Genomic DNA, 115,180 nt, shown 5'->3' with positions numbered 1-115,180 from the left:
CAATATAGGAGTAGTCTGGGAGAGATTTTCATAGACTATGCCAATATAAAGGCGTTGAAATAATAGAAGGCCACTTAATGCCAGATCATGTCCATATGTTAGTAAGTATTCCACCACGAATGAGTGTAGCTAGTTTTATGGGATATTTAAAAGGTAAAAGTGCATTAATGATGTTTGATAAACACGCCAATTTAAAATATAAATTTGGGAACAGACATTTTTGGGCAGAAGGTTATTATGTAAGTACGGTAGGACTTAATGAAGCCACAATTAAGAAATATATTCAGGAACAAGAGAAGCATGATATCGCTTTGGACAAATTAAGCGTAAAAGAATATGAAAATCCCTTTAGGGATAATGGTAAGTAATGCGAATGCCTCTTTGAGAGGCTTGTGACGAGTCAAAAGCAATAAGGCTTGAACAAAGTGAAAGCCAGCGTCTTTAGGCGCTGGCTGGTATTATGGGCTTATAGCCCTTGATCAAACCACCCGTTAGACGGGTGGTTATGATTTAGCTTATCCCAAAGCATCGTCCATTGAAAGAACTTCGTGGAAGACACGTTGAGTCAATTCAGTTTTTTGTTCTGGAGTGAGGTATTTAGTGTTTACACAGTATCCAGAGATACGAACGATAACGTCTTCACCATTCATAATCTTTTCGTAAACGTCTGACAAGTCCATAACGTTCAAGTTAACGTGTTGTCCACCGTTTTCGAAGTAACCATCAAGGATTGTTACCAAGTTGTCGACTTGTTCGTCACGAGTTTTACCAAGAGCACGAGGTGATACTTGAGTTGTCAATGAGATACCGTCAGCGGCATAACCGAAGTCAAGGCTAGCAAGTGAGTTCAAGTTTTGCAACCATCCACCTTTAGCTTTGTTAGATGGGTTAGCACCTGGTGAGAAGAATTCAAGTTTAGACAAGTTCACTGAACCATCTTCGTTGAGGTATACCCCTTTGTGAACTGGAGAGTTACCAGTTTGTTTAGAGTAGGCAACGTTTGAAGTGATTGTAAGAAGTGAAACTGTAGCTTCTGCATCTTTGTAAAGTTTGTGGCTACGAAGACGAGTAGTGTAAGCTTCGATCAACCATTCTGCCAATTCGTTAGAACGTGGGTCATCTTCACCCCAACGTGGGTAATCACCGATTGTTTCGTAGTCGTAGATGTAGCCATCTTCGTCACGGATTGGTTTAACAGTAGCGTACTTGATAGCTGCCAATGTATCAACAGTATTTGCGAAACCACAGATACCGAATCCCATGTTAGCACGTTGTTTAGTTGGCAAGAAGGCCATTTGAACAGCTTCGTAGTTGTACTTATCAGTCATGTAGTGGATGATGTTAAGGGCATCTACGTAAGTGTCAGTCAACCAGTCAAGAGATTTTTCGAAGTTAGCTTTAACAGTATCAAAGTCAAGAACTTCGTCACGGATTGGATCGATGTCAAATACTTTGTAGTCTTTATGAACATCGTCGTAACCACCGTTCAAACCAGTAAGAAGGGCTTTAAGAACGTTAACACGAGCACCGAAGTATTGGATGTTGTGGCGTTGTTCTTCGTTTTCTGGGTCAAGTGGTGATACACAACATGAGATACAGCTCATTTCACCGTATCCGTCTTTAGCCATAGTAGTCACACCTTCGTATTGGATAGAAGAGTGTTTGTGAGACATTGACATACAATAACGACGGAAAGCGTATGGCAATTTATCAGTCCAAAGAACAGTCAAGTTTGGTTCTGGAGAGTTACCAATGTTGTCCAAAGTGTTCAAGAAACGGAAGTCCATCTTAGTAACACGGTGGCGTCCATCAGCACCCATACCAGCCATTGAAGTTGTGATGAATGTTGGGTCACCTGAGTACAATTCGTCGTAAGCTTTAGTACGAGCGAATTTAACTGTACGCAATTTCATAACGAAATCGTCAATGAATTCTTGGATTTCTGATTCAGTGTAAGTACCACGAGCAAGGTCACGTTCTGCGTATACGTCAAGAACGATTGGCACACGTCCAAGTGAAGTAGCGGCACCATTGATGACACGACATACTGCCATGAAGGCGATGTTTGTCCATTGGATAGCTTCTTTAGTATCAAAGGCTGGACGACGAACGTCTACTCCGTAAAGGTCACCAAGAGCAACGACTTGTTGAAGTGCTTGATATTGAAGGTTAACTTCTTCACGAAGACGGATAGTTTCTTCGTCAATTTCTTTGATAGCATTCCAGTCGTTAACTTTTTCTTGCATCAAGTAGTCAGCACCATAAAGGGCAAGACGAGCGTAAACCCCGATGATACGTCCACGTGAGTAAGCATCGGGAAGACCAGTAACTGTGTGAGCGTGACGTGCACGACGGATGTTTGAAGTGTAAGCACGGAAGATACCATCGTTAACTGTAGTCACGTATTTAGTGAAAATTTCGTGTACAGCTGGATCTGGTTCATAACCGTGTTCTTTCAAAGCAGTTTCCGCCATACGGATACCACCTTTAGGCATAAAGTTCAATTTGAAGAGTTCATCATTTTGGATACCATAGATAAGTTCATCTTCTTTTGAAATGTATCCTGCAGGGATGTCAGCGATTGAAGTTGGACGAGTATCCATTGGGAAGCGTCCTTCAGCTTCATATCCTGCCTTAGTTTCATCTACGATTTTTTTAATTTTTAGAGAGCGTTCAGTTGGTCCTGCAAGGAAGCTTTCATCACCATCATAAGGTTTGTAGTTTGCTTGAACGAAACGTGAAACACTAGCTTTTTCTTTCCAGTCAGTTCCTTTAAAGCCTTCCCATGCTTTTTCAAAAACATCTGTGTTAGTTTTAACAGTTGCCATATTTGGTTCTCCTATAATTCTAGTAACAAATCATCTGTTACATTCTCTAGAAGTATTCTATCACACAGTAACCGCTTACACAACTTTAAAACTGTGATTTTAGAGATATTCTTTTATAATACAGATTTGAAAATACGTAATCTGTATTATAAATTTCTGTTTTGTGATAGATTTTGGTATGATATGGGGAGAATGCTTTGCAGACCCAAAGTTTTCTGTGAGGAGCTTTACAAGGAGACATATCTGAGAAAGGAGGCGGTAAGCCATGTTAGAATTTCCTCTGATTAACGACACGAGCCGAAAGATTATTCATATTGACATGGACGCCTTTTTTGCTCAGGTCGAGATGAGGGATGATCCCAGCCTTAAGGATAAGCCGGTTATTATTGGGCATGATCCTAGAAAAACAGGGGGACGTGGGGTGGTGTCAACTTGTAATTACGAGGCTAGAAAATACGGTGTCCACTCAGCCATGTCTTCTAAGGAAGCTTACGAACGTTGTCCAAATGCTGTCTTTATCTCAGGCAATTATAGCCATTACCGTGAGGTAGGGATGCAGATACGTGAGATTTTTAAGCGCTATACTGACTTGGTTGAGCCTATGTCTATTGACGAAGCCTATCTCGATGTGACGACCAATAAACTTGGCATCAAGTCGGCCGTTAAGGTGGCTAAGCTCATCCAGTATGATATCTGGCAGGAACTCCATCTGACCTGTTCAGCTGGTGTTTCCTACAATAAATTCATTGCCAAACTAGCTTCTGATTTTCAAAAGCCTGCTGGTTTGACGGTGGTATTGCCAGAGGAAGCTCAAGAATTTTTGGAAAAGCTACCTATTGAAAAGTTTCATGGGGTAGGTAAAAAATCAGTGGAACGTCTCCATGATATGGACATTTACACTGGTGCCGATCTTCTGAAGATTCCCGAGATGGACTTGATTGACCGTTTTGGACGATTTGGATTTGACCTCTTTCGTAAGGCCAGAGGAATTTCTAATAGCCCTGTCAGGCCCAATCGTGTCCGTAAATCTATCGGAAGTGAGCGAACCTATGGCAAGCTGCTTTATAATGAAGATGACATCAAGGCTGAGTTGACTAAAAATGCCAGAAGGGTAGCTGAGAGTGCCCAGAAGGCTAAGAAAGTCGGACGTATCATTGTCATCAAGGTCCGTTATTCGGATTTTTCGACCTTAACCAAGCGTATGACCTTGGACAAATCAACCCAGGACTTTGATACCATTGAAAGGATTGCTCATACTATTTTTGACCAACTGGAGGAAAATAGCAGTGGTGTTCGCCTCTTAGGTGTTACCCTGACAGGTTTGGAAGACCAAGAGGGCAGGCAGTTAGATTTGGAGACATGATTTGAAATCAATTTAATAGGTAGAGTTTTACTTCATACTCTGAAAAGTGACCTTGAAGAATCATCAGACCTATGCTATCTTAAATAGTAACCAATAGAAATGAGGGAACAATCTTAATGAAAAAACTGTTTACTTACTTAGGACTCGTCCTAGCAGCTTGTCTGATTCTCGTAGCCTGTGCGTCAAACAAGCCAGCGGAAAAGAAAAAGGCCGCACCAACACCAACAGAGCGTGCCAAGGCTGATGCGACAGTCTTGATTGATACCATGCTTGGAAAATCAAGTAATGGTTTCTCGAAACTCTACGGAGAAAATTACGAAAGTTGGACTGAATCGAATGTCTTCGAGAAGCAGGTCGCAGATACTATTGAAAAGGAAGGCTATACTCCTGAAGCTGACTATACCTTTAAGTATATTGAGGGCTATGATGCCAAAACACCAACCCAAGTGCTCTCTAAGTTTCTTAAGGTTCGCCGTAATATGATTGGGAAAATTCAGGACTATAAACTGAAGGATGTCAAAGTTAAGGGCAATGAGGCGACGGTTACCTTTACGTCACGATCTGTCAGTGCCTATGGAGCTGCAGCTGCCGTTCGTACTCTCCTGATGAGCCTCTATGATAACGACATTGATAAGTTGAAACAGTGGAATCAAGCTGACAAGAATGACGATGAAAAGGGTAAGGCCAAAGATCTCACAACGAAGTTCCTTTATGGTGAAAACTTTAACGGTGATTTAACGCAATTTAAGGATATTGATAAAGAAATGTCCTATACACCTTTGACAGGTGCTGATAATCTGGAAAAGACCTTCAAGCTTACCAAAGACGATGGAGGTAACTGGACTATTTCTGTAGAAGATTATAAAGAGCTTGCCGAAGACTTGGTCGACCATGACGAATCAGGAAGCAGAGCCGTTTACGCCGAACGTATCCATAAGAATTTGTCAGACTATCAACCTGAAGATAGTAGCGACTCAAGCAGTAAGTCATCAGATAAGGATAAGTAGTGTTTTAGCACAAATTGATTTTATCCATCACCACCCCAGCCTTTGGCTGGGGTTTTCTAATACCCAAATCCTAATAATTTTGTCCCTCTCATAATGTCATGAAAGCTTATTTTCCATGGTATAATGGATATTGTAGTCTGTATTCAGAATATTTTGATAAATGATTTGTCGAGGATTTTGGAAAGAATAAGTTGTGACGATAAACTTTCATCTCTCGATGACAAAGATGTATAAGGACAATATTGATAATGAATTTAACTAATACTAAGCATGAAGATATCTTCAAGAGGGTTTATGCTTTCAAGTTAACTATACTTATTTTTTGAATGTAGTCAGTCGCTGGGCTTCTCATGCACCATATAAGTCCCTAGCAGTACCTTTGGGGAGGATGACATCGTTCAGCTTAACCTCCATGAAAAGGCCCACGGACCTCATGGCTTGGTAGCTGGTACTACTGGATCAGGGAAATCTGAGATTATCCAGTCTTATATACTAAGTCTAGCAGTCAACTTCCATCCGCATGATGTGGCCTTTCTCCTCATCGACTACAAGGGTGGGGGATGGCAAACCTCTTTAGGGACTTGCCTCACCTCTTAGGGACCATTACCAACTTGGATGGTGCTCAGTCTATGCGTGCTTTGACATCTATCAAGGCAGAGCTTAAGCGTCGTCAACGCCTCTTCTCAGAGTATGATGTCAATCATATCAACCAGTATCAGAAAAAATACAAGTTAGGCGAAGTACCTGAGCCAATGCCTCATCTCTTCCTGATTTCGGATGAGTTTGCCGAACTCAAGCAGAACCAACCGGACTTTATGGCGGAGTTAGTATCTACAGCACGTATCGGACGTTCTCTTGGGATTCACTTGATTCTAGCAACGCAAAAACCATCTGGTGTGGTTAATGACCAAATCTGGTCTAACTCTCGCTTCAAGCTAGCTCTTAAGGTAGCAGACCGAGCGGACTCACAGGAGATGCTTCGTACACCAGATGCGGCGGATATTACCCAGTCAGGACGTGCTTATCTGCAAGTCGGAAACAACGAGGTTTACGAGCTCTTCCAGAGTGCTTGGTCGGGAGCTGAGTATCAACCTGAAAAGGACAAACAAGGTATCGAGGATCACACTATCTATGCTATCAATGACTTAGGACAGTATGAAATCCTAAATGATGATCTATCAGGACTTGAAGAGACTGAGGATATCAGACAGGTACCAACAGAGCTAGATGCCATTGTAGGCTATATCCACGACCTAGTAGTAGAAGAAGGCATCCCTGCCTTACCACAACCATGGTTACCACCGTTGAGTGAGGTCATGTTTGCACAAGACTATGATGAGATAAGCTTTAAAGAATATTGGAATCATCCTAGTCAGTTGGTTGCTTCTGTAGGGCTTCTTGACATTCCAAGTCAACAAAGACAGGTTGTTGGAACTTACGATATTCTTAGGGATGGGAACTTAGCAGTCTTTGGTGGTCCTGGTATGGGTAAATCTAACTTACTTCAAACTCTAACTATGGACTTGGCACGTAAAAACACACCCGAGGCTCTCCATGTCTATCTCTTTGATTTTGGGACCAATGCGCTCTTCCCACTGCGTAAATTACCACACGTGGCTGATTTCCTAACAGCAGACCAAGAGGAGAAGCTTGGCAAGTTTATGGTCCTACTCAAAGCAGAGATGGCTAAACGTAAGAAGCTCTTTGCTCAACATGATGTCAATAGCAAGGCTATGTATGAGGAGATGACAGGAAAATCCCTTCCTCAAATCGTTGTAATCATTGATAATTACGAAGGACATAAAGAAATTCAAAATGCTAACCTCAGGACAGATATGGATAATTTCTTCCTAACTCTTAGCCGAGATGGCTTTAGCTTTGGAATTTCAATCGTTGCTACAGGAAACCGTTCAATCGCTATTCGTGGAGCTATCCTCTCTAACTTTAGGAGTCGGATGGTGCTTAAGTTAACTGATGACGGTGATGTGCGAAACCTTATAGGGGCACGACCAGCCTACGCTATGGAAGAGATTCAAGGGCGAGGAGTCATGCGTTATGGAGATGATATCGAAGTGGTTCAAGTCTTTCTATCTAACAAGGGTATGGACGACATACAACGTCTTCATGAACTTCAAGAGGAGATCACTTCCATGGCAGATAGTTGGGACGGTCCTAAACCAAGAGCTATCCCAATCATGCCTGAACAGATCAGTTTTGATGCCTTTAGGGACATGGACTCCGTTCATGATGCTACGAAAGCAGGCCGTTTGACCCTTGGTATTACCTATGCTGATGTAGAAGCTTTTAGTCTAGAGTTGAGTCGCTTCAAGCACTTGCTATACACATCAGACAGAGTAGCGAACCTACAAAATATGACCAAACACCTGATTCGATCGGTTAACCTAGTTAACCCAAGTAGACTCATGGTGCTTGATACAGAAGAAGCCTACATAGATTACAAACCATACTTTACTGACTACTATGGTCAGGATGCAGAGATGGAAACTGTCTATGTGGAAATTATTACAGAAATCTATCGTCGAATGGATAGTGTAACAGAAGATGAAAAGACATGGTTTGTCTTCATTCCAAACATGGAGAAATTTGCGACCCAGACCAAGTTAAATGGGGAGCAACTTAACTTTGTTCTTGACAAGGCACCTAAAGTGGGAATTTACTTCTTCTTTGGAGGCATGTCAAGCTACTTGATAAATGGTATTTCAGATGTTGCCAAGGCAATGCGCAATAATGTCCAATACTTCCTATTTGGTATGCGCATGATGGATCAGGCTATCTTACCGAAGGTCTTTAACTCGAAAGAGCCTTATCCAGAACCTGATGTTGCCTATCTTCATGATAGAAAAGCAGAGAGACTGATGAAACTCTCGGATTTACAAGAAAGTGAGGGCTGAGCCTGTGAAGAAGAATTCAAAACGAAAAGTAACAGTGGTGTTGATTATAGCCTTAATTATCGCAGCTATTGGAGGAACAATCTATATGGGAAATAAATTTGAAAAAAAACAAGAGCTAGCTAAAGAGCACGCACTGTACAAACATGGCTTCAGACTTTTGGAAGAGCAACTGGCTATCTATATCAAAGAACACTATGAGGGTGTGAGTAAGATTGAATTTTCACCTATTTATAAAGATGGTGGAGATGGCTATAGTATGCTTACAGTAAGAGTTGTACCTATTATCTCTGATAATCATGGACATAAAGCAATGTTAGGCACACAAATTGGAAGAATTACTTATGGTTCATATGGGCTTGGTGGTGAGCTTTATTTAGACTTTGATCGTGTAGATGATAGCGAGATTATCATTTTAAAAGATTTGGACACGCAAAAGGAACTCGATTTATCAAGTGAAGAACATCTTCCTGAGAAGGCAAAGTTAGAGAGTAATTCTGCAATAGACGAAAATATTCTTGCTTTAGTAGAAGATAATCAACTTAAAGGTGTCAAAAAGTCGGATAATGGAAGTCCTAAGGCAAAAATTAGCTATAATTTAGAAATAAAGAAAGGAACATTGTAGAAAATGGCATTAACTGATGAGCAGATGCAGGATATACAAGGGGTTACTAAGATAAGTGCAGCTAAGAAAGAAGGAGATATAATAACCGGTGCTAATAACCGTAATAAATACGAGGTTGTTGCTTCAGTTGACAATGTAACACAAGGTATAGCGGTCGCCCCTATTGATGAGAATGGGAATGCTGACTACTCTCAAACTGCAATTGTTGTTGCAGGAACACAAACTCCATTGGATGAAAATGGAAATGGACAAGGGAATCAGTGGAATTCATTTGGAAGAGCTATTAGACAAGGTGTGACTGGTTATTCTAGACAGGGTAGTGATGTTGAGGCGCTTTATGAAAAGACAGAGGCTAATTTAGAAGCTCATGGTGGAGGTGAAATCACCAATATGTCTGGTCACAGTCAGGCTGGTCCTGCTGTCGCAAAAGTTGCTGCAAATCATAATGTTGATAGAGTTACGAATTTTTCTGACTATGGAGCAGGAAATGCTTACTCCAGTGGATATATTTCAGAAGAAGATAAGAAATATCTAGATAAGCATGCCCATATTTACAGTGATCAAGGAAATTCAGTATCAATATTTTCTCGTGATTTGGGAGATATTCCCTATGGTGATGTTCGAGAAGTTGAAGGATCCGATCATAAGACTAGTTATGCTCATATAAAGGGAAATAGCCTTGATATTGATTATTATGTCAAAAATGGTATCCTTTGCTCAGGAATGACTGAAGAACAGGTCAAAAAGGTTGCTAGTATAGGAGCGAAAAAAGATGCAGATGATTTTATTCGTAGTCAACCAGATAATAAAGGTCTATCTGCTAATAGAGAATTTTTAGAAAAGCAATTTTATGAAAAGAAAATAAAGAATTACGAAAAAGACTATGGTCCTTATGCTGATAAAAAAGGTGGAAAAAGTAAACAAACCTCATCCTTGCTAGATAGCTGGGAACTCCATGCTCTTGGGACTAAGGTCGGAGGTTTGGCAACCCTTCTCGGAGCTGCTGGGGGTGGTCAACAAATCTTTTTAAAAACAGAGATGTTGGTAGCCTTAGCTAGTCAAGCAATGGCTCAATTTGCTGGGTTTGAAGTGAAACTCTTAGCTGAACTAGAAGAGGCCAAGGAAGAAGTTAGACGTCAGTGTGAAGAAGCTAAGCAACGTTGTTTGCAGGCTGGACCCCACCTGTCATCAGGTGAGATTGAAGCATTGATGGCTCCTATTCAGTTTGAGCATGTCTGGGACTCAGGTGCAGAAGCCGACATACGTGCCATGTTACAGAGTCTTAAGAGTCAGATGACAGAGATTTCAACACATTTAGTGACTTCATCAGAACGATTCTCAGCTTCAGATAACACAGCAGCAGTACAATTTATGTAAGATTAATAAAGGAGGGTATATGTCTCTACAAAAATTGGCACTTGAGTTAGCAGCTTTAGAAAAACTCAAGTTAGAAATGCAAAAAGAAATGGAACGTATCGCAATCCGTTCCATCGTTAATTCGACACAGTCCAAGGTGAAGGCCTCTGGACAGCAAATCCAAAGTAAGATGCATTCAAGCATGGATGAGGTTAAACAGTTTGCCTCTCAGACTATGGTAGCAAGTATCACACCAATCTTTGCAGGTAAAGCAGCCGATTCTTCAAAAAACAAATTGGCTTCAATACAAATGCCAAGTCTTCCAAATCTCGTGAGGTAGCCTAATGACTCGAAAGGAACAAGAACGGATAGAGCAAGAGCATTACCAAGCTCAAATGCAATTTGAGAACTTTGAAAGTGAACTGAACGCTGCTAGGGGAGCTATTAATCAACACGCCGATTATCTCTCAGATTTAATAGCACATGCTGCAAAGGATGCACCAGAGCAGAATCTAGCTAGCGCCTATGCGCAATTAGCAGAAGTAGTAGAAGCGTTTGAAGAAATTATAACAGAGAAACAGAATACTCTGGAAGAACTTCGCTACGAAGAAGCGAAAGTATATAGAAAAGCTCTTGAAAAGACCGGAAATAAGTCAAACAAACCGTTTAGGCTTGTTTGTGTATATAAGTGGTTGTGACTATTACGGTTAGAAATCTGTTGTTGAATGGATAGTATGATTGATGTTAAAAAACATGATTTGTCATTATTAATTAGATATTGACTCTCTTAATGATAGGAAAGCAGAGAGATTGATGAAATTCTCGGATTTACAAGAAAGAGAGGGCTGAGCCTGTGAAGAAGAATTCAAAACGAAATATAGTAGTGGTGTTGTTTATCACACTAGTTATCGCTATTTTAGGAGGAAGCATTTATATGGGGCACAAACAAGAACAACAAAAACAAATAGCTAAAGAGCACGCTTTGTATAAACATGGTTTTAGACTTTTGGAAGAGCAACTGGCTACCTATATCAAAGAACACTACGAGGGTGTGAGTAAGATTGAGTTCTCACCTATTTATGAAGATGGTGGAGACGGCTATAGTATGCATACGCTGAATATTGTTCCAGTTATTTATGATAAATCTGGTAATCGTGTAGTTATGAAAAGGAAAATGAATGAATCTTTCGGGATAGGACAAGGATTATCTTTGGATTTTGCTGGTGCTGATGAAAGTGAGATTATTGAATTAGATAATTATGACAATGACGAGGTCATTGATGTATCAAATTACAAACATTTACCAGATAAAGCAAAGTTAGAGAGTTATCAAATTTTGGATGACCTAATTGAATACTTGGTACAATCAGGTCAGCTTAAGGATGTTAAAAAGTCTGATAAAGGAAGCCCAGAAGCTTCAGTTAAATATAATTTAGAAATTAAGAAGGGAAGTTATAACGAATGGCGTTAACTGATGAACAAATTCAGGATTTGCAAGGGAAAACAAAGGAAGCATCCTCAAAGTTAGAGCAGGGCGATACTTTTACAGCTGGTGGACAACAATATGAGGTTGTAGCATCAACTGGTCCGGACAGTGTAACTCAAGGTATATCTGTTGCTCCAATCGTGAAAGGAGAACCTGATTACTCTCAAACCGCAATTGTTGTTGCAGGGACGCAACCCCCAAATGATGAAAAGGGAAATGGACTTGGAAATGAGCTAGACTCTACATTTAGAGCCATAATTCAAAGCGGTACAGGTTATTCCATACAGGGGAGGGATGTTGAGGCACTTTATCAACAGACAGAAGCTAACTTGAACGCTCATGGTGGTGGCGAAATCACAAATATGTCTGGCCATAGTCAGGCTGGTCCTGCTGTCGCAAAAGTTGCTGCAAATCATAATGTTGATAGAGTTACTAACTTTTCTGATTGGGGAGGTGGTATGGCATATACTAATGGCTATATATCAGAAGAGGATAAGAAATACTTAGATAAGCATGCCCATATATATAGTGACGAAGGTAATGCAGTAACAATGTTTGCGAAAGACGGTGGTTGGATTCCCTATGGTGATGTTCGAGAAGTTGATGGTTCTAATCATGGCACTGATCATGCTCATATCAAGGGAAACAATCTTGACATTGATTATTATGTTAAGCATGGTCAGCTTTGCTCAGGAATGACTAAAGATCAGGTTAAGAAAGCTGCTAGGTTAAAAGCTAAAAAAGAAACAGATGATTTTATTAAGGAACATCCTGAGGTAGATGGTGAGAGAATAAGGAAAGATAAAGAGAAGGCCTATTATGATTCATATGTTAAGAATTATGAAAAAGAGTATGGTCCCTACGCTAATGAAAAGGGTGGAAAAAGTAAGCAAACCTCATCCTTGCTAGATAGCTGGGAACTCCACGCTCTTGGGACTAAGGTCGGAGGTTTGGCAACCCTTCTCGGAGCTGCTGGGGGTGGTCAACAAATCTTCTTAAAAACAGAGATGTTGGTAGCCCTAGCTAGTCAAGCAATGGCTCAGTTTGCAGGTTTTGAAGCGAAACTCTTAGCTGAACTAGAGGAGGCCAAGGAAGAAGTTAGACGTCAGTGTGAAGAAGCTAAGCAACGTTGTTTGCAGGCTGGTCCCCACTTGTCATCAGGTGAGATCGAAGCATTGATAGCTCCTATTCAGTTTGAGCATGTCTGGGACTCAGGTGCAGAAGCCGACATACGTGCCATGTTACAGAGTCTTAAGAGTCAGATAACAGAAATCTCAACACATTTAGTGACTTCAGCAGAACGATTCTCAGCATCAGATAACACAGCAGCAGTACAATTTATGTAAGATTAATAAAGAAAATTGAGAAAAAGGACACACATATTTACTATTACTTTTTAGTATATATTTGAAGCTGACAATCAAAGTAGACACAAGTAGTTTATGAAGAATACTTTTTCACTTGGTTTGTATTTTACGTAAAGTCTGTTGTAGGAAGTTGTTTTGGGAAAAGAGTTATCACATGAGTGGCAGCTTTTTTCTATCTTGTTATTTATCCCCTTCCCCCTATAATCTTTATCTATCACCTCTTAGTTTTTTAGTATTAGACGACTAGGGGTGAAGGTGGTACACTACTATCAAAAACTATTGAAGAAAGTATCGAGGATTATAGATATGAAAAAATGGCTTGCAGGTTTAGGGATTCTTGGCTTGTCAGTTTTGACTTTGGCTGCTTGTGGAAACAAGAGTGATGGTAAGGCATCTGGTGAAAAGCAGACGATTACTGTTGCGACGGATTCTGATACGGCTCCTTTCACTTTCAAAAAGGGTGATGACTTCAAGGGTTATGATATTGATTTGGTCAAGGCTATTTTCAAGGATTCAGACAAGTATGAGGTCAAGTTTGTGACGACACCTTTTGATTCTATCTTGACAGGGGTGGATTCTGGACGTTATCAGATTGCGGCTAATGATTTCAACTACAATGAAGAGCGTGAGCAGAAATATGGTTTCTCAGATCCGATTTCACGTTCTAACTACGCTATAACCAGTGCTGAGGGGACCAAGTATACTAGCCTAGACGATTTGTCTGGTAAGACGACAGAGGTGCTTCCTGGTTCTAACTATGCTCAGTTGCTTGAAAATTGGAACCACGCCAATGAAGATAAGAAACCAATTACAATCAACTATGCATCTAGCTCAACTGGTCTTTCAACACGTATCCAACACATTCAAGAAGGAAAAATTGATTTTATCCTTTACGATGCCATTTCCTCTGAGTACATTGTTAAAGATCAGGGCTATAAGTTAGCTGTAAACAAGATTAAAGACGATATCGGTATGAAGACTGATGGTCTTGAATATCTTCTCTTCTCAAATGATAAGCAAGGTAAGGAACTCAGAACCTTTACCAACAAACGTATCAAAGAGCTCAAGAAGGATGGAACCCTTGCCAAACTCAGCAAGGAATATTTCGGTGGCGATTACGTCAGTGATTTGAAATAAGACGGTTAAAAGTTGAGACTGCTGTCTCAGCTTTTTGACGTTAATAAAGCTGAATTATCAGTGATATGATTTCCTTATCACTATGATAAGAAAAGACTATTTCACAGACTTTCTGAGTCGTGCTAAAATGAATACTATAGAATTTATATAAGAAATAAAGATGGTTAGCGCTTGGCTAACCTACTTTTTTAGATAGAAAGGGTAACATTGTGAAAAAGAGTATTGAAGCATTTAATCGGTCACCTTGGTACCTCCAAGTTGTCTTTGGCTTAATTGGTTTAGCAGTAGTTGTTGCTTTGGCTATTCCCTTATCATGGTTAGTGGAAATCCTTTGGGGTTATATTTTGCAATTGGTTGCAATTGTCTTCAAATGGATTGCATCTTGGATGCCAGCTGGTAAGCTCTTCTCATGGAAGGCTGTCTTTGATGCGGTTCCTAAGATTGTAGAACGCTTGCCTTTAACCTTGGGCTTGACCATTGCAGGTGCCTTCTTTGGTTTGATTTTGGCCCTCGTCTTTGCGGTGGTTAAGATTAACCGAGTACGTATCCTTTATCCGATTCAAGCTGTTTTTGTGAGTTTCTTGCGCGGGACACCAATTCTTGTCCAACTCATGTTGACTTACTATGGTATTCCACTCTTCCTTCGGTACTTGAATGGTGAGTTCGGCTTAGATTGGAACATTAATGAGATTCCACCAGCTATCTTCGCTATTACGGCCTTTGCCTTTAACGAAGCGGCTTACATGAGTGAAACCATTCGTGCAGCGATTCAAGCTGTGGATGCTGGAGAAATCGAAGCTGCCCGCTCTCTTGGGATGACATCAGCACAGGTCTACCGTCGTGTTATTATTCCAAATGCGGCGGTTATTGCGACACCAAGTCTGATTAACAGTTTGATTGGTTTGACTAAGGGAACATCACTTGCCTTTAGTGCAGGTATCGTCGAAATGTATGCGCAGGCTCAAATCTTGGGTGGTGCTGACTACCGTTACTTTGAACGTTATATCTCAGTAGCCCTCGTTTACTGGGGCATCTCAATCTTGATTGAAAATATTGGTCGTTCGGTTGAAAATCATATGGCCATTAAGGCACCTGAAGTAACTGAGATTTCTGGAATTGGAGGTGACCGCTAATGATTAGCATCAAAAATTTGACCAAGGAATTTTCAGGGCAAAAGGTTCTTGATGGGATTAACTTCGATATCGAAAAAGGCGAAGTGGTAGCGCTTGTCGGTGCCTCTGGTGCAGGTAAGTCAACCATCCTTCGTAGCTTAAACTATTTGGAACAACCTGATTCTGGTACCATTGCCATTGATGATTTTAAGGTGGATTTCGAAACAATTACCAAAGAACAAATCCTTACCCTTCGTCGTAAGTTGGCCATGGTATTTCAACAGTTTAATCTTTTTGAACGTCGTACAGCCTTGGATAATGTTAAGGAAGGGCTTAAGATTGTTAAGAAGCTTTCTGACGAAGAAGCTACCAAGATTGCGAAAGAAGAGCTCGCTAAGGTTGGGCTGTCTAATCGTGAAAATCACTACCCACGTCACTTGTCAGGTGGTCAAAAGCAACGTGTGGCCTTGGCCCGTGCTCTTGCCATGAAGCCTGATGTGCTCTTGCTTGACGAACCGACATCTGCCCTTGACCCTGAGTTGGTTGGTGAGGTTGAAAAATCAATCGCTGATGCGGCTAAGTCAGGTCAGACTATGATTTTGGTTAGTCACGACATGAACTTTGTTTATCAAGTGGCTGACAAGGTACTCTTCCTTGAAAAAGGGCATATCCTTGAACAAGGAACACCTGAAGAACTTTTCAACCATCCAAAAGAAGAAAGAACGAAAGAATTTTTCGCTTCTTATTCAAAACAATATCTTTAAGATGGGATTTTTGTTACAATAGAAAAAGGTGATACGACAGGACTCCATTTATAGTCCGTAGTCGGATCCTGTAAGGATGATTAGGAGCTTTTGGAATTTTTGAAGATGCCCCGAAAGTCCAATCAGATACTGCCTTCGGCAGTTATTACTAATCGGATTCAGAGGTTGGAGAATGTTGTCTCAGCCTTTTCTATTTCTCACTTTAGGATGATTTATGTTATTAAATATTTTTAAATTTTACCTTTTGGGCCTTGTGATTGCTTTCTTTATGTGCTTGGTGATTGGTGCCTTTTGGCTTGGATGGCGTGCTCTACGTCGTGCTGACAAGACAGTTAAGGAGCGACAAGGTGCCCTCTATGATGCTATCATGATGTCGATGGTTTCGATTCCTGTCTTGGCTTTTGCCTTTATGGCGATCCTCATCGTGCTGAATGCATAATACTAGCTTTGATGGCCTATTAGGTGTAAGATATCTCTACAAGAAATGCGTAAAAGGAGTGACTCATGTACGATACGATTATTATTGGAGCTGGTCCTGCGGGGATGACAGCAGCGCTATATGCAGCCCGTGCCAACCTTAAAGTGGCAACTTTGGAGCAAGGTGCTCCTGGCGGACAGATGAATAACACGTCTGAGATTGAAAATTACCCTGGCTTTGAAAATATCTCTGGTCCAGAATTGTCTATGAAGATGTTCGAACCTTTGGAAAAATTGGGCGTTGAAAATCTTTACGGTATTGTGTCTGGTATTGAGGACAAGGGTGACTATAAAGTCGTCAAAACTGGTGACGAGGAGTACCAAACCAAGACAGTTATCATTGCGACGGGTGCCAAACACCGCCACATTGGTGTTGCTGGTGAAGAAGAGTACAACAGCCGTGGGGTTTCTTACTGTGCGGTATGTGATGGGGCCTTCTTCCGTAATCAAGACCTCTTGGTCGTTGGTGGTGGTGACTCTGCCGTTGAAGAAGGAATTTATTTGACACGCTTTGCCAATAGCGTGACCATTGTTCACCGTCGTGATGAATTGCGTGCCCAAAAGGTTCTTCAAGACCGTGCCTTCGCCAATGAGAAGGTCAAGTTTATCTGGGATTCTGTCGTTGAAGAAATCAAGGGTGATGACATCAAGGTTCGCAGTGTTGATATCAAGAATGTCAAAACGGGTGAGGTGACTAACCACGAATTCGGCGGTGTCTTTGTTTATGTCGGACTTGATCCTGTTTCAGATTATGTGACAGGTCTGGGTATCACTGACCAAGCTGGTTGGGTAATTACAGATGATAAGATGGCGACAAGTATTCCTGGTATCTTTGCCATTGGGGATGTCCGTCAGAAAGACCTTCGCCAAATCACAACAGCCGTAGGGGATGGTGCCACAGCTGGTATCGAAGCCTACAACTACGTGACTGCACTTGGTGATAAGTAAAATAAATGAAAACTCGGGAGGTTCTCGAGTTTTTTGAGTTTGTGAGCTTGTCTTTAGTTTGTCTAGCATCCTTTGGAGCAACATCTATGTGTGGTTTTTTGGTATAATAGAAAAGTCTTACTAAAAATCAGTAAAAATGAGGTGACCAACTTGCGTGTTGTAGCAGGTGATTTTGGCGGACGTCCGCTTAAAACGTTAGAAGGCAAAACGACTCGTCCAACAACGGACAAGGTCAAGGGTGCCATTTTCAATATGATTGGTCCTTTCTTTGATGGAGGACGTGTTTTGGATCTCTTTTCTGGGAGCGGTAGTCTGGCCATTGAGGCTATTAGTCGTGGCATGTCGTCTGCTGTCCTCGTGGAAAAAGACCGTCGGGCACAAGCTATTATTCAGCAAAATATTAAGATGACCAAGAGTGAGAAGCAGTTCCAGCTTTTGAAGATGGATGCGGCGCGTGCACTGACCCAATTGACAGGTCAGTTTGACTTGGTGCTTTTAGATCCGCCTTATGCCAAAGAGCAGATTGTGGCCAATATTACTCAGTTAGAGGAGCAAGGGCTCTTGGCTGAAGAGGTGATGTTGGTTTGCGAGACGGATAAGGCTGTGGACCTGCCTGAAGAAATTTCAAACTTTGGGATTTGGAAGCAGAAAACCTATGGTATCAGTAAGGTGACCGTTTACGTGCGCTAGGTACCTGTAGCGGGTGTAGAAAGGAAATGTGATGACCCAAATTGCTATGTTTACGGGGTCTTTTGATCCGATTACCAATGGGCATATGGATATCATTGCCAGAGCCAGCAAGCTCTTTGACGAGCTTTATATTGGCCTTTTTTATAATAAAAACAAGCAGGGCTTTTGGGATGTTGCGACTCGCAAGCGTATCTTGGATGAGGTTGTGGTAGATTTTCCCAATGTCAAGGTCATAACGGCTCACGATAGTCTGGCTGTAGATGTTGCCAGAGACCTTGGCGTGACCTATTTGGTTCGAGGCCTTCGTAATGCGACAGATTTTGACTATGAGGCCAATATGGACTATTTCAATAAGGGGCTGGCGCCTGAGCTTGAAACGGTTTATTTGATTGCTAGTCATGAGGTGACACCAGTCTCCTCAAGTCGTGTGCGTGAGTTGATCTATTTTGAGGGGGACATTAGTTCTTATGTTCCTCAAGCAGTTGTTAAGGAAGTGGAGGCCAAGCGTGGCAAACAAGACAAAATCTAAATCGCTATTAGGGAAAATGTGGCGGATTAAGTGGTGGCTCTTAGGTATTTTTACGGTACTTTTCCTCCTTTTTGCCCTCTTTTTCCCGCTCAATAATTACTATGTAGAGCTTCCGGGTGGTGCTTTTGATACCAAGGAAGTCTTGACAGTTGATAAGAAAGCTGATGATTCAAAAGGTTCCTACAATTTTGTGGCGGTGGCCCAGACCAAGGCGACCTTGGCCCTCATGCTCTATGCTCAGCTCAATGATTTCGCTAAGCTTCAAACGGCTGAAGAGGCAACGGGTAATTACTCTGATGAAGATTACATGCGTATCAACCAATTTTACATGGAGACTTCCCAAAACCAAGCCATTTATCAAGGCTTGACGCTGGCTGGTAAAAAGGCGAGCTTGGACTATATGGGTGTCTATGTGCTTCAGGTCAATGATGATTCCAGCTTCAAGGGCGTTCTTAATATTGCGGATACGGTGACGGCTGTCAATGACAAGACCTTTAATAATTCGGCTGATTTGATTAAATACGTTCAGGGACTTAAGCTGGGTTCAAAGGTTAAAGTCACTTACACAACAAATGACAAATCAAAGTCGGCCACAGGTAAGATTATCAAGATTGCCAATGGAAAAAATGGTATTGGTATCGGCTTGACGGACCATACCGAGGTCAAGAGTTCTGAAAACGTTAAGTTTAAACTTGATGGTGTCGGTGGACCAAGTGCGGGTCTTATGTTTACCTTGGCTATTTACGACCAGGTGTCTGGTCAAAACCTCAAGGATGGTCGTAAGATTGCTGGAACGGGAACCATTGAAAAGGATGGTTCTGTCGGTGACATTGGTGGAGCCTACCTCAAGGTAAAATCAGCGGTCGATAGCGGTGCGGACATTTTCTTCGTGCCAAACAACCCAGTAACCAAGGAAATGAAAAAGGCTGATCCAGATGCCAAAACCAACTATCAAGAGGCTAAGGAAGCTGCCGAGAAACTGGGAACCAAGATGAAAATCGTTCCTGTAAAAACAGCTCAAGAAGCCATTGATTATTTGAAAAAGACCAAATAAGAAGAGAGAGTAGGGCAGGCAGAAATCCTTGATTTTTGTCTCTGTCTTACCCTCTTTTTTAGGTCAAAGTGTTATAATAGTCCTTATGAAAAAACGTTATAGAACAGTTAATGATTACTATCGTGAGCTTTTTGGCGAAAAGATTTTCAAACTACCTATAGATGCGGGTTTTGATTGTCCCAACCGTGATGGCACAGTGGCCCACGGTGGCTGTACCTTTTGTACGGTATCGGGGTCTGGGGACGCTATTGTAGCTCCTGAGGCACCGATTCGTGAGCAGTTTTACCATGAAATTGACTTCATGCACCGCAAGTGGCCAGAAGTTCAGAAATATCTGGTTTATTTTCAAAACTTTACCAATACCCATGCGCCGCTTGAGGTTATCAAGGAACGCTACGAACAGGCCATCAATGAGCCTGGTGTTGTTGGAATCAATATCGGTACCCGCCCAGACTGTTTGCCAGACGATGTGATTGATTATCTGGCAGAACTCACAGAATGTATGCATGTGACCGTTGAACTTGGACTGCAGACCACTTATGAAGAAACGTCAGAGCTCATTAATCGAGCACACAGCTATGATCTCTATGTAGAGACGGTTAAGCGTGTGCGTGAGCGTGCGCCCAAGGCTGAGATTGTATCGCATTTGATTAATGGGCTGCCAGGAGAAACCCACGAGATGATGGTGGAAAATGTTCGCCGTTGTGTGACGGATAATGACATTCAGGGGATTAAACTCCACCTCCTCCACCTGATGACCAATACCCGTATGCAAAGAGACTACCACGAGGGGCGTCTAAAATTGTTGAGTCAGGAAGAATATGTGTCCATCATTTGTGACCAGTTGGAAATCATCCCTAAGGACATCGTCATTCACCGCATCACTGGTGATGCGCCCCGAGACATGCTGATTGGTCCTATGTGGAGTCTCAACAAGTGGGAAGTTCTTAATGCCATTGACAAGGAGATGGAACGTCGTGGCTCATGGCAAGGCTGTAAAGTAGCTAAGGAAAAGGAGAAAGAAGCATGATGAAACGTCCGATTCAGATGTCCCATGACTTTCTAGCTCAAGTGCTGGATGATGGGAGTATCGCTGTCGATGCGACTATGGGAAATGGCAATGACACAGCCTTTTTAGCTGGTCTTGCCAAGAAGGTCTATGCCTTTGACGTGCAGGAGCAGGCGCTTGAAAAGACCAGTCAACGCTTGTCAGATTTGAAAATTGACAATGCAGAACTCATTTTAGATGGGCATGAAAATCTGGACCGATATGTCACGGAACCTATTCGAGCTGCTATTTTCAATCTGGGCTATCTGCCATCTGCAGACAAGACTGTCATCACCAAGCCCCACACGACTCTTGAGGCTATCGAGAAAATTCTTGACCGCTTAGAGGTTGGTGGTCGCTTGGCGATTATGATTTACTACGGTCATGATGGTGGTGATATGGAGAAAGATGCTGTTCTTGAGTATGTCATTGGTTTGGACCAACGTGTTTTCACAGCCATGCTTTACCAACCCCTCAATCAAATTAACACCCCACCATTTTTGGTGATGCTGGAGAAATTACAATGATTACAGACATTAAAGAAAAATTGGCGGAGATGCAGGCCAAATATATCGATAAGCAAGGTGCTGAGGACACCTTGAAAAAAGTCGAAAACCGTAAAACGGCAAAAATTAAGAAAAAGCTGGCTAGTCTTGAGGTCGAACGTTGCCATAAACTTTTGGCCAAGGAAGATGTGACGTCTATTGATAAAAAAATCAGTAAGCAAAAAGAATTATTTTCAAACTGTTGCCATAAAGAAGATTAGGAGGAGCTATGCATCTATCATCGGCTTTACTGGTTCTTCTTTTTAGCTTGATCTTATCGAACGTTATCAACCGTATCTTTCCACGACTTTCTCTGCCCTTGATTCAAATTATTTTTGGAGTGGGCATTGGTTTACTTTTCAAAGGTCGTGTTTTTGAGCTTGAAACAGAACTCTTTCTAGCTTTTATCATCGCTCCCTTGCTTTTCCGAGAGGGGGAAGAGAGTGATATTACCAGCATACTACGTAACTGGAAATTGATTCTATTTCTGATTTTTCCAGTCATCTTCGTATCGACATTGGGAATCGGTTATCTGGCTAAGTCCATCCTGCCTGTATCAGTGCCTCTATCTGCCTGTCTAGCTATCGGGGCGGCCCTTGGACCGACTGATTTTGTGGCCTATTCAGCTATTGCCAAACGCTTCAGTTTTCCAAAGTGGATTGGTTATATTTTGCAGGGTGAAGGGCTTTTGAACGATGCTTCAGGTCTGGTCGCTTTTCAAGTAGCGGTGACTGCCTTAACAACGGGAGCCTTTTCGCTCCTTGATGCTAGTTGGAATTTGTTCCTTTCCGTTATGGGGGGCTTTCTGGTCGGCTTAATCACCGCCCTCCTTAATCGGCTTTTCTTGACTATCCTGGACAATATGGATGCAGCAGATGTCACTGGGGCACTCCTACTAGAACTTGTGCTCCCTATTGCCTCTTACTTTGTTGCGGAGGAGATTCATGTCTCGGGCATTATTGCCGTAGTAGTGGCTGGTATTTCTCTAGCCAGCCGTTTCAAAAAAATTACGGTTTTTGATGCCAAATTGGATAGTATTTCGCATACCATTTGGGGAACCATTACCTTTATGCTAAATGGTATGGTCTTCTTCCTTTTGGGGACGGAATTACCAACCTTGGCCATGCCCGTTCTGCAAAGTAGCACCTACGATAATCTCTGGTTGCTGCTAGCAATCGTGCTTTTGACAGCGACTATGTTTGCCATTCGATTTGTCATGATTAGTGCGGTATTTGCCCAAAGAGCCTGGAAAAACAAAAGACCCCTAAAAAGAATTTGGAAGAGTGCTACTCTTCTGACCTTCTCTGGGGTTAAGGGAACAGTGTCCATTGCGACGATTCTCTTGCTTCCTCTCGCCGATATGACGACATTAGAACATAGCCTTCTACTCTTTACAGTAGCGGGTGTCACCCTCTTAAGTTTTTTAACAGGCATTTTAGTCCTACCAAAATTGGCAACGGAGTCAGCCCATACAACCAACCACTATATGCAGATTGCTATTTTGAATGATGTCGTTGGAGAGCTTGGGAAGGACCTGAAGCAGTCTAAGCATCAGGGTGCTGTTTACGCCACTATTGACAATTATAATCAACGTCTGGAAAACCTCATCTTGGAACAAGAGTCCAATGATGTCAAAGAAGAGCTGGCCAATATCCGTGTCATGATTATGGAAATTGAGAGTGAAGGGTTAGAGTATGCCTACAAGAAGGGGCAACTTTCAGAACTCGAATACAACCTCTATCAGCGTTATATCAAGGGCTTGGAGCGTCGTATTAACCGTGGCTTCGTCTCCAGCCTTTCCTATGCCTTCGTTGTCTTTGTGCGAGGCCTACGTAGGCTCCTGCACCTTGCCTTTACCTTTAAATTTCATCTTGGCAAGGAGGAGACGTTACGAGCTCCTCGTTTAACAGAGGAAAATCGTGATCACATGGCGGAGCTTTATTTGACAAATACTGAGCAAGTATTGGAAGCCCTGAGTAATCTGGAAGGTGTCTATCACTCCGACCTCTTGTCTTATCTAAAGCGTGGCCGTTTACAAGAGGCTGAGATTATCCAGTCAGGAGCCTTTGTTGAGCGGGTTATCACCCACCTTAGTCCTGACAATATCGACGAGATGTTGCGAGGCTACTATTTGGAACGTAAAGTAATCAACGAATATGAACAAGATGAGTTAATCTCTAGCCGCTACGCCAAACAGCTTCGTAAGGAGGTCAATACTTTGGAGGATTATTCTCTCAAAGAGACCAGCAATACCTTGACCTATGATATGATTAATCTAGCCCGAGGGCGAGTTTAAGCAATGAATGTTATCACAAAAGAGAAGCCAAAATTTTTTCAGGCTTCTTTTTTAATGTTTCTCTTTTTCATTATCGTGGTTTGGAAAAAGGAAGCCCAGTCCTAGGCATGTTAGGATTCCTGCAACAATCAGGATACTGTTTGAGATAGGGAGCACGCCATAGATTGCATTAGCAATCATTAAACCAATCAAAGAACTCATGAGACTAGATTTATAATCTTTTTTGATAAGATTTTCTATTGCAAAGAAAGCAAAAAGAGCGACTGGAAAGAGTGGCCAAAGGGACACCTCCATTTTTGGGAAGCCGAGAATACTGTAAGTGATAACTGTTACTGCTGTACCGATTAATCCAATACCTATTACTTTAGTCATGTTTTTACCTCGTTTTCTTTGTCTGAAAGATATTTTGCTTTAACACCTACTAAGTTATCAAAAGGCTAGCTTGTGGACAATATTATTTGTCTATGTGGTTCATTCTAGAATCTATTCGGTCAAAAATGACAGTTTTGACCGAATCGGTAAAAGTCAAAAGATTTTATCACATGGTGAAATCTTTTGACAAAAGTCGTCTATAGAACAGCTCATCGTTCCAGCCTTAATTTTGTATGGCGTATCTCAAATAAAAGAGTAGTGGTGATAAAAGAACAAGTCCCTCAGACCATAGACTGGGGGACTTGTTTCTTTGATGTTGTTCATAAATAGTGATTAATTCTTAGAGAAGTGGGTTAATGTAAAAACGGTGGTCGTCAATTGGGATAATTTGAACAGGATTTTGGTAGAAATCAGCCAAGACTTCCGGTGTGATGATGTCATTTTTAGTCCCTTGAGCCACAATCTTTCCTTGGCGGAGCAGAAGGATGTGGTCCATATTTTCAGTGATTTCCTCTGCGTGGTGGGTGACATAAAGGACCAGTGGAGCATGAGGAAGTGAAGTGATACGATCAATCTGACGCAAGAGTTTTTCACGAGCAAAGAGGTCCAAGCCAACAGTCGCTTCGTCTAGGATAATGATGTCAGGATCTTCCATAAGGCTACGAGCAATCAAACAAATTTGTTTTTCCCCTTGAGACAGGCCGTGGTATTGGCGGCCAATCAGTTCCTCAGCTCCAAGTGATATCAGCATGTCCTTAGCTTCTTGTAATTCTTTGTCGCCGTATGCCTTATAGAGGATTGAACTCTTGTACTTACCGGTAAGTACGATCTTTTCAGCGGTCATATGCTTGGGCAGACGCTCGGTGATAAAGGAACTAACAATACCAATCTGTTTGCGGAGGCCTGTGATATCGCCATTACCAAAGCTATAGCCAAGGATCTCAGCTTGACCTTCACTTGGGAAAAAATCAGCGGTCAAAAGACGTAGGAGGGTGGATTTTCCAGCACCATTAAGACCTAGAATGGCCCAGGTTTGCCCTTTCTCCACTGTCCAGTTTAAGTTGGACAAGAGTGTTTTTCCTTGGCGAGTCAAACTGACATTTTCTAATCGTATAAGTGACATAAGTCTCTCCTTTGATGGTAAATTACTCTAATTATAGCATAAAATAAGGGCTTTTATTGGAAAACTGTGGTATAATGAAAGTCAGAATTTTTTTAGAGGAGAAGAAAAAAATGGAAGACTCTAGTGGTCAGTCCTTATTATTTCAATTTATTTTACTAGTCATTTTAACCCTGCTTACAGCCTTTTTCTCAGCGTCTGAGATGGCCCTAGTGTCACTCAATCGCTCTCGTGTCGAGCAAAAGGCAGAAGAGGGAGATAAGAAATTTATTCGCCTACTCAAGGTTCTTGAAAATCCCAATAACTTCTTATCAACTATTCAGGTTGGTATTACTTTTATCAGTCTTTTGCAAGGGGCCAGTCTCTCTGCTTCACTAGGAGCAGTTATAGCAACTTGGTTTGGTCACGTAGCCTGGGCTAAAACAGCTGGTAGCGTGGTATCTTTGGTAGTCTTGACCTACATTTCTATCGTTTTTGGTGAGCTTTATCCTAAGCGTATTGCCATGAACCTTAAGGAGAATCTGGCCATCTACTCAGCACCTGTCATTATCGTAACTGGTAAGATTGTCAGTCCTTTTGTATGGATTCTTTCGGCATCAACCAACCTTTTGTCTCGTTTGACACCTATGACTTTTGATGATGCAGATGAGCAGATGACACGTGACGAGATTGAGTACATGTTGACCAAGAGTGATGAAACACTTGAAGCTGAGGAAATCGAAATGCTTCAAGGTGTCTTCTCTCTTGATGAATTGATGGCGCGTGAAGTTATGGTTCCTCGTACAGATGCCTTCATGATTGATATTGAAGACAACACTCAGGAAAATATCCAAGCCATTCTTAAGCAAAGCTTCTCTCGTATCCCTGTCTACGAAGATGATAAGGATAAGATTATTGGTGTTATCCATACCAAAAACCTCCTTCAAGCAGGTTATGAGCTCGGTTTTGAGAATGTTAAGCTTCGTCGCATCATGAACGACCCCCTCTTTGTTCCAGAAACAATCTTTGTTAACGACCTTTTGACGGCATTTCGTAATACCAACAATCAAATGGCTATCTTGCTTGATGAATATGGCGGTGTGGCTGGTCTAGTGACCTTCGAGGATTTGTTGGAAGAAATCGTCGGCGAGATTGATGACGAAACAGATAAAGCTAGTGTAGAAGTTCGTGAAATTGGAGAAAATACCTATATTGTTGAGGGAGTTATGACCCTTAACGACTTCAATGAATACTTTGACACTGAACTTGAGAGTGATGATGTTGACACTATCGCAGGTTACTATTTGACTGGTGTAGGAGCTATCCCTACTCAAGAAGTCAAAGAACACTATGAAGTGATTAATAAAGATAAACACCTTGAATTCATCAATGACAAGGTTAAGGATGGTCGAGTAACCAAGCTGAAAGTCATCATCACAGAAGCTCCAGAGGAAGTAGAAGAATAGCATTAAGAGTATTTTGATTAGAAAACCCTAGAGCTATTAGAACAGAAAATGATAATTGAGCGTTCCATCTCTTTATGAGAGGGTGCTTTTTTCTTATCTTCTTTTTAAATTTTATTTAGCTAAATGATAAAATGAGAAAACTGCCTTAGATCATGATATTAAACCATTTTTACTTACTTGAGGAGAAACATCTTTATCAGACTTGTCATTTTTGTTTAAAGAATTTTAAACACATTTAGCTCTTTTGATAGGCTTAGAATAAAAAATGATAAGATTTTGATTAAAATAGTCTTTTATACCTTTTTTATGGTAAAATATAAATTAACTGACAAATGAAAAAAGGAGAATTTTAATGGCTTCTAAAAAATCTATTTATAGTGGATTGCTTTTCCTTACCCTAGGAGCTTTAGTACCAGTAACTTCTTTTGCGGATGATGGCATTGCTACAAATGATGCTTTGATCACGCAACCAACAGCAGAGCGTGGAACAACAGGCTCTTCTACAGCGCCAAGTGATGGCGATTTGGCTCGCAGTAATGATTCAAATACAGGAGCAACAACGCCAACTGCTCCTGCTGTCCCTGAAGTACCAGCGACGCCTGAGACTCCTACGACGCCAACAGCGCCAACGACTCCAGAAACGCCAGCAACACTAGCTCCAACAACTGAGTCGTCAGATAAACCTGCTGCAAAACCAGCTGATAAGCCTGATACAGCAGCACCAGCGGCTAATACTGAAACAAAAGAGAACCCTCAAACACCTGAGGTTCCTTCAGTGAATGTCAATGGACACCCTGTTGTGACTGTTACACCCGCAGCTCCAGTTGTGACAGCAGCTGGCCAAACAATTGTTTCTACACAAAATAGCCAAGTCGTTATTGCAAATACTGATGGTACAACAAGTGTCGTTGCTCCTGAAGCGGTAGGATTTAAGGTTAACACTGATGGAACATTGACAGGTAAAGATGCTAAAGGGAAAGAAGTAACCCTTCCTAAGACCGGTGAAGAAGCAGCAACCTTCTTGACAATCGCAGGGACTTTCTTCCTTGCAGTAGCAGCCTTTTTGGGCTTCAAAAAACGTGCTTAACCTATCAGAGAAGACTGGATATCTTCTAGTTTTAGATTTAACATAAGCTCTTATTTTGAGATTTTCCTGAGGTGATAATGGACGTAGGCGAACTTTCTCGAAGTTCCATGCCTCATTTTTAAGCTTTAAGTCTCAACATTATGAACGCTTGAAACTAAAAAGTTTCAGGCGTTTTTGTCGTAGCGGAGAGTCTCAATTTATATTTTTTGTGCTTACACTAAAGACTTTACAGAAATGCTTATTTATGGGATATTTAGATGCGTTTGTCTGTGTTCTAAGACTGGTTTATTTCCGTTTTTTCTTTCTGGTATAGTATAGTTTACGCCTTACTTGAGATGTATTATAGTATAACCTTTGCTTTAATTCGGGCAGATAAGAAGCATGTTTTTCGTAAAAAAGGTATAATGAGTTTATGTAAAAAGCGTTTTCAAGGAGGCTGCCATGGCAGAAATTGATTACAGTCAGGTGACTGGACTGGTTCATTCGACTGAAAGTTTTGGATCCGTAGATGGTCCGGGTATCCGTTTTATTGTTTTTATGCAAGGCTGTAAGATGCGTTGCCAATATTGCCATAACCCAGATACATGGGCTATGGAGTCAAATAAGGCTGTTGAGCGTACTGTCGAGGATGTCTTAGAAGAAGCTCTTCGTTTCCGTCATTTCTGGGGAGAGCAAGGTGGTATCACTGTATCCGGTGGTGAGGCCATGCTTCAGATTGAGTTTGTTACGGCTCTCTTTACAGAGGCTAAAAAGTTAGGCATCCACTGTACACTTGATACCTGTGGTTTTGCCTACCGTAATACTCCTGAGTATCATGAAGTCGTTGACAAACTCTTGGCTGTGACTGATTTGGTTCTGCTTGACATCAAAGAGATTGATCCAAAGCAACACAAATTTGTAACTCGCCAACCTAATACGAATATCTTGGCCTTTGCAAAATATCTGTCTGATAAACAAGTGCCAGTCTGGATTCGTCACGTCTTGGTACCTGGATTGACTGACTTCGATGATCACTTGATTAAGCTGGGTGAATTTGTTAAAACCTTGAAGAATGTTGATAAGTTTGAGATTCTTCCTTATCATACTATGGGCGAATTCAAGTGGCGTGAGCTTGGTATTCCATATCCTTTGGAAGGGGTCAAACCACCAACTATGGACCGTGTTAAAAATGCTAAGGCCCTCATGCATACTGAAACCTATCAAGAATACAAGAACCGTGTTGGTGTCAAAACTTTGGACTAAAATGATAACTGTTTGAGATTTAGGATCAGCCTAAAACAGTTTTCCTAACGGTTTTAAATATTATGGAGTGCTTGAAACAGACTGTTTTAAGCATTTTTATCATAAGAAAAATTCTAGACCGATGTTCACTTTGCTTGTGAAATAAGTCCTTATTTCACGTTTTTTGCAGAAGTTCTTAGTCTATGACGTATTTAAAATTGTTTGTATCCATTCGACAAGCTCTTGACAAGAGCTTTTTAACTTTGCTATTATTTATGAAGTACTAAAAAGCAGGTAAATTATGTTTCGTATATTAAAAATTGATGATGATTTTGTCTATCTTAGTCATCCTGATGGGCGCTTAAAGAAAATAGATAAAGCCCTATTTGATTTTGCTATCAATTTGGGAGACCGTGTAGAAGTCTACCAAGATGGCGAATTGACCGTGGTTACTCCGGCAGAAGTCCAAACAGACTTGAGTCTTGACGGAGATAAGTCTGTTAAGTCTAATCTTTTGCAAGGTATTTTGGATCTTTTCCTTGAGACCCTTAATATCCACAATAATCACTTAGGTGATTTGAAGAAGATTTTCACGCAGTTGTTGATTACACTCTTCATGGCTTGGAGTTTGTTGGGAGTCATTATAGTTGAGATTCTACTTTTTGCAGAGTCCATTGTTGTCTTCCTTTGGAGACTTTTGGTTCGTCTTGTTAAGTTGATGCGTATTAAGGACAACACAAAGGTCTTGATTGATGAGACGCAAAAACGCCATGCTAAACGTGAGCGTCAAAGAGCTCAAAGACGTGAGCAAGAAAGACGACGTCAGGATGAACTGGAAGAACGTGAATACCAACGTGAGACTGAGCGCCAAAAAGAATTGATGATTGTTGAAGCTAGCCTTAGTCAGGAAGCTGAGCATGCGAGCCTTTCAACTAGCCTTGATTTAGAGCAAGCAGGTGTTTCAAGCCAGTCTGCTAGTGAAGAGTCAAAAGAAAAAAGTCAAGCAAGTTCAGAGTCTGAAGAGGTATCTGAATCGGCTAAGTCTGAAAAATAGAACAAGCAAAAGAACTGAGACAAAAGGGTCCCAGTTCTTTTTCGTATGAAAAAAAGCACCGTAGGTGCTTGTGAGAGGCGACTAAAGTGTTTTTTCTGAGTCACGAACAATGAGCAAGTCAACTTTTGCGTGACGGAGAATGTATTCAGAAGATGAACCGATAAGCAAGCGTTCAAAAGTATTAAGACCAGTTGCACCAACCATGATGAGGTCAACGTTTTCCTTTTCAGGAATGTCAACAGCCAAAAGACTCTTAGGATTACCGAACTCAATGACTTTACGAATCTTGGTTAATCCAGCTTCCTTGGCTTGACGTTCAAAATCGGCCAAAACAGCTTTAGCTTCGTCTTCTAGTTTTTCATAGATGTAAGAGTCGAAAGTCGCAACGCTTTGAAGGGCGCGTGTATCGATAACGTGTACTAAAAGTAACTGTGCATCGTTACGTTTTGCAACATGCACACCTTTGATAAAGGCTAGTTCGGATTCGTAAGAACCATCGATAGCTACCATAATACGTTCATATTGTTGAGACATAAGCTCTACCTCCTATCTTTAGCCCTATTATACTCTTTTAATTTAAAAAGTGAAAGCGTTATTATATGTTTTCTGAAATCTTTTTTTAAATCTTTACCTAAAAAGAGGCATTTACACAGTGAAGGGATTTTGATATTGTCCAAAATTGAAGATTACTTGAAAAAGAGGTATAATACAATCTGTTATTAGCTTCGTAAGAAACGTGATAATTGAGAAGAGGACAACTCTTCTAAAATGATGCCATGGGTTAAGCCTTAGATGGTGTCAATAAAAGTAGGGTTCCCCATCAGGTGTTGAATTTTTTATTTTCTACTAGATGTATCTACTTTTAGTATTTTTTGAAAGGATTAACTTATGAAAACATTTGATAAATCATCAAAGTTGGAACACGTTGCCTATGATATTCGTGGACCAGTTTTGGATGAGGCCAACCGCTTGATTGCTAACGGTGAAAAGATTCTTCGTCTTAATACGGGAAATCCTGCGGAATTTGGCTTTACAGCACCAGATGAAGTCATTCGTGACTTGATTATGAATGTTCGTAACAGTGAAGGGTATTCAGATAGTAAGGGGATTTTCTCAGCTCGTAAGGCTATTATGCAGTATTGCCAGCTTAAGGGCTTCCCAAATGTGGATATTGACGATATCTATATTGGTAACGGTGTTTCAGAGATGATTTCTATGTCTATGCAGGCCTTGCTTGATGATGGAGACGAAGTATTGGTGCCAATGCCAGACTATCCTCTTTGGACAGCCTGTGTCAGTCTAGCTGGCGGTAACGCTGTGCACTATGTCTGTGATGAAAAATCAAACTGGTATCCAGATATTGATGACATCAAGTCTAAGATTACTTCAAACACCAAGGCAATCGTCGTCATCAATCCGAATAATCCGACAGGTGCTCTTTACCCTAAAGATATTCTTGAACAGATTGTCGATATTGCACGCCAAAATGATTTGATTATCTTTGCGGATGAAATTTATGACCGCTTGGTGATGGATGGTAAGAAGCACACTGCTATTGCTAGCCTTGCACCAGACGTTTTCTGTGTCTCTATGAACGGTCTTTCTAAGTCACACCGTATCTGTGGTTTCCGTGTGGGATGGATGGTTCTTTCTGGACCAAAGAGAAATGTCAAAGGCTATATTGAAGGTCTTAACATGCTGGCTAACATGCGTCTTTGTGCCAACGTGCTTTCTCAACACGTTATCCAAACCTCACTTGGGGGCTACCAGTCTGTAGATGAGCTCTTGATTCCTGGTGGTCGCATCTATGAACAACGTGAATTCATCACTAATACCGTTAATGCTATTCCAGGGCTTACAGCTGTGAAGCCAGATGCAGGCCTTTATATCTTCCCTAAAATTGATCGTAATATGTATGATATTGACGATGATGAAGAGTTCTGCCTTCGTCTCTTGAAGAAGGAGAAGGTTCTCTTGGTTCCGGGTAAAGGCTTTAACTGGAATGAACCAGATCACTTCCGTATCGTTTACCTTCCTCGTGTGGAAGAGTTGGCTGATCTGGGAAATAAAATTGAACGTGTCTTGTCATATTACAAGCGCTAATATGTCAACAACTGGGCAAAAGGATTTGTCCAGTTTTCTTGGTGCCTAAAAAGCAGAGGTTTCGCCTAAAATCCGAACGTTTTAGCTGAAAAAGACATAATTGACTTAATATAATGAATAGTAGAATAATAAATAATTTTCAGACAATTGTTTGCAATTTATAGGTTAAGTGTGCTATAATGATAGGGCTAGTGGGTCTTGACGGATATGTTTGGTACAGGACCTGAGATTATTAAGATTACAAATAGAAAGTGAAGACAATAAATATGGCAAATTTGCTGGCTAAAACTCGTAAAATTACATCTATCTTGCAACGCTCAGTAGATAGCTTGGAAGGAGACCTTCCATACAATAACATGGCTGCTCAGTTGGCAGACATCATTGATTGTAACGCTGCTATCGTTAATGGTGGTGGTGCCCTCCTTGGTTATGCCATGAAATACAAAACCAATAACGATCGTGTAGAAGAGTTTTTTGAAGCCAAACAACTCCCAGAAGAATACACACGTGGTATCAGTCGTGTCTATGACACTCAAGAAAATATTGGTATTGATAGTGACTTGACTATTTTCCCAGTGGAATCAAAGGATGACTTTCCAGATGGTTTGACGACTATTGCGCCTATTTATGGTGGTGGTATGCGTCTTGGATCTTTCATCATCTGGCGTAATGACCATGACTTTGTGGATGAAGATCTTATCTTGGTTGAGATTGCCTCTACAGTAGTTGGTTTGCAATTGTTGAACCTTCAAACAGAAAACTTGGAAGAAACTATTCGTAAACAAACAGCTATTAACATGGCTATTAATACCTTGTCTTACTCAGAAATCAAGGCGGTTTCAGCTATCTTGAATGAGTTGGACGGTTTGGAAGGTCGTTTGACAGCTTCTGTTATCGCTGACCGTATTGGTATCACCCGTTCAGTTATCGTTAATGCCCTTCGTAAGTTGGAATCAGCTGGTATTATTGAAAGCCGTTCACTTGGTATGAAAGGGACTTACCTTAAAGTTCTTAACGAAGGTATTTACGACAAATTGAAAGAATACGAATAAGAAAAATTTTGACATAAAAGTGAGGTAGGTGGTAACTGCCCCACTTTTTTAAAAAGGAGAAAGTAACATGACAAAAGCATTGATTTCAATTGATTACTCTTATGACTTTGTAGCGGATGACGGGAAGTTGACGGCTGGAAAGCCAGCTCAGGCCATTGAAGACCGCATTGCTCAGGTGACACAGGAAGCCTATGATAATGGAGATTATATCTTTGTCGCTATGGACCGACATGATGAAGGGGATACCTTCCATCCTGAGACCAAGCTCTTCCCACCTCACAATATTGCAGGGACATCTGGACGTGAACTTTATGGCAAATTAGCTGGAGTGTATGACGCTATCAAGGATGATAGTCGTGTCTTTTGGATGGATAAGCGTCACTATTCAGCCTTTTCAGGAACTGATTTGGATATTCGTCTACGTGAACGTCGTGTGACAACAGTCGTTTTGACGGGAGTTTTAACAGATATTTGCGTGCTACATACGGCAATCGATGCTTATAATCTAGGTTATGATATCGAGGTTGTAGCAAGTGCAACAGCATCCTTGACACCTGAAGCACATGATTTTGCGATTGGGCATTTTAAAAATGTTCTTGGAGCAACAATTGTAGAGTAAGATTGAGTTCTTACTCTTTTTTTGATAAGCCCTCTCTATCAACTAATTAAGAATATGAATTAGTCAAGCGATTGTATTCGTGTTAGACTAAAGGTATTGGTTCATCTGAGAGGAGAAAAATGATGAAAATAAAACGACTATTAGGTTTTGTAGTTATTGCTGTTGCTTCTGTAGGTATTTTGGCAGCTTGTGGTAAGGATGCTGCTAAGGATAAGACAGTGGTTCGAGTAGGGACCATGGCTAAGAGTGAGTCTGAACAAGCACGCTGGGATAAGGTTGAAGAAATCTTGAAAAAAGAGGGAGTTACGCTTAAATTCAGCGAGTTTACGGACTATTCTCAACCAAACGTAGCCCTTAATAATGGTGACATTGATATTAATGCTTTCCAACACTACAATTTCCTGGATAACTGGAATGCGGATCATAAGACTGACTTGGTCCCAATTGCTGAGACTTATTTCACAGCCTTTCGTGTCTATTCTGGAACAGAGGGTGGTAAGAACAAGTATAAGGATATTAAAGAATTGCCAGAAGGTGCTACGATTGCCATTCCAAATGATGCCGTTAATGAAAGTCGTGCCCTTAATCTCTTGCAGTCTGCTGGCTTGATTAAGCTTAGTGTAGGTGCAAATGACAAGGCTAAGTTGACTGATGTTAGTGAAAATAGCAAGAATTTAAATATCAGAGAAGTTGATGCTGCTCAGACAGCTGCCAACCTTGATTCTGTTGATGCAGCCATTATTAATAATGACTTCGTTACAGAGGCTGGTATTGATCCTAAGACAGCTATCTACGTAGAACCTGCTAGTAAAAATACTAAGCAATGGTACAATCTACTTGTAGCCCAAAAAGGTTGGGAAAAATCAGATAAGGCTGATGCTATCAAGAAAGTTATCAAGGCTTATCATACTAACGAAGTCAAAGAGGTCATCAAGAAATCATCTCAAGGTTTGGATGAACCAGTTTGGTAAGAGAGGACGCTATGGAAAGAGCTATTTTTGCCGGAGGGTGCTTCTGGTGCATGGTGCAACCTTTTGAGGAGCAAGAAGGTATCCTATCTGTTCGCTCTGGTTATACTGGAGGACATGTGCCAAATCCAACTTACGAGGAGGTTTGTCGTAAAACGACTGGCCACACCGAGGCGGTGGAGATTATCTTTGACCCAGAAATCATTTCTTTTGCTGATTTAGTCGAAGTTTATTGGGCTCAGACCGATCCGACGGATGCTTTTGGACAATTTGAGGATCGTGGTGATAACTATCGTCCTGTGATTTATTATTTTGATGAGCGTCAAAAGGAAATTGCTGAACAATCTAAGGCTAATCTTCAGGCTTCAGGACGTTTTGACCGTCCAATCGTGACAAAGATTGAACCTGCGGAGACTTTCTACGAAGCCGAAGCTTACCATCAGGGATTTTATAAGACTAATCCCGAACGTTATGCGCAAAGTAGCGCTATTCGTCACCAATTTTTAGAAGACAATTGGAAATGAGTTATTATCGAGAGTAGGAATCTATCCTATTCTCGATTTTTTGTCGTGAACTACAGGAAAACGATTGCAAAGTATTGTATACTATTACTAGATAAAGTTGACATACAGAAGGGGTAAAAGAATGACTAAAAAATTAACGTTTCCTGATGGATTTTTGTGGGGTGGAGCGACGGCAGCCAACCAATGTGAAGGAGCCTATGATGCCGATGGGCGTGGTTTAGCCAATGTTGATGTGGTGCCGATTGGTAAGGACCGCCTGTCCATTATCACGGGTCATCGTAAGATGTTTGATTTTGAGGATGGGTATTTTTATCCTGCCAAGGAAAGTATCGATATGTACCACCGTTACAAGGAAGATATCGCTCTCTTTGGTGAAATGGGATTTAAGACCTATCGTCTTTCTATTGCTTGGTCACGTATTTTTCCTAAGGGTGACGAGGCTGAGCCAAATGAAGCTGGTCTCGCCTTTTACGAGGACCTTTTCAAGGAATGTCATAAGTATGGCATTGAACCCTTGGTGACCATTACGCACTTTGATTGTCCTATGCACTTGATTACCGAGTATGGTGGCTGGCGTAACCGTAAGATGCTTGGTTTCTATGAGAATCTTTGTCGTACCCTTTTCACACGTTATAAAGGTTTGGTTAAGTACTGGCTCACTTTCAATGAAATCAATATGATTCTTCATGCACCATTTATGGGAGCAGGACTCTGCTTTGAAGAAGGTGAGAATGAGGAACAGGTGAAATACCAGGCGGCCCACCATGAGTTGGTAGCTTCAGCCATGGCGACTAAGTTGGCTCATGAGATTGACCCTGACAATAAGGTCGGTTGTATGTTGGCAGCAGGTCAGTATTATCCAAATACAGCCCACCCACGTGACTACTGGTCAGCTATGCAAGAAGACCGTAGTAGCTATTTCTTTATTGATGTTCAGGCTCGTGGAGAGTATCCAAATTATGCTAAGAAACAGTGGGAACGTGATGGCATTGAGCTTGAGATGACGGAAGAAGATTTGACCCTTCTTAAAGAGCATACTGTTGATTTCATTTCCTTCTCTTACTATGCTAGTCGTGTGGCTTCAGGTGATCCAGAAGTTAATGAAAAGACTGCTGGAAATATCTTTGCCTCTATTAAAAATCCATATTTGGAAGCTTCAGAGTGGGGCTGGCAAATTGACCCACTAGGTCTTCGGATTACCCTCAATGCTATCTGGGATCGTTACCAAAAACCGATGTTTATCGTTGAAAATGGGCTTGGTGCTGTGGATAGGCCAGATGAAAATGGCTATGTTGAAGACGATTATCGTATCGACTACTTGGCGGCTCACATCAAGGCCATGCGTGATGCTATCAATGAAGATGGTGTAGTGCTCTGGGGCTACACAACATGGGGTTGTATCGATCTTGTTTCTGCCGGAACTGGTGAAATGAAGAAACGTTATGGTTTCATCTATGTGGACCGTGACAACGATGGTAATGGTAGTCTTAAACGCTCTAAGAAGAAATCCTTTAACTGGTATAAGGAAGTTATCGCAAGTAACGGTGCCTCTGTAGAATAGGACTTTTGATCTTTTATTAAAGCTATCTCTAATTCAAGTGATGTTTGGTTTTTTAGTTGTGTGATTGTCAAGGTTTGCTGTTGCAAATCTGGTCAGCACTGGCAGGCAATTCTTCTCTGAGTTAGCACTAGGCTGATTGAGAACCTAGATAAATGATTTTAAGGCATCTTAAATTAAGAAGACTTTGTCTTCCATCTAACTCAGCCACTAGGCTGAGTTTTTAAAGTATAGAAATTGTAATGTTTTCTAAAAAATGATATTCTTATTAGAGTTTGAGAGGGAGAAAACATGGATAAAAAATCAGTTGTATTTGTAGCCGACCTATCTTACATGGAAAAGTTAGAGATGACTCTTAAGTCTCTATGCGCCCATCAGGGACATTGGAAAATCTATGTCTTAAATGAGAATTTACCAACAGAATGGTTTGCGCTTATGAATCGTCGTTTAGAAACCATTGCATCGGAGGTTGTCAATTGTCGAGTATCTGCAGAAAGTTTTAAAGCATTTTCGCTTCCGAGTGCACATATTCATTATGCGACTTTCTTCCGTTATGTGATTCCAGACTTTGTTCAAGAAGATCGTGTTCTCTATTTAGATAGTGATATGATTTTTACACAGGATTTGTCACCACTTTTTGAGGTTGATTTGAATGGTCTTGGTATTGGAGCAGTAGTGGATTGTCCGACGACGACGGAAGGTTTCAATGCCGGTTTGATGGTTATTGACACTGCCTGGTGGCGCCAACATAAGGTAACAGAATCTCTCTTCGATTTAACGCAGAAACATCACCAAGAAGTCTATGGTGATCAGGGAATCTTGAATTTGTATTTTAAGGATGCTTGGCTCAGACTTCCTTGGACTTATAATCTTCAGGTAGGTTCTGATAAGGACCAGTATATATACGGGGATCTGGATTGGTATGATGCGTTTAAAGGGGTACCAGCAGTTATCCATTACACCTCTTACAATAAGCCTTGGACTGCTAAACGTTTTAATCGTTTCAGGGATATTTGGTGGTTCTATTACGCCCTATCTTGGGAAGATATCTTATTGAGAAAGCCAGCCGTAAAGCTCAACTTTAGTGATATGGTGGGAGATTTTTCTTATCATACGGCTATTTATACCAATACGGCAGATATTTTTGAGTTGGAACGTCTGTTACAAGCCCTTCCCGCTGTGGCTTTTCATATTTTGGCCCACTCTCATTTTGGTTTTAATTTGGTAAAGTTGGAGCAGTATCCAAATCTTATCCTCTATCCTTCATTTGATCCTCTAACCAGTCGCAAGGTTTTGGAAAAAATAGATTTTTATTTGGATATTAATCCATTTGACGAGGTTGATCATATTACAGAAACGATTCATCAGTTGGGGCTTCCTGTTTTCTCTTTTGAAGGGACCAATCATGACCAAACTGGTAAGAATCAAGTGTTTAAGAATGACCAAGTGGATGAAATGGTGAAGGCTGTTCGAGAATATCTAGAGACGATTGAGAGATAATCAATGGAAAATAAAGAAGTAGTTAGTATTGTTATTCCCATTTATAATGTGGAAGCTTATTTACGGAAGTGTTTGGAAACGATAGTCAACCAGACCTATCCTCATCTTGAAATCATTCTTGTTAATGATGGTTCTCCTGATCATTCAGAAGCCATTTGCAAGGAATTCTTCAAGCAAGATTCACGTATTCGCTATGTCCGACAAGTTAATGGTGGCTTATCTGCAGCTCGAAATACGGGGATTGACTTGGCTACAGGCGACTATATTACTTTTGTAGATCCAGATGATTGGGTAACGGAAGATTATGTGGAGACCTTGTATGATCAGCTGAAAAAGTATGAGGCAGATGTTTCTACTGGCAATTATAATTTGTTTAATGATAGTACGAGTAAGTTTTTGATTAAGCTGACAGAGGATGATTATTCTGAAACCCTTTATGAGGGAAGAGATATTATTGATCATGATGCTATTCAAGAGACAAGAGATATGGCTTGGGCATGTGCCATGATGAAGCTCTACAAAATCTCCTTATTTGAGGACCTACGTTTTCCGGTTGGAAAGAATGTCGAAGACAACTTCCTTATGTATAAGCTTTTGTTAAAGGCCAATCGTGTGATTCACACTGAAAAATGTATCTACTGGTATCGAGTAGGGCGCAAGGATACCTTGTCGCAGGTCTGGACGGAAAAGCGTGTCTTAGATGAGATGGAAGCTAAAAATGAAAAACTAGCACTGCTAGGGATGTTGGGCTATGATTTAACATGGCATCGTTACATTTATAAGACTCGTTTGAAGCGTGCCATTGAAAAATTGGAAGAAGCTAATCTTCAAGATACGGAGACCTATCAGACAGCAAAGGTTAACTTGAGATTTTTGGAGCAATAAAGGGATAGGTTAAAGCTATTTATTGCTTGAAATAGTTAGAAAGGATAACTATGCTCATTATTGCACAAGAACCCAGTCAAGCGACGGATAAACTGAGAAGATTGCTAGACTCTTTGGGGATGAAATCACGAGTGTTCTACACTAATTTTGAAACGGATGTAGATGGAAACACTATAAGTTTAGCATCGTCATTTAGTTATTCCTCTGAGGATGATTACCAAGGCAAACCTCTCTTTTTTAACGATTTGTCAGTTCCTCTTTATTGGGAGCTTTGGACTTTGGGAATTACGACTTATCTTTTTGACGGCAAAGATCGTCGAGCTAATATTATTTTTCGTGAAAATGTTAGAGAGCGCACGGTCAAGCAGGTTGAGTGGTTTGGTCAAGGGGAAAAAGTTGTCGCTATTGATGACTATAACCGTTATGGGTGGCGGACCAAGCAACGTCTTTTAGATGATGAGGGGCGAGCCCTCATGGATATTTACTTTAATCGTGTGCAAGAGGAAGTCTTATTGCATTATATCCAAGAAGATTACTTGATTCATCAGGGTTCTGTGGGAAAAGATACGATTTTCTCAGGCAAGGATGATGTAATCAAGTTTGTTCTTGGGCAGGTCCTGAAGTCAGACGAAACTATCATTTGTATGGATCCTAATTTGCTTCCACTGTTACAAGCTGAACGACTGGTCTATTGTTCTGCTAGCCATGATAATCTTGAGTATCTCCAAAATCAGGTGAGCCATATTTTGATTACTAATTATTATCCTCAAGAGGAGCGTAGGTCGGGATTGATTTATCTCGCTGGTGCAGAACAAGAAGGGAATCAGACTTTTGTTGCCCAGGCCATGGTCATGACTGCTTCGGAAAATATTGAGGGACTAGCTAGTTTGGTTGATAAGTTTCCAGATATTGCTTTTCACATTGCAGCCTTAACTAGTATGGGACCTAAATTGACTTGCTTGGAGGAAAAGACGAATGTCCATCTTTATCCTGGGATTAGTCGTAAGAAATATCGAGAGCTGCTAAGGAAATGCTCTATTTATTTAGACTTGAATTATGGCAGTGAGGTTTCTGATGTGACGCTTGAGGCTATTGCAAATGAGCAACTATTGTATGGTTTGGCTTCAACGGTCCACCGTCAATACTATAAGGCCCTACCAACTGTTTTTGCTTCGGTAGAGGAAATGGGGCAAAGTATTCGCCAACTTTTGCAGGAACCAGATGTCTATCCTAGAGCGTTTAAGGCTCAAAATGAGGCTTTAAAACTGGCTGATAGGGCAGAAATCATGGCTTTCTTTAATCAATTGGAAGGGGGAGAAAGATGACGATTTACACCTTTAACCTACTGGTGGGCTATGAGCCTAATGGTGTTGATGTGGCCCAGGCATCCAGAGCTTTAATGCTGCGTGAATTAAATGCGCCTGCTAAATTTGTTTTCACAACTTGGCCCCAACCCTATAAATTGGATTATTATCTTTCTCTGGGACATCGCTATGAAGAACTCCTGCATGCCTATGTCTGTTTTACCGACCAAGATGGTTATATTCCGTCGTTGACAGTGGGAGCCTTGCAACAGCAGTTTCAGTTAACGCGACTGGACTTGAAGAGGCAAGATGAAACTGAATTCCTTTATGAGTTTTCAGATGGAAGTAGACTCATCTTTACAATGGACCCTTATAAAAAGGGGTGTGTCCGCTATGTCGATTACCTTACGAATGGTATTTTGTTGAAGCGTGAGTGGTATGGAACCCGTAAACTGGTTACAGAATACTTTGAAAAGGGTATCCTCATCAGAAGAAGTTTCCATAACCAAGATGGTCATATTGCTTTTGAAGAACTCAAGCAGGGAGCTACTTGGTTGTACAGGTTGGAAAATGAGATTTTAGTGTCACAAACGGAAGTCATGCGTCGCTTTTTGGATTGCCTTTCCTTGACACAAGAAGACACCCTGTTATTAGATAGGGCTGCCTTGATTGCATTTGCACGACCAATTTTAGAGCTTCAATCACCTGCAAAATTAGGTTTTGTTTTCCATTCAGAGCATGAGTTTGAAAATGGTGGACTCTACTATGAGTATTACTATATCTTTAAGTATGCCCAGCGGTTTGATTTCTTTATCACAGCGACTGAAGCACAAAAAGCAGTACTAGAGACTACCCTTCAGAAACAAGGGCTAAACAATGCTACTATTTATGCCCTACCTGTAGGTCACTTGGATAGTCTTAGTTATCCAGATGGTCAGAGAAAGCCCCTTAGTTTGATAACGGCCTCTCGATTAGACCCACGCAAACGGCTGGATCTAGCCATAAGAGCGGTTGCCCTGGCCCATGACAAAGTGCCTAATCTTCACTTTGATATCTATGGTAAGGGTGTCGAACAAGAAAATCTGGAACACCTGATTGATGACCTTGGAGCAGGTAGTTATATCCATCTAAGAGGTCATGCGAACTTGCAGAAGATTTACCCACAGTATGAACTTTATGTGACCACCTCTCAGTGGGAGACCTTTGGCTTGACCCTGATGGAAGCAGCCGGAGCAGGTCTGGCCTTGGTCGGTTTTGATGCTCGCTATGGCAATCCGACCTTTATCAAAGACGGGAAGAACGGCTATTTGGTTCCCTATGATGAGACCATGGATGAGGATTTGCTTGTTTCTGACATGGCGGATATGATTGTAGCAGTCTTAGAAGGCAATCTTGAGTCTATGCATCAAGCTTCGTATGATTTGGCGAAAAAATACCTGAAGCCAGAAATCCTAGAAGCTTGGAGAAAGCTCTTGGTAGCCATAGACTAACTATCTTTCAAATATCGTGGTTTAAGTTGAACCTATGGTATCTGTAGTGACGAAAAAGTTGCTACAGATTTTTTATCCTCCAAGCAAAATAGCTGAAATTATGATAAAATAGGAGGTATTGAAAAATCATCATTTCACGAAAGGAAGCAAGATGAAAATTACGCAAGAAGAGGTAACCCACGTTGCCAATCTTTCAAAATTAAAATTCTCTCCAGAAGAGACAGCTGAGTTTGCGACAACCTTGTCTAAAATTGTTGACATGGTGGAATTGTTGGAAGAAGTGGACACAACGGGTGTTGCTCCAACAACGACCATGGCTGACCGCAAGACTGTATTGCGTCCGGATGTTGCTGAAAAAGGGACGGACCGTGACCGTTTGTTTAAAAATGTACCTGAAAAAGACAATTACTACATCAAGGTACCAGCTATCCTAGAAGATGGAGGAGATGCCTAATGTCATTCAACCATAAAACCATTGAAGAGTTGCACGACCTCCTTGTCTCTAAGGAAATTTCAGCAACCGAATTGACCCAAGCGACGCTTGACGATATCAAGGCGCGTGAAGAAGCAGTCAATGCCTTTGTGACGGTGGCAGAAGAAGCTGCCCTTGCACAAGCTAAGGCCATTGATGAAAAAGGAATCGATGCTGACAACCTCATGTCAGGAATTCCACTCGCTGTCAAAGATAACATCTCTACTGATGGTATCTTGACGACTGCAGCATCAAAAATGCTCTATAATTACGAGCCAATCTTTGATGCGACAGCGGTTGCCAATGCGAAAACCAAAGATATGATTGTCATCGGAAAGACCAACATGGATGAATTTGCCATGGGGGGATCTGGTGAAACATCTTACTATGGACCAGCCAAAAATGCTTGGGACCACAGCAAGGTTCCTGGTGGATCATCAAGTGGTTCAGCAGCTTCTGTAGCCTCAGGACAAGTCCGCTTGTCTCTTGGTTCAGATACAGGTGGTTCTATTCGCCAACCAGCAGCCTTTAACGGGATTGTTGGTCTTAAGCCAACTTACGGAACGGTTTCTCGTTTCGGTCTTATTGCTTTTGGTAGCTCACTCGACCAAATTGGTACCTTCTCACAAACTGTTAAGGAAAATGCCCAATTGCTTAATGTCATTGCCAGTGAAGATGCCAAGGATTCAACATCTGCACCTGTTCGTGTAGCTGACTTTACTTCTAAGATTGGTCAAGACATCAAAGGCATGAAGATTGCCCTTCCTAAGGAATACCTTGGTGAAGGGATTGACCCTGAAGTTAAAGAAACCATCCTCAATGCGGCCAAACACTTTGAAAAATTGGGAGCAACTGTCGAAGAAGTCAGCCTCCCTCATTCTAAATACGGGGTTGCTGTATACTACATCATTGCTTCATCTGAAGCCTCTTCAAACTTGCAACGTTTCGATGGGATTCGCTATGGTTTCCGTGCAGAAGATGCCAAGAACTTGGATGACATCTACGTGAACACTCGTAGCCAAGGCTTTGGCGATGAAGTGAAACGTCGAATCATGCTTGGGACCTTTAGCTTGTCATCAGGTTACTACGATGCCTACTATAAGAAAGCCGGTCAAGTTCGTACCCTCATCATTCAAGACTTTGAAAAAGTATTTGCAGATTACGACCTCATCCTTGGTCCAACAGCTCCAAGTGTGGCCTTTGATTTGGATTCGCTCAACCATGATCCGGTTGCCATGTACTTAGCAGACCTCTTGACCATCCCAGTCAACTTGGCAGGTCTTCCAGGAATTTCGATTCCAGCAGGATTTGCTCAAGGGCTTCCAGTTGGTTTGCAGTTGATCGGTCCTAAGTATTCTGAAGAAACGATCTACCAAGCTGCAGCTGCCTTTGAAGCAACGACAGATTACCACAAGCAACAACCCGTGATTTTTGGAGGTGACAATTAATGAACTTTGAAACAGTCATCGGACTTGAAGTCCACGTTGAATTGAATACAAATTCAAAAATTTTCTCACCAACCTCTGCTCACTTTGGGAACGAGCAAAATGCTAATACTAATGTGATTGACTGGTCTTTCCCAGGAGTGCTTCCTGTCTTGAACAAGGGTGTTGTGGACGCTGGTATTAAGGCTGCTTTGGCCTTGAATATGGATATCCACCAGCACATGCACTTTGACCGTAAGAACTACTTCTACCCTGATAATCCAAAGGCCTACCAAATTTCGCAATTTGATGAGCCAATCGGCTACAAGGGTTGGATTGAAGTGCAATTGGAAGACGGCTCAACTAAGAAAATCGGGATTGAACGGGCCCACTTGGAAGAAGATGCCGGTAAGAATACCCACAGCCCAGACGGTTTCTCTTATGTGGACCTTAACCGTCAAGGGGTGCCATTGATTGAAATCGTATCTGAAGCTGATATGCGTTCTCCTGAAGAAGCCTATGCTTATTTGACAGCATTGAAAGAAGTCATCCAGTACACAGGCATTTCTGATGTGAAGATGGAAGAAGGCTCTATGCGTGTGGATGCCAACATTTCCCTTCGTCCATACGGTCAAGAGGAATTTGGTACCAAGACAGAGTTGAAAAACTTGAACTCCTTCTCAAACGTCCGTAAAGGTCTTGAGTATGAAGTGCAACGCCAAGCAAAAATCTTGCGCTCAGGTGGTGTCATTCGTCAAGAAACACGCCGTTATGATGAAGCTCACAAGAGCACTATTCTCATGCGTGTTAAAGAAGGAGCAGCGGATTACCGATACTTCCCAGAACCAGACCTTCCATTGTTTGAAATCTCAGATGAGTGGATTGAGGAAATGCGTACAGAGTTGCCAGAGTTTCCAAAAGACCGTCGTGCTCGCTATGTGGCAGAGCTTGGCTTGTCTGACTATGATGCCAACCAATTGACAGCGACGAAAGTCACTTCTGACTTCTTTGAAGCAGCCGTAGCCCTTGGTGGAGATGCCAAACAAGTGTCTAACTGGCTCCAAGGTGAAGTGGCGCAATTCTTAAACGCAGAAGGCAAAACGCTGGAAGAAATCCAATTGACACCAGAAAACTTGGTAGAAATGATTGCCATCATCGAAGATGGAACGATTTCTTCTAAGATTGCCAAGAAAGTCTTCGTTCACTTGGCGAAAAACGGTGGCGGTGCGCGTGAATACGTCGAAAAAGCCGGATTGGTACAGATTTCAGATCCTGAAGTCTTGATTCCAATCATCCACCAAGTCTTCGCAGACAATGAAGCAGCCGTAGCCGACTTCAAGTCAGGTAAACGTAACGCTGACAAGGCCTTCACAGGTTTCCTCATGAAAGCAACCAAAGGCCAAGCCAACCCACAAGTAGCCCTCAAGTTACTTGCCCAAGAATTGGCGAAGTTGAAAGAAGAATAATAGATAAAGAACCAGCCGAAAGGTTGGTTTTTAAAATCTTCTCATTTATGTTAGACTAGTCGGGAACATTAAAAAAAGAGTTTAGGAGCAACCTAATGAACAAATTCTTAAGAGTCCTATTTATCCTCGTCATCCTGGCCATGACTGGTGCCATTATTTTTCAGCTATTTTTCCCAACCTATATGGGAAGTCACTCGGGGTATGGCATTTCAGTTGGTTGGCAGAGGGAGATTGGTATCTGGAATGTGGCAGTTCTGATCATTCTTCTTGCCGTGAATCTCAAGTACGATTGGTTTTATCTGAGAGCTGTACTGATAGCTTTGATTATTGGAGGCCTTGGAATTGGGACCAATCATTTCCTTAGCTATCTTCAACATCATCACTCAGTCAATGCCATAGGTGCTCTTGAAAATTATCTTTTAGTCCTTGGATGGGTTGTCGGTTGGTGGCTTGAAAATTCCTCAAGAAAAACTGCTTAAGTTTTATGGGGTAACCGCTTTCCTTATCCACTCTGTGATATAATAATTAAGCATTATTATAATCGAGGAAAACACATGTCTAAACAACTAAAAGGGAGCTTAATGGTATTGACAGCAGGAATTGCCTGGGGATTTTCAGGAGTTTCTGGTCAATACCTAATGGCTCATGGTGTTAATGTCAATCTTTTGACGAGTTTACGTTTGCTTCTGTCTGGTATTTTACTAACAGCTTCAGTCTTTTTTAGGCAGCGAGACAAATTAGTACAAGCTATTAAAGATAGAAAAACCTTAGTAAGTATCGCCTTATTTGCTCTCTTTGGTCTAGTACTAAATCAGTACGCCTATCTCAGTGCTATTCAATACACTAATGCTGGGACAGCGACGGTCTTGCAGTATGTCACCCCAGTTATCATCCTGGCTTTTGTATGTGCAAAATATCGTAGGTTCCCAACAGCAGCAGAGCTAGTGGCGATTATCCTGGCTATTGTGGGAACCTTTACCATCGCAACGCATGGTCAGATAAGGGAGCTGGCGATTACACCTCTGGGCTTGTTCTGGGGTCTCTTTTCGGCGGTGACCTATGCACTTTATATCTTACTGCCTGCTAAGGCTATTGAAAAATGGGGAAGTTTGATTGTCATTGGTTTAGGTCTGTTGATCGGTGGTTTAATCTTTCCGATTGCTATCCAAGCCTGGAAGTATAAGCTTTCTTTGAATGGTGGAAATCTCTTAGCACTTTTTGGATTGGTCTTCATTGGGACAGTCTTTGCTTACACCGTTTTCCTTAAGGGGACAACCATGGTTGGAGCTGTCAAAGGGAGTCTCTTGGCTTCGGTAGAACCTGTAGCGTCGGTCATTTTAACCGTATTAATTATGGGGGACCGCTTCTTTGCCATTGATGTGCTTGGAATGTTTTTAATTGTTCTTGCTGTTATCATCATATCGCTTAAGAATTTAGTTGCCCTTAAAAAACAAGAAAAAATTCAAAGATAAGGAGAGAGTTCAGTGATTGCTGGCTCTCTTTCCTTATTGTCTTGTATGAGCTGTTCTTAAAAATAGGACTTAAGTCCCACACATAAACCTTAAAAATATGGTAGAATAAGAGGTAAACTAACATTTTGGAGAAAAAATGAGTATAGACGATTACAGGCCTCATTTTATGGTGGAGGCTGTTTATGATTTGAAACCTGACCAGCTACGTGAACACGGTATTCGTGCCGTCTTGGTTGATTTGGATAATACCTTGATTGCTTGGAACAATCCTGATGGAACGCTTGAGCTACGTGCTTGGTTGGATGAGATGACGGAGGCTGACATCCCAGTGGTTGTGGTCTCTAATAACAAACACGACCGTGTCGAACGTGCGGTTGCTAATTTTCATGTGGACTTTGTGAGCCGCGCCATGAAACCTTTTACCAAGGGAATTAATGAAGCGATTGAGCGCTATCACTTTAACCGTGAAGAGGTTGTAATGGTGGGTGACCAGCTCATGACTGACATTAGGGCCAGCCACCGAGCAGGTATCCGCTCGATTTTGGTTAAGCCTTTGGTGAAGTCTGATTCTTGGGTGACCAAGTTTAATCGTTGGCGTGAACGTCGCATGTGGAAAAAGATTGAAAAAGCGTATGGTCCTATGACCTTCGACAAAGGAATTTAATGGAAGAATTATTTTGTATTGGGTGTGGAGCCCAAATTCAAACAGAAGATAAAGAAAAAGCTGGCTACACACCTGCTAGCTCTATCAAAAAGGCTGAAGAAACGGGAGACTTGTACTGTCAACGCTGTTTCCGCCTTCGTCATTACAATGAAATTGTGGATGTCCATATCACAGATGACGAGTTTTTAAAGCTTTTACATGAAGTTGGTGATAGCGATGCCCTCGTTGTCAATGTCGTTGATATTTTCGATTTTAACGGATCAATCATCCCAGGTTTGTCACGCTTTGTTTCTGGTAATGATGTACTCTTGGTTGGCAATAAAAAGGATATTCTACCTAAATCCGTTAAAGATGGTAAGGTAACCCAGTGGTTGACAGAACGTGCCTACGAAGAAGGTATGCGTCCGGTGGATGTCATGTTGACGTCTGCTCAAAATCATCATGCCATCAAAGAGTTGATTAAACGTATTGAAAAACTCCGTAAGGGTCGTGATGTCTATGTTGTTGGTGTGACGAATGTTGGTAAATCAACCTTAATCAATGCCATTATCAAGGAAATTACTGGTGATAAAGATGTCATCACTACCTCTCGTTTCCCAGGCACGACCCTTGATAAGATTGAGATTCCGCTGGATGATGGTACTTACATTTTCGACACTCCAGGAATTATTCATCGCCACCAAATGGCTCATTACCTGTCAGCTAAGGACCTCAAATACGTTAGTCCTAAGAAGGAAATTAAGCCAAAAACTTATCAGTTAAATGCAAGTCAAACCCTATTCCTAGGTGGATTAGGACGTTTTGACTTTATTGATGGTGATAAACAAGGTTTTACAGCCTTCTTTGACAATAATCTAAAGCTTCATCGTACCAAACTTGAAGGTGCAGATGCCTTTTATGACAAGCATGTTGGCAGTCTCCTCATGCCGCCTGGGCCAAAGGATCTTACCGATTTTCCAAAACTTGTCCGCCACGAGTTCACTGTCAAAGATAAGACAGACATTGTCTTCTCAGGACTAGGCTGGATTCGTGTTCAAGGAAAGGCCGACCAACCAACCATCGTTGCCGCTTGGGCACCAGAAGGCGTTGGCGTCGTCGTACGAAAAGCTATTATTTAAACTTAATAAAGTAATTATAAGGAATAAGAAAGGAAAGGCATAAAAAAGTCTTTTCAATGAACATGAAGTTTGCCTAGATTTTAGCTATGAGCAAACGATGTGTTTTTCGCTGTGATAATAATCCAAGTAATATTTTATGTTACTTGGATTAGGAATTTTTGAGACCTTAGGCTCAAAAATTAGCTATGAAACCGGTGGTTTGCTAGCGTCCGTATCACCTAAGAAAAACAGCAAATAAAATAAAAGGAATAAACATGTCACTAACATCAAAACAACGTGCCTTCCTCAAATCGGAAGCACACACTCTCAAACCTATTGTACAAATCGGGAAAAACGGTCTTAACGACCATATCAAAACGAGTGTTCGCAACGCTCTCGATGCTCGTGAGTTGATTAAGGTAACCCTACTTCAAAATACCATGGAAGACATCCATGAAGTGGCTGAAATTTTGGAAGAAGAAATTGGCTGTGATACAGTCCTTAAGATTGGACGTATCTTGATTATCTACAAAGAATCAGCTAAAAAAGAAAATCGTAAGTTATCACCAAAGGTTAAAGCCATCCAAAAATAGTTGATGACTTTTGAAACCTTAAAGGCAAAAGAAAAGTTATTTAGATGATGTTTGAGTAAGAGGAGGCGTACATGGCACTGGATCTCGTAACCCCATTTACAAAGGTTCAACTAGAAGAAGAAATCAAAGATACTGGCCGTAAGCAGGTGGGAATTTTAGGTGGAAATTTCAACCCTGTTCACAATGCTCACTTGGTTGTTGCGGACCAGGTGCGTCAGCAGTTAGGCCTTGATGAAGTTCTTCTCATGCCTGAGTTTGAGCCACCTCATGTCGATAAAAAAGAGACTATTGATGAACAACATCGCCTAAATATGCTCATGTTGGCTATTAACGGTATCGAGGGTTTGGATATTGAAACCATCGAGTTGGAACGCAAGGGAATCAGTTATACTTATGACACCATGAAACTCTTGACAGAGGCCAATCCTGATACGGATTATTACTTCATTATCGGTGCTGATATGGTCGAATACCTGCCCAAATGGCATCGCATTGACGAACTTATTGAGATGGTGCAATTTGTGGGTGTTCAACGTCCTAAGTATAAGGCAGGAACGTCTTATCCAGTCATCTGGGTTGATGTTCCTTTGATGGATATCAGTTCAAGCGCTGTTCGTGATTATATTAAGAAAGATCGTACACCTAACTTTATGGTGCCTCAATCTGTACTCGCCTATATCAAGAAAGTAGGACTTTATAAATGACCTATGAAAAATACTTGGGCTATTCTCGTCAAGCACTTCTTGAAAAAGTGCAAGCCGTGATGAGTCCTAAACGCTTCAATCATGTTTTGGGTGTCGAGCGAGCTGCTATTCATCTTGCTGAAAAGAATGGCTACGATACTGAAAAAGCTGGTTTGGCTGGTCTTTTACACGACTATGCCAAGGAACTTCCAAATCAGGAATTCTTAGAGCTAATCGATAAGTACGAGCTTGACCCTGAATTGAAAAAATGGGGAAATAATGTCTGGCATGGCATGGTCGGGATTTACAAAATTCAAGAAGATTTGGGTTTGACAGATGCTGAGATTCTGCGTAGTATCGAAATCCATACCGTCGGAAGCCATAACATGTCAACCCTAGATAAGATTGTCTATGTAGCTGATTATATTGAGCATAACCGTAATTTCCCTTTGGTAGAGGAAGCTAGACAAGTAGCAGAGCAATCCTTGGACAAGGCAGTTGCCTATGAAACCGTCCATACGGTCGAACACTTGGCTCACCAGGCCTTGCCGATTTTCCCACAAACCTTGGAAACCTATAACGCTTTTGTGCATTACTTGAAAGAGGATTAGTAAGTGAAAACAGCTTTTATTATTATTGATGTACAAAATATCTTAGTAGAAACAGGTTTTGAAACACAAAAGCTGTTAGAGAAAATCTCTTATTTACAAGATCAGGCTAGAAAACAGCAGATTGAAATTATCTATATTCAGCATATTGAAACGGAAGAGGCTCTAACCTCGGAAGATTGGAAATTATCGCCACTATTAAAGAGACAGTCTGATGAGAAGGTTTTTCAGAAGCGATACAATAGCATGTTTAAAGAGACTGGATTAAAGGAATACTTGGATCAACAAGGAATTGAGAAACTAGTCTTATGCGGTATGCAGACGGAGTATTGTGTTGATACATCCGTTAAAGTTGCTTTCGAACATGGCTACAAGCTAGTTGTTCCCGAAGGTACTGTTACAACCTTTGATGGAGACGACATTCCAGCAGAAACGATTAATGAATTTTACGAGAACATTTGGAATGAACGTTTTGCAGATGTCTTAGATTACAAAACGATTTTTTAATGAAAGAGGATTAAATGAAAGAAGAATTACTTGAATTGGTTGTCAAAGCTGCTGATGAAAAGCGAGCTGAAGACATTGTTGCCCTTGATTTGTACGGCCTTACAAGTCTAACAGATTATTTTGTTATTTTGAGTGCAATGAATAGCCGTCAGTTGGAAGCTATTGCCGACAACATCCGTGAGAAAGTGAAAGAAGCTGGCCTTGACGCTAGTCACGTGGAAGGAGACAACAAGGGTGGATGGATCCTTTTGGACCTTAACGACGTCGTTGTTCACATCTTTACAGAAGATGAACGTGCACACTATAACCTCGAAAAACTCTGGCATGAAGCACCAATGGTGGATGTGTCAGCTTATTTGGCATAAGAAATTGAACTCAGTTGGCGACAACTGGGTTTTGTTGGTTAAACTAAAGATTTAATAGGAAGGATGGAGCCTTGTGTTTGGTTTGTTAACTGAACACGAGCTAAAAGCTGTGAGAAAAAGATAAACTTTCTTTGCTTTTGACGCTCTTTGTATCTTGATTTATGGCTACTTATGAAACTTTTGCGGCGGTCTACGACGCTGTTATGGATGATAGTCTTTACGATTTGTGGACGGATTTTTCGCTTCGTCATTTGCCAAAGACTAAGGATAAAAAGAAATTGCTTGAATTGGCTTGTGGAACTGGGATTCAATCTGTACGTTTTTCTCAAGCTGGTTTTGATGTAACTGGACTCGATTTGAGTGCTGATATGTTGAAGATTGCGGAGAAGCGTGCGGCTTCCGCCAAACAGAAAATTGACTTTATTGAAGGCAACATGTTGAATTTATCGCAAGCTGGTAAGTATGACTTTGTGACTTGTTACTCAGATTCTATCTGCTATATGCAGGACGAAGTAGAGGTTGGGGATGTCTTCAAAGAGGTTTATAATGCACTGAATGAAGATGGCGTCTTTATCTTTGATGTGCACTCAACCTATCAGACGGATGAGGTTTTCCCTGGCTATTCCTACCATGAAAATGCAGAAGACTTTGCTATGCTCTGGGATACCTATGAGGATGCGGCTCCGCATTCTATTGTCCATGAATTAACTTTCTTTGTCCAAGAGGAAGATGGAAGCTTTAGCCGTCATGATGAGGTGCATGAGGAACGCACCTATGAGGTCTTGACTTATGATATCTTGCTGGAGCAGGCTGGCTTCAAATCCTTCAAGCTTTACGCCGATTTTGAGGATAAGGAACCGACAGAAACTAGTGCACGTTGGTTCTTTGTGGCCCAAAAGTAAGAGCCTATGACAGTTACAGGTATTATTGCTGAGTTCAATCCTTTTCATAACGGTCACAAGTATCTCTTGGATCAGGCTGAAGGTGTAAAAATTGTTGCTATGTCTGGGAACTTTGTTCAGCGAGGTGAGCCAGCTATTGTGGATAAGTGGACTAGAGCTCAGATGGCTTTGGAAAATGGAGCTGACCTCGTGGTTGAGTTGCCTTTCTTGACGGCAGTTCAGTCTGCCGATTATTTTGCTGCTGGGGCCGTCGATATCTTATCCCGACTGGGAATTGATAACCTTGCTTTTGGCACGGAAGAAGTCCTAGATTACCAGGCAATAGCAAATGTCTATGCTGAAAAGTCAGAGGACATGGAAGCCTTTGTGGAAAACTTGCCGAGTGACCTATCTTATCCACAGAAGACACAAAAAATGTGGGAAAAGTTTGCTGGTGTAGCCTTTACTGGCAATACACCCAATCATATCCTAGGCTTAGCCTATGCCAAAGCTTGTGCTGGTAAGGGTATTAAGTTGAATCCTATCCAGAGACAAGGGGCTGGCTATCATTCCTCAGATAAGGAAGTATCTTTCGCTTCAGCAACCAGCCTACGTCTCCACAAGCAAGATAGTGATTTTGTGGATAAGTTCATGCCTAATAGCAAACTTTTTCAGACTTCTCCACAGGTCTCTTGGGATAATTATTTCCAATTGTTGGTTTATCAGATTCTTACAAACCCCGATTTGACTAGTGTTTTCCAAGTGAATGAAGAGATTGCTAGCCGTTTAAAAGCTGCTATCCGTGAGATTTCTTCTGTGGAGGAGCTGGTGGATAAGGTAGCGACCAAACGCTATACAAAGGCTCGTGTGCGTCGTATTTTGACCTATATCCTAGTCGGAGCTGTGGATAATCCTTTACCCCAGGCTGTTCATGTCCTTGGATTTTCTCAAAAAGGGCAGTTTCATCTCAAATCTGTGAAAAAGTCTGTAGATATAGTGGCTCGGATTGGAAGGGAGCCTTGGGATATGCTTACACAACAAGCGGATAATGTTTATCAATTAGGTAACCACGAGCTTTGCGAACAAAACTTTGGACGTGTACCGATTAGAGTAAAATAGTTTTATAGAAGGTCTACCTCTGGTAGGCTTTTTAAATCTTTTTTCGAATAAATGTTATAGAAAGTATAAACTTGTCAGGAACTTGTACAAGTTTATACTTTTGGTATATAATAAAAGAAAAGAGGAAAATGAGGTATGCTGATGGAAGCAGTCGTCTATTCAACGTTTCGAAATCATTTGAAGGATTATATGAAAAAGGTTAATGATGAATTTGAACCTCTAGCTGTAGTCAATAAAAATCCTGGTGAAGATATTGTAGTGGTTTCAAAGAGTGAGTGGGATAGCATTCAAGAAACATTGCGGATTGTTCAAAATAAAGAACTTTCAGACAAGGTTTTAAGAGGAATGGCTCAGGTACGTGCTGGAGAGATTCAAGAACATGCACTAAAGGAGTAGAAAATGTTACTCACTTTCACTGAAGACGCATGGACAGATTACTGCTATTGGCAAAATCAGGATAGAAAGACACTTAAGCGAATTAATAAGCTAATTAAAGATATTCAACGGGATCCTTTTTCAGGTATTGGTAAGCCAGAACCCTTGAAGTATGACTTTCAAGGAGCTTGGTCCCGAAGAATTGATGCTGAAAATCGTTTAATTTATATGGTTGATGGTAAGAGCGTCGCCTTTCTATCTTTTAAAGATCATTATTAGGTCTACCTATGGTAGGCTTTTTTACTTTTTGTAAACTTTTCTCAAAAAGGTCAAAAAAGATCAAACAAAAATATTGACCTTTACTGACTAATGGTGTATAATAATCTCATAAGGAATAGCTTCCTTATGAGATTGCAGGACTAGCCTAAATCCTTGTAAAAAGGTAATTATAGCTTGCCTGCAAAAATATTTCAATAAAGGTCAAAAAAAGTCAAAAAAGATATTGACTAATACTGACCAATGTTGTACAATATAAACATAAGGAAATGAAATCCTTATGAAGGCTGTTAAAACAGTCCATATACCGATATGAAAAGATTGCAGCTTGTCTGCTTAAATTTTCATTAAAAAGGTCAGTAAAAGTCAAAACTAAATTCTTGACCCAAGCAGATGAAAGGTATATGATAAAGCTATAAGGAAAAAGGTTTCCTTAATCTACAAGTTTCTTTCTGAAAGAAGCTTGGAAGTTAGCTATTTTGAGAGATTCACAGAAAGAAGGTGGCTCTTATGCTAAATGATAATTTATTCAAGACTGTGAAAGTTCTCAGTCTTCTACCAAGAGCAAAACCTGAAATTATTAGAAGAGTAGTTGATGCTACTAAAAATTTTTAGGATTTTGGTCAGTAAAAGTCAAAATTTACACATGAACTAAAAAATAACACTTAAAAAATCACAAGAAAACACAGTATGAGGTAATTATATGAACAACAACTTTAATAATATGGATGATCTTTTCAATCAATTGATGGGTAACATGGGTGGTTATCGTTCAGAAAACCGTCGCTACATGATTAACGGTCGTGAAGTGACACCTGAAGAATTTGCGATTTACCGTCAAACAGGTCAATTGCCTGGTAATGAAGGTGAAGCAGTGAACCCAACTCAACAACAAACTAAAGGACCTAAACAAGATGGTATCCTTGCTAAGCTTGGTCGTAACTTGACTGAAGAAGCTCGTGAAGGTAAATTGGATCCTGTTATTGGACGTAACAAAGAAATCCAAGAAGCTTGCGAAATCTTGGCTCGCCGTACCAAGAACAACCCTGTCCTTGTCGGGGATGCTGGTGTTGGTAAAACAGCTGTAGTTGAAGGTTTGGCACAAGCCATCGTTAATGGTGATGTCCCAGCTGCCATCAAGAATAAAGAAATCATTTCAATTGATATTTCTGGACTTGAAGCTGGTACTCAATACCGTGGTAGCTTTGAAGAAAACATTCAAAACTTGGTAAACGAAGTCAAAGAAGCTGGAAACATTATCCTCTTCTTCGATGAAATCCACCAAATTCTTGGTGCCGGAAGCACTGGCGATGGTCAAGGATCTAAAGGTCTTGCTGATATCTTGAAACCAGCCCTTTCACGTGGTGAATTGACAGTGATTGGTGCAACAACTCAAGATGAATACCGTAACACTATCTTGAAGAACGCTGCCCTAGCTCGTCGTTTCAACGAAGTTAAGGTCAATGCTCCTTCTGCTGAAGATACTTTCAAGATTCTCCAAGGTATCCGTGATCTTTATGAAAAACACCACAATGTCATCTTGCCAGATGATGTCTTGAAAGCAGCGGTTGATTTCTCAGTACAATACATTCCACAACGTAGCTTGCCAGATAAGGCTATTGACCTTGTGGACGTGACAGCAGCTCACTTGGCAGCACAACATCCAGTAACTGATGTCAATGCAGTTGAACGTGAAATCGAAGAAGAAAAAGCTAAACAAGAAGCCGCAGCCGCTAAAGAAGATTACGAAGCAGCCCTAAATGCTAAGGTTCGTATTGAAAAACTTGAAAAGAAAATTGCTAACCATGCAGAAGATCATAAGGTGACTGCGACGGTAAATGATGTGGCTGAATCTGTAGAACGTATGACTGGTATTCCAGTATCTCAAATGGGGGCGACTGATATCGAACGTTTGAAAGATATGGGTAACCGTTTGCAAACTAAGGTTATCGGTCAAGATAAGGCCGTTGAAGCAGTAGCACGTGCCATCCGTCGTAATCGTGCAGGATTCGACGAAGGTAACCGCCCAATTGGTAGCTTCCTCTTTGTAGGACCAACTGGTGTTGGTAAAACTGAGTTGGCTAAACAATTGGCCCTTGATATGTTCGGTACAAAAGATGCTATCATCCGTTTGGATATGTCAGAATACAGCGACCGCACAGCCGTTTCTAAATTGATTGGTACAACAGCTGGTTATGTTGGTTATGATGACAATAGCAATACCTTGACAGAACGTGTTCGCCGTAACCCATATTCAATCATCCTTCTTGATGAAATTGAAAAGGCAGACCCTCAAGTCATCACCCTTCTCCTCCAAGTTTTGGATGATGGTCGTTTGACTGATGGTCAAGGTAATACTGTAAACTTCAAGAACACTGTCATTATCGCAACTTCAAACGCTGGCTTTGGTTATGAAGCTAACTTGACAGAAGATGCGGAAAAACCAGAACTCTTGGATCGTTTGAAACCTTACTTCCGTCCTGAATTCTTGAACCGTTTCAATGCTGTGATTGAATTCTCACACTTGAGCAAGGAAAACCTTTCTAAGATTGTTGATTTGATGTTGGTAGATGTCAATAAGACCCTTTCTAAGAAAGAAATCGACTTGGCAGTTAGCGAAGCTGCTAAAGAATATATGACTGAAGAAGGCTACGATGAAGTCATGGGTGTTCGTCCACTCCGTCGTGTGGTTGAACAACAAATCCGTGACAAAGTCACAGACTTCCACTTGGATAACCTTGATGCTAAACACCTAGAAGCTGATATGGAAGATGGTGTCTTGGTTATCAAAGAAAAAGATGCTAAATAAAAAGCATAGGACCTCCCAATCCGATTAATGAAGCAGAGATGTTAGTAGACATCTCTGTTTTTTTCTTTTTTATTTAAGACTTTCCTTGGGTGCTACGGACGGAAGCGACTTCCTAACGGAATTCCATTCCTAAGATTTGAGCCTGAGTCTCAAATCTTCCGAGTGATAGAAGCAAATAGTGCTTCTCTCACCTTTAGCACAGCGGAAAGTCTTGTATATTTATTCTTAAATATAAAATGAGATAAAATTATTTAAATTATAATAATCTGATAAATAGTTAAAAATGTATTCTATTTTCAAGAAAACGTTGACAACGTATATATATATATATAATGTTTACAGAAAATTAAATTTAGGTGAGGAATCCTTATGAAAAAGAAAAATTGTTTATTTACTTTTGCTGTGATTTTACTATCTATAGCATTAACAGGTTGTTCGGTCAGTAAGAACTTAATAAATACTGCAAAAAATGTTTCAGGAAGAGTTACAAGTAAATCTTCAAGTTCTTCAACAACGTCAAGCTCTTCAGGTTCTGTAAGTTCAAGTAATTTTAACCCTCAGGACACATCTGATGCCACAATTGAGAGTATTTCAACCTATAACGACTATCTAACGATGTATTCGAAAATTGTTGATGAATATCTAACGAATTATCAAAATGCTGTTGCTGGTACAGTACTTGATGACGCAAATACAATTGAGCAAATGAAACAAGAGTCATTAAAGTCTTTGGAAGAACAGAAAAAAGAATACGGTCCGATGGGAAATACTAAGATTGTTGGTAAAGATAGTCTAGTTGAATTCTTGAAAAATTACCGTAATGGGTTGAAAGAATATACAGATAATATTTCAACCCAAATTCAATAATATAATTAAGGAGAACAAATGAAAACAAAAACATTAGCTGTGACAAATGGAGTAGTAGGACTAATCGGAGGAATCTTTCTTCTTTTTGCAATCTGGTTTATTTTAGGTGTAGCATCTTCGGGAGCAGAGGCTGCGACTGGATTAATGACTTTGTTTGTATATCTTGTAAAGCTAGCACTACTAGTACTTGGAATAGTTGGTGCTGTATATTATAAAGGGGATACTCCGGTAGGAACTGCTCCTAGTGTACTTTTGATTGTTGGAGGAGCGATTTCTCTTATTCCTTTCTTGGGATGGATTGGCGGAATCTTAGGAATAATCGGTGGTTCATTGTATCTAGCGAGCCTGAAAAAATTTTAATAGTTCAATATGAGAAAATCATTTCAAGGAGGGTAAAATGGATTTATTTTGGCCAATGTTTTTCTTTATGGCATTCGTGGTAATTATCATGATTTTTGCTACAATTTCAGAAGTAATCAATAAATTAGGTAATATAGCAAAATGGCTCGGTTTAGGAGCGATAGCAGGAAATGTAATAAATAATAAAATCAATTCAGACACTGCTATAAAACAAGGTAGAACTTGGAGGAAAAGTAGAAAAAATCATAATAACGGATTTTTAGACGATTTTGAAGAGTTTGTCTCGCCATCTTATGAATCAGATGAAGAACATGAGTTGTCTGATGAAGAGAGCTTTAGAGAATATCAAGAATTTAAAAGGTGGAAAGCAACACAAAAAGGTAAGTAGCACAGGCTACTTACCTTTATTCTTTATCCTCACTTTGATATTTTTTCAAATGTTCTTGGATGATGTTGAGTCGAGGTTCTAGGTCTTTTTGGAAGACACGTGTTTTATAGCTGAGGTCTTGTTTGATGTCATCAAGCACAAGGTTTTGTTCCTTGATGATGTCAAGGTTGCGTTTGATTCTGTCCAGATCGTGAGAGATATTTTCTCGTGATTGGTTGAGGTCTAGGATTTCCTCTTTGATGTCTTCACGTCGTTTATAGGCGTAATAGGCACCGTAGGCAAGGGTTCCAAGAGCTAGAAAGCGTCCGAGTTTCATTCTGTTACCTCTTTAGCAATGCTGTCAGCAAGGCTAGCTAAGGCAGCAAAGTCTGGTTCGTGTTCGTCAAAGCCCATGTGGATACCATCGTCTGCACCGTAACGAGGAACGAGATGAATATGAGCGTGGAAGACGGTCTGTCCAGCAACTTCTTCGTTGTTGTTAAGGACATTCATTCCGATAGCTTTTGTTGCTTTTTGAACGGCACGGGCAATTTTAGGGACACGGCTAAAGACAGTCTCAGCGGTTTCAGCAGACATTTCTAAGATGTTGCGAACGTGCTCCTTAGGAATAACCAAAGTATGTCCTTTTGTAGCTTGTGAAATGTCGAGGAAGGCTAGAACCTTGTCGTCCTCGTAGACTTTTGATGATGGGATTTCTCCAGATATAATTTTACAGAAAATACAATTATCCATAATAACGACCTTTCCATGAGTTTTTGTTATAATAGATTATATCATACCAAAGAGAGAAAAGATAATGCTTAAATTAGAAAAGGTGACGGGTGGCTATGCCAATATTCCCGTCCTAAAAAATGTCACTTTTGAGGTGGCTGATGGTGAATTAGTTGGCCTCATTGGTCTTAATGGTGCTGGGAAATCAACAACCATTAACGAGATTATTGGTCTTTTAACACCCTATGGAGGACAGATTGCTATTGATGGTTTAACCATCCAGCAAGATACGGCTAGCTATCGTCAGAAGATTGGTTATATCCCTGAGACTCCAAGTTTGTATGAGGAGTTGACGCTTCGTGAACATTTGGAAACGGTGCTGATGGCCTATGGGCTTGATGTGACTGAGGGAATGGCACGTGCGGAAAAATACCTCAAGCTCTTCCGCTTAGATGAAAAATTGGACTGGTTCCCGACTCAGTTTTCAAAGGGAATGAAGCAGAAGGTAATGATTATCTGTGCCTTTATTGTTGGTCCAAGTCTTCTCATTGTTGATGAGCCCTTCCTAGGTTTGGATCCCTTGGCAATTTCGGACTTGATTGAGCTTTTGGCTGAGGAAAAAGCGAATGGTAAGGCTATTCTCATGTCGACTCACGTTTTGGATTCGGCTGAGAAAATGTGCGACCGTTTTGTCATCTTGCATCACGGTCAAGTCTTGGCACAGGGAACGCTTGATGAACTTCGTCAGACCTTTGGTGACAGTAGTGCCAGTCTTAACGATATTTATATGCAGTTAACTAAGGGAGAATTGTCATGATAGCTGAGCTTTTTAGGGAGCGTAGCAAGCGATTCAATACCCGTTGTGCTAAGTATAGTCGCTACGTCTTTAATGACCACTTTATCTTGGTTCTTCTCTTTTTGTTGGGCTTCGTCTTGGTGCAGTATAGCCAGTTGCTCCGACATTTTCCAAAGAATCCATGGGCCATTGTCCTGGGCTTGCTTGTGCTTTGTCTTTTCCTTCCTTTCTGGGGGAACATTGCCACCTATTTAGAGCCTGCTGACAAGCACTACCTCTTGGTGAAGGAAGAAGAGGTACTAAACCATGTTAAGAAGGCAACAGGGCGTGCTTTTAGATTTTGGGTACTCATCCAAACCTTGATTTTTATCTTGGTCGTCCCACTCTTTTTAGCCTTGGGGCTTCCAGTTTGGGGAGTTGTCCTTGTAGCAGTGGCTATGGCTGTTCTTAAGTATTTTATTTTCCAGAAAAAGGCTCAACCTTTTTATAAACAATCTGGACTTAATTGGGCTGAGGCTATTGCGGCGGAAAATAAACGGCAACAATCAATTTTGAAGTTCTTCTCCCTCTTTACCAATGTTAAGGGGATTACGTCGAGTGTAAAACGCCGTGCTTATTTGGATGGTATTCTCAAACGTACAAAGAAGGACAAGGACCATACTTGGTACAATCTTTACCTAAGGGCCTTCTTACGCTCTGGAGATTACTTTGCTTTGAGTTGTCGTCTTTTTGCCTTGTCTCTTCTGGTAATCTTTTTGGTTCCTGAAAAATGGTTGGCTATGATACTTGTGGCTATTTTCGATTACCTCTTGCTCTTCCAACTGACAGCCCTAAAATCCCACTTCGCTTATCAAAGAATGGCCAATCTTATGCCATTAGGTAAGGACATGCAGGTGGACAATCTGAAACGTTTGATTAGCCAAATCATCCTTGTGATGACGCTGATTCAGGCTGTTTGTCTCTTGGATTTGAAGTTTAGCCTCATTTTAGTTGGAGTGATGCTTGTTTTGAGCCTTGTCTACCTACCAGCTAAGCTTAAGAAGATGATTGACTAACACCTATTAAATAAGTTAAAATAGAAGCAAAAGACTAAAGAAAAAGGAGATGCCTAGGTGACATCAACAGATAAAGATTTGAGCCTGACTCCTCTCAAAGGAAACAGTGGTAAGGCCTATATGGGGACCTACCCAAATGGAGATCGCGTCTTTGTGAAGATGAATACAACACCAATCTTGGCAGCTCTTGCCAAGGAACAGATTGCGCCACAGCTCTTGTGGGCTAAGCGTCTGGGAAATGGTGATATGATGAGTGCACAGGAATGGCTTGATGGTCGCATCTTGACCAAACATGACATGAATAGCAAACAGATTATCCAAATTCTTGGTAATTTGCACCGTTCAAAACACTTGGTAAATCAGCTCTTGCAGTTGGATTATCACATTGAGAATCCCTTTGATCTTCTACACGAATGGGAGGAAAATGCTGCCTACCAATTGCGTGAGAATGGTTATCTTCAAGACGTCGTTAGAGATTTAAAACGTCATCTTCCAGAATTTCGTTCAGATATTGCGACAATTGTCCACGGAGATGCCCGTCATAGTAACTTTGTTATTACAACCTCAGGATTGATTTATTTGGTTGATTGGGATTCTGTTCGTTTGACAGACCGTATGTATGATGTGGCACAGATTCTTAGCCATTACATTCCTTTGGCACATTGGCCTCAGTGGTTGTCATATTATGGCTATAAGAATAATGACCTTGTGATGGACAAGATTTATTGGTATGGGCAATTCTCATACTTAACACAAATTTCAAAATTCTTTGATAACCGTGATATGGAACACGCCAACCGAGAAATTTATGAATTGCGTAAGTTCAGAGAAACCCTGCACAGGTATTAGAAAGTAAACATGCGAGTTAGAAAACGTAAGGGTGCAGAGGAACACCTAGTGAATCATCCTCAATACGTTATCCTTGAGCCGGAGGCTGCTAAAGGTAAGTGGCACGAGCTTTTTGGTAATGACAATCCTATCCATATTGAGGTGGGATCTGGTAAGGGAGCCTTTATCACTGGAATGGCCCAACAAAACCCTGATATCAACTACATTGGTATTGATATCCAGTTATCTGTCTTGAGTTATGCTCTGGATAAGGTCTTGGCCTCAGGTGCTGAAAATGTTAAGCTTTTGCGAGTGGATGGCTCAGCCTTGACTAATTATTTTGCGGACGGTGAAGTGGATATGATGTATCTGAATTTCTCAGATCCATGGCCTAAAAGTCGTCACGAGAAACGCCGTTTGACTTACAAGACTTTCCTAGATACTTATAAACAAATCCTGCCAGAAAACGGAGAAATTCACTTTAAGACCGATAACCGTGGACTTTTCGAGTATAGTTTGACTAGCTTTTCACAGTATGGAATGGTTCTCAACAAAGTTTGGTTGGACCTTCATGCTAGTGATTACGAGGGTAACGTTATGACTGAGTACGAGCGTAAATTCTCAGAAAAAGGTCAAGTCATCTATCGAGTAGAGGCTCAGTTTAAAGACTAATTCTTTGGTAAATAGGATGAAAAAATAGCGATTAGCCACAAATAGGCTAATCGTTTAATATGGAGAGGTCGCATAGAGGCCGAGTGCGCACGCTTGGAAAGCGTGTAGTCCTTAACGGGGCTCGGGGGTTCGAATCCCCTCCTCTCCTTTTTGGAAATAGAGAAAATGTCCCTTCTGAATTGAAAGGGACATTTTTAGGTATAGTCATCAAAAGAATATGTAATCTTTTAGTCCCAAGGGCTCTGAATACCTGCTACCCAACCGGTACAGAGGGCGCTGGTGATATTAAAGCCACCGGTATGGGCGTTGATATCAAGGACCTCTCCTGCAAAATGTAGGTGAGGGACTTTTTTACTTTCGAGGGTTTTGGGATTGATTTCCTTAAGGTCAACGCCACCTTTGGTTACGAAAGATTTGGCAAGTGACATTTTACCCGTGATCGGGATTTCCATGTCCTTAAGCTGACTGATAAGATTTTCCAAGTCTTTGGGATGTAGCTGTTTGACCTTATTATCGGTCATATCTTTTGCTAGGAATTCAGCGATACGCTCAGGTACAAGGGCTTTGAGGGAGTTTTTAACTGATTTCTCGCAATTTTCTTCAAAGTAGATCTTGAGATTTTCTTGGTTTTGGTTGGGAAGAAAGTCCAGATGTGCTATCTCACCACCCTTAACAAAGCTAGAAAGGCGAAGGGCAGCTGGTCCAGATAGGCCAAAGTGGGTGAAGAGCAGGTCATGGGTAATCTTGTGCTTGCCATAGGACAGAGTGACATCGTCAAGAGAAATTCCCTGTAAAGCCTTGTGTGGAAAGTCGGTTAGGAGTGGACTTTCCGCAGCTTCAAGGTCAGTAACATGGAGTTTGAAATGACGGGCAATATCATGTCCAAAACCAGTCGAACCTGTTGATGGGTAGGATTTTCCACCAGTTGTGACGATGAGTTTGTCACTGGTAAAAATTTGGTTTGAAGATTTAACTTGGAATTGCTCATCGACCTTTTTGACGGAGACAACTTCTGTATTGGTGAGGATAGTAGCACCTAGTTCATGAATTTTATCCTCCAGAGCCTGGATAATGGTCCGTGATTTGTCTGTCTTAGGGAAGACACGTCCGTGATCCTCGACCTTGAGTTTGACACCATTGTCCTCGAAAAAAGCAATGATGTCATGGTTATCAAATTGGGAAAAGACGCTATAGAGGAAACGCCCATTACCTGGAATACCTGCTAGGAGGTCGTCAAGACTTCCATTGTTAGTGACATTACAACGTCCGCCTCCGGTACCAGCAAGTTTCTTGCCAAGTCTTTTATTTTTTTCAATCAGAAGGGTTTGTTGGCCATAAAAGGCTGAGGCAATGGTCGCCATCATGCCAGCAGGTCCACCCCCAATAACGATAGTATCAAAATGTTTCATGCCTTTATTTTAGCATAATTTAAAGTGGGAGAATAGTTGTCAAAGGACCAGTATTTTTAGGTAAATTATGTTAGAATAGAAATAGACATTTTGATTAAAATGATTACTAACTAAGGAGGGAATATCGTGTCTGAAAATCACATGAAACACCGTTCATCTGTCTACGATAGTATGGTTAAATCACCTAACCGTGCTATGCTTCGTGCGACAGGGATGACGGATGAAAGTTTTGAAAAGCCAATTGTTGGGGTTATCTCAACTTGGGCGGAAAATACACCATGTAATCTCCACTTGCACGGTTTTGGACAAATCGCAAAAGAAGGCGTGAAAGATGCAGGTGCTTGGCCTGTTCAATTTGGGACCATTACTGTTGCCGACGGGATTGCTATGGGAACACCAGGGATGCGTTTCTCTTTGACGTCTCGTGATATTATTGCTGACTCTATCGAAGCAGCTATGGGTGGTCACAATGTTGATGCCTTTGTAGCTATCGGTGGTTGTGATAAGAATATGCCTGGTTCTATGATTGCTATTGCTAACATGGATATTCCAGCGATTTTTGCCTATGGTGGTACCATTGCACCGGGTAACCTTAACGGTAAGGACATCGACTTGGTTTCTGTTTTCGAAGGAATCGGGAAATGGAACCACGGTGATATGACAGCCGAAGAGGTTAAAGAGCTTGAATGTAATGCCTGCCCTGGCCCTGGTGGTTGTGGTGGTATGTACACTGCCAATACAATGGCAACAGCAATCGAAGTAATGGGGATGAGTCTTCCAGGATCATCATCTCACCCTGCTGAATCAGCTGAGAAGAAAGCAGATATCGAAGAAGCTGGTCGTGCGGTTGTTAAGATGCTTGAACTTGGTCTTAAACCATCAGATATCTTGACACGTGAAGCCTTTGAAGATGCTATCACTGTAACAATGGCGCTTGGTGGTTCAACAAATGCGACACTTCACTTGCTCGCTATTGCTCATGCAGCTAACGTTGATTTGACACTTGAAGATTTCAACGATTTCCAAGAGCGCGTGCCTCACTTGGCGGACTTGAAACCTTCAGGTCAATACGTCTTCCAAGACCTTTACAATGTTGGTGGTGTGCCAGCCGTTATGAAGTACTTGTTGAAGAATGGTTTCCTTCACGGAGACCGTATCACATGTACTGGTAAGACTGTTGCGGAAAACTTGGAAGCCTTCGACGATTTGACACCAGGTCAAAAAGTCATCATGCCGCTTGAACATCCTAAACGTGCCGATGGTCCGTTGATTATCTTGAAAGGTAACTTGGCTCCAGAAGGTGCGGTTGCCAAAGTATCAGGGGTTAAAGTTCGTAATATCACGGGTCCTGCTAAGGTCTTTGACTCAGAAGAAGATGCTATCGAAGCAGTTCTTTCTGACGAAATCGTTGACGGCGACGTTGTTGTTGTTCGTTTCGTAGGTCCTAAGGGTGGTCCTGGTATGCCAGAAATGTTGTCCTTGTCATCAATGATTGTTGGTAAGGGTCAAGGGGACAAGGTTGCCCTTTTGACAGATGGACGTTTCTCAGGTGGTACTTACGGCCTTGTTGTTGGTCACATTGCACCTGAAGCTCAGGTTGGTGGTCCAATTGCCTACCTCCACACAGGGGACATGGTTACAGTTGACCAGGATACCAAAGAAATCACTATGCACGTTTCAGACGAAGAGTTGGCGAAACGTAAAGCTGAAACTGATTTGCCACCACTTTATAGTCGTGGTGTCCTCGGTAAATACGCTCACATCGTTTCTTCAGCCTCACGTGGTGCTGTTACCGACTTCTGGAACATGGATAAATCAGGTAAAGCCTAATTTACTGACATAAAAGAAATCACACCGGATATATGTGCGGTGTGATTTTTTGAGTTATGAAGTCGAAGGTAGTCGCTGAAAGCATTGTGATTTGGTGAAAGTCTATCGGTTGGTCACCCTCAACAAAAATAGAGCAAAAAACTGGTTGGAACTATCCAACCAGTTTTAATATTATTTTCCACCTCGAGGTGAAATACCAAGGGCAATGCGACCATATCGACTGATACGGGTCATCTTCCAGACAGGCGAGTAAGTAGTCTCGACCTTGACAGACTTGATACCATCAATTGATTTGAGTTTTTCAGCAATTTCGTAAGGCATCGTCTCTTCGCAACCGCAGCCAGTATCTGTAAAAGTCATGAGAAAGTAGCAGTGGCCAGTTTCATCAAGGGTGATTTCATAGATTAAGCCAAGGTTATAGATGTCTAGCTCGATCTCAGGATCAAACACGGTGGTCATTTGTTCAACGATAGGTTCTAAATAAGGTTGGACTAGATCGTTGACTTTGATATCATCACGGAAGTTTTTCATAGGACCTTTTCTTTCTATTTTACTTTTGTTTATTATGTCATACTTTAGGGCTTTTTTCAATCTGGTTTAGTCATAATAGTTTGTAATGGGAATACGCCGTAACATCAAAAAATCCCCAACAAACCCATCGTTGGAGATAATGTGACTTGTGCTTTTGTATCAAGCAAATTCTTCGCAACGATAGTTGCAAGAGCACTACAGACAATTGGAGAGAGAATAAAAATCCAAAGTCTTGCAAAATAGGACTCCACCATTCCTAGATACAACAGATCTGGTACTAATAAAGATAAGCCTTTAAGTACTGATTGTTTAAGCAAAAATCCTTCAAAATACATTTATACCCGAGCAATAGGATATCAAAATACTGTTTTCCTATCAAGAAAAATGCTCAGAAATTTAGGGATAACGTAATGGCGCTGAAAACCCGTGTTAGGGACGGGGAATTGTCTTGTCAAATTGACAGAAAGGTGTGATTATGATATTCTCATAGTAAGACATTTCAAGAGAAAATGAGGCTATTATGAGTATTGAAAAGACCGTCAGCGAGATTGCTGAAATCCTTGGCGTTAGTCGTCAAGCAGTCAATAATCGTGTCAAACAACTTCCAGAAGAAGATACTGAAAAAAATGCAAAAGGGGTTACTGTCGTTAAGCGTAGTGGCTTGATTAAGTTGGAGGAAATCTACAAGAAGACTATCTTTGACGATGAGCCTATTGATGAAGAAACTAAGCAACGTGAGCTATTAGAGATTCTTGTAGACGAGAAAAACTCTGAGATTGCCCGTCTCTATGCCCAGTTGAAGGCTAAGGATGAGCAGTTGTCTAACATGGATGACCAATTGCGTGTCAAAGATGTTCAAATCGCTGAGAAAGACAAGCAAATCGATCAACAGCAACAATTGACCTTGACTGCTATGAAAGACAAAGAAGAGCTTAAATTGGAGCTTGATGAGGCTAAGGTAGAGGTTGATGAAGCCAAAGCTCAAGTGGAAGAAATCCAAACCAAACAAGAAGAAGCTTCTAAAAAAGGGTTCTTTGGACGACTATTTGGAAAATAAAAAAGAAGCTGGGACTCAGTCTCAGCTTTAACTATTGTAGGAGATAAAGATGGAAAATGTAGAAACTTATATTGCCTTTGATTTGGAATTCAACACGGTGGATGGCGTTAGCCATATCATCCAGGTGTCAGCTGTTAAGATGGACCGGCATGAGGAAGTGGGCCAGTTTGACTCTTTCGTTTATTCGGATGTTCCTTTGCAGTCCTTTATCAATGGTTTGACGGGGATTACAGCTGATAAGATTGCCAAGGCACCGAAATTAGAGTCCGTTCTAGCGGATTTTAAGGCATTTGTTGGTGATACACCACTTATCGGTTACAATGCCCTTAAGTCGGATTTGCCCGTTCTAGCTGAAAATGGTTTGGACTTGGAAGAGCAATATGCTTTAGATGTTTTCGATGAGGCCTTTGACCGTCGTGCTTCGGATTTGAATGGTATTGTCAACCTCAAGCTAACCAGTGTGGCAGATTTCTTTGGAATCAAGGGACACGGTCATAACAGCTTGGAGGATGCTCGGATGACCGCGCAGATTTACGAGAAGTTTCTCGAATTAGATGAGAATGCCAAACTTTTGGAGCAACAGGAAGAAGTCAGTAACAATCCTTTTGCTGCCTTAGGTTTGGGTAGCTTTTTCGACTAAAGCTTTACAAGAGCTGTAAAGGCTGTAAAGAGTGATGGCTAACTTTTTCTGTAAGAAGTGAAAATCCTTTAGGGTTAGGGCTTGCTCGTCACCTTGCGTTATAAGGTAGAATCTAGGTATCAAGGGTGGCCAAGGTCCTCCTTTGATGGAAAATCTTAAAAGGAGGTGACTGAGATGTCGCAGTTTTCAACAGGAGAGTTGGCTAAAGCAGCAGAGGTGTCTGTTAGGACTGTCCAGTATTATGATCAACGTGGTATTTTGACGCCATCTGAAGTCACAGAAGGTGGTCGGAGAATCTACCACGACTCAGATTTGGAACGCCTGCAAGTCATTTGTTTCTTAAGAGATTTGGATTTCTCAATTAATCAAATCAAAAAACTCTTGCAAGAGGAGAATAGGGAACAGGTTTTAGAGCTTTTGTTGACAGATCAAATCGAGAGCTTGGAAAAGTCTTCAGAGGAAATAGAGGTCAAACTAAAACGTGCCCGTCACTTGCAAAAAGCAACTGCTAAGTGGCGTCAACTTTCGTTGGAAGATTTGTCAGACATTTCACGTCTTATGGAAAATCAAAAATCATGGCGAAATTTGCAGTTGAGAATGTTTGGAAGCATCATTCTAACGAGTCTTCTTTATTTCATAGCCCTACTGATAGTCATTTATTATTTTAAGGATCCTAGAGGTTTGTTTGTTGTCTGCCCCGCATTTATCATAGCCACAAATTTAGTAGTGTTTCACTATAGAAAGCAGTTCGAATACCTCTGTCCTAATTGTCATAGGACCTTTGATCCAAGTTTTAAAGAATTTGCCATTGCCGGACATACACCAAGGACTCGTAAGTTGACTTGTCCTCATTGTCATGTAAAGACCTACTGTTTGGAGTTGGCTAAGACTAAAACGAAATAATTTATCCAATATAAAAAACGCTTGAGAATGACTTCTCAGGCGTTTTTAGCTTATTCAACTGAACTTAGAGCTTCGAGCATATTAAGCTTGGCTAGGCGGTTATTAACAACGAAGCCGAGGATAATAAGGATTAAGACAATGAGAACAGCTGGTAAAAGGTAGGTAGCAAGTCCAATAGATGGATCAAACATGATACGATCTGGTGGGATAATGCTTACCATATATTGGTGAAGTGCCTGTCCAAGACCAAATCCGACGAAGATACCGATAATAGATAGATAAATGGTTTCACGATAGATGTAGAGGGATACTTCATTATTGTAGAAACCAAGAACCTTAACGGTTGAGAGCTCGTGGATACGTTCAGAGACATTGATGTTGGTCAGATTGTAAAGGACAACCACAGCAAGAAGAATAGAAACGGTAATCAAGATACCAATAACTTGCGTTAAGGAATTGACCATGGTGCTGATTTGCAACTTGAGGTTGTTGTTTTGAACAACGCCGTAAACATTTGGCAAGTTGATGAATTTAGCTGCCATGTTTTCCACATTTTGCTTGGTAGGCTCAGCCAGACTGACGAGATTGGCATTATTCACCGAAGGTGTACCAAAGGCTTTTTGGTAGTAGCTAGCATTCATAAAGAGGAAATGTCCCATGTACATTTCTGTGATACCAGCAATTTTAATCTTGACGGATTCTTCCTGACTGTTTTGCACAGTGATGGTATCGCCAACCTTGAGGTTGAGGAGTTTGGCCATTTTTTCAGAGATAATAGCTCCATCATTAGATAATTTAAGCGTTTTGTTATGTGCTCGGTCTCTCAAGCTAACGTAACTATTAATGATTTTCTCATCATGATCATTAAAGACAATCGTCGAGATTTCTTGGGTATCCTTATTGTTACCAGCAATTTTTTGTAAGGTTTCAAAATGAATATTCAAGTATTCTTTGACGTCTTTGCTATCAAGAAGCTTTGTGAGTTGCTTATCAAAGGCACTTGATGTATTCGGTTGTTTGGCGACAATCATATCATAGTGAATGATGTCTTCAAACTGTTGCTGGTTAAGATTAGATACGGAAGAACGAATTCCTAAACCTGCGAAGAGCAGAGCGATAGAGCCTGCGACTCCAAAGAGGGTCATAAACATCCGTTGTTTATAGCGGAAAATATTACGCATGGTAACTTTTTCTTTGAAACTAAGACGTCTCCAAAGAGGTGTAATGCGCTCTAGGACAATCTTAGCTCCTGCACGAGGTGGCTTTGGAAGAAGCAGTTGAGAAGGTTTTTCCCAGAGTTCTTTCTTAGCAACCGCATAGGCAGGAAGTACAGCGGATAGGAGCCCTAAAAGAAAGGCGATTAGGGTAAGCCCTAAGTAGAAGTGCAACTCAAAAGCAGGCAGTTGCAAATCGTTCTTATAAGTGTTGTGAATGAGTATTGGAAGTAGAGTATGTCCTGTAATAACCCCTGCAGCTGTGCCAGCAATACTAGTAATTAATCCATAGATGACGAATTTGTGGATAATACGTGAATTGTTATACCCCAGTGCATTAAGGATACCGGCTTTTCCTCGTTCTTCTTCAACAAAGCGTCCCATGGTTACAAAGGTAACTAAGGCTGCCATAAAGTAGAGGGCTATAGGGAAGATGTTGCTGACATCGTGGATGATGTTGATGTTACTCTCGTAAGCAACATACCCATCTGAACCCGGAATTTCTCGACGAGAGTAGAACTTGTAGCTAGGGGCTGGCATATTGTCCAGCATTGCTTGACTTTCTTCGAGTTCTTTTTGCTTAGCTTCAATCTTCGTAGTAGCCTCTTTTACACTTGCTGCCTCAGCAGCGTTGGTTGTTGTCATCTGCTGAGTCTGGGTGCGTGCTGCTTCAAGCTCTTGTTTTCCTTGCGTAATTTGAGCTTGAGCTTGGGACTTGATTTCAGTTAAGCGTTTCTCAGGCTCGTCTTTAAAAAGGTCCTTGAGTTCAGCTTTTCTTTCTGAAATCTTATCCGCATATTTCTTACTAAAAGGACTCACATTTGCCAAATCCTGGTAACGAATCCGAGCAATCATGTAGCTATTAGCGTTGAAATCTGTCTTCGGCACAACGGCATAGCCGTCTAGTTTTCCGGTACCTGCACTGGCATTACCAAGACGATTCTTGGAGAGGAGTTCAGAGGAATTGACAAAACCAGTAATGGTATATGTTTGTTCCTTTAACTGTTTTTGCCCAGAGCTATCTACTGGCTCAGAAAAATTAATCTTATCTCCTACACTGTATTCTTCTTTATAGGTTGAAGAAAGAGCAATCTCCCCATCCTTATTAGGAAGCTTCCCCTCAACAAGGTCATAGGTAGAGATTTTTTTAGGTTTTGAGAAGATACGAAATGTCGTATTTGTGCCCTTGATAACAGCATCTTTGAAATAACCATACTCAATGTCAACATTCTTCTTTTTGACTGTATTAAGAAGGTCTTGATCGGTTTTGTTAATACCGTAAGTACTGATTAAGCTCAAGTCAGCTGTTTGATGGGCCTTGAAGAAGTGTTCTCCTGTTGTTTTCATATTAGGAGAAGTGACCTTGAGACCAATCAAAGCAAAGGATCCGAGTGCCATAAGCAAGGCAATAGAGAGCATACGCCCTTTAGAAGCTACAAAGGTTCGCCAAACATCTTTCCAATAAGTTGTTTTTTTCATGACGGTGCTCCTTTCTAGTACTCCAAGTCCTCGATTTTTTGTGGGTTGGGATTAATTTCCACACTCTTAATCTTGGCATCGTGCATTTGAATCACACGATCAGCAATTGGAGCTAGAGAAGCATTGTGGGTAACAATAATAACAGTTGTTCCCTGTTTGCGCGCCATGTCTTGAAGGAGGGTCAGGATTTGTTTCCCTGTTTGATAATCCAGAGCCCCCGTCGGTTCATCACAAAGAAGAATCTTTGGATTTTTGGCAACGGCACGTGCAATAGCGACACGTTGTTGTTCCCCACCAGATAGTTGTGATGGGAAGTTGTCCAAGCGGTCCCCTAAACCGACTTCGACAAGTGTTTGTGAGGCATCTTTAGCGTTTGGAACGATTTCAGATGCTAACTCAACGTTCTCCCTGGCCGTAAGGTTTGAAACTAAGTTGTAAAATTGAAATACAAAACCAACGTCCTCACGACGATAAGTCGTAAGTTCCCTAGCTGAGTATTCAGAGATATCCTTACCATCAATAATGACGCGGCCTTCGTCATTGGTGTCCATACCACCTAAGATGTTAAGAACGGTTGATTTCCCTGCACCGGAGGCACCGAGAACGACGACAAGCTCCCCTTTTTCAATTTCAAAGCTTACGTCATTATTTGCGATAATTTCCAGATCACCGGTTTTATAGCGTTTATAGCTATGCTTCATTTGAATATAAGCCATGAATTTCCCTTTCATATGAAATAATGATGCTGTTAATTACCTATCTTTCCTTATCTCATTGTAACGGATTTTCCTTGAAATATCTAGCGTTTATGCTAAAAAAATACTAAAACATAGCAAGTTTTTCTTACATGTGATAGAGATGTGTGTGAAGCGTTTACATATGAGAAAATAGTTTAGTAAATGAGATTTTTGTAAGTCTTCGATTTGGTCATTTGGTTATAAAGTTAGGCTATTTTTAGTGTTTTACCAAGTGTTTTCTCCAATTTTAACACTTGTTTGTCGTAATAGAGGAGTTAAAGTCGGTGTATTTAGCACGTTAGAGCTAATAAGATACAAATGTTATGGGATGAGTAGTATATGAGAGAGTTGATCCTTAGCATCATCTTTAGTAGTTTCCTTTGTTTTCATGGAATAAAGAAATGCTAATAAAGATAACTATAACTAAACTTAAAATTTAAACTATATGAGGTTTTCTGAAGGAGTTGTATTTATTAAATCTATTAAGACTTTTTAAAACAGGGTTTTAGAGGTGTATGTTACTAATCTTTTTATAATCTTTTGTTTAATTAATAGAAGGTTAGCTTTTTTCTTTTAGGGCTATCTTTTTATAGTTGCTTTGGAAGTGTTTGGACACTATGAAGGTATCCGATAGACGTTTGGCGCAAAGTAGCTCTTTTATTGGCACTTTAGCCGACAAATCTTTGGTTTGCTGAGCATTGCTTAAAGAATTTCCCATTTGTCTAGGCTTAAAAGCTTAATCTGATAATAGATTTTCATCAATTTTAGGACATGAATTTTTTATTTATTTAAAATGCTTAAAAATTAAGGAATCGCTTGAAACGAAAGCTTTTGAGTGTTAAGATAGATAGCATAATGAAGGTTTATAAGATGAGTTCAGTATGACCTTCATTCGATCAACAGCAGCATCTAGGACTCATGTTAGTTAATCGGAGCTAACAAAAACATAGTGAGGGAGTTATGATTAAGAAAAAAGATAATAGTCTATTTCGTAAACTAATGATTGGCTTGGTCTCGACTTTAGGGATTTTTGTTCTATTCATGGGTACCAGTATCGCATCGGCTGATGCAAAAGGGGCCTCTCAGGTTAATTCGGACACCAATCAGACTAAGACGAAACTGCTTAGTGATGAGGCAGAAAGCAAACATGAAGCTTCTACTCAAGATAGCAAGGGTCAGGAGTCTCCTAGTCAACTAGAACAAGATAAGGAAGCTGATAAGCCATCTAGTGAGGAAGCACCTAACTATATTGTTATTACAGAAGTAGTGGATTCATCAGAGCAAAAGCAGGATGAAAATCAAGTTGTTGAAGGAGCAGCTCAATCTAGCGACTCAAACTTATTGGATGAGATTTTGGCTCAGACGAGTGAAGTTGGTGAATATAAAATTTATGTGAAGAATGATGATGAGCTATTAATCTCTGGACCTGTGCCTTCAAAAACGGTGAATGATGATGTGAATTATCCTACTTTGGAGAGCTCATTAGATTCAGCTAGCATTTATTTAGGTCAAAAGAATCGTTCTAAAGAAGCAAACGAAGAAGATGCTCAGTCAGGCCTTGGTCTGGTTGAGGAGTAACAGTTTTAATTAATGACGACAAAAAGACTTGGACGTGATTTGTCCAAGCCTTTTGTTTTATGATTGATTTGCGAAATGAGTGCATAGAAAAAGGAACCGCTAGATTCCTTTTTATTTTTTAGAATGGCAATTTACCTGCAAAGGCACCCATTGATTTTTTAGTCGCTTCGTCAATTTGTCCGAGAGCATCATTAAGTGCTTGAACAGTCATATCTTGGAGTGTTTCCACATCATCAGGATCCACAACAGCATCAGCAAAAGTGATGTTAACCACTTTTTTGTCACCAGTTAATTCAGCAACTACCAAGTCTTGGGCTGATTTTCCAGTGAAAGTTGTAGCAGCTAATTCAGCTTGGCTTTTTTCCATTTGTTTCTGAAGCTTTTGAGCTTGCTTCATCATGTTTTGCATGTTCATCATAATAGTTTCTAGATTCCTTTCATATCAAGGGTTTAGCCCCTGTTTGTTAAAATTTGATGCCTTAATTTGCCTAATAGAAGAGGCAGTCAAAACCTCAACTATTATACCATGTTTGGCTTGATTGACAAAGTAAGGAGGCATACTGAAGATAATCTGGCATTATAGGTGCGTTCAGTCTATTTAGAACGAAGTTATCAAGAGGTTTTATCAAAAAAACTATTGGACCAATTACAAAAGAAAGAAATTTTTAAATTGTAAGACTTGTGATAAATAATGTACAATGGTTTATTGTCAATCCAGTCAACATTTGATTGGAGATAGAAAAAGAAAGAGAAGACAGGAATGCAAAAAAGAAATATTTTAGGGATTTTTGTAGGACTATTTATAGGGTTGGTTACAGTCTTAGGAATGAGCCTATTTATCTTTATTAATTTAAAATACCACTCTGTTTATTATGCTCAGCACATCCCTCATAAGGAGGGGACAGAACCGGACATCATTATGCTGATGGAGAATAATGGCTGGATTTATACACCGGAGATTGACAGTATTCGATACGACGATGATAGAACAAACGCTATTATAAATGATAAATTGTAAAATATAGTGCAACAAAACATGTATTATACCAGTACATGAAGGATAATAATATTTCATTATTGAACTATGATTTCTCTTATTTTTTTCAATATTGTATTAAGAAGAATCAAATCCAAGTGATAAGCCATCACTTTTCTAATCATAAAATAGAAGGATTGACAGTAGTTGATGAATTGGGAATCAGTTTTTCTTATGAGATAGATAATCCAAAAGTAAAACAGAATTTTACACTCTGCCATGAATTGGGGCATTTTATTCTTAAACATGATGGAAATTATTTTGCAGAATCTATTGAGAATCAAGAGAATTTACTAGAACGTGAAGCAAATATTTTTTCCGCTGTGGTATTGATGCCAGATATTGTTCTTTTATCAAAAATATACTATAGTTGCGAAACCTTCCATCAAGTTCAAAATAGTCTAGAAGTTTCAAAACAGGCTTTATTTTTTCGTCTTTTGGACTTTTTCCGGGAATATTATCTTGATAAAGATAGTGAAATCAAACAAGCAGTTGAGACCTATATTGAAGGGAAGAACAGTTCTATTTTACGTTTGTTTCATGATATTAGAGAACAAATTATCGAGGAGTTCAATCAGTTTCAACCTTCCCTTATTAATCAGGTTAAGCAGAGAGTTAGAAAAGTAGGCTTTACAACGAGTCTAGAATACCCATATTTATTGAATCAAGATAACTGGAAAGCAATCAAGGAAGAAAGTATTAATTTAAAAACCTGGCTTATTTATAATAAAGGGAAGTCAATTGCTTATGTTTGGTATAAAGAACGATTCTCAGATGAAGAGGCAAAGAAAAAAGCAGAATTACAGTTACTATTAATGTGAGGTGAACTATGTATCAACCAGAAAAACTAAAAGCTCGTAGAAAAGAGCTAAAAATAACTCAAAAAGATATTGCAGATCAATTAGGAATCAGCTATCAAGCCTATTCAGCATGGGAGCGAGGAGTAAAAGAACCATCCAAAGAGAAAGTAAACCGACTAGAACAAATACTAAGAGTACCAAAAGGCTATTTTACAGAAATTGAGATAGCTCGTTTGTACAATGTATTATCAAATAAAGGTCAAAATCAGGTTTTAGAATACACTCGTAGGTTAGTTCAAGAAGAGTCTAGAAAAATTGTTACGGTTTCAGAAAATCTCTATGAGTACCATGTATACGAAAAAATGTCTGCTGGTATTGGTGCATCCGTTTATGACAATCGCAACTACGACACTGTTTATTTCAATGAAGAACTAGCTCATGATTTTGCTTCATGGGTTTTTGGAGATTCCATGGAACCCAAATATCATAACGATTCAGTAGCTCTTATCCGTGAAACAGGTTTTGATTATGATGGGGCAGTCTATGCGGTAGTGTGGAACTCTCAGACCTTTATCAAGAAAGTCTACCGTGAGAAAGAGGGGCTACGCCTAGTTTCTATTAACAAGGCTTATAAGGACATCTATATTCCTTATGATGAAAACCCTCGTATTGTGGGTAAAATTGTAGGAGACTTTATGCCATTAGAGGTGTAAGTTAGGAGAATACCATGGGAATGACGTATAAAGCAAAATTAGAAAAAGCTAAAATGAGGAATATCACTATCCCCTCAGAAATTTTGGGAAAAGATATTGTGGGCGTATATAAGTTTTTTGCCATTTTAGAAGATGAAAAAGTCTGTTTTTATATTGGAAAATCAACTAATATCAGAGAACGATTGTTGTCTTCAAACGGCCATATTCATTTGTTTTTTAAAGAATCAGATAAGTTAGTACCATCTGAAATTAAATATTATCTTGATCAAAATTATGAGATTTTAGTTGAAATAGAAGAGGTTGATTACTTCGATACGGACTTTAGCAGAGCATCTCATCGACTTTCTTTGGCTGAAATAACTGAAATTGTTAAATATCAAAGTATGGGACAATGTTTGAAGCAATTACCAGAAGGCATAGGAAAAGGTGAAAGGGAATATTGGGAAAACAACTATAAAAGATATAGATAATGGGCTATTTTGATTGTTCACGGGAACCAAAATCTGATATTGCTTTTGCGGATATGAGATCTTTCTATACTAGTGTTGAGTGTGTGGAACGTGGATTGCATCCTTTAAGGACCTCGCTTTGTGTGATGATTAGAGCAGATAATTCAAACGGATTTATCTTAGCTTCCTCTCCAATGTTCAAGAAAGTCTTTTGAGCACCACAAGAGGCGAAGTCACAAACTCCGCCTCCTTCTACATATTTTTTGTTGTAATAGCATATTTTATTTGAAATATCAAGACTTATGCTTGATAAAGCTAGAAAACTTACCCTTTTCCAGCAAGAATATCTGATACTTTATACAATCCAGGGGAATATGTCCGACCAAATAGTTTTTTCGTCAAGGTATTAAACGTATAATGGTCATCTAAAATCAAGACTTCGTCATACGTTTTTAAGAGTGCAATAAAGTCATCGTCTGTTAAATTGGAATTATCTCTAGTATCGATATTTTTATTGCTGAGGTAATAACTTGTTGTGCTGTCGCTGTATGATGCCATTAAATCTAAAAATTTTTGGTCAACCGACACAAAATTTTCTCTGGCATCAACATTGACATCCCACAGATAATAACGACTAGCATATTGGGCAAAATAATTATCTACATTCTTCTTATCTGCTGTTACAACCAAAATTCTATCCGTTGACGAATTACTCTGACTTCCAGTAAACTGACGAATTTCTTTTGCGACCTCGTTTGTTTCCTGATTGTTATTGTAAACAATGCCATTATTTTCTGACAAGAACATTCCAATGGCATAAACTGTCAAAACAAGGCTCGCGTATTGGTACAAGCGTTTATTAAATAAGCTCTTGTAAGACCTAGCATTACGTTTACTAATGATTTTTTCATACAGGCCCTTGTCCATTACCCATGCTAAAGCCATGGTCAAACAACCAAAAGCAAAGATAACGATGCTCGAAGCATAGCGCTCAAATCCTGCTAATTCTAACGCTTCATCAGTCGGCATTGCTGTCAGATACATGAGTAAAATGCCAATATAGTAAGTCACAATCGAAATATCAACAAATCCCCAAGTCAACAAGACAAATTTCTTATATTTCAAACGAATGCCAATCACAATAAAGGCAATCAGCATAATCAGATTGATTATCAAAATTCCATTGCTTGCCAAACTGTCAAACGTAAACACCGATTTGACAAAAAGAGTGATAATTTTTTGTGGGACGCCTGACAGATTTCCAGTCAATACCTGACCAAGTTCTGACATGGACACCGCATGCTTGGCACTTGAGGCATTTGGGAAATTATCCGTCACATGCTTTTGCCAAATAACAAAAGGAAGACAGCTGACTAGCAAGGTCATTATGAGCAGCACTAGTGCTTTTAAACGTGCTCTTTTACGAACAAGTAAACGCACAATACAAACCACATAAACTACTAAAACGAGAGCGACAAAGAAAAATCCACTTACTTTGACGATACTTAATAATCCAAGAATTACCGCCGTATTTAGCGACAAAAACCAGAAACGATTACGATAGACAAAACAACCTGCTATGGCTGCCAAGGCCAAGGCCGGAAGCAGAAAATCAACCAGCAAATTATTTAATCGAATAGCAACGTTGAACGTATTAAAAACAGCAAACGAAGCAAAAATCATGCTAACCATTAAGACACGTCGATCATCACGAAGTGCCGCAAACATGGCATAAAGACTGGAAGCAATCAAGAAGAATTGCCCGACCAACATACTACCTTCTGAAAAGCCTACGATAGTCGTGAAAAAATAAATGAAAAGTGAACTTCCAACAGGATAGGTATAATAACTAATAATCGTATCCTGCTGTGTTGGCAAAGCATTATTGATATGGAAAAATTTTACAATCGTTGCCCAATGCGTAAAATTATCATAATGTAAAAGCGGCGAATGCCAGAGCGTTATTCCAAACAAAAGCAAATAAGCCATCATTCCAAGCGCAATATAATCAAGTCTCCTAAAGCGATATTTCTTTTTCCATACCGCCCAAAGATAATAAAGACTCAAAAGACAGCCCAAAATAGAAATGGCATACACGGTCTGCAACATAAAGCCTAACAAACTACCAAGGTACAATACCAATGTAATGACTGAGAATGTAAACACCCATGTCAGACGGCGATTCATCTTCACAGTATTACGGAAAAAGGCATTGTACCCCATGGTAATCACAAAGAACAACAGTAATCTAGCAATACTAATCATACTCTCCCTCTCCATTCATTTGCTAAGGCTTTAAAAGCAGGTAAGCTATTCAAATCCGCTAAATTGGTGACTCGATAAAGCGATTCGTCTCTATCAGTATCATAGGACACAAAAGTCAACTGAATTGGCAAATCTTTGTAGGTAAATGCGACATTCGGTTCTTTTTTAGGATTTGTCAATTCTCCAGAAAATGTCATGTAATAATAATCTGTCTTTCTAAGCTGGCATTTTTTTCCAGCAACCTGAACCTCTTCATTGACACGAACTTTCGGAAAAGCTACTTGGTCATAGGCTGAAACAGGACGTTCATTATTTTGGAAACGTTGACTAAAGTTCTCAAATAAATCATCCCATGTTGTCATCCAAGGGTCTTTTTTCTTCGGAAGATTGTGATTAATGCGGTCATAAATGTACTGATAAAATTCGCGCTTATCAGCTTCAGGAACTTCTGAAAATTGAACGCCGTAGCGCCAACCATTATCAATCGCAAAAACACGAACAACATGACCTTTTACCCTCGCATGGTAATCACGTGATTGCAAATTAAGCGTCAGTTCTTTTTCTTTCGGCAAATACAATGGTAAATCCGTATAGAATGAAATCCCCGTTTCTGAAATATCACAGACTCTCACTTGGTAAGAATCATCATCAACCTCAATAACCATAGCTTCATCAACAGTAAAACGCTCACTTGAGCGATAAATCGGACGACCAAGCGCACAGAAAATCGCAAAGGTCAAATTGATGATATGATAAATCAACCAAAAACTGATAATACTTCCATAAAAAAGCTCTGAACCAAATTTTCCATAGTTAAAAGTTACCAAACCATAAACGGCTAATACCCATAAAACAAGATAAGGAATCGCATAAAGGTACAACGTCCACGACGTATAATTTCCCTTACGTGTCACCTTAAATTTTGTATTGCTAATGCCAAAGGACTCCAACATCATGGGAATAAACAAATACGGAGCAAAAATCGTTTCCACAATTTCTCCCCAAACCTGTGTTTGGTATTTTTTTGAGACTTCTCGCATTGACAAGCGTGTCAAGGCGAAACTTGGCAACCAGAATAGGAACAGTAGCCAGATATTTGACACCACCACACGCACATGGAAAACCGTATATAAAATCGGTGCCAAGATATACAATAACCGTCTAAAGAAAGACCACCAATAAAGATAGCCATTAATATAAACAATTCTTTGCCCCATTGTCAATTTGGGATTAAAGAAGATATTCATATTGTAGCTACTGCGAATAACGCCACGTCCCCAGCGCACGCGCTGTTTGATGACACTCTTCAAATCTGTTGGCGTTAACCCGCTAGCCATTGGACTTTTCGTCGAATAATTTACATAACCAGCCGCATTTATCCGAACACCTAGCTCGAAATCCTCCGTAATGGTATCTGTCGGAAAACCACCAACATCTTCAATCGCCTTGCGGAAAATAAGCGTATTAGACCCCGTATAAAGCGCTGCACCGTGCGAATTATTGAAAACATTAATTTCTTTGGAAAAGAAATCTTGTTCGTTTGGTAAGGTTGATTCTGAAAACAAGTTAAATTGGAAAATATCAGCATTGTAAAAACTTTGTGGCGTTTGAATCAAACCAACTTTTGACTTATCATAATCGTCACCATTTTCATAAGCCTCAACTTGTTCAACAAAATAAGGCACAGCTTCCAACAGGAATTCACGATAAGGAATCATATCCGCATCAAATGTCGCCACCAAAGGTGATGACGTCTGACGTAAAGCATTATTGTAGTTTCCTGATTTGGCATCTTTATTATCCGCCAAACCAAAATAACCAATACCAAGCTCATCAGCCAATTTGGCAACTTCTAGACGATTGGTATCATCACAGACGTAGATATGCACCTTAGACTTATCAGGATATTCCATAAAAGTGCAGGCATTAATCGTCTTATAAAGCAACTCTGGATCCTCATTATGCGTTGCAATCAAAACATCCACATCTGGGTAACGCTCCTTAGCAATCTCAGGCTTTTCAAGCTCAAAGTCCTTTTGCTTATTCCAAATGAGAATGTAGCCTGTAATGGCTGAAACTACCTCACTTCCCCACAATAAAATCCCAAAGATCAGCGCAAACCATGAATCATGCCACGGAATAGTCGCCACCAAACGCCAAGTTAAATAAAAGGCAGTCGTTACAAATGCAACGAAATAGAGTATCCTCTTACTAGTCTTCATTCTCACCTCCACTAAAAATCAAATGTTTTTGCACAAAATAACTGGCAATGAAAAGTGCACCATCAACTAAAATCTTCACCAATGAAATTGGTAGCGTCGTCAAGGCATTTCCTAGAACTGTTACCAATAAACTTGACAAAACAATCTGTACTACCACCAAAGTGAAGTATTTTATCGCACTATTTGATTGACCTTGTTTAAAGACCACCTTATGATTCAAGGTGAAATTAACAACAGATGATATCACACGCGCTAAAATCGAAGCTAACGTCACCGCACTAAAACTCAATCCATTAAACAAAGAAATTAAAATCGTAAAAGCAACAATATCAACCAAGAAGGAAAACAATGATGAAAAAATGTACTTGAAGAAAACCTTGTAAATTCTAATCGAGTCACGAATCGCATCAAAATGCGACGACTGATTTTCATCCAAATAAATCGTTGCAATGCCAACTTCACGAATCAGAATATTGTCCTCTTTTGCCTCAAGTAACATATTCATCTCAAAATCATACCGTTCACCCTCCACGGTTAAGAGTTTTGGCAACCATGACATAGGAATCACACGAAGTCCCGTTTGCGTATCAGAAACGTTCACACCTGTCATAGCCCCCAAGACGTCTCTTGTCAATAAATTTCCAAATTTACTACGTAAAGGAACAGATTTTTCAAATGTTCTAACACCCAGCACCAAACTATCAGGATGTTGCAAAAATTCAGCCAAACATTTCATCATGTCTTCGTAGGTGTGTTGACCATCAGAATCAATCGTCACAATTCCTTTGGCATTAGGAAAATTGTCCAAAATATATGAAATAGCCGTTTTTAAAGCACGACCTTTTCCTTTATTATCAGCATGTCTTTGCAAATGACAAGCATAGTTACTCTGCGCTATTGCAAATAACGGTGCAAAATCAGCTCCACTACCGTCATCGACTAAAATAATGTCAAACATTTGATTTTCCTTATCCCGAATATTTTTCAAAAGTTCCAACAAACGGTCATCAGGTTCGTAGGCAGGAATGACAATAACAACATCTTGAAACATCATCGACGTTCTCCTTTTTGACTTTTATTTTCGTACATTTTCTTATCAGCTATTGCAAAAAAATCAACGAAGTTTTTATGTGATTGATAAGAGTTCGTATAAGCACCTAAAGATGCTGTAATCCCCATATCTTTGAGAGTCATTTCTGCTTGAACAAGTTTTATTAAAAATTCAGCTTGATTTTCAGAAACTCCAGGGAGTAAAACCGCAAATTCATCTCCACCTAACCTTGCTATTACAGCACTTTCAGGCATTATCTTCGTTAAAATATCACCAAATTCAATTAGAATCTTATCTCCCGTAGCATGTCCAAAGGTATCATTTGCTTTCTTGAATTTATCCAAATCAGATATAATAACCGTAATTTGTTCTTCTTTACGTGTCAGACATTCCTCAAAAGCAAGCTCAATATATCGTCGATTATGAACCCGTGTTAAAACATCTTCGTATGCCATCCTCTGTATTTCAAGTTCATGAAGTCTCTGCTCTGTAACATCAAGAACAAAACAAGAAACACCAATCACTTTTTGGCGATTGTTATAAATGGGAGAATACATATTTTGCCAGTAAAGCGTTTTGTCGCCTGTCTTAATAGTATCCATAAATATAAATGTTTCACCCTTTTTCGCACGATCAACATTTGCTTTTAAACGCGCAGCATCTTCACTATTAAGATAATTCATTGGAAAGTCACCAATTTTGGGAGTGAAATAAAAGATTTCTTCCATGAGCCGAATATCATTCTTATTAACCGCAATAAAACGATAATCTAAGTCTACAGCATAGACGTTAATAAGTTTCGAACTCTGTAAGATAAAGTGGGATAGCATATGCTGTCCTCGATTAAGGTAAGATGCTAGGGTCCAAAGAACTAGTATTCCTATATAGATTGCTAAAACGATGGGATTATCACGGTCAATCAAAACATCATCATACACTAAGCGCATTAATAACATTAACGCAGTAAAAATACTTAAGTACGTTAACAATCTTTGATACTTGATTAAAAAATCACTTACTTTTCCTAATACCATTACAGCCTCACCATTCTAAGTAGTTTTAATACCTTCAGCATCCAAACTGTCTGTAACAAAACGTCCTGTAATAGTATTAATGGTTTCTTGATGTTTTTTCAACTCAAGAATTAACGGCGCCATCTTAATTGCCTCTGGTCTTGTCCCAAAGACAACCATAATATTTAATTTTCCCATAAGATCCCCCTATGACCTATACGAAATCAATATAATATTGACAAATAAGACTCTACATTATCACTTTATTATCCCCAATAAAAAGGAAAATGAGTTATCCTTTCTCTAAAAGCATTAAAGGGAATGCCCTCGCTATTGGTCTTGTTTTGCAAATGATGTAAAGTAGATAAAGAAAAAGGTCTCAATAAAAAGACTATCATTACGTATAAAATTCAAGAAGTAAGACAAGAAAACTAAGTCATATCATCCAAGGATATCAATGGTTTTGAGCTATTTAGTCTTCTCCCTCGAATTTAAAAATACACTATTTAAAAAATAAAAAAACTGCAGGAGAAAAAACGCTTTGCTAATAAAAGTGTTTTTGAATCCAGCAGTATTGCTAATTTACATATATTTCATAAAAACTTCTCCCCATTTTAAAGAGCGTCCCCTTTACTTACGCTCTACCCCTATCTTACAAATCAAAATATCGGTATGATAACCCTATCCCAATACCATATAGTACCAAGCACCAACACGTAATCGTATAAAACTCTCCCCAAAAGAGTTGAAAGATTACAATCAAGTTGGCTTCAAGTTACTACTACCAATATTCCCTATTCATATAGACGCTATAATTATAACATGTTATTTTTATTTTTCAACCTTTTTTCAATTTTTTATAATTTTAATGTATGTGACAACTATTATAATGAAGTCGTTTGAATTAAACACTCCTACTTAACAAATACTAATCAAATGATATTTATCTATATTTTAATAAATAATAATTAAACACCCTTTGGCTTTTAAATGGATTTGCATAAAAAAAATCAGAATTCCTATTAAAATTCTGATTCAGAATGAAGACAAACATCGTTTTTGATGTTTGTCTTTTTTTATATTCACACTTAATTCTCCCATAATCCAATAATATTGAGGTATTTGAATAAAATAACAGGTCTTCCCTACCATCATTTTTACCAATTTTTTGATATTTAGACATGCCAAAGTAAGCCCAACCTTATCTTCCATTTTGGACTTTCCTTTTTCTCTGGTATAACGCAAGTTATGATATTCTTTAGCTGTTCCGAATAAACGTTCTATCGTTTCTTTCCGGTGTTGGTACCGTTCCTTCATCCCACTTTGATGACGGATATCTTCACAGATTTCTAAGGCATCTTTCCAAATATGACGCACTACAACTTTTTGGTGCTGGCGACTTTCAGTACAAATCGCTAACTAGGAGTACCTCATCAAATACCTTTTCTTTTATTATACTCCTTCGAAGCAAGAAAAGTCCCCAGAAGTATAACTTCTGAGGACTTTGTCTTCAATCTGAAAGAGGTATTTTTAGAGGTATTTTTATACCTCTTTTTGTTCACTCTTCAATTATGCTGTTACTGTCCATTTACTGTCCTATATTGTGTAAAATATATAAAAGTTGTTAAGTTTACTAGTAGTTAAATACCTTAAAATCAGTATTTATGATGATAACAAGCCTAAAAAATTCTTGGAACAAGTTTTGCATGTTCATCATAATATTTTCTAGATTCCTTTCATACCAAGTGTTTAGCCCCTGTTTGTTAAAATTTGATGCCTTATTTTGCCTAATAGAAGAGGCAGTCAAAACCATTAATCAATCTTCAATGGTTGTTTAATTTAATTTATCAAAGTAGGTTTAATTAGAAACGCTAATCCTACAGAGTACTTTTGGGTTTATTGGCCTGAATGACAAAGTGGAAAAAATATGCGATTTAATGGGCCTATTTCCTTGGGATTTATGACGGCTAACTTTTGAAAACACCTCGTTTTTATGCTACTATGAAAGTTATGAACAGACAGTTACAAGGCTTGACTCAGATGGAGGTCAAGCGGCGGATAGATGCCGGAAAAACAAATCATTTTAAAGCAAAAACTGGCTCCAGTAATTGGGAGATTTTTAGGCGTAATGTCTTTAACTCCTTTAATATGCTCAATTTTGCGATTTTTGTGGCCTTGATTGCTGTGCAGGCCTGGTCCAATCTCTTTTTCTTCGGGATTATTGTGCTTAATGCTTTTACGGGAATGATGACGGAATTGCGTGCCCGTCGCATGATTGATAAGCTCAATCTCATGAATAAGGATCAAATCCGTGTGGTGCGTGATGGTGAGGTAACTTGTATTGATCCTCAGGATATTGTCTTGGATGATATCATGCTCTTGTCTGCGGGTGAGCAGGTGCCTAGTGATGCCGTGGTTGTTGATGGAATGGCTGAGCTAAACGAGGCTATGTTAACTGGTGAGAGTGATCTCATTCTCAAAAAAGATGGGAAGGAGCTGCTATCAGGTTCTTATCTTGTAAGTGGTCAGGTTTATGCTAAGGTTATTAACGTAGCCGAGGATAATTATGCCAATAAGCTCATGCTTGAGGCCAAGACGCACAAGCCAATCGTCTCTCGTATCCTCTATAACATGGATAAGATTGCCAAGTTTACGGGCAAGATTGTGATACCGTTTGGGCTTGCGCTCTTTTTCGAGGCTTACATGATTAAGCAACTCTCTCTTCAAGAGTCGGTAGTTACCAGTTCGACAGCCCTTCTGGGAATGTTGCCTAAGGGAATTGCCCTTTTGACCATAACCTCTCTGTTGACGGCCGTTATTAAGCTTGGAATGAAACATATCCTGGTGCAGGAGATGTACTCTGTCGAAACCTTGGCGCGTGTGGATGTGCTTTGCCTGGATAAGACAGGGACTATTACGCAAGGAAAGATGACCGTTAAGGGTTTGAAACTACTGTCGGAGCGTTTCACTAAAGAGGATTTGGAGCGCTTGCTTGCGGCTTACATGCAGCATAGCAAGGATAACAACTCAACGGCCCAGGCGATTCGAAATGCCTATGAACGTCTGGAGCATCACTATCAGGTAGGGGATGTTATCCCATTTTCAAGTGATCGTAAATGGGGTGCTATGAGCATTGACGGGGTCGGAACTCTCTTTTTAGGTGCACCTGAGATGCTACTTAAGGAAAACCCTCAAGCAGTAGAACAGGCGCAGGCTCGTGGTTCTCGTGTTTTGATTTTGGCATGGAGTCAGTCAGCGGTTGATACAGAGACTATGAGTTTGCCGAATGATGTTGAAGCCTTGACCTTGCTTGAAATTGCCGATCCAATTCGTGAAGATGCGGCTGATACATTAGAATACTTGCGTTCGCAGGATGTTACCCTTAAGATTATCTCTGGAGACAATCCAGTAACGGTTTCTCATATTGCCCATCAGGCTGGCTTTGTTGATTATCAAAGTTATATTGACTGTTCTAAGGTCAGCGATGAGGAGTTGGAGGCTTTGGCTGAAGATACTGCAATCTTTGGTCGCGTATCTCCACATCAGAAGAAGTTGTTAATCCAAACGCTCAATGCTAATGGACATACCACAGCCATGACTGGTGATGGTGTCAATGATATCTTGGCACTGCGTGAAGCGGATTGTTCAATTGTGATGGCAGAGGGAGATCCTGCAACACGTCAGATTGCCAACTTGGTCCTTATGGATTCTGAGTTTAAGGACATTCCTGAAATTCTGTTTGAGGGACGCCGTGTGGTTAATAATATTGCCCACATTGCACCTATTTTCCTCATCAAAACGGTCTATTCCTTCCTTTTGGGGCTTATCTGTATTGCCAGTATTGTTTTTGGAAAGGCAGAGTACCTCTTGGTCTTCCCATTCATTCAGGTTCAGATGACTTTGGCCGGTCAGTTTATTGAGGGTCTTCCACCATTTGTTTTGACCTTCGAGCGTAATATTCGACCTGTTGAGAAACATTTCCTCAGACGTTCGCTCCAGTTGTCTATTCCTAATGCCTTGATGCTGGTTATCAGTGTTCTCATATTCCATCTGTCTCAGGTCTATCTTGGCATGAGCAATACGGACATGCTGACGCTATCGTATTACATGATGGGATCAACGGGTGTTCTTGCTGTTATTCGTGCTTGTATCCCCTTGAATAAGGGGCGTGTGGCCTTGATTATTTACTCAGTCTTTGGCTTCTTGATTAGTTCTTACTATCTAAGTGATGTGATTGAAATTACAACGCTTAATGCGATTACTTTGCCGATTTACTTGGTGGCAATGGCAATATGTACACCGCTTTTCTTCTGGATTAGCTACAAACAAGGTGCCTTTCAAAAAGCATAAGTCAAAACTCGAGCTTGGTAACAGGCTTGAGTTTTTTTGATACCTCAACAATAGGAAAGACCTTGATGTGTATGAGATGTGGTACAATAGAGACATGAAAACAGTAGGGCACTTGACGCCAAAAGTCATTAAAGCTTTTGATTTGAACTACAAGCCTGGTGAAGAAATCACGCTGTCTGCACAACGTAAGAAGCATATGGAAAAACATCGCCAGGAATTCAGTGATTTTGATGCCACCTATGAGCGTATTCCAGAGATTATTGCTCATCCGGACTATATCGGTCGCCATCCTAATGGTCAGTCCTTGGAATATATCAAACGTATTGATGGTAATGTTCTGGTAGCGGTCAGATTATGTGATAAACTTAATGTCCGTACCATGTTTGTGATTAAAGATTCTAAGCTGAAAAATTATCTAAATGCTGGTAGAGCTAAGAAAATGTGATATAATATAAGTAAGAAATAACAACGAGGGCGGAAGAGGCAGCCGCCGCACCTTCGGGTCTGAAAGAGATGCAGGACTGTCACCCTGCCGTTGTTTATCAAACCGAGAAGTCCCTTTGGGGGCTTTTTTGCGTAGCAAAGGTATCAATTCTTACAAAAATACAAAAAGTGTATTGACAAAAATAAAAAAAACTGTATATAATAACTTTAAAAGTAAGCGCTTACTTAATGTAACAGTTGATTTATGAAGGTTTAGAAATGTTATGCATAGTTTATGTCATTTTATTTCCTTCATCGCAATTACTTTAAGGAGAATACTTATGAGAAAAAATATGAAATCGTTAATGGTTTTGGCTCTTGCTGTGACTTCTTTTGGGACTTTGTCTGGAGTTGCTGCAGCTACGCAGTATCCAGGTGGTGGTGTTTGGACTTACGGGGCTTCTAACGGTGGTGCTTTTTCGAATTACTATCATGGTTCGAAATATCATAGTTCAACTGTAGTTAGTCGTTGGACCTCTAAATCTAGTAAGGCCTATGCTTATGCCGGTCAGACTTCGTATGCTTTTATTAAAACGTCTTTTGGCGAGCAGGCTGCCTTTTACTATAACTATAATTAATTAAGTAACGGTGACTAGGTTGAATGTAATATGTCAACCTAGTTTTTGTTTCCTTGTAATGGTTCCATTTTCGACCGTAAACTTTATTTCAATACAAAGATATATAATTGTTCCGTTTAGGAGGTTTGTATGAAACGTGTTTTTATATTCATCTCGACTATCCTGTTTTCTTGCTACTTAGTCACAATGATTGTTCAACAAAATCAGCAAATATCTTTTTCGAGTTATAATGCTGTAGATGTGACTGGTCAGGCTTTGACTGATCATAAGGTATCTAATCGCAAGGAAGTAACAGATGCTTTAACTAATTTAGCTAATGAGCATAATAGCTTAATTGCTAGACGGATTGTTCAACCAAATGAAAAGGGTGAAATAGATTTTCGTTATCAGTTTTACGGACACGTTTCTCCACCTTCTAATTTAAAAAGGGCTTCTCAGGAGAGTGCTGAAGGCAGTGATATAGTTAGTAACTATCTAATTGTCTCAGGTGATTTAAAGGGAGCAGAACTTATCTCGACATTCAGTCAGCTTGGCTATAATGCGGTTGATTTTTCTTCTTATTCAATACTGTCTTTACTTTTAACAATATTATTGAATGAGGTTTCACTTATTAGTTTCGCATTATTTCTGTTGACCTTTGCTTCACTAGTGTTGATTTACCGAATAAAGGATTTAAGGGATGCGGGAATCAAGCTTGTTTCGGGGCAAAGCATGATGAAAGTAATGTTATCATCATTTATCGTTGATTCTAGGCAGTTATTGGTTGCATATTGTTTATCTATTCTTATTGGGGGAGTAGGTTTGTGGCATTTTCGGATTTTGCAATCTTTGCCTATATTACTTTATTTTACAGGAGTAACTTTATATTTTTTTGCGCTATGTTTTATTTCTCTTGGGTTAAGTTTAATATATCTACTAGGGTTAAAAGCAACTTCTTTAGTTGAAGTTATGAGAGGGCGCCTCCCCTTAAGAAGACTTCTAGGAGTGATGTTCTTAGGACAATTCGTTGCAATTGTAGTTGTTGGTATTACTGTAGGTACGTTGTTGAACAGTTATCAAGATTTTGTGCAATTAAATAGTGCTAAAGAAGAGTGGTCTATAAATAGAAATTACTACCAGCTATCTTATAGTTATAGCTCTGCCTTTACACAAGGTAAGGAAGAAGAAAAGCAGAATAAGTCTTGGTATGACTTCGCAAATCGTACTCTAAAGGACGATAAAGGGCTATTTGTAAAAACAAATTTACGTCAGTTCTTAGTATCAAATATAGCTAATGGGGTTAAAATAACAGACTATGTGCCTAATGGGAATACCATTTATGTTTCACCTAATTACTTGGAAAAGCAAAATGTTGGTGTCTCCGATGAATTTTTAGCACAAATGAAAAAACTTAAGCGTGGCGAATTTGGATTAATAATTCCAGAGAAGTTGAAGAATAGTAGGAAAGAGTTAGAGAGTATATATTCAGAATATATGTCAGGTTTCTCAAGTCGTAGTCTAAATCCTCATAGTCATCACTTATTTAAGGTATCGGTCTTTACCGAATTCGTAAAAGATAAGAAAAAGCGTTTTTTGTACAATACAGATAGTGACATACCTATGCAATTCCTTAATGATCCTATTATTGTTGTGACTACCCCTGAAGCAATGGGAGATACACCAAGTAGTCAGTTATTTTGGGGAACAGAAGTAGGTTCGGGACTACACATGACAGGCTATAAGGATAGCATTGATTTACTTAAACAAGGTGGTGTTTATCAGTGGGTTTCTTATTTGACTAATAATCGTAATAGCTACTATAAGATTCTTTCAGAGAGTCGTAGTCGCCTTGCTTTTCTATTAATTGGTGTTTTATTAGGTTTATTGACCTCTATACTTTTATTTGACAGTATGAACCTTCTTTACTTTGAGCAATTTAGAAAAGAAATCTTTATCAAGCGATTATCTGGTATGAGGTTTGAAGAAGTGCATTTTAACTATCTTTTTTCACAAATCTGTGTTTTAGGTGTTGCACTTGTATTTTTGATTTTCTTGACTCATCATTTGATTATGAGTTTACTTATAGTTTCCTTGTTTATTATCAACATGTTTACCATTTTATACAAACAGACGCTTACTGAGAGTAGAACTTCAGTCAGTGTTTTGAAAGGAAAGTAATATGATTGCAATTAAGAAACTAAGCAAATATTTTGGTAAGCGAGTTATTTTTGATGATTTAAATTTATCTTTTGATAAAGGAAAGATATATGCGCTTATCGGAGAAAGTGGCTCTGGGAAAACAACTCTTTTAAATATTCTGGCAAAACTAGAGACTTATGATAGTGGTTCTGTCACTTATGATGGTACAGACTTGAAAGAGATTAAATCTCAAGTCTATTATCGTGATTATTTGGGTTATTTGTTTCAAAACTTTGGGCTTATTGAAAATGATAGTATAAGTTACAACCTGGATTTGGGGTTGGTAGGAAAGAAACTCAGAAAGAATGATATTCAAGAATGCAAAGAAAAAGTGATGAAAGATGTTCATCTGGAACATTTAAATCTTAATCAAAAAATATACGAATTATCTGGCGGAGAAGCACAGCGTGTTGCTCTGGCTAAACTTTTTTTGAAAAATCCTCCTATCATACTAGCTGATGAGCCAACAGCTTCTTTGGATCCTGATAATGCTCAAGAAATTATGGACTTAATTCGATCACTAAAAAATCCAAATCGTATCATTATTATTGCTACCCATAATCCAGGTATTTGGGAACAAGCAGATCAAGTAATTCGATTAAATAAGATTCGATATAACAACTCTAACGACGATATTAGTTAGTTTTGATACCGAGAACCTAGTTTAAGAGGTATTTTGACTTATTCTCATAAGATATCCTGAGGAGATGCAAATACCATATAATGTAAGAAATAAAGTCAGTTGGGTCGTTGAAATTGTCAAAATTAACAGAAAATTCTTGACATCTCTCTAAAAAGGAGTACAATAGTTGGTAAATCAGAAAGTAACTGGTCTTAGATTTTCAGGGAGCCTGCGGTGATTGTGAGTAGGTAATCGAGATGAGCGAACATTGGGCTGATTGGATGATAATGAGAAGGTAATACATATTCTCCTCGGTTGGCACCCCTTACCGTGCAACTCCTTGTTAGAGGAGATAGAGATGATGGTCGTTTTTTGGAGACCATTAACTGAGGTGGTACCGTGTTAAACTAGATTTAATGCCCTCACAGAGTTTTTCTCTGTGAGGTTTTTTGTTTACTTTTATCTTTAAAGAAGTGTTATGTCATTATTCAATGAAAGGTTGGGTATTTATGGATGCATTAAGCGATATTCGAATTGATATTGATAATATTGATAGACAGTTGCTTCGACTACTGGCCCAACGTCAAATACTTGTGGAAAAGGCAGGACGGCTTAAGCCCAAGGGAGACAAGGTTGCTGTCCAGGCTAGTGATCGTGTTGCTCAAGTGATAGCAAACCGTCGTAAGGAGGCACTAGAGCTTGGCTTATCGCCAGATGTGGCTGAAAGTGTTTGGAGAAGCATGATTAAAGCATTTATTGCTTTGGAAGAGAAAGTGAACAAAGAATAATATGGTGCCGATACATCCTATAAAGGAGCCTTGTATCAGTCTTATTACTCTCGATAAACCAGTTTGAAAGGAAATATTATGAGAAAAATTTTACCAGCCGATACCTTAACACCAATCTTGGCTTATATGCGTGTTCAGGGGGAACACAAGGTTATCCTTGAATCTATTCCTCGTGAGAAGGAAAATGCACGTTTTTCTATTGTTGCCTACAATCCGGTCTTTGAAGTAACCTTCAAGGATGGTGTTCTTTATGAAAATGGTAAGGCGATTGATCAAGATCCTTTCGAATACTTGGACCAAGTAACAGTCAAGGGCATCAAGTCTGACCTACCTTTCGCAGGTGGTGCTATCGGGTTTGCAGGCTATGACATGATTGGTCTCTATGAAAATATTGGTGAGATTCCTGAAGATACGATTGGGACACCTGATATGCATTTCTTCATCTATGAGTCTTATTTGATTTTTGACCACAAGAAGGAAAAGGTTTATGTGGTTGAGGACAATATCTACTCTGATCGTGACAACGATGCGGTGCGTCAAGCTCTTGGTCAGGTGGTAACCAACCTCCAGACTCAGGCGCCAAACGAGTTTACGCCTCAAGCCTTGCAAGCCTTGCAATTTTCAAATCATATCGAAAAAGAAGTCTTCATGGATATGGTGACTAAGGCCAAGAAACTCATTCGTGAGGGAGATATGTTCCAATGTGTGCTTAGCCAACGCTTTTCAGCGGACTTTGAGGGAGATCCTTTAGATTACTACCGTAACTTGCGTGTGACCAACCCATCAAACTATCTTTATTTCTACGATTTTGGAGATTATCAGGTGATTGGTGCGAGCCCAGAGAGTTTGGTTTCAGTGAAGAATGGAGAGGTGGTAACCAATCCGATTGCTGGAACTCGCCCTCGTGGTGCCAATGAGGCGGAAGACGCGGCTTTGGCAGATGAACTCTCACATGATGTCAAAGAAACTGCGGAACACCGTATGTTGGTTGACTTGGGACGTAATGATATTGGTAAGATTGCTAAAAATGGTACGGTCAAGGTGACCAAGTATATGGAGGTTGAGTATTTCCGCTATGTGATGCACCTTACCAGTGTGGTTAAGGGACAACTCTTGCCTGAATTGACAGCATTGGATGCGCTAAAATCAACCCTACCAGCTGGAACCGTATCAGGAGCACCTAAGATTCGTGCCATGCGTCGTATCTATGAGCTTGAGCAGGAAAAACGTGGTATTTATGCGGGAGCTATTGGTTATCTGTCTGCGACAGGAGATATGGACTTTGCCATTGCCATCCGTACCATGATTCTCAAAAATCAAAAAGCCTATGTTCAAGCAGGTGCAGGTGTTGTTTACGACAGTGTTCCTGAAAATGAATTTTACGAAACGATTAACAAGGCGAAAGCTATGACAAGAATAGGAGATGACCAATGATTTTATTAGTTGATAACTATGATTCTTTTACCTATAATTTGGCACAATACCTAGGGACATTTACAGAGGTAAAGGTTTTGCGTAACGATGATGACAAGCTCTATGAAGAGGCAGAAAATGCTGACGGGCTAGTCTTTTCACCAGGTCCAGGTTGGCCAGCTGATGCGGGTAAAATGGAAGCCTTGATCAAGGATTTCGCTGGTAAAAAACCGATGATGGGAATTTGCTTGGGGCACCAGGCTATTGCGGAAACTTTTGGTGGTAAACTTGGCTTGGCTAAGAATGTCATGCATGGCAAACAAAGCAATATTACTTTTGAAACGCCATCGCCAATTTTCAAGGATATTGACAATGATGTCCCAATCATGCGTTACCATTCCATTGTTGTTGACCGAATGCCAGAGGGTTTCGATGTGACAGCTATCACAACGGATGACCAGGAAATCATGGCCATTCAACATAAGGAGCTACCAATTTATGGTTTGCAATATCACCCAGAAAGCATCGGTAGTCCAGATGGGCTCAAGATGGTTGAAAATTTTGTAAAAATCGTTGCAGGCTAGTTGGACAATCTTTGGACTAGATTTGTCTACGCTCAAAACCTCTCCTCGTGCATCAGAAAACATTGAACCGTTTTTAAAAGGAAAACAGATATGAAAGAAATATTCCTACAAATCTCAAACCGACAAGACTTGTCTCAAGACCAAGTCCAAGCAGTCTTTGACCGCATTCTCAAAAATGAAGTCTCAGAAAGCCAAATCGCTGCCTTCCTTATGGGGCTCAAAACTAAGGGAGAAACAGCAGATGAAATTACAGGTATCGTGCGTGCCCTCAAATCACATGCGACGGTCTTGCCTGAGACCTTCACAGATGCTATGTGTAACTGTGGAACTGGTGGGGACCAGTCTTATAGCTTCAACATTTCGACAACTGTTTGCTTTGTCCTAGCAGCAGGTGGTATTCGTATGGCCAAGGCTGGGAACCGTTCGATTTCATCTAAATCTGGTTCGGCAGACGTGCTTGAAGCCCTTGGAATCAACGTTGCGGCATCACCAGAAACCCTATCTAAAGCACTTGATGAGGTTGGTTTGGCCTTTATCTTTGCCCAAACCATGCATCCTGCTATGCGCTTTATCGGTCCGGCTCGCCAAGCTCTTGGGATTCCAACGATTATGAACTTGGTCGGACCACTGGCTAATCCGCTTGACCTTGAGACGCAACTCATGGGGCTTTATCGTGTGGAATTGCAAGAGATTGTTGCTAATGCTATCCAACAGTTGGGACGTAAACGTGCGGTTATTATCACAGGTCCTGACAATATGGACGAAGCTGCTCTCTATGGCACTAACACCTACACCCTTTTGGAAGATGGTCACATCAGCCAGCACACCTTCACTTATGAAGATTTGGGTATGGAAAAGGTTGAGTTGTCAGATATCACAGGTGGCGATGCCAAGGAAAATGCAGAGATTCTCCTTAGTGTCTTGAAAAACGAAGCCAGCCCTTATCTTGAAACAACAGTGCTTAATGCAGGTCTTGGTTTCTTTGCTAATGGTAAGGTTGCGACTATTAAAGAAGGTGTTGAGCTTGCTCGTCAATTGATTGCGGACGGCTCAGCCTTAGCTAAACTTCGTCAACTCCAAGAGGTACAAGTATGAGTAAAACCTTTCTTCCGACAATCTTAGAACAAAAAGAAAAAGAAGTGGCTCAGTTGGTCATGGAAGACTTGCAGCCCTTGCGCCAGACCTATCGTCTTTATGAGTTTCTAAAGTCAAATCAAAACAAGCTGCAAATTATTTCTGAAGTGAAAAAAGCCAGTCCAAGTATGGGTGATATTAACCTAGATGTGGATATTGTGGCTCAGGCTAAGACCTATGAGGAAAATGGGGCAGCCATGATTTCTGTTTTGACGGACGAGGTTTTCTTCAAGGGGGATATTTCCTACTTGAAAGAAATTTCGTCACAGGTGGCTATTCCAACCTTGGCTAAGGACTTTATTATTGATGAAAAACAGATTGTGCGTAGTCGTAATGCGGGTGCGACAGTCATTCTCTTGATTGTAGCGGCCCTGCCAGAAGCTCGTCTCAAGGAGCTCTATGATTTTACGACTAGCCTTGGCTTGGAAGTCTTGGTTGAAACACATAATCTGCCAGAATTAGAAGTGGCTCATCGTATTGGTGCTGAAATCATCGGCGTTAATAACCGTAATTTGGTCACTTTTGAGACAGATATCAATACCAGTCTTGAAATGTCAGCTCATTTCAAGGATAAACCAGTTTATATTTCTGAATCGGCTATTTTCACAGGTCAGGATGCTGCCTTAGTTGCCCCATATTTTAATGGGATTCTGGTAGGAACTGCCCTTATGACGGCTGACAATGTGGCTGAGAAGGTCAAGGAGTTGCAAATTGACAAAGGTTAAAATTTGTGGACTATCAACACCAGAAGCAGTGGCGACTGCGGTTGAAGCAGGAGCTGACTACATCGGCTTTGTCTTTGCCAAAAGCAAGCGTCAAGTGAGCCTTGAACAAGCTCACGAGCTGGCTAAAGGGGTGACAGGTCAGACAAAAATCGTCGGTGTCTTTGTTTCACCAAGTCTTGAGGAATTGGAAGAAGCGATTGGTCAGGTTCCCTTAGATATCGTTCAGATTCATGGAACTTTTGATGAAACTCTGATTCCAAAGATTTCGGTGCCAGTGATTCGAGCTATTCAGATTTCAGATAGTGATTCTCAAGTCAAGAGCCAAGCGGATTATCTTCTTTTTGATGCTCCCATTGCTGGCAGTGGTCAGACCTTTGACTGGCAACTCTTGGCGGACAAGCAGATTGAGCAGGACTACTTTATCGCTGGTGGCTTGACCATGGACAATGTGGCAGAGGCCAAGGAAACCTTCCATCCCTATGCCTTAGATGTGTCCTCGGGTGTCGAGACAGATGGTCACAAAGATTTAGACAAGATTAAAGCATTTATAGAAAGAGTGAAAGCATGACATATCAACAACCTGATGCAAAAGGATTTTACGGAAAATTCGGTGGTCAGTTCGTTCCAGAAACGCTGATGACGGCCGTTATTGAATTGGACAAGGCTTATCGTGAAGCCAAGGAAGACCCAAGTTTCCAAGCAGAATTGGATGATCTCCTCAAAAACTATGTGGGCCGTGAGACGCCTCTTTACCATGCCAAACGTTTGACTGATCATATTGGTGGGGCACAAATTTATCTTAAACGTGAGGACCTTAACCACACAGGTGCTCACAAGATTAACAATGCCCTTGGTCAAGTCTTGCTTGCCAAACGTATGGGCAAGAAGAAAATCATCGCCGAAACTGGTGCAGGTCAACACGGTGTTGCAACAGCAACAGCCGCAGCCCTTTTCGACATGGACTGTACAATCTATATGGGTGAGGAAGATGTTAAACGTCAGGCGCTTAATGTTTTCCGTATGGAATTGCTTGGTGCCAAGGTATTTAGCGTCACAGATGGTTCGCGCGTGCTTAAGGACGCTGTCAATGCCGCCCTTCGTGCTTGGGTAGCTGGTATTGATGATACTCACTACATCATGGGGTCTGCCCTTGGTCCTGCACCATTCCCAGAAATTGTCCGTGACTTCCAATCTGTCATCGGTCGTGAAGCCAAACGTCAATACGCAGAGATTTCTGGTGGTAAACTGCCTGATGCTGTCATGGCATGTATCGGTGGTGGTTCAAATGCTATCGGTATGTTCTACCCATTTGTCAATGACGAGTCAGTAGCTATGTATGGTGCTGAGGCTTCTGGCTTGGGGCTTGATACCGATAAACACGCCGCAACCTTTGCCAAAGGTCGTCCAGGTATTCTACACGGAGCGCTTATGGATGTCCTTCAAGATGCTCATGGTCAAATCATGGAAGCTTTCTCTATCTCAGCTGGTCTGGACTATCCAGGGGTTGGTCCTGAGCACTGTTATTTCAACGAAATTGGACGTGCGACTTACGATTCTATCACAGATGAAGAAGCGCTAGAAGGATTCAAACTTCTATCACGTTTGGAAGGTATTATCCCAGCCCTTGAGTCTAGCCATGCCATTGCGCTTGCACAAAAAGTGGCAGCTAAGATGTCGCCAGACCAAAGTCTCCTTGTCTGCCTTTCAGGTCGTGGGGACAAGGACGTGATACAAGTCAAAGAACGTTTTGAAGCTGAAGCAGAAGGGAAATAAACCATGACAAAAACACTAACAAAACACCTACAAGCTATCAAAGACAGTAAACACGGCATTTTTGTACCTTATATCATGGCTGGTGACCACGCTAAAGGCCTAGACGGACTCTTTGAGACTATTGCTCTCTTGGAAAATAGTGGTGTCTCAGCTATTGAGGTCGGTATTCCATGGTCTGACCCAGTGGCTGACGGCCCCGTTATTGAACTAGCAGGACAACGTAGTTTAGCTAAAGGTGTGACCTTAACGGCTATCATCAAGAAGCTTCAAGAACAAAAAACACAGGTGCCTTTGGTGATCATGACCTACATCAACCCAGTTTATCAATATGGTATTGAAGCCTTTGTTAAGGATCTGGCAGATACATCTGTTAAGGGACTTATTATTCCTGACTTGCCAAATGAACATGCTGACTTTATCACTCCTTATTTGAAAGACAGTGATATTGCTCTCGTGCCTCTGGTGAGCTTGACTACAGGAATTGAGCGTCAGAAACAGTTGATTGATGGTGCAGAAGGCTTTATCTACGCCGTTGCTATCAATGGTGTTACAGGTAAGACTGGTAATTACCGTGATGACCTCGATAAACACTTGTCGAACTTGACTGCCCATGCAGACATTCCAGTTCTCACAGGTTTCGGTGTGTCAACAGAGGAAGACATCAAACGCTTTAACGCTGTATCAGACGGTGTTATCGTAGGATCAAAAATCGTCCGTGATCTTCACGATGGTAAGGAAGAAGACGTCACTGAATTTGTTAAGTTCGGTTCACATTTCGAAAAATAGAAGATGATACTCTCCAGAAATGGGGAGTTTTTTTCATCAAAAAAACTACAAATGTAAATAAAACTCTTGACATATCCCCACGGCGACGTTAAAATAAATCTACGAATGTAAACGAATAACAAATTCAGAAAGGAACTATCATGCTGACAATTTCATCTGCGGAATGGGAAGTCATGCGAGTGCTCTGGGCTAAGGGGCAGGCGACTTCTTCAGAGATTATAGCGATTCTATCTAAGAAGCTAGACTGGTCGGCTTCGACAGTTAAGACCTTGCTTGGACGTTTAGCGGACAAGGGTTATCTAACCAGTCAGCGTCAAGGACGAGGGTTTATCTATCAAGCTAGCTTGGGGGAAGATGAGGCGAATTTTCAGGCTTTAGAAGCTGTTTTTGACAAGATTTGTTTGACCAAACATAGCGATTTGTTGGGTCAACTCATGGCAAAGACGCCGATGACCCAAGCCGATGTGGATAAGTTACAGGCCTTGCTTGCAGCAAAAGAACCTGTGGATCAGGTGGTTTGTGACTGTGTGCCTGGCCAATGTGCTTGTGGGCATCATATGGAGGTGATATAGGAAATGGCAAAAGAAACCTTTGTGGTTAATGGGATGACCTGTGCATCCTGTGTAGCCAATGTTGAAAATGCTGTTAATAAGTTGGATGGTGTGGACAAGGCTGTGGTTAATCTAACCACTGAAAAAATGTCTGTGGATTACGCTGGGGATAAGGTTAGTACAGAAGCTATTGAAAAGGCTGTGGCTGACGCTGGCTATGAGGCTGAAGTCTACAATCCAGACACAGCCAAAAGCCAGGAAGAACGTGAAGAAGACAAGATTCACAAGGTGCGTGAGCGACTTATTTGGTCGTCGGTCTTCACCATTCCTCTCTTTTATCTAGCTATGGGGCCAATGGTCGGTCTACCTGTGCCAAACTTCTTGTCTCCTCACCATGCAGCCTTGACTTATGCCTTGGTGCTGCTAGTTTTGACAGTTCCAGTCATGTGGTTGGGTCGTTCCTTCTATAGTAATGGTTTTCGTACTTTGGCCAAGGGTCATCCTAATATGGATGCCTTGGTAGCCTTGGCAACATCGGCAGCCTTTCTTTATAGTCTCTATGGTACTTACCATATTTCATTGGGGCATGCCCATCACGCCCACCAACTTTATTTTGAGTCAGTGGCTGTTATTTTGACCTTGATTACTCTAGGAAAATACTTTGAAACCCTGTCTAAAGGTCGAACTTCAGAAGCTATCAAGAAACTCATGCACTTGTCAGCCAAGGAGGCAACCGTCCTTCGGGATGGTAAGGAAGTCAAGCTTCCTGTGGATGAGGTTGTTCTTGGTGACCATATTGTGGTCAAACCTGGGGAAAAGATAGCCGTGGATGGCCAGGTAATTTCTGGTAGCTCTGCGATTGATGAGAGCATGCTAACAGGTGAGTCCCTTCCTATTGAAAAAACTGCGGGTAAGCCAGTGTTTGCAGGTTCTATTAATGGTCAAGGTAGCTTGATTTATGAGGCTGAAAAGATTGGTAAGGACACCTTGCTTTCCCAAATCATTAAATTGGTTGAGGATGCCCAACAAACCAAGGCACCGATTGCCAAAATTGCCGATCAAGTGTCAGCGGTCTTTGTTCCTGTTGTCATGGCTATCGCACTTGTTTCAGGTCTCTTTTGGTACTTTGTCATGGGACAAACCTTTACCTTCGCTATGACAGTAGCAGTTAGTGTCTTGGTTATTGCTTGTCCATGTGCTTTGGGTCTTGCGACACCGACAGCTATCATGGTTGGTACAGGCCTTGGTGCCGAACACGGTATTCTCTATAAACGTGGGGATGTGCTTGAACTAGCTCACAAGGCTGATGTCCTCGTTTTTGACAAGACAGGAACTATTACTCAGGGTAAACCTCAGTTGGTTTCTAGCTATACCTATGACAATAGTGGAGCAGCCTTACAGCTTTTGGCATCCTTGGAAGCTAAGTCTGAACACCCCTTAGGTCAAGCTATCCTTGTGGCAGCAGAAAATGCTAACTTGGACTTGTTAGAGATGGATAACTTTTCAAGTTTGACTGGACGAGGTCTTACTGCCAGCTATGCAGGCAAGACTTATCTAGCTGGGAATCAAACCCTTATGGCTGAGGAAAAAGTCGACTTGACTTCAGCACAAGTTGATTTCCAACGCTTGACGGCTGATGGTCAAACCCCTATTTTCCTAGCTGAAGATGGTAAGTTAATCGGACTCTTTGGTGTAGCCGATCAGGTTAAAGAAGACAGTGCAGATATGGTGGCAGCTCTTCATCAAATGGGCAAGGAAGTCATCATGTTGACTGGGGATAATGACCAAACAGCTCAAGCTATCGCTCAAAAGGTTGGCATCAAACGTGTTATTAGTCAAGTGCTTCCGCAAGAGAAATCTAGGGTGATTAGCGACCTTCAGGCAGAAGGAAAATCAGTCATCATGGTTGGTGATGGTATCAATGATGCCCCAGCCCTTGCGACTGCCGATATCGGTATTGCCATGGGATCAGGGACAGATATTGCTATGGAAAGTGCCGATATGGTCCTTATGAAACCCAACCTCATGGATGTCGTTAAGGCTCTGAAAATTAGTCAGGCGACGATCACAACGATAAAAGAGAACCTCTTTTGGGCCTTTATCTACAATATCTTGTCTATCCCAGTAGCCATGGGAGTCCTCCACCTCTTTGGAGGTCCCCTTCTTGACCCAATGATAGCAGGACTTGCCATGAGCTTCAGCTCTGTCTCAGTCGTCCTCAATGCCCTCCGGCTCAAACGTCGCAAAGTCTAAGTGTCGATTGCTAATGCCCCCCATCACTTAAGGTGTGTATCAAAAAACAATTAAAGAAAAGGAAGAAAGAAAAATGACAAAAACATATAACATCACAGGAATGAAATGCCAAGGCTGTGTCAACACCGTTACTGAAAAACTCTCTGCTGTCAAAGGCGTAGACAAGGTTCAAGTTGACCTCGAAAACAAACAAGTCACTATCGAAGGGAAACCATGGAAGTGGTCTCTCAAACGTGCCCTCAAAGGTACTAAGTTCGAACTTGGTGACGAAATTTAAGACAGGAATGAAACAGCTCTTAGGCTGTTTTTTTCTATCCACAATACTTTTGAAAAACCCATTTTTTTGTGATATGATTAGTGTAATTATGTTCTCTAAAAGGGTATGAGTTCCCTTTTTATGAAGATCACAAAATTAAGAAAAGAAAATGGTATACCTATGTCTAAACAAACCCTTATCCTTCTATACGGTGGACGTTCTGCAGAACGTGAAGTGTCTGTTCTTTCAGCTGAGAGTGTCATGCGTGCGGTGGATTATAGCGCATTTGAGGTTAAAACCTACTTTATCACTCAGTCTGGTGATTTTATCAAAACACAAGAGTTTACGGAAACACCAGGTGATGATGAGAAGCTTATGACTAATGACACAGTTGTGGCGAGTCAGGCTATCAAACCAAGTGACATCTACGAAGAAGGTGCTGTGGTCTTCCCAGTCCTTCATGGACCTATGGGTGAGGATGGGTCTATCCAAGGTTTCCTTGAAACTCTCAAGTTGCCTTACGTGGGTACCAATGTCCTTTCATCAAGCCTTGCCATGGACAAGATTACGACCAAGCATATTCTCGAGGTTGTGGGTGTACCCCAGGTTGCCTACACTGTCTTCATCGAGGGTGAAGATTTGGAAGCAGCAGTGGCTAGAACTGTGCAAAAATTGACCTTCCCAGTTTTTGTAAAACCAGCTAACATGGGGTCATCTGTTGGAATTTCTAAGGCTGAAAATGAAGCAGAGCTTCGTGCAGCGATTGATTTGGCCCTCAAATATGATAGCCGTATCTTGATTGAGCAAGGTGTGGTTGCCCGTGAAATCGAGGTTGGTATCCTTGGTAATACGACTGTCAAAACAACAGAACCAGGTGAAGTTGTTAAAGACGTTGCCTTCTATGATTATCAGGCCAAGTATATCGACAATAAGATTACCATGGATATCCCAGCTCACGTGCCTGCAGAAGTCATGACGCAAATGCGTGCCTATGCGGCCAAGGCCTTCCGTGCTCTTGGTGGTTGTGGTCTTGCTCGCTGTGATTTCTTCTTGGCTGAGGATGGAACCATTTATCTTAATGAGCTCAATACAATGCCAGGTTTCACCCAATGGTCAATGTATCCATTGCTTTGGGAAAATATGGGACTCTCTTATACAGACCTTATCAAGGAATTGGTAGCGTTAGGACAAGAAATGTTCGAGAAACGTGAAAGCCATTTGATTTAAGAAATATGATTTAGAAAGCAGACATCTTAGTCTTGGAGAAATCTCTGAGACTGGGGTGTTTTTTTCTTTACAAAATGTGTCAGTTTATCTATATCTTTTCTTTATCACGCTGATAAAAAATACATATTATCCAAATAATCTAACAGGTGGTAGAATAAATCTAACGTTTCAAAATGACATAAAGCTATTCATTCGTATTTTGTGAAGCCGTACTTTTCAAATGCGAGAGAAGGGTCAGAGGGCTAGAAGTTGATGGCAGTGAATGCTTATGGAATTTTCTACGCTTTTTGTATCTTATGGAATTGAACACAGGCTAATTCCTAGAGCAAAAGATAAACTTCCTAGTGTGCCCGCATACGCCGTCAGTTTCCTATTTGCTTTACGGAATTTTCTACGCCCTTTGTATCTTAAATGAGGAGGTAAGTTTTGGACTGGTCCATTGTTCAACAGTATTTGCCCTTTTATCAGAAGGCATTCTTTTTAACCTTACATATTGCCGTTCTGGGGATTATTGGTTCCTTCCTTTTGGGTTTGGTGGTGAGTGTTATTCGTCATTACCGAGTGCCAATTTTGAGTCAGCTTTCGACGGCTTATATTGAGCTGTCTCGTAATACGCCGCTCTTGATTCAACTATTCTTTCTCTACTTTGGCTTGCCTCGTATAGGTTTGGTGCTATCCTCAGAGGCTTGTGCTGTGGTAGGTTTGATTTTCTTGGGTGGTTCCTATATGGCGGAGTCCTTCCGAAGTGGTCTAGAGGCCGTTAGTCAGACCCAGCATGAAGTGGGCTTGTCTATTGGTTTGACGCCCTTCCAAGTCTTTCGCTATGTGGTCCTTCCTCAGGCAGTAGCTGTGGCGTTGCCGTCATTTAGTGCCAATGTTATTTTCCTTATCAAGGAAACGTCAGTATTCTCTGCGGTAGCCTTGGCGGATTTGATGTATGTGGCCAAAGATTTGATTGGTCTTTACTACGAAACCGATGTGGCTTTAGGTATGTTGGTTGTGGCTTATCTCTTAATGCTGCTACCGATTTCCCTAGTCTTTAGTTGGATTGAAAGGAGGTTACGCTATGCAGGATTCGGGCTTTCAAGTTCTTCTTCAGGGGAATAATTTCCTACGTATCATACAAGGTCTAGGCGTAACTATTTGGATTTCCATCGTTTCGGTGCTTCTTTCCCTTTTATTGGGGACCCTTTTGGGAATTGTCATGACGTCGAAATCTAAGATTATTCGTTTTTTGTCACGTATTTATCTGGAATTTATTCGTATCATGCCCCAATTGGTTTTGCTCTTTATTGTCTATTTTGGCCTGGCTAGGAACTTTAACATCAATATCTCAGGTGAGTTATCGGCTATTATCGTCTTTACCCTTTGGGGAACGGCTGAGATGGGTGATTTGGTGCGTGGGTCAATCACGTCGCTCCCTAGACACCAGTTTGAGAGCGGAAGGGCCCTTGGCTTGACCAACAGTCAACTTTACACTTATGTGATTATTCCGCAAGTCTTGCGTCGCTTGTTGCCTCAGGCCATTAACCTGGTGACCCGGATGATTAAGACTACGTCTTTGGTGGTGTTGATTGGTGTGGTTGAGGTGACCAAGGTTGGTCAGCAGATTATCGATAGTAACCGCCTGACTATCCCAACAGCTTCTTTCTGGATTTATGGCACGATTTTGATTCTTTATTTTGCCATTTGTTACCCAGTTTCTAAGCTGTCTACTTATCTTGAAAATCGTTGGAGGAATTAAGATGACCGAAAGCATTTTACAAATCAAGGATTTGAAAAAGTCCTTTGGGGACAATGAAATTCTCAAAGGTATCTCCTTGGACCTTAAACAAGGTGAAGTCGTTGTTATCCTGGGTTCCTCAGGTTGTGGGAAATCGACTCTGCTACGTTGTATCAATGGCTTAGAGACCATCCAAGGAGGCGATATTCTCCTAGACGGTAAGTCTATCACTGGTAGTAAGAAGGAGTTCCATCTGATTCGTCAGAAAATCGGCATGGTCTTTCAAAGTTATGACCTCTTTCCACATTTGGATATCCTACAAAATCTGATTTTGGGGCCGGTCAAAGCCCAAGGGCGTAACAAGGAAGAAGTCATCGCCGAGGCTGAGAAACTTTTGGAGCGTGTGGGACTTCTGGACAAGAAGCATAGCTTTGCGCGACAACTGTCGGGTGGTCAAAAGCAACGTGTAGCCATTGTCCGTTCACTGCTCATGCATCCTGAAGTTATCCTCTTTGACGAGGTGACGGCTTCGCTTGACCCTGAGATGGTTCGTGAGGTCCTGGAACTAATCAATGACCTCGCTCAAGAAGGGCGTACCATGTTGATTGTAACCCATGAGCTTCAGTTTGCGCGTGCCATCGCTGACCGTATTATCTTTATGGACCAGGGAGTCATCGCTGAGGAAGGTACTGCTGAAGAATTCTTCAATCATCCAAAGACTAAACGAGCTCAAGAGTTCCTCAATGTCTTTGACTTCAGTCAGTTTGGTGCCTATTTGTAACCCATTGTTTTTAGTGAAAATAAATTATTTTAGGAGAGAATTATGAAACTAACAAAGAAAATTTTTGCCCTATTAGCCCTCGTCTTTGCCTTGGTTGCAGTGACGGCTTGCTCAAGCAACAGTAGCTCTGGTAAATCAACAGCCAAAGCACGTACCATTGCAGAAATTAAGAAAAGTGGTGAGCTTCGTATCGCCGTCTTTGCGGACAAGAAACCTTTCGGTTACGTAGATAGCAAGGGTGCTTACCAAGGTTACGATATTGAACTTGGTAACCGTTTGGCTAAAGACTTGGGTGTAAAACCTAAATACGTCTCAGTAGATGCGGCCAACCGTGCCGAATTCTTGATTTCAAACAAGGTAGATATTACACTTGCCAACTTCACAGTGACTGATGAACGTAAGAAACAAGTGGACTTCGCCCTTCCTTACATGAAAGTCTCAATCGGTGTGGTATCACCTAAAGACAAAGTCATCAAGGACGTTAAAGAACTTGAAGGTAAGACTTTGATTGTTACTAAAGGGACAACTGCTGAAACTTACTTTGAAAAGAACTATCCAAATATCAAATTGCAAAAGTATGACCAATACAGCGATGCTTATCAAGCCCTCCTTGATGGTCGTGGTGATGCCTTCTCAACTGATAATACCGAAGTTCTGGCTTGGGCTCTAGAAAATAAAGGTTATGAAGTCGGAATCACATCTCTTGGTGCTCCAGATACCATTGCTCCAGCTGTTCAAAAAGGTAACAAAGAACTCCTCGACTTTATCAATAAAGACATTAAGAAACTTGGCGAAGAGAATTTCTTCCACAAAGATTATGAAAAAACACTTCACCCAACTTACGGTGATTCAGCTAAAGCTGATGATCTCGTGGTTGAAGGTGGCGAAGTGAAATAAAACTGGCAGCCTCTTAGAGAGGTAAGTCTTGCTTAATAAGAATAAATAACCACTCCTGCTTATATCTAGTCTAACTAGAAGCAGGGGTGGTTTTACTTGTTTTTATAGTTTCTTTTAATCTTCCATTCAACGAAAAGGACATATATAAGCAAGCCTCCCCACATTCCGAATAGGAGATAGGAGTCAATCTTTTTTGCCACCAAGCATAACTAATAATTTTTTAGAAAATATCTTTAATTCCTAATATTTGTGATATACTATTACTAGTTATTAGGGATATTATCTTTTTCAGGAGGATCATCATGAATCAAAAAGAATGGGTCGAGTACTTTGAAGCGGTTAATGGTCGCAAGCCAAGTATGCAAGAATTCCAAGTAGCGCGTGAAAAGGGCGAGTTTGTCTTTAATAAACTCAATACACCTGCTCCAGCGACTGTTGCTCCACAGCCACAAGTTCAACTAACTAACCCAGCTGGTTACAGCCAAACGGTGCCAAGACAAAACGGTTCAAAGTTTAGCTTTAATAAGAAAATAACCATCGGTCTATCTATCGCAGGACTTGTCGCAGTGATTGGCTTGGTTTGGTTCTTTTTCTTCCCAGCTGAACCCAGTCTTGATGGAGTTTGGGTTTGCAGTACGGATCAGGTACCAGTTGTCTATAACCTAAATGGTAAGAAAAAGAGTGTGTATGATTATTATACGATAAAAAAAATAATCAAAAGAAATGAAGCTAAAAAGGAATTGAATGAGAAACTTTCATCATTTTCCTCCAATTTGAAGACATTAGTAGATGTTGATAAGAGGTTTCATTTGAAGACCAGAGAAGTGGTCATTTTTAAAACAGATGACAATACCTACTATAATTTACTTCAGAGCAATGGAACAAATGTTATCTTAGATAAGTTTAATTTTGATAAGGATGATTTTTCTAATCTTGACAATCAAACTAATTCAGAGTTTCGCAAATATAATGTATATATAAATGTTAAAATGCCAAAAGTAATGGTTGGAAAATGGAAATTTGATGATATGGATAATATTTTCCAAATTTCTGATCATGGAATAATTAAACGTGTAGAAGATGGTAAAAACGCCAGTGATACAGCAGGGTTTTATAATCTTGAGGATTTAAAGCGTATCAATGAAAAAAATAAAGACAACGATGATTCGGAATCAAAAATAAAAAATCAGTTTGAACATGTCCAAAAAGCAATTAAAAAGCAGGGCTACACAGTCAACAGTCCTAAGGAAGTATACAAACAACCTTATCTTTCTAATTATACTGTGCCTGTAAATGGTGGTAAAACGCTTATTATGTTAGATGATGAATACAATTATATAGGAAAGGGTGAAAAAGTGGAATAATTGAAAGGGACCGAGAGGTCCTTTTTAATTATTTTACTTTAACTCCGTTTCGCTCCGAAGGTGTGAAACAAATAAACCACACGCTATGTGATATGAAACCTCTTAAGTGGATTTTAGGTATTTACCATGTCTACTTTAGAGGTATCATATCAGAAGAAGGAGTGGTTTTATTTGCTTTTATACTTTCTTTTGATCTTCCATTCAACGAAAAGGACATAGCTAAGCAAGCCCCCAAACATTCCAAATAGGATATAGGGGTCAATCTTTTTTGCCACCAATCATAACTACTAATTTTTTAGAAAATATCTTTAATCCCTAAGATTTGTGGTATACTATTACTAGTTATTAAGGATATTATCTTTTTCAGGAGGATCATCATGAATCAAAAAGAATGGGTTGAGTACTTTGAAGCGGTTAATGGTCGCAAGCCAAGTATGCAAGAATTTCAAGCAGCGCGTGAAAAGGGCGAATTTATCGTTAATAAACACGGCACACCTGCTCAAGCGACTGTTGCTCCACAGCCACAAGTGCAACTAACTAACCCAGTTGGTTACAGCCAAACGGTGCCAAGACCAAACGGTTCAAAGTTTAGCTTTAATAGGAAAACAACCATCGGTCTATCTATCGCAGGACTTGTCGCAGTGATTGGCTTGGTTTGGTTCTTTTTCTTCCCAGCTGGACCAGGTCTAGACGGAGTTTGGATTAGTGATACCGACTATGGATTGGTTTTGTATGAATTAAATGGGAAGGAACAAAAAGTAAACCATACTAAATCCGTCAAAAAAATCATTCGAGGAAACGAAGCCAAACAGCTATTTAACAAGGAAGTCGTTAAAACATTTTCTTTATCAAAATTATCTAACTTAAAGACATTGGCAGATGTTGACAAGAGGTTCCAATTAAAAACCAAGGAAGTTGTCATTGTTAAAATAGAAGACAATGTATGGTATAACCTACTTCAGGAAAATGGTTCAAATGTTATTTTAAAAAATATCATTATTCTTAGCGAGGATAATGATAAACAGTTTCGTAGAGATAACATTTATATAAAAATCAAAACACCAAAAGAGATGGTGGGTAAATGGAATATTGAACATAAGTCTAATATAGAGGATATTGTCAATATTTCAGATCATGGAGTGGTCACTAGTCAAGGTAAAGATGATGGCAATGATACAGCAGGGTTTTATAATCTTGAGGATTTAAAGCGTATCAATGAAAAAAATAAAGACAACAAATATTCAGAATCCCAAATAAATAGTCAGTTTGAACACGTTCAAAAAGCGGTAGCAGAACAAGGCTACAAAATTAATAGTCCTAAAGAAGTCTATAAACAGCCGTTTTACTCCAATTATGATATTCCTGTAAATGGGGGTAAAACGCTTATTATGCTTGATGAAGGCTACAATTATTTAGGAAAGGCTGAAAAAGTAAAATAATCGAAGGGGACCGTGAGGTCCTTTTTAATTTTGTGACTTTAAGTTCGTTTCGCTCAGAAGGTGTGAAAAAAATAGACCACACGCTATGTGATATGATACTGATATGAAGCAGGAGTGGTTTTATTTGTTTTTGTACTTTCTTTTGATCTTCCATTCAACGAAAAGGACATAGATAAGCAAGCCTCCCCACATACCAAATAGGAGATAGGGTTCCAGACGATCAAACAAGGTTATTCGTTGACCGTAAGGGGATTTAGAGCCATCTTTCCAGGTAATGCTCTTGTTTTCATCATCAATCCGTTTGTAGGATTCGCCATTATAGGTCAGATAATTGTCTTTACGGACATACATATTCAAATAGTTGTAGCCGTTCTTAGCGGGAAGGACTGAAAGCAGGCGCTCCTTGGCATAAACTTCGATGTAGAGGGTACCGTCATTAAAGCGTTTAATGTCATCAATGCGTGCATTTTTAATGAGGACATTTCCATCTTGAACAATCTCCCAATCAATCTTACTTCCCTTGCTACCTCTTTCGTAGGATATGGCAATCTGATGACTTTCAGATTGCCAAAGACCATAGATACTGTCTTTATAAACGTTATGATCAAAGAAAATACCATAGATAATGAGTATAGGTAAGAGGATTAGGAAACCTATCCCAAAAATGTTGGCTAAACGGTCTGTAAAGTTATCCCAGCGTGCTCGCCATCCCGTTTTACGTTTTTGTTCTTTCCGATATGCTTTTTGTGACTGATACTTTCGGTTGACTTTCTTTCGGTCAGTGTATTTTCTTTTTGTTTGGTGTCTCACTTAGCTTTTCTCTCCTCTTTTGCCGAGCCTCTATGATGGTAACTAATAATAAAATACCCATAAGTATCAAATAGAAGGCTTCAATAACCTCATCTATAGTGGTTTTCCTTTCACCGTAAGGGCTGGTAGAACCATCTTTCCAAGTGATGGACTTGTTTCCGGAGTCTATGCGCTTATAGGAGTCACCGTCGTAAGTGAGATAATTGTCTTTGCGAAGATAAAAATCCATGTAGCTGAAACCATCCTTGGTCGGGAGGTCAGTCAGGTAGCCTTCCACTGTATAAAGCTCCATGTATAGGGTGCCGTCATTGAAGCGCTTGATAGGGCGAGTTCTAGCAGCATAGATAATATACTTACCGTCTTGAACGACTTGCCAGTCGATATTTCCTCCTTTCCGAAGATGCTTATAGGAAATCGCTAACTTATGATGATCAGACTGCCAGAGACCATAAATGTTATCTTTGTTGACTGTATAATGATCGTAATAATAAAAACCACCATACAGCAGTGCTAGTATTATTAAGATAATCAATTCAGATGTTGGCTCCAGTAGAATCATCTTTCTCCAATTAAAGTGCCACCTTTTGGGTTCTTCAATACTTTGACAGTCGCTTTTTCTGTCTTTCTCTTTGCTAGAGGGTCTGATTGATTTTTTCTTTGTCATGCCTAATCCTTTCATCAACCATTGTAACAAATTCACCTCCCAAGCAAAAGCTAAGCTGATTTGTGATATAATTGGGAGTGATTGCGGGCAAGAAAATCTTATTTCTTGCCAGACTTGTAAAAATAAAACAGAGGATTTTAAGATGAAACTGACACTCCATGAAATTGCCAAGGTTGTTGGCGCTAAAAATAATGTCACAGCCTATGAAGATGTTGCCATTAACCAGATTGAGTTTGATAGCCGTAAGATTACAGCGGGCGATCTCTTTTTGCCGCTCAAGGGTGTGCGTGATGGGCACGAGTTTATCCAAACAGCCTTTGAAAATGGTGCTCTAGCGACATTCACAGAAAAAGACTTACCAGCTGATCAAGCCCACATCCTAGTTGAGGATGCTCTTGAGGCCTTCCAAAAACTAGCTGCCTACTATCTTGAAAAGACTGGTGTTGATGTCATTGCGGTGACTGGTTCTAACGGTAAGACAACTACCAAGGACATGATTCATGATATTTTGGCAACGACCTACCGCACCTACAAGACCCAAGGTAACTACAATAACGAGATTGGTCTTCCCTATACCGCCCTTCACATGCCTGATGATACTGAAAAAATCGTCCTTGAGATGGGACAAGACCACATGGGTGATATTCACCTCTTGTCTACCTTGGCTAAGCCAAAAACAGCTGTTGTTACCTTAATCGGAGAGGCTCACTTAGAGTTCTTCGGTAGCCGTGACAAGATTGCCCAAGGTAAGATGCAAATGCAAGACGGTATGCCTGATGGCAGCCTCTTACTTGTGCCAAGTGATCCTATCGTAGATCCATTCTTGCCAAGCAATCTTGAAGTGGTACGATTTGGTGAGGGCTCTGATCTGACAGTCTCTGAGTTGACGGAATACAAAGACCATCTCACCTTCTCAACCAACTTCCTAGACGGACAAATTACCTTGCCAGTCACTGGGAAATACAATGCCACAAATGCTATGGTTGCGGCTTATGTCGCTAAACACTGGGGTGTGACTGAGGAAAATATCTTCTCAGCTTTGGCTAACTTGCAGCTGACAAAGAATCGTACCGAATGGAAAAAAGCAGCCAATGGCGCAGATATTCTTTCAGATGTCTACAATGCCAATCCAACAGCCATGAAGCTCATTTTGGAGACCTTCTCAGCCATTCCTAAGAATGAAGGAGGTAAGAAGATTGCTGTCTTAGCCGATATGAAAGAACTCGGTGAACAGTCTGTCCAACTTCACACGCAGATGATTCTTAGCCTGGCACCAGATGCTATTGATACGGTAATTTTCTACGGTGAAGACATTGCGGACTTGTCGCAACTTGCTAGCCAGATGTTCCCAATTGGTCATGTCTATTATTTCAAGAAGACAGCTGACGAGGACCAGTTTGACGCTATGGTTAAACGCATCAAAGAAAGCCTAGGCGAGCACGATCAAATCTTGCTCAAGGGCTCCAACTCTATGAACCTAGCTAGAGTTGTTGAAGAACTCCAATCCAAGGATTAAGCTCTAAAACCTGCATTAAAGAGCTGTTTATGGAACTTTGAAGAAGTGGTGACCGAACTAACTTAAGGAAAGTCACAAAATAAGATTGTCTTAAATCAAAAGCCTGCTCGTTAAAGCAGGTTTTTGATTTACCTGAAATTTGATATAATAACGAGAATAGCAATTTTATCAGGAGAAGAGAATGAAGGATTTTTTTACAACGACCCAAACCCGGCCACCACAGATACCTTTGCCCTATTATCTGGTGATGCTAATGGTATTGGTGCTGCTGGCTTACCTGAGTTGGTCTTGGCATGCTAAGAAAAGTTGGCGTCTGACTTTTCTAGGAGTCCAAGCCGTTCAACTGATTAGCCTTTACATTTGGTATATTTGGCAGGGATTTCCTTTAGATGATAGTCTCCCTCTTTACCATTGCCGCTTGGCCATGCTCGCCCTCTTGCTCCTAAAAGATAGTAAGGTCAAAACTTATTTTGCACTTATGGGCTTGGTTGGAGGCTCTTGTGCGATTATTCATCCCATATTTGATCCTTATGATTTTCCGCATATCTCCAGTATTTCCTTTATCATTGGGCATTATGCTCTACTGGTCAATAGCCTCAATTATCTTTTGAGGACCTATAAGACCCACCCTATTACGAAGAATATGATTGTGACGCTTACATTGCTATTGAATCTCGGACTTGTAGTTGTTAATCATTTTGTTAACGGAAATTACGGCTTATTAAGACATACCCCTTTTATCCCAGAGGCCTGGTTACCTATCAAATACCTTGCTGTTTCAGGAGCTTTGATTTTTCTTATGATAATTATGAAAAAAGGTCTGGAATATTTTGACGAGAAATATTAAATAAATGAAGAAATACGCCATCAGAGAGTTGATAGCGTGTTTTTTCATTTTATTTGTTTTATTCTAACACAAAACGCTTTCAGAATTGCTTTCACACTGTAATTTGGATATAATAAAAGAGCTGTGCCTGCGAGAATTATCGCAAGCCTTGACAACAAATGTAGCTTTCAAAAGACAGAAATTTTCTGAAAGAAGTGCTACAACGATCTTGCTTTTCGTTCTGGTAAAACCCTATTGCTATTAGTAGCTCTGGGACATGGGATTTTTGAGATTTACAAAGAAGCTGCTGACATCCATACCACTAAGGAAAAGTAACAAAAAGATTATTTTCAAAGAAGAAAGAAAACTATGAGTATTCAAGACGAAATCAAAAAACGCCGTACTTTTGCCATCATCTCTCACCCCGATGCCGGTAAAACAACAATCACTGAACAATTGCTTTACTTTGGGGGTGAAATCCGTGAAGCTGGTACCGTAAAAGGTAAGAAAACCGGAAACTTTGCTAAATCAGACTGGATGGATATTGAGAAACAACGTGGTATCTCAGTAACTTCATCTGTGATGCAGTTTGACTATGCGGGTAAACGTGTCAATATCCTTGATACCCCAGGGCACGAGGACTTCTCAGAAGATACCTACCGTACCCTTATGGCGGTTGATGCTGCCGTCATGGTTGTTGACTCAGCCAAAGGTATCGAGGCCCAAACCAAAAAACTTTTCGAAGTTGTCAAACACCGTGGTATTCCTGTCTTCACCTTCATGAACAAATTGGACCGTGATGGACGTGAGCCACTTGACCTCTTGGAAGAGTTGGAAGAAGTGCTTGGTATTGCCAGCTATCCAATGAACTGGCCTATCGGTATGGGGAAAGCCTTCGAAGGGCTTTATGACCTTTATAATGAACGCTTGGAGCTCTATAAAGGTGACGAGCGCTTTGCCAAGATTGAAGATGGTGATACTCTTTTTGCCAATAACCCATTCTATGAGCAAGCTAAAGAAGATATTGAACTCTTGACAGAAGCGGGTAATGAATTCTCTGAGGAAGCTATTTTAGCTGGTGAATTGACACCGGTCTTCTTCGGTTCTGCCCTTACTAACTTTGGGGTTCAAACCTTCCTCGATACCTTCCTCAAATTTGCGCCAGAACCACATGGCCACAAGACAGTGGATGGCGATGAGATTGATCCTCTCAACAAGGATTTCTCTGGTTTTGTTTTCAAAATCCAAGCCAATATGGACCCACGTCACCGTGACCGTATTGCCTTTGTTCGTATCGTTTCTGGTGAATTTGAGCGTGGTATGAGTGTTAATCTAACACGTACTGGTAAAGGAGCTAAGCTCTCTAACGTCACTCAGTTCATGGCCGAATCTCGTGAAAATGTTGAAAATGCCGTGGCTGGAGATATCATCGGGGTTTACGATACAGGAACCTACCAGGTTGGTGATACCCTTACAGTAGGTAAAAACAAGTTTGAATTTGAGCCACTACCAACCTTTACGCCAGAGTTGTTCATGAAAGTTGCTGCTAAGAACGTCATGAAACAGAAGTCCTTCCACAAAGGAATCGAACAATTGGTGCAAGAAGGAGCCATCCAGCTCTACACCAATTACCAAACAGGCGAATACATGCTTGGTGCCGTTGGTCAACTTCAGTTTGAAGTCTTCAAACACCGTATGGAAAATGAATACAATGCCGAAGTCGTTATGACACCAATGGGTAAAAAGACTGTGCGTTGGATTCAACCAGAGGATCTCGATGAACGCATGTCATCAAGCCGAAACATCTTGGCCAAAGACCGCTTTGACCAACCAGTCTTCCTCTTTGAAAATGACTTTGCCCTTCGTTGGTTTGCGGACAAATATCCAGATGTAACATTGGAAGAGAAGATGTAATGTACTAAGATTGCTTGGCTATTTCATAGCCTAAGCAATCTACGCCACGTCCTATGAGACCGTGGCTAAGTCCCTTACTAACTCGAAAACGGAAAAATATCGTTTCCGTTTTCTCATGTCGTAATGCTATGTATAGTTTATGTAAATCGTTCATCTTTTGACGCTAGCCACTATCTTGTGTCTAGCTAGCCGTCTCACTAACTACGTCAGACGAATAATATCGATTCGTCTGACTTCGTGTCGTAATATCTTAATAATGATATCTACACTACATACTATGAGACCGT

111 protein-coding genes, 1 tRNA gene and 5 pseudogenes are annotated in these 115,180 nt (G+C 40.5%); 97 read left to right on the top strand and 20 right to left on the bottom strand.

Annotation, left to right across the window (positions count from 1 at the left end; translation table 11 throughout):
* Nucleotides 1-32: 32 nt before the first annotated feature.
* Nucleotides 33-368 (top strand): annotated as a pseudogene (tnpA, locus tag HMPREF0848_RS06570) (IS200/IS605 family transposase); the annotation flags it as partial.
* Between the two features lie 147 nt (nt 369-515).
* On the opposite strand, the gene pflB reads toward tnpA, so the two are convergent.
* A complete protein-coding gene (gene pflB / locus HMPREF0848_RS06565) occupies nt 516-2,828 on the bottom strand; it encodes a formate C-acetyltransferase (protein WP_008535460.1) in 2,313 nt (770 codons plus the stop codon).
* Between the two features lie 265 nt (nt 2,829-3,093).
* Here pflB and dinB point away from each other — a divergent pair, with 265 nt between their 5' ends.
* From dinB to HMPREF0848_RS06460, 21 genes and pseudogenes are all read left to right on the top strand, one after another.
* Nucleotides 3,094-4,191, top strand: a complete 1,098-nt coding sequence (dinB, locus tag HMPREF0848_RS06560; RefSeq protein ID WP_008535459.1) for a DNA polymerase IV — start codon at nt 3,094-3,096, stop codon at nt 4,189-4,191.
* Nucleotides 4,192-4,307: 116 nt separating this feature from the next.
* A complete protein-coding gene (locus HMPREF0848_RS06555) occupies nt 4,308-5,198 on the top strand; it encodes a hypothetical protein (RefSeq protein ID WP_008535458.1) in 891 nt (296 codons plus the stop codon).
* Between the two features lie 322 nt (nt 5,199-5,520).
* A pseudogene (gene essC / locus HMPREF0848_RS06550) lies at nt 5,521-8,110 on the top strand (type VII secretion protein EssC); the annotation flags it as partial.
* An 85-nt stretch (nt 8,111-8,195) separates the two neighbouring features.
* The gene (locus HMPREF0848_RS06545) at nt 8,196-8,732 is read left to right on the top strand and encodes a hypothetical protein (protein ID WP_008535456.1); all 537 of its coding nucleotides are present in this window, start codon (nt 8,196-8,198) and stop codon (nt 8,730-8,732) included.
* A gap of 3 nt (nt 8,733-8,735) precedes the next feature.
* Nucleotides 8,736-10,109: a hypothetical protein gene (locus HMPREF0848_RS06540; protein ID WP_008535455.1), complete on the top strand. Its 1,374-nt coding sequence runs from the start codon at nt 8,736-8,738 to the stop codon at nt 10,107-10,109.
* A 19-nt stretch (nt 10,110-10,128) separates the two neighbouring features.
* Entirely contained in the window at nt 10,129-10,428 is a 300-nt protein-coding gene (locus HMPREF0848_RS06535; RefSeq protein WP_008535454.1) for a hypothetical protein, read from the top strand.
* A gap of 4 nt (nt 10,429-10,432) precedes the next feature.
* Nucleotides 10,433-10,786: a hypothetical protein gene (locus HMPREF0848_RS06530; protein WP_008535453.1), complete on the top strand. Its 354-nt coding sequence runs from the start codon at nt 10,433-10,435 to the stop codon at nt 10,784-10,786.
* Nucleotides 10,787-11,022: 236 nt separating this feature from the next.
* Nucleotides 11,023-11,559 carry a hypothetical protein gene (locus HMPREF0848_RS06525; RefSeq protein ID WP_232203290.1) on the top strand — a complete coding sequence of 179 codons (537 nt, stop codon included), beginning with the start codon at nt 11,023-11,025 and terminating at the stop codon, nt 11,557-11,559.
* Nucleotides 11,550-12,920 carry a hypothetical protein gene (locus HMPREF0848_RS06520; protein ID WP_008535449.1) on the top strand — a complete coding sequence of 457 codons (1,371 nt, stop codon included), beginning with the start codon at nt 11,550-11,552 and terminating at the stop codon, nt 12,918-12,920. Before HMPREF0848_RS06525 ends, HMPREF0848_RS06520 begins: the two co-directional genes overlap by 10 nt.
* A 327-nt stretch (nt 12,921-13,247) precedes the next feature.
* The gene (locus HMPREF0848_RS06515; RefSeq protein ID WP_037609049.1) at nt 13,248-14,078 is read left to right on the top strand and encodes a transporter substrate-binding domain-containing protein; all 831 of its coding nucleotides are present in this window, start codon (nt 13,248-13,250) and stop codon (nt 14,076-14,078) included.
* Between the two features lie 386 nt (nt 14,079-14,464).
* Nucleotides 14,465-15,211 (top strand): amino acid ABC transporter permease, encoded by a 747-nt coding sequence (locus tag HMPREF0848_RS06510; protein ID WP_143568109.1) that lies wholly within the window; start codon nt 14,465-14,467, stop codon nt 15,209-15,211.
* Nucleotides 15,211-15,954, top strand: coding sequence for an amino acid ABC transporter ATP-binding protein (locus tag HMPREF0848_RS06505; protein WP_008535446.1), 744 nt, complete (start codon nt 15,211-15,213; stop codon nt 15,952-15,954). Before HMPREF0848_RS06510 ends, HMPREF0848_RS06505 begins: the two co-directional genes overlap by 1 nt.
* Nucleotides 15,955-16,168: 214 nt before the next feature.
* The gene (locus HMPREF0848_RS06500) at nt 16,169-16,393 is read left to right on the top strand and encodes a DUF4059 family protein (protein ID WP_002888207.1); all 225 of its coding nucleotides are present in this window, start codon (nt 16,169-16,171) and stop codon (nt 16,391-16,393) included.
* A 65-nt stretch (nt 16,394-16,458) separates the two neighbouring features.
* Entirely contained in the window at nt 16,459-17,379 is a 921-nt protein-coding gene (gene trxB, locus HMPREF0848_RS06495) for a thioredoxin-disulfide reductase (protein ID WP_002888206.1), read from the top strand.
* 90 nt (nt 17,380-17,469) lie between these two features.
* Nucleotides 17,470-18,069, top strand: coding sequence for a 16S rRNA (guanine(966)-N(2))-methyltransferase RsmD (gene rsmD / locus HMPREF0848_RS06490; RefSeq protein WP_008535445.1), 600 nt, complete (start codon nt 17,470-17,472; stop codon nt 18,067-18,069).
* Nucleotides 18,070-18,100: 31 nt separating this feature from the next.
* A complete protein-coding gene (gene coaD / locus HMPREF0848_RS06485) occupies nt 18,101-18,598 on the top strand; it encodes a pantetheine-phosphate adenylyltransferase (RefSeq protein ID WP_008535444.1) in 498 nt (165 codons plus the stop codon).
* A gap of 16 nt (nt 18,599-18,614) precedes the next feature.
* Complete coding sequence (locus HMPREF0848_RS06480) at nt 18,615-19,652, top strand: SepM family pheromone-processing serine protease (RefSeq protein WP_050788005.1); 1,038 nt, start codon at nt 18,615-18,617, stop codon at nt 19,650-19,652.
* 85 nt (nt 19,653-19,737) lie between these two features.
* Nucleotides 19,738-20,682 (top strand): TIGR01212 family radical SAM protein, encoded by a 945-nt coding sequence (locus HMPREF0848_RS06475; protein ID WP_008535442.1) that lies wholly within the window; start codon nt 19,738-19,740, stop codon nt 20,680-20,682.
* On the top strand, nt 20,679-21,227 hold the full coding sequence (locus tag HMPREF0848_RS06470; RefSeq protein WP_008535441.1) for a tRNA (mnm(5)s(2)U34)-methyltransferase: 549 nt from the start codon (nt 20,679-20,681) through the stop codon (nt 21,225-21,227). The genes HMPREF0848_RS06475 and HMPREF0848_RS06470 overlap by 4 nt, the downstream gene beginning before the upstream one ends.
* Entirely contained in the window at nt 21,224-21,466 is a 243-nt protein-coding gene (locus HMPREF0848_RS06465; RefSeq protein WP_008535440.1) for a hypothetical protein, read from the top strand. Before HMPREF0848_RS06470 ends, HMPREF0848_RS06465 begins: the two co-directional genes overlap by 4 nt.
* A gap of 8 nt (nt 21,467-21,474) precedes the next feature.
* On the top strand, nt 21,475-23,541 hold the full coding sequence (locus tag HMPREF0848_RS06460; protein ID WP_008535438.1) for a cation:proton antiporter: 2,067 nt from the start codon (nt 21,475-21,477) through the stop codon (nt 23,539-23,541).
* A gap of 51 nt (nt 23,542-23,592) precedes the next feature.
* Here the strand turns inward: HMPREF0848_RS06460 and HMPREF0848_RS06455 are convergent, their stop codons facing one another.
* Together HMPREF0848_RS06455 and HMPREF0848_RS06450 are read right to left on the bottom strand one after the other, a co-directional pair.
* Nucleotides 23,593-23,913 carry a hypothetical protein gene (locus tag HMPREF0848_RS06455; protein ID WP_008535437.1) on the bottom strand — a complete coding sequence of 107 codons (321 nt, stop codon included), beginning with the start codon at nt 23,911-23,913 and terminating at the stop codon, nt 23,593-23,595.
* A 340-nt stretch (nt 23,914-24,253) separates the two neighbouring features.
* Nucleotides 24,254-25,036, bottom strand: a complete 783-nt coding sequence (locus tag HMPREF0848_RS06450) for an ABC transporter ATP-binding protein (protein WP_008535435.1) — start codon at nt 25,034-25,036, stop codon at nt 24,254-24,256.
* A gap of 110 nt (nt 25,037-25,146) precedes the next feature.
* Between HMPREF0848_RS06450 and HMPREF0848_RS06445 the strand changes: the two genes are divergently transcribed.
* The 4 genes from HMPREF0848_RS06445 to HMPREF0848_RS06430 all read left to right on the top strand — a co-directional run bounded on the left by HMPREF0848_RS06445 (nt 25,147) and on the right by HMPREF0848_RS06430 (nt 29,840).
* Nucleotides 25,147-26,478 (top strand): hemolysin family protein, encoded by a 1,332-nt coding sequence (locus HMPREF0848_RS06445; protein ID WP_008535434.1) that lies wholly within the window; start codon nt 25,147-25,149, stop codon nt 26,476-26,478.
* Nucleotides 26,479-26,830: 352 nt separating this feature from the next.
* Entirely contained in the window at nt 26,831-27,565 is a 735-nt protein-coding gene (locus HMPREF0848_RS06440; RefSeq protein ID WP_008535432.1) for an LPXTG cell wall anchor domain-containing protein, read from the top strand.
* A 441-nt stretch (nt 27,566-28,006) separates the two neighbouring features.
* A complete protein-coding gene (gene pflA, locus HMPREF0848_RS06435) occupies nt 28,007-28,807 on the top strand; it encodes a pyruvate formate-lyase-activating protein (RefSeq protein WP_008535431.1) in 801 nt (266 codons plus the stop codon).
* Between the two features lie 280 nt (nt 28,808-29,087).
* Nucleotides 29,088-29,840, top strand: coding sequence for a hypothetical protein (locus HMPREF0848_RS06430; protein WP_008535429.1), 753 nt, complete (start codon nt 29,088-29,090; stop codon nt 29,838-29,840).
* 81 nt (nt 29,841-29,921) lie between these two features.
* On the opposite strand, the gene HMPREF0848_RS06425 is transcribed toward HMPREF0848_RS06430, so the two are convergent.
* Nucleotides 29,922-30,374 carry a universal stress protein gene (locus HMPREF0848_RS06425; protein ID WP_002887404.1) on the bottom strand — a complete coding sequence of 151 codons (453 nt, stop codon included), beginning with the start codon at nt 30,372-30,374 and terminating at the stop codon, nt 29,922-29,924.
* Between the two features lie 354 nt (nt 30,375-30,728).
* On the opposite strand from HMPREF0848_RS06425, the gene HMPREF0848_RS06420 reads away from it, so the two are divergent.
* From HMPREF0848_RS06420 to HMPREF0848_RS06275, 30 genes are all read left to right on the top strand, one after another.
* Nucleotides 30,729-31,943, top strand: coding sequence for a pyridoxal phosphate-dependent aminotransferase (locus HMPREF0848_RS06420; RefSeq protein ID WP_008535427.1), 1,215 nt, complete (start codon nt 30,729-30,731; stop codon nt 31,941-31,943).
* A gap of 266 nt (nt 31,944-32,209) precedes the next feature.
* Nucleotides 32,210-32,995 carry a GTP-sensing pleiotropic transcriptional regulator CodY gene (gene codY / locus HMPREF0848_RS06415; protein WP_002887402.1) on the top strand — a complete coding sequence of 262 codons (786 nt, stop codon included), beginning with the start codon at nt 32,210-32,212 and terminating at the stop codon, nt 32,993-32,995.
* A 67-nt stretch (nt 32,996-33,062) separates the two neighbouring features.
* Nucleotides 33,063-33,614: a cysteine hydrolase family protein gene (locus HMPREF0848_RS06410; protein WP_008535425.1), complete on the top strand. Its 552-nt coding sequence runs from the start codon at nt 33,063-33,065 to the stop codon at nt 33,612-33,614.
* Between the two features lie 122 nt (nt 33,615-33,736).
* Nucleotides 33,737-34,585, top strand: coding sequence for a MetQ/NlpA family ABC transporter substrate-binding protein (locus tag HMPREF0848_RS06405; protein ID WP_037609046.1), 849 nt, complete (start codon nt 33,737-33,739; stop codon nt 34,583-34,585).
* Between the two features lie 11 nt (nt 34,586-34,596).
* Nucleotides 34,597-35,106: a peptide-methionine (S)-S-oxide reductase MsrA gene (msrA, locus tag HMPREF0848_RS06400; RefSeq protein ID WP_008535421.1), complete on the top strand. Its 510-nt coding sequence runs from the start codon at nt 34,597-34,599 to the stop codon at nt 35,104-35,106.
* A 121-nt stretch (nt 35,107-35,227) separates the two neighbouring features.
* Complete coding sequence (locus HMPREF0848_RS06395) at nt 35,228-36,667, top strand: 6-phospho-beta-glucosidase (protein WP_008535420.1); 1,440 nt, start codon at nt 35,228-35,230, stop codon at nt 36,665-36,667.
* A 288-nt stretch (nt 36,668-36,955) separates the two neighbouring features.
* On the top strand, nt 36,956-38,164 hold the full coding sequence (locus tag HMPREF0848_RS06390; RefSeq protein WP_008535418.1) for a glycosyltransferase: 1,209 nt from the start codon (nt 36,956-36,958) through the stop codon (nt 38,162-38,164).
* A gap of 3 nt (nt 38,165-38,167) precedes the next feature.
* Nucleotides 38,168-39,049: a glycosyltransferase family 2 protein gene (locus HMPREF0848_RS06385; protein ID WP_008535417.1), complete on the top strand. Its 882-nt coding sequence runs from the start codon at nt 38,168-38,170 to the stop codon at nt 39,047-39,049.
* A gap of 50 nt (nt 39,050-39,099) precedes the next feature.
* The gene (locus HMPREF0848_RS06380) at nt 39,100-40,374 is read left to right on the top strand and encodes a hypothetical protein (RefSeq protein WP_008535416.1); all 1,275 of its coding nucleotides are present in this window, start codon (nt 39,100-39,102) and stop codon (nt 40,372-40,374) included.
* Complete coding sequence (locus tag HMPREF0848_RS06375) at nt 40,371-41,843, top strand: glycosyltransferase (protein WP_008535415.1); 1,473 nt, start codon at nt 40,371-40,373, stop codon at nt 41,841-41,843. The genes HMPREF0848_RS06380 and HMPREF0848_RS06375 overlap by 4 nt, the downstream gene beginning before the upstream one ends.
* 151 nt (nt 41,844-41,994) lie before the next feature.
* Nucleotides 41,995-42,297, top strand: a complete 303-nt coding sequence (gatC, locus tag HMPREF0848_RS06370) for an Asp-tRNA(Asn)/Glu-tRNA(Gln) amidotransferase subunit GatC (protein WP_002884769.1) — start codon at nt 41,995-41,997, stop codon at nt 42,295-42,297.
* Complete coding sequence (gatA, locus tag HMPREF0848_RS06365) at nt 42,297-43,763, top strand: Asp-tRNA(Asn)/Glu-tRNA(Gln) amidotransferase subunit GatA (RefSeq protein ID WP_008535414.1); 1,467 nt, start codon at nt 42,297-42,299, stop codon at nt 43,761-43,763. The genes gatC and gatA overlap by 1 nt, the downstream gene beginning before the upstream one ends.
* Nucleotides 43,763-45,205: an Asp-tRNA(Asn)/Glu-tRNA(Gln) amidotransferase subunit GatB gene (gene gatB, locus HMPREF0848_RS06360; RefSeq protein ID WP_008535412.1), complete on the top strand. Its 1,443-nt coding sequence runs from the start codon at nt 43,763-43,765 to the stop codon at nt 45,203-45,205. Before gatA ends, gatB begins: the two co-directional genes overlap by 1 nt.
* A 95-nt stretch (nt 45,206-45,300) precedes the next feature.
* Nucleotides 45,301-45,684 (top strand): hypothetical protein, encoded by a 384-nt coding sequence (locus tag HMPREF0848_RS06355; RefSeq protein WP_008535411.1) that lies wholly within the window; start codon nt 45,301-45,303, stop codon nt 45,682-45,684.
* A gap of 75 nt (nt 45,685-45,759) precedes the next feature.
* Complete coding sequence (locus tag HMPREF0848_RS06350) at nt 45,760-46,677, top strand: DMT family transporter (protein ID WP_008535409.1); 918 nt, start codon at nt 45,760-45,762, stop codon at nt 46,675-46,677.
* A gap of 136 nt (nt 46,678-46,813) precedes the next feature.
* On the top strand, nt 46,814-47,341 hold the full coding sequence (locus tag HMPREF0848_RS06345) for a YqeG family HAD IIIA-type phosphatase (RefSeq protein ID WP_002887385.1): 528 nt from the start codon (nt 46,814-46,816) through the stop codon (nt 47,339-47,341).
* Entirely contained in the window at nt 47,341-48,459 is a 1,119-nt protein-coding gene (gene yqeH / locus HMPREF0848_RS06340) for a ribosome biogenesis GTPase YqeH (protein ID WP_008535406.1), read from the top strand. The genes HMPREF0848_RS06345 and yqeH overlap by 1 nt, the downstream gene beginning before the upstream one ends.
* A 254-nt stretch (nt 48,460-48,713) precedes the next feature.
* Nucleotides 48,714-49,031: a ribosome assembly RNA-binding protein YhbY gene (gene yhbY, locus HMPREF0848_RS06335; protein WP_008535405.1), complete on the top strand. Its 318-nt coding sequence runs from the start codon at nt 48,714-48,716 to the stop codon at nt 49,029-49,031.
* A gap of 71 nt (nt 49,032-49,102) precedes the next feature.
* Complete coding sequence (locus tag HMPREF0848_RS06330; protein ID WP_008535404.1) at nt 49,103-49,735, top strand: nicotinate-nucleotide adenylyltransferase; 633 nt, start codon at nt 49,103-49,105, stop codon at nt 49,733-49,735.
* Nucleotides 49,732-50,325 (top strand): bis(5'-nucleosyl)-tetraphosphatase (symmetrical) YqeK, encoded by a 594-nt coding sequence (gene yqeK, locus HMPREF0848_RS06325; RefSeq protein ID WP_008535403.1) that lies wholly within the window; start codon nt 49,732-49,734, stop codon nt 50,323-50,325. The genes HMPREF0848_RS06330 and yqeK overlap by 4 nt, the downstream gene beginning before the upstream one ends.
* Before the next feature lie 3 nt (nt 50,326-50,328).
* Entirely contained in the window at nt 50,329-50,829 is a 501-nt protein-coding gene (locus tag HMPREF0848_RS06320; protein ID WP_008535402.1) for a cysteine hydrolase family protein, read from the top strand.
* Between the two features lie 14 nt (nt 50,830-50,843).
* Nucleotides 50,844-51,194, top strand: a complete 351-nt coding sequence (gene rsfS, locus HMPREF0848_RS06315) for a ribosome silencing factor (RefSeq protein ID WP_008535401.1) — start codon at nt 50,844-50,846, stop codon at nt 51,192-51,194.
* A gap of 161 nt (nt 51,195-51,355) precedes the next feature.
* The gene (locus HMPREF0848_RS06310; RefSeq protein WP_004183284.1) at nt 51,356-52,096 is read left to right on the top strand and encodes a class I SAM-dependent DNA methyltransferase; all 741 of its coding nucleotides are present in this window, start codon (nt 51,356-51,358) and stop codon (nt 52,094-52,096) included.
* Nucleotides 52,097-52,102: 6 nt separating this feature from the next.
* Nucleotides 52,103-53,194: a nucleotidyltransferase gene (locus HMPREF0848_RS06305; RefSeq protein ID WP_008535400.1), complete on the top strand. Its 1,092-nt coding sequence runs from the start codon at nt 52,103-52,105 to the stop codon at nt 53,192-53,194.
* Between the two features lie 141 nt (nt 53,195-53,335).
* Nucleotides 53,336-53,590: a type II toxin-antitoxin system Phd/YefM family antitoxin gene (locus tag HMPREF0848_RS06300; RefSeq protein ID WP_196757022.1), complete on the top strand. Its 255-nt coding sequence runs from the start codon at nt 53,336-53,338 to the stop codon at nt 53,588-53,590.
* Nucleotides 53,591-53,593: 3 nt separating this feature from the next.
* Nucleotides 53,594-53,848, top strand: a complete 255-nt coding sequence (locus tag HMPREF0848_RS06295; RefSeq protein ID WP_008535398.1) for a Txe/YoeB family addiction module toxin — start codon at nt 53,594-53,596, stop codon at nt 53,846-53,848.
* Nucleotides 53,849-54,548: 700 nt separating this feature from the next.
* The gene (locus HMPREF0848_RS06290; protein WP_008535395.1) at nt 54,549-56,654 is read left to right on the top strand and encodes an AAA family ATPase; all 2,106 of its coding nucleotides are present in this window, start codon (nt 54,549-54,551) and stop codon (nt 56,652-56,654) included.
* Nucleotides 56,655-57,023: 369 nt separating this feature from the next.
* Nucleotides 57,024-57,521 carry a hypothetical protein gene (locus tag HMPREF0848_RS06285; protein ID WP_037609042.1) on the top strand — a complete coding sequence of 166 codons (498 nt, stop codon included), beginning with the start codon at nt 57,024-57,026 and terminating at the stop codon, nt 57,519-57,521.
* An 18-nt stretch (nt 57,522-57,539) separates the two neighbouring features.
* Entirely contained in the window at nt 57,540-57,881 is a 342-nt protein-coding gene (locus HMPREF0848_RS06280) for a hypothetical protein (RefSeq protein ID WP_008535391.1), read from the top strand.
* Between the two features lie 37 nt (nt 57,882-57,918).
* Entirely contained in the window at nt 57,919-58,269 is a 351-nt protein-coding gene (locus tag HMPREF0848_RS06275) for a hypothetical protein (protein ID WP_008535389.1), read from the top strand.
* 16 nt (nt 58,270-58,285) lie between these two features.
* Here HMPREF0848_RS06275 and HMPREF0848_RS06270 read toward each other — a convergent pair whose 3' ends face one another.
* Nucleotides 58,286-58,585, bottom strand: a complete 300-nt coding sequence (locus HMPREF0848_RS06270; protein ID WP_008535387.1) for a hypothetical protein — start codon at nt 58,583-58,585, stop codon at nt 58,286-58,288.
* A complete protein-coding gene (locus HMPREF0848_RS06265; protein ID WP_008535386.1) occupies nt 58,582-59,001 on the bottom strand; it encodes an HIT family protein in 420 nt (139 codons plus the stop codon). The genes HMPREF0848_RS06270 and HMPREF0848_RS06265 overlap by 4 nt, the downstream gene beginning before the upstream one ends.
* 64 nt (nt 59,002-59,065) lie before the next feature.
* Here HMPREF0848_RS06265 and HMPREF0848_RS06260 point away from each other — a divergent pair, with 64 nt between their 5' ends.
* The 5 genes from HMPREF0848_RS06260 to HMPREF0848_RS06240 all read left to right on the top strand — a co-directional run bounded on the left by HMPREF0848_RS06260 (nt 59,066) and on the right by HMPREF0848_RS06240 (nt 62,479).
* A complete protein-coding gene (locus HMPREF0848_RS06260; protein ID WP_002889527.1) occupies nt 59,066-59,797 on the top strand; it encodes an ABC transporter ATP-binding protein in 732 nt (243 codons plus the stop codon).
* Complete coding sequence (locus tag HMPREF0848_RS06255; RefSeq protein WP_442852093.1) at nt 59,797-60,831, top strand: ABC transporter permease; 1,035 nt, start codon at nt 59,797-59,799, stop codon at nt 60,829-60,831. Before HMPREF0848_RS06260 ends, HMPREF0848_RS06255 begins: the two co-directional genes overlap by 1 nt.
* 57 nt (nt 60,832-60,888) lie before the next feature.
* The gene (gene ccrZ, locus HMPREF0848_RS06250; RefSeq protein WP_008535384.1) at nt 60,889-61,680 is read left to right on the top strand and encodes a cell cycle regulator CcrZ; all 792 of its coding nucleotides are present in this window, start codon (nt 60,889-60,891) and stop codon (nt 61,678-61,680) included.
* A 9-nt stretch (nt 61,681-61,689) separates the two neighbouring features.
* The gene (gene trmB / locus HMPREF0848_RS06245) at nt 61,690-62,331 is read left to right on the top strand and encodes a tRNA (guanosine(46)-N7)-methyltransferase TrmB (protein WP_008535383.1); all 642 of its coding nucleotides are present in this window, start codon (nt 61,690-61,692) and stop codon (nt 62,329-62,331) included.
* Between the two features lie 61 nt (nt 62,332-62,392).
* Nucleotides 62,393-62,479: transfer RNA gene (locus HMPREF0848_RS06240), tRNA-Ser, on the top strand.
* A gap of 79 nt (nt 62,480-62,558) precedes the next feature.
* Here the strand turns inward: HMPREF0848_RS06240 and HMPREF0848_RS06235 are convergent.
* Nucleotides 62,559-63,740, bottom strand: a complete 1,182-nt coding sequence (locus HMPREF0848_RS06235) for an NAD(P)/FAD-dependent oxidoreductase (protein ID WP_008535382.1) — start codon at nt 63,738-63,740, stop codon at nt 62,559-62,561.
* A 141-nt stretch (nt 63,741-63,881) separates the two neighbouring features.
* Here HMPREF0848_RS06235 and ilvD point away from each other — a divergent pair, with 141 nt between their 5' ends.
* Nucleotides 63,882-65,570, top strand: a complete 1,689-nt coding sequence (gene ilvD / locus HMPREF0848_RS06230; RefSeq protein ID WP_442852092.1) for a dihydroxy-acid dehydratase — start codon at nt 63,882-63,884, stop codon at nt 65,568-65,570.
* Nucleotides 65,571-65,741: 171 nt separating this feature from the next.
* Here the strand turns inward: ilvD and HMPREF0848_RS06225 are convergent, their stop codons facing one another.
* Together HMPREF0848_RS06225 and HMPREF0848_RS10870 are read right to left on the bottom strand one after the other, a co-directional pair.
* The gene (locus HMPREF0848_RS06225; protein WP_008535380.1) at nt 65,742-66,101 is read right to left on the bottom strand and encodes a metal-sulfur cluster assembly factor; all 360 of its coding nucleotides are present in this window, start codon (nt 66,099-66,101) and stop codon (nt 65,742-65,744) included.
* Nucleotides 66,102-66,205: 104 nt separating this feature from the next.
* A complete protein-coding gene (locus HMPREF0848_RS10870) occupies nt 66,206-66,436 on the bottom strand; it encodes a hypothetical protein (RefSeq protein WP_008535379.1) in 231 nt (76 codons plus the stop codon).
* Nucleotides 66,437-66,621: 185 nt separating this feature from the next.
* Here HMPREF0848_RS10870 and HMPREF0848_RS06215 point away from each other — a divergent pair, with 185 nt between their 5' ends.
* From HMPREF0848_RS06215 to HMPREF0848_RS06205, 3 genes are all read left to right on the top strand, one after another.
* Nucleotides 66,622-67,158: a DUF536 domain-containing protein gene (locus tag HMPREF0848_RS06215; RefSeq protein ID WP_002889519.1), complete on the top strand. Its 537-nt coding sequence runs from the start codon at nt 66,622-66,624 to the stop codon at nt 67,156-67,158.
* 49 nt (nt 67,159-67,207) lie between these two features.
* Entirely contained in the window at nt 67,208-67,798 is a 591-nt protein-coding gene (locus HMPREF0848_RS06210; RefSeq protein ID WP_008535376.1) for a 3'-5' exonuclease, read from the top strand.
* A gap of 174 nt (nt 67,799-67,972) precedes the next feature.
* Complete coding sequence (locus HMPREF0848_RS06205) at nt 67,973-68,701, top strand: MerR family transcriptional regulator (RefSeq protein WP_037609039.1); 729 nt, start codon at nt 67,973-67,975, stop codon at nt 68,699-68,701.
* Between the two features lie 50 nt (nt 68,702-68,751).
* Here the strand turns inward: HMPREF0848_RS06205 and HMPREF0848_RS06200 are convergent, their stop codons facing one another.
* Nucleotides 68,752-71,394 (bottom strand): FtsX-like permease family protein, encoded by a 2,643-nt coding sequence (locus HMPREF0848_RS06200; protein WP_008535373.1) that lies wholly within the window; start codon nt 71,392-71,394, stop codon nt 68,752-68,754.
* Between the two features lie 14 nt (nt 71,395-71,408).
* Nucleotides 71,409-72,110: an ABC transporter ATP-binding protein gene (locus HMPREF0848_RS06195; RefSeq protein WP_002889513.1), complete on the bottom strand. Its 702-nt coding sequence runs from the start codon at nt 72,108-72,110 to the stop codon at nt 71,409-71,411.
* Nucleotides 72,111-73,091: 981 nt separating this feature from the next.
* Here HMPREF0848_RS06195 and HMPREF0848_RS06190 point away from each other — a divergent pair.
* The gene (locus tag HMPREF0848_RS06190; RefSeq protein WP_008535369.1) at nt 73,092-73,709 is read left to right on the top strand and encodes a hypothetical protein; all 618 of its coding nucleotides are present in this window, start codon (nt 73,092-73,094) and stop codon (nt 73,707-73,709) included.
* Nucleotides 73,710-73,827: 118 nt separating this feature from the next.
* Here HMPREF0848_RS06190 and HMPREF0848_RS06185 read toward each other — a convergent pair whose 3' ends face one another.
* Nucleotides 73,828-74,127 carry a YbaB/EbfC family nucleoid-associated protein gene (locus HMPREF0848_RS06185; RefSeq protein WP_002884818.1) on the bottom strand — a complete coding sequence of 100 codons (300 nt, stop codon included), beginning with the start codon at nt 74,125-74,127 and terminating at the stop codon, nt 73,828-73,830.
* A gap of 342 nt (nt 74,128-74,469) precedes the next feature.
* On the opposite strand from HMPREF0848_RS06185, the pseudogene HMPREF0848_RS06180 reads away from it, so the two are divergent.
* From HMPREF0848_RS06180 to HMPREF0848_RS10465, 5 genes and pseudogenes are all read left to right on the top strand, one after another.
* Nucleotides 74,470-74,721, top strand: a pseudogene (locus HMPREF0848_RS06180) (hypothetical protein); the annotation flags it as partial.
* A gap of 41 nt (nt 74,722-74,762) precedes the next feature.
* Nucleotides 74,763-75,566 (top strand): ImmA/IrrE family metallo-endopeptidase, encoded by an 804-nt coding sequence (locus tag HMPREF0848_RS06175; RefSeq protein ID WP_008535363.1) that lies wholly within the window; start codon nt 74,763-74,765, stop codon nt 75,564-75,566.
* A gap of 8 nt (nt 75,567-75,574) precedes the next feature.
* Nucleotides 75,575-76,258: a helix-turn-helix domain-containing protein gene (locus HMPREF0848_RS06170; RefSeq protein WP_008535362.1), complete on the top strand. Its 684-nt coding sequence runs from the start codon at nt 75,575-75,577 to the stop codon at nt 76,256-76,258.
* Nucleotides 76,259-76,272: 14 nt separating this feature from the next.
* Nucleotides 76,273-76,728 (top strand): hypothetical protein, encoded by a 456-nt coding sequence (locus HMPREF0848_RS06165; protein WP_008535361.1) that lies wholly within the window; start codon nt 76,273-76,275, stop codon nt 76,726-76,728.
* Nucleotides 76,728-76,919 (top strand): annotated as a pseudogene (locus HMPREF0848_RS10465) (DNA polymerase); the annotation flags it as partial. The gene HMPREF0848_RS06165 and the pseudogene HMPREF0848_RS10465, both read left to right, overlap by 1 nt.
* Before the next feature lie 112 nt (nt 76,920-77,031).
* On the opposite strand, the gene HMPREF0848_RS06160 reads toward HMPREF0848_RS10465, so the two are convergent.
* The 6 genes and pseudogenes from HMPREF0848_RS06160 to HMPREF0848_RS06140 all read right to left on the bottom strand — a co-directional run.
* Nucleotides 77,032-78,972, bottom strand: coding sequence for a hypothetical protein (locus HMPREF0848_RS06160; RefSeq protein ID WP_008535360.1), 1,941 nt, complete (start codon nt 78,970-78,972; stop codon nt 77,032-77,034).
* Nucleotides 78,969-81,194, bottom strand: a complete 2,226-nt coding sequence (locus HMPREF0848_RS06155) for a glycosyltransferase family 2 protein (protein ID WP_008535359.1) — start codon at nt 81,192-81,194, stop codon at nt 78,969-78,971. The genes HMPREF0848_RS06160 and HMPREF0848_RS06155 overlap by 4 nt, the downstream gene beginning before the upstream one ends.
* Nucleotides 81,184-82,248 carry a bifunctional glycosyltransferase family 2/GtrA family protein gene (locus tag HMPREF0848_RS06150; RefSeq protein ID WP_037609035.1) on the bottom strand — a complete coding sequence of 355 codons (1,065 nt, stop codon included), beginning with the start codon at nt 82,246-82,248 and terminating at the stop codon, nt 81,184-81,186. The genes HMPREF0848_RS06155 and HMPREF0848_RS06150 overlap by 11 nt, the downstream gene beginning before the upstream one ends.
* On the bottom strand, nt 82,245-83,279 hold the full coding sequence (locus tag HMPREF0848_RS06145) for a sensor domain-containing diguanylate cyclase (RefSeq protein WP_037609034.1): 1,035 nt from the start codon (nt 83,277-83,279) through the stop codon (nt 82,245-82,247). Before HMPREF0848_RS06145 ends, HMPREF0848_RS06150 begins: the two co-directional genes overlap by 4 nt.
* A 15-nt stretch (nt 83,280-83,294) precedes the next feature.
* On the bottom strand, nt 83,295-83,456 hold the full coding sequence (locus HMPREF0848_RS10675) for a UDP-N-acetyl glucosamine 2-epimerase (protein WP_008535356.1): 162 nt from the start codon (nt 83,454-83,456) through the stop codon (nt 83,295-83,297).
* Between the two features lie 824 nt (nt 83,457-84,280).
* Nucleotides 84,281-84,677 (bottom strand): annotated as a pseudogene (locus tag HMPREF0848_RS06140) (transposase); the annotation flags it as partial.
* Nucleotides 84,678-85,259: 582 nt separating this feature from the next.
* On the opposite strand from HMPREF0848_RS06140, the gene HMPREF0848_RS06130 reads away from it, so the two are divergent.
* The 23 genes from HMPREF0848_RS06130 (at nt 85,260) to HMPREF0848_RS06020 (ending at nt 109,163) form a co-directional block, all read left to right on the top strand.
* A complete protein-coding gene (locus HMPREF0848_RS06130; protein WP_037609173.1) occupies nt 85,260-87,608 on the top strand; it encodes an HAD-IC family P-type ATPase in 2,349 nt (782 codons plus the stop codon).
* Nucleotides 87,609-87,702: 94 nt separating this feature from the next.
* Nucleotides 87,703-88,053, top strand: coding sequence for a PBECR2 nuclease fold domain-containing protein (locus HMPREF0848_RS06125; protein ID WP_004183234.1), 351 nt, complete (start codon nt 87,703-87,705; stop codon nt 88,051-88,053).
* Between the two features lie 319 nt (nt 88,054-88,372).
* Entirely contained in the window at nt 88,373-88,669 is a 297-nt protein-coding gene (locus tag HMPREF0848_RS06120; RefSeq protein ID WP_004183233.1) for a lactococcin 972 family bacteriocin, read from the top strand.
* Between the two features lie 129 nt (nt 88,670-88,798).
* A complete protein-coding gene (locus HMPREF0848_RS06115) occupies nt 88,799-90,826 on the top strand; it encodes a DUF1430 domain-containing protein (RefSeq protein ID WP_008535350.1) in 2,028 nt (675 codons plus the stop codon).
* Between the two features lies 1 nt (nt 90,827).
* Complete coding sequence (locus tag HMPREF0848_RS06110; RefSeq protein ID WP_004183229.1) at nt 90,828-91,490, top strand: ABC transporter ATP-binding protein; 663 nt, start codon at nt 90,828-90,830, stop codon at nt 91,488-91,490.
* A 488-nt stretch (nt 91,491-91,978) separates the two neighbouring features.
* Nucleotides 91,979-92,257 (top strand): chorismate mutase, encoded by a 279-nt coding sequence (locus HMPREF0848_RS06105; protein ID WP_004183228.1) that lies wholly within the window; start codon nt 91,979-91,981, stop codon nt 92,255-92,257.
* Between the two features lie 78 nt (nt 92,258-92,335).
* Nucleotides 92,336-93,691 carry an anthranilate synthase component I gene (gene trpE, locus HMPREF0848_RS06100; RefSeq protein ID WP_037609029.1) on the top strand — a complete coding sequence of 452 codons (1,356 nt, stop codon included), beginning with the start codon at nt 92,336-92,338 and terminating at the stop codon, nt 93,689-93,691.
* Nucleotides 93,688-94,254: an aminodeoxychorismate/anthranilate synthase component II gene (locus HMPREF0848_RS06095; RefSeq protein WP_008535346.1), complete on the top strand. Its 567-nt coding sequence runs from the start codon at nt 93,688-93,690 to the stop codon at nt 94,252-94,254. Before trpE ends, HMPREF0848_RS06095 begins: the two co-directional genes overlap by 4 nt.
* 90 nt (nt 94,255-94,344) lie before the next feature.
* Nucleotides 94,345-95,349, top strand: a complete 1,005-nt coding sequence (gene trpD / locus HMPREF0848_RS06090; protein WP_008535345.1) for an anthranilate phosphoribosyltransferase — start codon at nt 94,345-94,347, stop codon at nt 95,347-95,349.
* The gene (trpC, locus tag HMPREF0848_RS06085; protein ID WP_008535343.1) at nt 95,346-96,113 is read left to right on the top strand and encodes an indole-3-glycerol phosphate synthase TrpC; all 768 of its coding nucleotides are present in this window, start codon (nt 95,346-95,348) and stop codon (nt 96,111-96,113) included. The genes trpD and trpC overlap by 4 nt, the downstream gene beginning before the upstream one ends.
* Entirely contained in the window at nt 96,100-96,681 is a 582-nt protein-coding gene (locus HMPREF0848_RS06080) for a phosphoribosylanthranilate isomerase (protein ID WP_037609027.1), read from the top strand. Before trpC ends, HMPREF0848_RS06080 begins: the two co-directional genes overlap by 14 nt.
* A complete protein-coding gene (trpB, locus tag HMPREF0848_RS06075) occupies nt 96,678-97,886 on the top strand; it encodes a tryptophan synthase subunit beta (protein WP_008535340.1) in 1,209 nt (402 codons plus the stop codon). Before HMPREF0848_RS06080 ends, trpB begins: the two co-directional genes overlap by 4 nt.
* A 3-nt stretch (nt 97,887-97,889) precedes the next feature.
* A complete protein-coding gene (gene trpA, locus HMPREF0848_RS06070; protein WP_008535338.1) occupies nt 97,890-98,672 on the top strand; it encodes a tryptophan synthase subunit alpha in 783 nt (260 codons plus the stop codon).
* A gap of 140 nt (nt 98,673-98,812) precedes the next feature.
* Nucleotides 98,813-99,244 (top strand): CopY/TcrY family copper transport repressor, encoded by a 432-nt coding sequence (locus HMPREF0848_RS06065; RefSeq protein ID WP_008535337.1) that lies wholly within the window; start codon nt 98,813-98,815, stop codon nt 99,242-99,244.
* A 3-nt stretch (nt 99,245-99,247) separates the two neighbouring features.
* Entirely contained in the window at nt 99,248-101,476 is a 2,229-nt protein-coding gene (locus HMPREF0848_RS06060) for a heavy metal translocating P-type ATPase (protein ID WP_008535336.1), read from the top strand.
* Between the two features lie 73 nt (nt 101,477-101,549).
* The gene (gene copZ, locus HMPREF0848_RS06055) at nt 101,550-101,753 is read left to right on the top strand and encodes a copper chaperone CopZ (RefSeq protein WP_002891592.1); all 204 of its coding nucleotides are present in this window, start codon (nt 101,550-101,552) and stop codon (nt 101,751-101,753) included.
* A gap of 159 nt (nt 101,754-101,912) precedes the next feature.
* Entirely contained in the window at nt 101,913-102,959 is a 1,047-nt protein-coding gene (locus HMPREF0848_RS06050) for a D-alanine--D-alanine ligase (RefSeq protein ID WP_008535335.1), read from the top strand.
* Between the two features lie 426 nt (nt 102,960-103,385).
* Nucleotides 103,386-104,066, top strand: coding sequence for an amino acid ABC transporter permease (locus tag HMPREF0848_RS06045; RefSeq protein ID WP_008535334.1), 681 nt, complete (start codon nt 103,386-103,388; stop codon nt 104,064-104,066).
* Nucleotides 104,026-104,703 (top strand): amino acid ABC transporter permease, encoded by a 678-nt coding sequence (locus HMPREF0848_RS06040; protein WP_008535333.1) that lies wholly within the window; start codon nt 104,026-104,028, stop codon nt 104,701-104,703. Before HMPREF0848_RS06045 ends, HMPREF0848_RS06040 begins: the two co-directional genes overlap by 41 nt.
* Before the next feature lies 1 nt (nt 104,704).
* Nucleotides 104,705-105,463: an amino acid ABC transporter ATP-binding protein gene (locus HMPREF0848_RS06035; protein ID WP_037609024.1), complete on the top strand. Its 759-nt coding sequence runs from the start codon at nt 104,705-104,707 to the stop codon at nt 105,461-105,463.
* Nucleotides 105,464-105,505: 42 nt separating this feature from the next.
* Nucleotides 105,506-106,360 (top strand): cysteine ABC transporter substrate-binding protein, encoded by an 855-nt coding sequence (locus tag HMPREF0848_RS06030; protein ID WP_008535331.1) that lies wholly within the window; start codon nt 105,506-105,508, stop codon nt 106,358-106,360.
* Between the two features lie 302 nt (nt 106,361-106,662).
* Nucleotides 106,663-107,724, top strand: a complete 1,062-nt coding sequence (locus HMPREF0848_RS06025) for a hypothetical protein (RefSeq protein WP_008535330.1) — start codon at nt 106,663-106,665, stop codon at nt 107,722-107,724.
* 377 nt (nt 107,725-108,101) lie between these two features.
* The gene (locus HMPREF0848_RS06020) at nt 108,102-109,163 is read left to right on the top strand and encodes a hypothetical protein (protein ID WP_008535326.1); all 1,062 of its coding nucleotides are present in this window, start codon (nt 108,102-108,104) and stop codon (nt 109,161-109,163) included.
* A gap of 120 nt (nt 109,164-109,283) precedes the next feature.
* On the opposite strand, the gene HMPREF0848_RS06015 is transcribed toward HMPREF0848_RS06020, so the two are convergent.
* Together HMPREF0848_RS06015 and HMPREF0848_RS06010 are read right to left on the bottom strand one after the other, a co-directional pair.
* Nucleotides 109,284-109,973, bottom strand: a complete 690-nt coding sequence (locus tag HMPREF0848_RS06015) for a hypothetical protein (protein ID WP_008535323.1) — start codon at nt 109,971-109,973, stop codon at nt 109,284-109,286.
* Nucleotides 109,942-110,532 (bottom strand): hypothetical protein, encoded by a 591-nt coding sequence (locus HMPREF0848_RS06010; protein WP_037609171.1) that lies wholly within the window; start codon nt 110,530-110,532, stop codon nt 109,942-109,944. The genes HMPREF0848_RS06015 and HMPREF0848_RS06010 overlap by 32 nt, the downstream gene beginning before the upstream one ends.
* Before the next feature lie 247 nt (nt 110,533-110,779).
* Between HMPREF0848_RS06010 and HMPREF0848_RS06005 the strand changes: the two genes are divergently transcribed.
* The 3 genes from HMPREF0848_RS06005 (at nt 110,780) to HMPREF0848_RS05995 (ending at nt 114,893) form a co-directional block, all read left to right on the top strand.
* A complete protein-coding gene (locus tag HMPREF0848_RS06005; RefSeq protein WP_008535321.1) occupies nt 110,780-112,153 on the top strand; it encodes a UDP-N-acetylmuramoyl-tripeptide--D-alanyl-D-alanine ligase in 1,374 nt (457 codons plus the stop codon).
* Nucleotides 112,154-112,334: 181 nt separating this feature from the next.
* Entirely contained in the window at nt 112,335-113,000 is a 666-nt protein-coding gene (locus HMPREF0848_RS06000) for a TMEM164-related integral membrane acyltransferase (RefSeq protein WP_008535320.1), read from the top strand.
* 348 nt (nt 113,001-113,348) lie between these two features.
* Nucleotides 113,349-114,893: a peptide chain release factor 3 gene (locus HMPREF0848_RS05995; RefSeq protein WP_008535319.1), complete on the top strand. Its 1,545-nt coding sequence runs from the start codon at nt 113,349-113,351 to the stop codon at nt 114,891-114,893.
* Nucleotides 114,894-115,180: the final 287 nt, after the last annotated feature.

Origin of the sequence: Streptococcus sp. C150 (assembly GCF_000187445.1) — a bacterium.
Taxonomy (GTDB): Bacteria; Bacillota; Bacilli; order Lactobacillales; family Streptococcaceae; genus Streptococcus; species Streptococcus raffinosi.
Note: the sequence above shows the minus strand (reverse complement) of the source record. Positions and strands in the feature narration are given on the sequence as shown.

Coding starts and splice junctions, on each gene's coding strand:
- HMPREF0848_RS06050 (WP_008535335.1), top strand. CDS start 101,913: ATGTCTAAACAAACCCTTATCCTTCTATACGGTGGACGTTCTGCAGAA.
- HMPREF0848_RS06210 (WP_008535376.1), top strand. CDS start 67,208: ATGGAAAATGTAGAAACTTATATTGCCTTTGATTTGGAATTCAACACG.
- HMPREF0848_RS06480 (WP_050788005.1), top strand. CDS start 18,615: ATGTGGCGGATTAAGTGGTGGCTCTTAGGTATTTTTACGGTACTTTTC.
- HMPREF0848_RS06510 (WP_143568109.1), top strand. CDS start 14,465: ATGCCAGCTGGTAAGCTCTTCTCATGGAAGGCTGTCTTTGATGCGGTT.
- HMPREF0848_RS06520 (WP_008535449.1), top strand. CDS start 11,550: ATGGCGTTAACTGATGAACAAATTCAGGATTTGCAAGGGAAAACAAAG.
- HMPREF0848_RS06025 (WP_008535330.1), top strand. CDS start 106,663: ATGAATCAAAAAGAATGGGTCGAGTACTTTGAAGCGGTTAATGGTCGC.
- pflA (WP_008535431.1), top strand. CDS start 28,007: ATGGCAGAAATTGATTACAGTCAGGTGACTGGACTGGTTCATTCGACT.
- trmB (WP_008535383.1), top strand. CDS start 61,690: ATGCGAGTTAGAAAACGTAAGGGTGCAGAGGAACACCTAGTGAATCAT.
- HMPREF0848_RS06535 (WP_008535454.1), top strand. CDS start 10,129: ATGTCTCTACAAAAATTGGCACTTGAGTTAGCAGCTTTAGAAAAACTC.
- gatB (WP_008535412.1), top strand. CDS start 43,763: ATGAACTTTGAAACAGTCATCGGACTTGAAGTCCACGTTGAATTGAAT.
- HMPREF0848_RS06385 (WP_008535417.1), top strand. CDS start 38,168: ATGGAAAATAAAGAAGTAGTTAGTATTGTTATTCCCATTTATAATGTG.
- HMPREF0848_RS06290 (WP_008535395.1), top strand. CDS start 54,549: ATGAACAACAACTTTAATAATATGGATGATCTTTTCAATCAATTGATG.
- HMPREF0848_RS06300 (WP_196757022.1), top strand. CDS start 53,336: ATGGAAGCAGTCGTCTATTCAACGTTTCGAAATCATTTGAAGGATTAT.
- HMPREF0848_RS06185 (WP_002884818.1), bottom strand. CDS start 74,127: ATGATGAACATGCAAAACATGATGAAGCAAGCTCAAAAGCTTCAGAAA.
- HMPREF0848_RS10870 (WP_008535379.1), bottom strand. CDS start 66,436: ATGTATTTTGAAGGATTTTTGCTTAAACAATCAGTACTTAAAGGCTTA.
- HMPREF0848_RS06540 (WP_008535455.1), top strand. CDS start 8,736: ATGGCATTAACTGATGAGCAGATGCAGGATATACAAGGGGTTACTAAG.
- HMPREF0848_RS06305 (WP_008535400.1), top strand. CDS start 52,103: ATGACAGTTACAGGTATTATTGCTGAGTTCAATCCTTTTCATAACGGT.
- HMPREF0848_RS06390 (WP_008535418.1), top strand. CDS start 36,956: ATGGATAAAAAATCAGTTGTATTTGTAGCCGACCTATCTTACATGGAA.
- HMPREF0848_RS06105 (WP_004183228.1), top strand. CDS start 91,979: ATGGATGCATTAAGCGATATTCGAATTGATATTGATAATATTGATAGA.
- HMPREF0848_RS06465 (WP_008535440.1), top strand. CDS start 21,224: ATGATTACAGACATTAAAGAAAAATTGGCGGAGATGCAGGCCAAATAT.
- HMPREF0848_RS06130 (WP_037609173.1), top strand. CDS start 85,260: ATGAAAGTTATGAACAGACAGTTACAAGGCTTGACTCAGATGGAGGTC.
- HMPREF0848_RS06470 (WP_008535441.1), top strand. CDS start 20,679: ATGATGAAACGTCCGATTCAGATGTCCCATGACTTTCTAGCTCAAGTG.
- trpC (WP_008535343.1), top strand. CDS start 95,346: ATGAGTAAAACCTTTCTTCCGACAATCTTAGAACAAAAAGAAAAAGAA.
- gatC (WP_002884769.1), top strand. CDS start 41,995: ATGAAAATTACGCAAGAAGAGGTAACCCACGTTGCCAATCTTTCAAAA.
- dinB (WP_008535459.1), top strand. CDS start 3,094: ATGTTAGAATTTCCTCTGATTAACGACACGAGCCGAAAGATTATTCAT.
- HMPREF0848_RS06460 (WP_008535438.1), top strand. CDS start 21,475: ATGCATCTATCATCGGCTTTACTGGTTCTTCTTTTTAGCTTGATCTTA.
- HMPREF0848_RS06275 (WP_008535389.1), top strand. CDS start 57,919: ATGGATTTATTTTGGCCAATGTTTTTCTTTATGGCATTCGTGGTAATT.
- ilvD (WP_442852092.1), top strand. CDS start 63,882: ATGAAACACCGTTCATCTGTCTACGATAGTATGGTTAAATCACCTAAC.
- HMPREF0848_RS06505 (WP_008535446.1), top strand. CDS start 15,211: ATGATTAGCATCAAAAATTTGACCAAGGAATTTTCAGGGCAAAAGGTT.
- HMPREF0848_RS06310 (WP_004183284.1), top strand. CDS start 51,356: ATGGCTACTTATGAAACTTTTGCGGCGGTCTACGACGCTGTTATGGAT.
- HMPREF0848_RS06125 (WP_004183234.1), top strand. CDS start 87,703: ATGAAAACAGTAGGGCACTTGACGCCAAAAGTCATTAAAGCTTTTGAT.
- HMPREF0848_RS06295 (WP_008535398.1), top strand. CDS start 53,594: ATGTTACTCACTTTCACTGAAGACGCATGGACAGATTACTGCTATTGG.
- HMPREF0848_RS06410 (WP_008535425.1), top strand. CDS start 33,063: ATGACAAAAGCATTGATTTCAATTGATTACTCTTATGACTTTGTAGCG.
- trpA (WP_008535338.1), top strand. CDS start 97,890: ATGACAAAAACACTAACAAAACACCTACAAGCTATCAAAGACAGTAAA.
- rsfS (WP_008535401.1), top strand. CDS start 50,844: ATGAAAGAAGAATTACTTGAATTGGTTGTCAAAGCTGCTGATGAAAAG.
- HMPREF0848_RS06190 (WP_008535369.1), top strand. CDS start 73,092: ATGATTAAGAAAAAAGATAATAGTCTATTTCGTAAACTAATGATTGGC.
- yhbY (WP_008535405.1), top strand. CDS start 48,714: ATGTCACTAACATCAAAACAACGTGCCTTCCTCAAATCGGAAGCACAC.
- HMPREF0848_RS06455 (WP_008535437.1), bottom strand. CDS start 23,913: ATGACTAAAGTAATAGGTATTGGATTAATCGGTACAGCAGTAACAGTT.
- HMPREF0848_RS06225 (WP_008535380.1), bottom strand. CDS start 66,101: ATGAAAAACTTCCGTGATGATATCAAAGTCAACGATCTAGTCCAACCT.
- HMPREF0848_RS06420 (WP_008535427.1), top strand. CDS start 30,729: ATGAAAACATTTGATAAATCATCAAAGTTGGAACACGTTGCCTATGAT.
- HMPREF0848_RS06475 (WP_008535442.1), top strand. CDS start 19,738: ATGAAAAAACGTTATAGAACAGTTAATGATTACTATCGTGAGCTTTTT.
- trpE (WP_037609029.1), top strand. CDS start 92,336: ATGAGAAAAATTTTACCAGCCGATACCTTAACACCAATCTTGGCTTAT.
- HMPREF0848_RS06330 (WP_008535404.1), top strand. CDS start 49,103: ATGGCACTGGATCTCGTAACCCCATTTACAAAGGTTCAACTAGAAGAA.
- HMPREF0848_RS10675 (WP_008535356.1), bottom strand. CDS start 83,456: ATGGGAAAATTAAATATTATGGTTGTCTTTGGGACAAGACCAGAGGCA.
- HMPREF0848_RS06500 (WP_002888207.1), top strand. CDS start 16,169: ATGTTATTAAATATTTTTAAATTTTACCTTTTGGGCCTTGTGATTGCT.
- HMPREF0848_RS06380 (WP_008535416.1), top strand. CDS start 39,100: ATGCTCATTATTGCACAAGAACCCAGTCAAGCGACGGATAAACTGAGA.
- HMPREF0848_RS06195 (WP_002889513.1), bottom strand. CDS start 72,110: ATGGCTTATATTCAAATGAAGCATAGCTATAAACGCTATAAAACCGGT.
- yqeK (WP_008535403.1), top strand. CDS start 49,732: ATGACCTATGAAAAATACTTGGGCTATTCTCGTCAAGCACTTCTTGAA.
- HMPREF0848_RS06430 (WP_008535429.1), top strand. CDS start 29,088: ATGTTTCGTATATTAAAAATTGATGATGATTTTGTCTATCTTAGTCAT.
- HMPREF0848_RS06425 (WP_002887404.1), bottom strand. CDS start 30,374: ATGTCTCAACAATATGAACGTATTATGGTAGCTATCGATGGTTCTTAC.
- yqeH (WP_008535406.1), top strand. CDS start 47,341: ATGGAAGAATTATTTTGTATTGGGTGTGGAGCCCAAATTCAAACAGAA.
- HMPREF0848_RS06345 (WP_002887385.1), top strand. CDS start 46,814: ATGAGTATAGACGATTACAGGCCTCATTTTATGGTGGAGGCTGTTTAT.
- HMPREF0848_RS06285 (WP_037609042.1), top strand. CDS start 57,024: ATGAAAAAGAAAAATTGTTTATTTACTTTTGCTGTGATTTTACTATCT.
- trpD (WP_008535345.1), top strand. CDS start 94,345: ATGAAAGAAATATTCCTACAAATCTCAAACCGACAAGACTTGTCTCAA.
- HMPREF0848_RS06095 (WP_008535346.1), top strand. CDS start 93,688: ATGATTTTATTAGTTGATAACTATGATTCTTTTACCTATAATTTGGCA.
- HMPREF0848_RS06215 (WP_002889519.1), top strand. CDS start 66,622: ATGAGTATTGAAAAGACCGTCAGCGAGATTGCTGAAATCCTTGGCGTT.
- HMPREF0848_RS06235 (WP_008535382.1), bottom strand. CDS start 63,740: ATGAAACATTTTGATACTATCGTTATTGGGGGTGGACCTGCTGGCATG.
- HMPREF0848_RS06205 (WP_037609039.1), top strand. CDS start 67,973: ATGTCGCAGTTTTCAACAGGAGAGTTGGCTAAAGCAGCAGAGGTGTCT.
- HMPREF0848_RS06265 (WP_008535386.1), bottom strand. CDS start 59,001: ATGGATAATTGTATTTTCTGTAAAATTATATCTGGAGAAATCCCATCA.
- HMPREF0848_RS06280 (WP_008535391.1), top strand. CDS start 57,540: ATGAAAACAAAAACATTAGCTGTGACAAATGGAGTAGTAGGACTAATC.
- HMPREF0848_RS06260 (WP_002889527.1), top strand. CDS start 59,066: ATGCTTAAATTAGAAAAGGTGACGGGTGGCTATGCCAATATTCCCGTC.
- HMPREF0848_RS06530 (WP_008535453.1), top strand. CDS start 10,433: ATGACTCGAAAGGAACAAGAACGGATAGAGCAAGAGCATTACCAAGCT.
- HMPREF0848_RS06440 (WP_008535432.1), top strand. CDS start 26,831: ATGGCTTCTAAAAAATCTATTTATAGTGGATTGCTTTTCCTTACCCTA.
- HMPREF0848_RS06120 (WP_004183233.1), top strand. CDS start 88,373: ATGAGAAAAAATATGAAATCGTTAATGGTTTTGGCTCTTGCTGTGACT.
- HMPREF0848_RS06355 (WP_008535411.1), top strand. CDS start 45,301: ATGAACAAATTCTTAAGAGTCCTATTTATCCTCGTCATCCTGGCCATG.
- HMPREF0848_RS06160 (WP_008535360.1), bottom strand. CDS start 78,972: ATGATTAGTATTGCTAGATTACTGTTGTTCTTTGTGATTACCATGGGG.
- HMPREF0848_RS06200 (WP_008535373.1), bottom strand. CDS start 71,394: ATGAAAAAAACAACTTATTGGAAAGATGTTTGGCGAACCTTTGTAGCT.
- HMPREF0848_RS06165 (WP_008535361.1), top strand. CDS start 76,273: ATGGGAATGACGTATAAAGCAAAATTAGAAAAAGCTAAAATGAGGAAT.
- HMPREF0848_RS06020 (WP_008535326.1), top strand. CDS start 108,102: ATGAATCAAAAAGAATGGGTTGAGTACTTTGAAGCGGTTAATGGTCGC.
- HMPREF0848_RS06395 (WP_008535420.1), top strand. CDS start 35,228: ATGACTAAAAAATTAACGTTTCCTGATGGATTTTTGTGGGGTGGAGCG.
- HMPREF0848_RS06000 (WP_008535320.1), top strand. CDS start 112,335: ATGAAGGATTTTTTTACAACGACCCAAACCCGGCCACCACAGATACCT.
- HMPREF0848_RS06555 (WP_008535458.1), top strand. CDS start 4,308: ATGAAAAAACTGTTTACTTACTTAGGACTCGTCCTAGCAGCTTGTCTG.
- HMPREF0848_RS06350 (WP_008535409.1), top strand. CDS start 45,760: ATGTCTAAACAACTAAAAGGGAGCTTAATGGTATTGACAGCAGGAATT.
- HMPREF0848_RS06005 (WP_008535321.1), top strand. CDS start 110,780: ATGAAACTGACACTCCATGAAATTGCCAAGGTTGTTGGCGCTAAAAAT.
- trxB (WP_002888206.1), top strand. CDS start 16,459: ATGTACGATACGATTATTATTGGAGCTGGTCCTGCGGGGATGACAGCA.
- HMPREF0848_RS06035 (WP_037609024.1), top strand. CDS start 104,705: ATGACCGAAAGCATTTTACAAATCAAGGATTTGAAAAAGTCCTTTGGG.
- HMPREF0848_RS06445 (WP_008535434.1), top strand. CDS start 25,147: ATGGAAGACTCTAGTGGTCAGTCCTTATTATTTCAATTTATTTTACTA.
- HMPREF0848_RS06525 (WP_232203290.1), top strand. CDS start 11,023: ATGGGGCACAAACAAGAACAACAAAAACAAATAGCTAAAGAGCACGCT.
- HMPREF0848_RS06515 (WP_037609049.1), top strand. CDS start 13,248: ATGAAAAAATGGCTTGCAGGTTTAGGGATTCTTGGCTTGTCAGTTTTG.
- HMPREF0848_RS06110 (WP_004183229.1), top strand. CDS start 90,828: ATGATTGCAATTAAGAAACTAAGCAAATATTTTGGTAAGCGAGTTATT.
- HMPREF0848_RS06150 (WP_037609035.1), bottom strand. CDS start 82,248: ATGATGTTTCAAGATGTTGTTATTGTCATTCCTGCCTACGAACCTGAT.
- HMPREF0848_RS06145 (WP_037609034.1), bottom strand. CDS start 83,279: ATGGTATTAGGAAAAGTAAGTGATTTTTTAATCAAGTATCAAAGATTG.
- HMPREF0848_RS06155 (WP_008535359.1), bottom strand. CDS start 81,194: ATGAAGACTAGTAAGAGGATACTCTATTTCGTTGCATTTGTAACGACT.
- copZ (WP_002891592.1), top strand. CDS start 101,550: ATGACAAAAACATATAACATCACAGGAATGAAATGCCAAGGCTGTGTC.
- HMPREF0848_RS05995 (WP_008535319.1), top strand. CDS start 113,349: ATGAGTATTCAAGACGAAATCAAAAAACGCCGTACTTTTGCCATCATC.
- HMPREF0848_RS06060 (WP_008535336.1), top strand. CDS start 99,248: ATGGCAAAAGAAACCTTTGTGGTTAATGGGATGACCTGTGCATCCTGT.
- codY (WP_002887402.1), top strand. CDS start 32,210: ATGGCAAATTTGCTGGCTAAAACTCGTAAAATTACATCTATCTTGCAA.
- gatA (WP_008535414.1), top strand. CDS start 42,297: ATGTCATTCAACCATAAAACCATTGAAGAGTTGCACGACCTCCTTGTC.
- trpB (WP_008535340.1), top strand. CDS start 96,678: ATGACATATCAACAACCTGATGCAAAAGGATTTTACGGAAAATTCGGT.
- HMPREF0848_RS06270 (WP_008535387.1), bottom strand. CDS start 58,585: ATGAAACTCGGACGCTTTCTAGCTCTTGGAACCCTTGCCTACGGTGCC.
- HMPREF0848_RS06115 (WP_008535350.1), top strand. CDS start 88,799: ATGAAACGTGTTTTTATATTCATCTCGACTATCCTGTTTTCTTGCTAC.
- HMPREF0848_RS06065 (WP_008535337.1), top strand. CDS start 98,813: ATGCTGACAATTTCATCTGCGGAATGGGAAGTCATGCGAGTGCTCTGG.
- HMPREF0848_RS06175 (WP_008535363.1), top strand. CDS start 74,763: ATGAAGGATAATAATATTTCATTATTGAACTATGATTTCTCTTATTTT.
- HMPREF0848_RS06030 (WP_008535331.1), top strand. CDS start 105,506: ATGAAACTAACAAAGAAAATTTTTGCCCTATTAGCCCTCGTCTTTGCC.
- HMPREF0848_RS06545 (WP_008535456.1), top strand. CDS start 8,196: ATGGGAAATAAATTTGAAAAAAAACAAGAGCTAGCTAAAGAGCACGCA.
- HMPREF0848_RS06450 (WP_008535435.1), bottom strand. CDS start 25,036: ATGTCACTTATACGATTAGAAAATGTCAGTTTGACTCGCCAAGGAAAA.
- HMPREF0848_RS06010 (WP_037609171.1), bottom strand. CDS start 110,532: ATGATTCTACTGGAGCCAACATCTGAATTGATTATCTTAATAATACTA.
- HMPREF0848_RS06405 (WP_037609046.1), top strand. CDS start 33,737: ATGAAAATAAAACGACTATTAGGTTTTGTAGTTATTGCTGTTGCTTCT.
- pflB (WP_008535460.1), bottom strand. CDS start 2,828: ATGGCAACTGTTAAAACTAACACAGATGTTTTTGAAAAAGCATGGGAA.
- HMPREF0848_RS06170 (WP_008535362.1), top strand. CDS start 75,575: ATGTATCAACCAGAAAAACTAAAAGCTCGTAGAAAAGAGCTAAAAATA.
- HMPREF0848_RS06375 (WP_008535415.1), top strand. CDS start 40,371: ATGACGATTTACACCTTTAACCTACTGGTGGGCTATGAGCCTAATGGT.
- HMPREF0848_RS06040 (WP_008535333.1), top strand. CDS start 104,026: ATGCAGGATTCGGGCTTTCAAGTTCTTCTTCAGGGGAATAATTTCCTA.
- coaD (WP_008535444.1), top strand. CDS start 18,101: ATGACCCAAATTGCTATGTTTACGGGGTCTTTTGATCCGATTACCAAT.
- msrA (WP_008535421.1), top strand. CDS start 34,597: ATGGAAAGAGCTATTTTTGCCGGAGGGTGCTTCTGGTGCATGGTGCAA.